The sequence below is a fragment of the Streptococcus infantis genome, from assembly GCF_047465185.1.
Taxonomy (GTDB): domain Bacteria; phylum Bacillota; class Bacilli; order Lactobacillales; family Streptococcaceae; genus Streptococcus; species Streptococcus infantis_O.
On sequence record NZ_JASHAJ010000001.1, the window covers coordinates 284465 to 399807 of the forward strand.

Here is a 115343-nt window from a genome sequence, read left to right on the forward strand (position 1 = left end):
ACGTGCCATTGGTAACCGTTTAGAAATTCTAGAAGCACTAGAAATTCTTCAGGGTAAAGGACGCGAGGATATTAGTCACTTTATCTGTGAGTTAGCCCAGATTATGCTTTCTCTGGCAAATGTTGAAAAAACAGTCGAGGAAGTAAGGCAGCATCTTGAAAATGGTCAGGCACTCAAGAAATTTGAAGAGATGGTTCTAGCTCAGGGTGGAAACCTAGAAGACCTCTATCGTCCAGTAAAAGTTGACCATGTAATTGATATTCCTGCTCAAGAGGATGGTATTATCGCAGAACTTCCAGCCATGGAGTTTGGTCTTTTTGCCATGAGATTAGGTGCTGGTCGTGCAGTCAAAACAGATACTCTTGATTATGAAACAGGAATTGTTTTTGAGAAGAAAGTTGGAGAATCAGTCAAAAAAGGTGAAATTGTCGCAAAAGTATATGCAAATGGCAAAATTTCTCCGGAACTAGTTACAGATTTCCAAAAATATGTTAAAATTAAAATGAGTGATGAAACGCTAAAAATGCGTGAAATCATCGAAATTATCTCCTAATTTAAGGAAAATCCGAAATGAAATTAAATAAATACATTGATCATACGCTTTTAAAGCAAGATGCGACCGAACAACAAATCGATCGTTTGCTATCTGAAGCAAGAGAGTACGATTTTGCCAGTGTTTGTGTGAATCCTTGCTGGGTTTCTCATGCAAAAGCTGGTCTAACAGATACTGATGTCAAGGTTTGTACAGTTGTAGGTTTTCCTCTTGGAGCTACAACTTCAGCTGTCAAAGCTTATGAAACCAAAGAAGCCATCCAAAATGGTGCTGACGAAATTGATATGGTTATCAACGTTGGTGCACTAAAATCAGGAAATCTTGAACTAGTTGAGAAAGACATTCGAGCAGTTGTTGAGGCTAGCGGTGACAAACTTGTTAAGGTTATTATTGAAGCTTGTTTGTTAACGGATGAAGAAAAAGTTCTGGCTTGCCAACTTGCTCAAAAAGCTGGTGCAGACTTTGTCAAGACTTCTACAGGTTTCTCAACAGGTGGAGCAACTTTACCAGATGTTCAATTAATGCGTCAAACAGTTGGACCTGATATGGGGGTCAAAGCAGCTGGTGGAGCTCGTTCTTATGCAGATGCAGTTGCCTTTGTTGAAGCAGGAGCTACTCGAATTGGAACATCTTCTGGTGTTGCAATCTTAAAAGGAGAATTAGCTGATGGCGACTACTGAGTTGATTGAATTAGCGATTGAAACTAGTAAAAAAGCTTACGTTCCCTACTCACATTTTCCGATTGGCGCTGTTTTGGTAGCCAAGGACGGAAGTATCTATACAGGGGTTAACATTGAAAATGCTAGCTACCCCTTGACCAACTGTGGCGAAAGAACAGCAATCTTTAAGGCGATTTCTGAAGGACAACGGGACTTTTCAGAATTGATTGTCTATGGTCAAACTGAAAAACCAATTTCGCCTTGCGGTGCTTGTCGCCAAGTTATGGTCGAATTTTTTAAACCAGATCTAAAGGTGACTCTAGTCGCCAAAGATAAAACGACGGTCGAGATGACGGTCGGGGAATTACTTCCATATTCTTTTACAGACTTGCAATAGTCTGTGCCACTCTCTGAGTGGCAAGGGTCCTTGTGACCAATCAATCCATACTTGCAACTTAGTTGCGCATCTTATTTAGGAGGTTCAGTAATGAACAAGAAACAATGGCTAGGCCTTGGTCTAGTTGCAGTAGCAGCATTTGGACTTGCTGCATGTGGTAATCGCTCTTCTCGTAACGCAGCTTCATCTTCTTCTGATGTGAAGACTAAAGCAGCTATCGTTACAGATACTGGTGGTGTTGATGATAAATCATTTAACCAATCAGCTTGGGAAGGTCTTCAAGCTTGGGGTAAAGAACACAACCTTTCAAAAGACAATGGTTACACTTACTTCCAATCAACAAGTGAAGCTGACTACGCTAACAACTTGAACCAAGCAGCTGGAAGCTACAACTTGATTTTCGGTGTTGGTTTTGCCCTTCACAACGCTGTTGAAGAAGCAGCAAAAGAACATTCAGATAAAAACTATGTTTTGATTGACGATGTGATTAAAGATCAAAAGAACGTTGCTAGCGTTACTTTCGCAGACAACGAAGCAGCTTACCTTGCAGGTGTTGCAGCTGCTAAAACTACAAAAACTAAACAAGTTGGTTTTGTAGGTGGTATGGAATCTGAAGTTATTTCTCGTTTCGCAGCTGGTTTTAAAGCTGGTGTTGAGTCAGTTGATCCATCTATCAAGGTTCAAGTAGACTATGCTGGATCATTTGGTGATGCGGCTAAAGGTAAAACAATCGCTGCAGCTCAATACGCTGCAGGTGCAGACGTTATCTACCAAGCAGCTGGTGGTACTGGAGCAGGTGTCTTCTCTGAAGCTAAATCATTGAACGAAAGTAAAAATGAAAACGAAAAAGTTTGGGTTATCGGTGTAGACCGTGACCAAGTTGATGAAGGTAAATACACTTCTAAAGACGGTAAAGAAGCTAACTTCGTGCTTGCTTCTACATTGAAACAAGTTGGAACAACAGTTCAAGATATCTCAAACAAGGCTGAAAAAGGTGAATTCCCTGGTGGTCAAGTTATCGTTTACTCATTGAAGGATAAAGGTGTTGACTTGGCAGTGACAAACCTTTCTGAAGAAGGTAAAAAAGCTGTTGAAGATGCAAAAGCTAAAATCCTTGATGGTAGCATCAAAGTTCCTGAAAAATAATTGAAGGAAGTCATTTCTTAGGAAGCGGCCAGTGGCCGCTTCTTTAAGAATTGAGACAATGGTTTTGTCTCAATAGAGCTTGCTAAGTTTCTTTAGCAGGTTTTATTGAAACAAAATAAAACTCTGAAAGGAAGAGCACATGGCACACGAAAATGTCATTGAAATGCGTGAAATTACCAAAGTTTTTGGTGAATTTGCCGCTAACGACAAGATTAACCTTGAACTTCGTAAGGGTGAAATTCATGCACTTTTAGGAGAAAATGGAGCTGGTAAGTCCACTCTTATGAACATGCTAGCGGGGCTTTTAGAACCAACTAGTGGTGAAATTGTGGTCAACGGTCAAGTTGTAAAACTAGATTCGCCATCAAAAGCAGCTAGCTTAGGGATTGGGATGGTCCACCAACACTTTATGTTGGTAGAAGCTTTCACTGTTGCTGAAAATATCATTTTGGGGAGTGAATTGACCAAAAATGGTGTGCTAGATATTGCTCGTGCAACTCGAGAAATCAATGAGTTGTCTGAACGTTATGGCCTTGCTGTGAATCCTTCTGCCAAAGTTGCAGACATCTCTGTTGGGGCTCAACAACGTGTTGAAATCCTAAAGACACTTTATCGTGGAGCAGATATTCTTATCTTTGACGAACCTACTGCTGTTTTGACGCCATCAGAAATTGATGAATTGATGGCTATTATGAAGAACTTGGTTAAAGAAGGTAAATCAATTATCTTGATTACCCATAAGTTGGATGAGATTCGTGCTGTATCTGACCGTGTTACAGTCATCCGTCGTGGTAAATCTATTGAAACAGTTGAGATTGCTGGTGCAACTAATGCTGACTTAGCTGAGATGATGGTGGGACGTTCTGTTTCCTTTAAAACTGAGAAACAGGAAGCTCAACCTAAAGAAGTTGTTCTGTCTATTAAAGACTTAGTAGTAAACGAAAACCGTGGTGTCCCTGCTGTTAAAAATCTCTCACTCGATGTTCGAGCTGGTGAGATTGTCGGAATTGCCGGTATTGATGGAAATGGTCAATCTGAATTAATCCAAGCTATCACAGGACTTCGTAAGATTGAGTCTGGTAGTGTGGAATTGAAAGGCCAGTCTATCGTAGGTCTACACCCTCGTCAAATTACAGAAATGAGTGTAGGACACGTTCCAGAAGACCGCCACCGTGATGGTTTAGTTTTAGAAATGATGATTTCTGAAAATATCGCTCTTCAAACCTACTATAAGGAACCTCATAGCAAGAAGGGAATCTTAAACTACACCAATATCATTGGGTACGCTAAACAGTTAATGCAAGAATTCGATGTGCGGGCTGCTAGTGAGATTGTTCCAGCCTCAGCTCTTTCTGGAGGAAATCAACAAAAAGCAATTATCGCTCGAGAAGTCGATCGAAATCCTGATCTCCTCATCGTCAGTCAACCTACTCGTGGTTTGGACGTCGGTGCCATTGAGTACATTCACAAACGCTTGATTCAAGAACGTGATAATGGGAAAGCTGTCCTTGTAGTCAGCTTTGAACTTGATGAGATTCTAAATGTCTCTGATAGAATTGCTGTTATCCACGATGGTAAGATTCAAGGGATTGTAACGCCAGAAACAACCAACAAGCAAGAGCTTGGTGTCTTGATGGCTGGTGGTGAATTGGAAAAGGAGAAGAGTGATGTCTAAAAAATTACAACAAATTTCGGTTCCTTTGATTTCTGTTATTTTAGGAATTCTACTCGGAGCCATCGTCATGTGGATTTTCGGTTACGATGCTATCTGGGGTTATGAAGAACTGTTCTATACAGCCTTTGGTAGTGTTCGTGGAATCGGTGAAATCTTCCGTGCCATGGGACCCTTAATTCTGATTGCCCTTGGATTTGCAGTTGCAAGTCGTGCTGGTTTCTTTAACGTTGGTCTTCCAGGACAAGCTCTCGCAGGTTGGGTTATGAGTGGCTGGTTCGCTCTTTCTTTCCCGGATTTACCACGTCCATTGATGATTCTTGCAACGATTGTAATCGCCTTAGTTGCGGGAGGAATCGTTGGAGCCATTCCTGGTATTTTAAGAGCCTACCTTGGGACATCTGAAGTTATTGTAACCATCATGATGAACTACATTGTTCTTTATGTGGGAAATGCCTTTATTCATCACTTCCCTAAAGAAATCATGCAAAGTACTGACTCATCCATTCGAGTAAGTGCAAATGCAACTTATCAGACACCATGGCTTGCTGAGTTAACTGGAAACTCTCGTATGAACATTGGGATTTTCTTTGCTATCATAGCAGTAGCGGTTATCTGGTTCTTGCTCAAGAAAACAACTCTTGGTTTTGAAATTCGTGCAGTTGGACTCAATCCAAATGCTTCTGAATATGCAGGTATTTCAGCGAAACGCACCATTATTCTATCAATGATTATTTCTGGTGCCCTTGCAGGACTTGGTGGCGCAGTAGAAGGACTTGGTACCTTCCAAAACGTTTATGTTCAAGGTTCATCATTAGCAATCGGATTTAACGGTATGGCAGTAAGCCTACTTGCTTCAAACTCACCAGTTGGAATTCTATTTGCAGCCTTCCTTTTCAGTGTTCTTCAAGTTGGAGCCCCTGGTATGAATGCTGCACAAGTACCATCTGAACTTGTAAGTATCGTTACAGCCTCAATTATCTTCTTTGTCAGCGTTCACTACATCATCGAACGCTTTGTCAAACCAAGAAAACAACTTAAAGGAGGTAAATAAGGATGTCGATTACAACAATGTTAACCCTTATGGTTTCTTCAATGTTGATTTATGCAGCACCACTTATTTTCACAAGTATCGGAGGAGTTTTCTCTGAGCGTGGTGGGGTTGTTAACGTTGGTCTTGAAGGAATCATGGTCATGGGTGCCTTTTCTGGAGTTGTTTTTAACCTTGAGTTTGCACAAGATTTAGGAGCGTTAACTCCTTGGTTGGCTCTTCTAGTTGGTGGATTAGTCGGAGCTATCTTCTCACTGATTCACGCAGTAGCTACAGTTCATTTTCGTGCTGACCATGTTGTCAGTGGTACCGTACTTAACTTGATGGCGCCAGCCTTGGCAGTTTTCTTGGTGAAGGTACTTTATAACAAGGGCCAAACGGACAATTTAACGCAAACTTTTGGACGTTTTGATTTCCCTGTTTTGGCTAATATCCCAGTTATCGGAGATATCTTCTTTAAGTCAACAAGTTTACTTGGTTATCTAGCAATTGCTTTCTCATTCCTAGCTTGGTTTATCCTCTTTAAGACTCGCTTTGGACTTCGCCTTCGTTCAGTAGGAGAACACCCACAAGCAGCAGATACTTTGGGTATCAATGTCTACAAGATGAGATATCTTGGAGTAGTGATTTCAGGCTTCCTTGGAGGAATCGGTGGAGCTATTTACGCTCAGTCAATCTCCGTCAACTTCTCAGTTACAACTATCGTAGGACCTGGATTTATCGCTCTTGCAGCCATGATCTTTGGTAAATGGAATCCTGTTGGTGCTATGCTTTCAAGTCTTTTCTTTGGGCTATCACAAAGTTTGGCAGTTATCGGTTCTCAGCTTCCTTTCTTGCAAGGAGTACCAGCCGTTTACTTGCAAATCGCACCATATCTCTTGACCATTGTCGTCCTAGCAGCCTTCTTTGGTAAAGCTGTTGCGCCGAAGGCAGATGGTATCAACTATATCAAGTCTAAATAACATAAAAAAACGTCAGTTGAAACTGACGTTTTATTTTTTTGGTTCTTGGTGCGTTAGGTTAAGTCCCCAAGGAATGAGATTTTCTGTTTTACTTTGGATACGTTTGATATTGTCCTTGTGGCGTACAATTACTAGACTTGCAAGACCAATAATAATCACAGAAAAAAGTAGGTCATAACTAGTTAAAATAAATCCAAAGAGAGGAAACAAAAGGACGCCGATAATCGCTGCAATCGCAGCTGATATACTAGAGAGAGAAATCATACTTCCCAGATAAAGGATTCCAAAGAAAATGACTGCAAGGTAAAGACAAAAGAGAGGAGCAAATCCAAAAATAACTCCAGCACTGGTTGCAACAGCCTTACCACCCTTGAATTTTGCAAAGATAGGGAAGGTGTGGCCAATGACTGCTAAAAGCCCAAAGACGATTGGTGAAACTCCCTGCACATGGAAGATTAGTGGAAGTAGAGTGGCCAAAGTACCTTTAAAGAAGTCAATTACAAAGGTTACCATTCCAGCTTTTTTGCCTAAGATTCGGAAGGTATTGGTCGTTCCAGTATTCCCAGATCCATGTTCTCTTAGATTGATGTTAAAGAATATTTGTCCAATCCACAAGCCTGAAGGAATTGAACCCAATAAATAAGCTAAAATTAATAATACTATTGTCATCATGCTCCTATTATACCATGAAATAGGAGAGAAACGAAACTGAATCTGTTTACTAGCTGTGACATCTGATACTTTATTAAAGTTGATAAGTTTATCATGAGTACCATTTTTATTCAAAAATAAAAGCTAAAGTTATAAAAATTCATGAAAATTTCTGAAAAACTTGATTTTGTGTTTATTTATGCTATAATAGGAACAATCATTTTTAGGAGGTGGAATATGTCTTACTTATTTGAGATATTACCTAGTTTATTGAGCGGTGCGACAATGACTTTACAAGTATTTTCACTGGTCTTACTCTTTTCAATTCCTTTAGGTATTTTGGTTGCCTTTTGCTTACAGGTCCATTGGAAACCCCTCCATTACATGATTGATGTTTATATCTGGGTGATGCGTGGGACACCATTGCTCTTGCAGTTAATCTTTATCTATTATGTTTTGCCAAGTATCGGGGTTCGACTTGATCGGGTACCAGCAGCGATTATTGCCTTTACGCTTAATTATGCAGCCTACTTTGCGGAAATATTCCGTGGAGGGATTGCAACCATTCCTCAAGGACAATATGAAGCAGCTAAGGTTTTGAAATTTAAACCTATCGATACCGTCCGCTATATTATCTTGCCACAAGTAACCAAGATTGTTTTACCAAGTGTATTTAACGAGGTTATGAGTTTGGTTAAGGATACTTCTTTGGTCTATGCACTCGGTATTTCAGATTTAATCCTAGCTAGTCGTACTGCAGCCAATCGTGATGCGAGCTTGATTCCAATGTTTCTAGCAGGAGCTATCTATCTGCTTATGATTGGTATCGTTACAATCCTAGCTAAGAAACTTGAGAAAAAGTTTAGCTACTATAGATAGGAGGTTATCCATGTTAGAGTTAAAAAATATCAGCAAAAAGTTTGGAAAAAAAGAAATTTTATCCAATTTCAATTTAACAATTCCTGAAAAGCAGATTTTGGCTATTGTTGGACCTTCTGGTGGTGGGAAGACAACCTTGCTTAGAATGTTGGCTGGACTTGAAACCATTGATTCAGGTGAGATTTTTTATAATGGAGAATCCCTACCTTTGGATGAACTTGAAAAGCTTCACTTGTTAGGTTTTGTGTTTCAAGATTTTCAGCTTTTTCCTCACTTATCCGTTATGGAGAACTTGATTTTATCACCCATCAAGACTATGGGGATATCTGAAGCGGATGCTAAGAAGAAGGCAGTCGACTTACTCACTCGTCTGGGTCTCGAAGCTCATGCAGATGCTTATCCATACTCATTATCTGGTGGTCAAAAGCAACGGGTTGCCTTAGCACGCGCTATGATGATAGATCCTGAAGTGATTGGGTATGATGAACCAACTTCAGCCCTTGACCCTGAGTTGCGTCTCGAGGTTGAAAAACTGATTCTACAAAATCGAGAATTAGGCATGACTCAAATTGTCGTGACTCACGATCTCCAGTTTGCAGAGAATATTGCTGACCAGATTCTCAAAGTAGAGCCTAAGTAGGAGGTATCTATGAATCGAAAGAAAATCAGCCTTGTTTTGGTATTCTTTCTTGCTTTTTTCCTGGTAGGATGCACACAAAAAGCTAGTGATCCCAAAGTCGATAATTGGGACAAATACCAAGAACAGGGAACCATTACCATCGGGTTTGACAATACCTTTGTTCCCATGGGCTTTGAAGAAAAGAATGGGCAATATGCTGGATTTGACATTGATTTAGCACAGGCTGTTTCTGAGAAACTTGGTTTCAAGGTACAATTTCAACCCATTGATTGGGACATGAAGGAAACCGAACTTCAAAACGGTACCATTGATGCTATCTGGAATGGATATTCCGCAACAGATGAACGCCGTGAGAAGGTTGCTTTTACTATTCCTTACATGGAAAATCAGCAGGTTCTAGTTTCTAAGAAATCTCAGAATATACAATCAGTGTCTGATATGACAGGCAAGGTTTTGGGTGCCCAGGCAGGATCTTCTGGTTATATAGATTTCGAAGCCCAACCAGAACTCTTAAAAAATATCGTAAAAGATCAAAAAGCCAACCAATATCAGAGTTTTAACGAAGCTTTGATTGACTTGCAAAATGATCGGATTGATGCCCTTTTAATCGACCGTGTTTACGCCAATTATTATCTTGAAACTGAAGGAATTTTAGACCAGTATGAGATTTTTCCTGCTGGTTTTGAGAGTGAGTCTTTTGCAGTTGGTGTGAGACCAGCTGATAAGACCTTGTTAGTAAATTTGAATAAAGCTTTTAAAGAACTCTATCAAGAAGGTAAATTCCAAGAAATAAGCAAGGAATGGTTTGGTGAAGATGTGGCTACAAATCAAATTAAAGGAAAAGAAAACTAAGATTTTGTCTTGGTTTCTTTTTTTGGTATAACTAGGTGATGTTTTTGCTAAAAAAGACTTGGGAATAGGCTTTTTAACTAGAAAAACTTTGCAAAATCCCTAGAAAACCTGTAAAATAGAAAAGATGAACAAATAGGAGGTTCCTTGTGTCAAAAAAGGAAATCAATATTAACAATTACAATGATGACGCCATTCAGGTGTTAGAAGGGTTGGATGCGGTCCGTAAACGTCCAGGGATGTATATCGGATCGACCGATGGTGCTGGTCTCCATCACCTGGTCTGGGAAATCGTCGATAATGCTGTCGATGAGGCCTTGTCTGGATTTGGTGACCGGATCGATGTGACCATTAATAAAGACGGAAGTTTGACGGTTCAAGACCATGGACGTGGAATGCCGACTGGAATGCACGCTATGGGAATTCCAACGGTTGAGGTTATCTTTACCATCCTTCACGCCGGAGGAAAATTCGGTCAGGGTGGTTATAAGACATCAGGAGGTCTACACGGAGTGGGTTCTTCGGTCGTAAATGCTCTCTCTAGTTGGCTCGAAGTAGAAATTACTCGTGATGGTGCAATTTACAAGCAACGCTTTGAAAATGGCGGCAAGCCAGTAACAACTCTTGAAAAGGTTGGAACGGCACCTAAGTCAAAAACAGGTACCAAAGTGACCTTCATGCCAGATGCCAGTATCTTTTCTACGACAGACTTCAAGTACAATACCATTTCAGAGCGTCTCAATGAGTCAGCATTTCTCTTGAAGAATGTAACCTTGTCATTAACGGACAAGCGAACAGATGAAGCAATCGAGTTCCATTATGAGAACGGGGTACAAGACTTTGTTTCCTACCTCAACGAAGACAAGGAAACCTTGACGCCAGTCCTTTACTTTGAAGGGGAAGACAATGGTTTCCAAGTAGAAGTAGCCCTCCAGTATAATGATGGATTTTCAGATAACATCTTGTCCTTTGTCAATAACGTCCGTACCAAGGATGGTGGAACGCATGAGACAGGACTCAAGTCAGCCATCACCAAGGTTATGAATGACTATGCACGTAAGACAGGTCTCCTAAAAGAAAAAGATAAAAATCTTGAAGGTTCAGATTACCGTGAAGGATTGGCGGCCGTTCTTTCTATCTTGGTTCCGGAAGAACATCTTCAGTTTGAAGGACAGACTAAGGACAAACTTGGAAGTCCACTAGCTCGTCCAATCGTTGATAGTATTGTTGCTGAAAAACTGACTTTCTTCCTTATGGAAAATGGGGAACTAGCTTCAAATCTGATTCGTAAAGCTATCAAGGCTCGTGATGCTCGTGAAGCGGCTCGTAAAGCGCGTGATGAGAGCCGAAATGGCAAAAAGAATAAGAAAGACAAGGGATTGCTTTCTGGTAAATTAACGCCAGCCCAGTCTAAAAATCCAGCTAAGAATGAACTCTACCTGGTCGAGGGGGACTCTGCCGGTGGATCTGCCAAACAAGGACGTGATCGTAAGTTCCAGGCTATTTTGCCTCTTCGTGGTAAGGTCATCAATACAGCCAAGGCCAAGATGGCAGATATCCTCAAAAACGAAGAAATCAATACCATGATTTATACCATCGGAGCTGGTGTGGGGGCAGACTTCTCTCTTGAAGATGCCAACTATGACAAGATTATTATCATGACCGATGCGGACACCGATGGTGCCCACATTCAAACCCTTCTCTTAACCTTCTTTTATCGCTACATGCGTCCTTTAGTTGAGGCAGGACATGTCTATATCGCCCTCCCTCCTCTTTACAAGATGTCCAAAGGTAAAGGCAAGAAAGAAGAGGTGGCTTATGCTTGGACAGACGGAGAACTGGAAGAACTCCGTAAGCAGTTTGGCAAAGGAGCCACCCTCCAACGCTACAAGGGGCTTGGTGAAATGAATGCGGACCAACTTTGGGAAACAACCATGAACCCAGAAACTCGTACCCTCATCCGTGTCACGATTGAAGACTTAGCACGCGCAGAACGTCGTGTCAATGTCCTAATGGGTGACAAGGTTGAACCACGTCGTAAGTGGATTGAAGATAATGTCAAGTTTACGCTGGAAGAAGCGACTGTGTTTTAAAAACTATAAAGAAATACAAATGGAGGACAAGATATGTCTGAAAATCTTAGTGAAGAGCAAGTGAAAGAAGCTCTTGAAAGTGGCTATGCGCAATCTGAGGCCTTATTAAACGATAAAGATGAATTAGATGATTTTTTGTATCGTTTGGAGCAAAAAATTAAAGAGATGCCATTGGTTGGTAAGAAATTTACAATGATCCCAGTCATGATTTCTTTAGTGAAAAATTATGTTCAAGGGAAATACACCACGGTTCCTTATGGGACTATTTTAGCTGTTTTAAGCGCACTTATTTATTTCCTTTCCCCAATTGACATTATTCCAGATTTTATTCCGTTAGCAGGCTTCTTGGATGATATGGCTGTTGTAGGACTTTGTATGAATATGGTCAAAACAGATATTGAAGCCTATGATAAATGGCGTCAGTCTCAAGGATTGATCTGAAAAATCGTCTATATTTCTTAATTTTTAGCTCTCCAAAAGAGGTGTAAATCATGATCAGTTTATTGTTTGATACTCCTTTTCTTGTGATAGTCCTGGTACTAGGCGCAGTTACGTATATGATTGCTAAACCAGGAAAACCTGAGAAAATTCGCTTTCTTGAATTCTTACTATTAACTATAGTAACCACAGGTGTCTTTTTATTTGATAATCCTTTTAGGTCTAATCCTTATGCAGGTTTGCTCTTCTATGTTTTTGACTTTTATATTTTCACACCAGTGAGCCTTGCTTTTGGATTCACAGCTATTTATAAGAGCAATAAACATCTCAAACATTATCCTAGTAGTTACTCAAAACTTCTTAGGCTAAATGCCTGGTTTTTAGAAATATTTTCAGTTATTAATTTCCTATTTTTAATGCTGACGGAAGAAATGGGAATTATGTTGCTGCTACCATTTTTTGGAATTAGTTCTATCATTCAATTTATAGTCGGAGAGCTTGAAAGAAAAAGAGTTCAGAAGCTTGTTCATCAAAGAAAAGAAGATGCTGTTATTCAGAACATAGAGACCACTGAGGAAGAACCACATGAGAACTGACCAGGAAATGCTTGAACTAATTTTAAGAACAGTTAAAAAGTTACAGGTTGATGCTGTGGCGCTATCTGGTTCACGAACGGATACAAAAGCTCCAAAAGATGAGTTTCAAGACTATGATCTTGTCTATGTCGTAGATAATCTTAGATAATCTAACGAGAGACATTTCTTGGTTGGACCAGTTTGGCAAACGTATCATCGAGCAAGAGGTTACTCTAGGACATCGCCGTCTTTATCTCATACTTTTTGAAGATGGGAATCGCATTGATCTAACCCTCTGTCCTAAAGATCACATCAATGAGTGGGTGGATAGTGAGGCAGGATTCACAGTTTTAGTAGATGAGAAGGATTTGTTTGAGTCTTATTCTCCCAGTCCTCAGCGTTTCTGGATAAGCCCAGCTAGTGAGACGGATTTTGAAAAATCTTGTAATGAATTTTGGTGGGTGTCAGCCTACGTGGTCAAAGGAATTTGTCGTAAGCAAGTCATCTATGCGACTGACTGAGCTCAAGGGCAAGGCTCCCAGCCAGAATAAGACCGTCCGCCTCAAGCTGTAGGAAATCTATGATTTCCTTGTGGACTTTACTGCCATCGGTGCTTATGCTTATCCCGAAAGAACTCACATGGTCAATCTTCGCGACCACCTCAACACCATCCGCAGCCACTATAAAAAACGCAAGCCACCTAAGAAGACGAGGGAGAGCAACTAGAATATAACTAAATTTGAGTTGAAAAATTGTTAGTGGTCGCATCGGATTTGAAAGGAGTAGAGAATGATAATCAGACCTGCAAGCACAAAAGATTGTCAAGCTATTTATGCCCTTTATCAAAATGAAAAATGGATTTCTTTTACAGAGGAAAAAGTGATATCATTATTTTCAACAAACCTGTCCCATTACTTGGTAGTTGAAGAGAACCAGAAAATCCTTGGTTTTGCCCGCTACTTGACAGATGAAGTGATGACAACCTTTTTAGCTGAAATTATTATTGATAAATCCCACCGTAGAAAAAGACTGGGACAGCAGCTGATTGAGGAAATCCACAAAAAATATCCTTTGACACGGATTGAATTAATATCAGAAGCAGATGGATTTTATCGGTCAATAAGTTTTAAGCCTGTTGGTACAGGATTTAGAAAATCTGAATGAAAGGAGACAGACAATGACGCTTGACAACAAACTGGGTCTGACAGATTCGCTTGAACTAGCCAAGATGGTTATGCGACGGAGGCTGCCCAAGCTTGTCTAGACTTTGCTTTTCAGCAAGCTGGCTTGTCAGAAGTTTACTCTTTTACATCCTTACTCAATCAACTTTCGCAAAAAGTCATGCAAAAACTGAGCATGGAATTTGCCAAAGAATTTGATAATGAAAAAGTTCCAGCAGATAGTCCGCTTTATAGACATGTCCTCTACAGAATCAAGAGTTTCCACTAAAAAGGTAGGTATTCCCATGAGAACTGAAACCGAGATGTTTGATGTGATTTTGCAAACCGCAAAAGTGCTACAGGTCGATGCAGTCGCCATGTCCGGCTCGCGGACAAACCCAAAGGCTCCCAAGGACGAGTTCCAAGACTATGATGTAGTTTATATCATGGAGGATTTGGATGGTCTGATAGCCGACCTTGCTTGGTTGAATCGGTTTGGCAAACGCTTGATTGAACAGTATAATGTACTGGAACACCGTCGCCTTTATCTCATGCTCTTTGAGGATGGCAATCGGATCGATTTGACCCTCTGCCCCAAAGAGCACATCAAAGAGTGGGTGGATAGTGAAGCAGATTTCACGGTGCTGAATGACCCGCAGGGGCTCTTTGTCCCTTATGCACCGACGCCTAAGCGCTATTGGACGGCACCAGCCAGTGCGACTGACTTTGACAAATCTTGCAATGAATTTTGGTGGGTGTCAACTTACGTGGTCAAAGGAATTTGTCGTAAGCAAATCATTTATGCTACTGACCATCTCTACGGTATTTGTCAGCAAGAACTCTTGAAAATCTTAGCTTGGAAGGTCGCAAGAGATAGAGGAGTAGTCGACATCGGTAAGAACTACAAGTACCTCTTTAACTACTTGCCTGCTGAGAAGGAGAAGGAATTCTCTGCTCTTCTTGATTTCTCAAGTTTAGACAAAATCACTCAGTCTTTATTAGCAACTATACAACTTTTCCACCAAGAAGCTCAAAGTCTTGCTCAAAAGATGGGATTTAAGTATGAAAAAGAAGTAGCTGATAAGATGATTGAGTATGCTGAGGAAAACCTTCTAAATCACTAAGAAAATAAAGAACACAATTCAAAACTTTAAACTACAGAAAGGATAGTTTGGTTCTATAAAGTAACTGAAATCCTTTTCTATAAAACCTACTCTACATTTTTTGAAAGGAGTTGAACACGCCCTAAATGCTGTGTGAAAACTCCTGACGCATCTTTTAAAACGTATTTTAAACTACAGAAAGGGTAGTTTGGTTACTAGAGGTAACTGAACACGGGACTAATTTCTTGGGAAAAAAGATAAATCGCCTTGGGGTCATCGAACCCTGCATCGATTTCCTATTTTTCTACAGAAATTTTCGGCAGGCCGAAACGTCCCTTTGTATCTTATATGAGTAATATCCAAAATATGTCCTTGGAGGACATCATGGGAGAGCGCTTTGGTCGCTACTCCAAATACATCATTCAAGACCGGGCTTTGCCAGACATTAGGGATGGATTGAAGCCGGTTCAACGCCGTATTCTTTATTCTATGAATAAGGATGGCAATACTTTTGACAAGAGCTACCGTAAGTCTGCCAAGTCTGTCGGGAACATCATGGGTAATTTTCACCCACACGGAGATTCTTCTATCTATGATGCCATGGTCCGTATGTCTCAGGACTGGAAAAACCGTGAGATTCTAGTTGAAATGCACGGGAATAACGGTTCCATGGACGGAGATCCGCCTGCAGCTATGCGTTATACGGAAGCTCGTTTATCAGAGATTGCAGGCTATCTTCTTCAAGATATCGATAAAAAGACAGTTCCCTTTGCTTGGAACTTTGACGATACTGAGAAAGAGCCAACTGTCTTGCCAGCAGCCTTTCCAAACCTTTTAGTCAATGGTTCGACAGGTATTTCAGCTGGTTATGCCACAGATATTCCACCGCATAATTTGGCTGAGGTCATTGACGCTACAGTCTACATGATTGATCACCCAACTGCTAAGGTTGATAAGTTGATGGAATTCTTGCCAGGACCAGACTTTCCTACAGGAGCGATTATCCAAGGTCGTGACGAGATCAAAAAGGCCTATGAAACTGGTAAAGGGCGCGTGGTTGTTCGTTCCAAGACTGAAATTGAGAAGTTAAAAGGTGGTAAGGAACAAATCGTTATCACTGAGATTCCTTATGAGATTAATAAGGCTAATTTAGTCAAGAAAATTGATGAAGTCCGTGTCAATAACAAAGTGGCAGGTATTGCTGAGGTTCGAGATGAGTCTGACCGTGACGGTCTTCGCATTGCTATTGAACTAAAGAAAGATGCGAACACTGAGCTTGTTCTCAACTACCTTTTCAAGTATACTGACTTGCAAATCAACTACAACTTTAATATGGTTGCGATTGACAATTTCACCCCTCGGCAGGTTGGAATTGTGCCTATCTTATCTAGCTATATTGCCCACCGTCGTGAAGTCATCTTGGCACGTTCTCGCTTTGACAAGGAAAAGGCTGAGAAACGTCTCCATATCGTGGAAGGTTTGATTCGTGTCATCTCTATTTTAGATGAAGTCATTGCTCTAATCCGTGCTTCTGAGAACAAGGCTGATGCCAAGGAAAACCTCAAGGTCAGTTATGATTTTACTGAAGAGCAGGCTGAAGCTATTGTTACCTTGCAACTATACCGTTTGACCAATACAGACGTAGTTGTCTTGCAGGAAGAAGAAGCAGAACTTCGCGAAAAAATTGCCATGCTGGCGGCTATCATTGGTGACGAACGGACTATGTACAATCTCATGAAAAAAGAACTTCGTGAGGTCAAGAGACAGTTTGCGACACCTCGTTTGAGTTCTTTAGAAGATACAGCAAAAGTAATCGAAATTGATACAGCTAGCCTTATCGCAGAGGAAGATACTTATGTCAGCGTGACGAAGGCGGGCTATATCAAGCGTACTAGCCCTCGTTCTTTCTCAGCTTCAACGTTAGAGGAAATTGGTAAACGGGATGATGACCGATTGCTATTTATCCAATCTGTTAAGACAACTCAACATATCTTAATCTTTACGACACTAGGAAATGTTATCTACCGTCCTGTCCATGAATTAGCAGATATTCGTTGGAAGGATATCGGGGAGCACTTGAGCCAAACGATTACAAACTTTGAAACCAATGAAGAAGTGCTATACGTAGAAGTTGTGGATCAGTTTGAAGATGCGACAACCTACTTTGCAGCGACCCGCCTTGGACAAATCAAACGTGTAGAACGCAAAGAATTCTCTCCTTGGAGAACCTATCGTTCTAAGTCTGTCAAGTATGCTAAGTTGAAAGACGATAGTGACCAGGTTGTAGCTGTTGCACCAATCAAACTTGATGATGTTCTTTTAATTAGCCGAAATGGATATGCTCTTCGCTTTAATATCGAAGAGGTTCCAGTTGTTGGAGCTAAGGCTGCAGGTGTTAAAGCTATGAATCTGAAAGCAGATGATGAGCTTCAAGCCGCCTTTATCTGCAATACTTCATCCTTCTATCTGTTAACGCAACGTGGAAGCTTGAAACGTGTATCAACAGAGGAAATTCCAGCGACTAGTCGTGCTAAGCGAGGTCTTCAAGTTTTGAGAGAATTGAAGAGTAAACCACATCGCGTCTTCTTGGCCGGTGCTGTCTCAGAACAAGGATTTATCGGAGATCTCTTCAGTACAGAAGTAGAAGATGGCGAACAAACTCTTGTTATCCAATCAAATAATGGAACGATTTACGAAGCAATTCTGCAAGATTTGAATCTATCAGAGCGCACAAGTAATGGAAGCTTTATCTCAGATACTATTTCAGACGAGGAAGTTTTCGATGCCTACCTCAAAGAAGTTTTTAAAGAAGAAAAAGATAATTCATAAGAAAATCAGTCCTAGTGACTGATTTTTTATAAGTAAAATTTTCAGAAAATTACAAATAATACTTGAATTTTTAGGAGAATAGTGTAGAATAGAACACATAGTTTTGATTAGAATAAAGGAGATTGTCATGACCGTTACGATTGATTGGGAAAATCTCGGTTTTTCCTATATGAAACTACCTTATCGTTATATCGCTTATTTTAAAAATGGACAATGGACTCAAGGAGAATTAACAGAAGATGCAACCTTGCATATTTCAGAATCATCTCCAAGTCTTCACTATGGACAACAAGCATTTGAAGGATTGAAAGCCTATCGTACAAAGGATGGTAGCGTACAACTCTTCCGTCCAGATGAAAATGCTAAACGACTACAACGTACCTGTGATCGTCTCTTGATGCCTCAAGTGCCAACAGAAATGTTTGTAGAAGCATGTAAAGCAGTTGTTCGTGCCAATGAAGAATACGTGCCACCTTACGGAACTGGTGGAACCCTTTATCTTCGTCCGCTCTTGATTGGTGTTGGAGACATCATCGGGGTAAAACCAGCTGAGGAGTATATTTTTACCATCTTTGCTATGCCAGTTGGAAATTACTTCAAGGGTGGATTGGTTCCAACAAACTTCTTGATTCAAAATGAGTATGACCGTGCTGCACCGAATGGAACAGGAGCTGCCAAGGTCGGTGGTAACTATGCCGCTAGTCTTTTGCCAGGAAAAATGGCTAAATCCCGTCATTTCTCAGATGTTATTTATCTAGATCCATCAACCCACACTAAGATTGAAGAAGTTGGTTCAGCAAACTTCTTTGGAATTACAGCTGATAATGAGTTTGTAACCCCATTGAGTCCGTCAATCTTGCCATCGATTACCAAGTACTCATTGCTTTACTTGGCAGAGCATCGTTTAGGCTTGAAACCTGTTGAGGGAGATGTACCAATTGATAGTCTGGATCGATTTGTAGAAGCAGGTGCCTGTGGAACAGCAGCAGTAATCTCACCTATTGGGGGAATCCAACATGGTGATGATTTCCATGTTTTCTACAGTGAAACAGAGGTTGGTCCAGTGACTCGTAAACTATACGATGAATTGACAGGTATCCAATTTGGTGACATTGAAGCACCAGAAGGTTGGATTGTAAAAGTAGATTAAAAATTATTAAAGGAGATCTTTATGAAAACGAAAAAGTGGATGTTAACAGCAGGAGTTGTCCTGAGTACAGCAGTTCTTCTTGTGGCTTGTGGTAAAGCTGATAAAGAAGCAGATGCACCTACAACCTTCTCTTATGTCTATGGAGTAGACCCATCATCTTTGGACTACAGTATCGCAACTCGTACTTCAACAACTGATATCATTGGTAACGTTGTTGATGGATTGTTGGAAAACGACGAATATGGAAATTTGGTTCCTTCACTAGCTGAGGATTGGACTGTCTCACAAGACGGTTTGACTTATACTTATAAACTTCGTAAAGGAGTTAAATGGTATACCTCAGAGGGTGAAGAATACGCTGAAGTAACAGCGCATGACTTTGTTACTGGACTAAAACACGTAGCAGATGGTAAATCAGACGGTGTCACTCTTATTCAAAACTCCATTAAGGGCTTGAATGAATATATGACTGGTGAGACTAATGACTTCTCTACAGTTGGGGTCAAGGCATTGGATGACTACACAGTCCAGTATACTCTTAATGCACCTGAAAGTTTCTGGAATTCGAAAGTAACTTCAGCAACTATGTTGCCGGTAAACGAGGAATTCCTCAAAGCTTCAGGTAAGAACTACGGAGCAGTAAGTCCATCTGGAATCCTTTATAACGGTCCGTATATCCTGAAGACATTGACTTCAAAATCGTTAATCGAATACGAAAAGAACCCAAATTATTGGGATAAAGAGAAGGTTAAAATTGAGAAAGTAAAATTGACCTACTATGATGGTTCAGACCAAGAATCATTAATCCGTAGTTTCTCTTCAGGTGTTTATACAACAGCTCGTATCTTCCCAAGTAGCTCAAACTTTGCTTCTACATTGGAACAATACGGAGATAAAATCACATACAGTCCACAGGATTCAACTAGTTATTACTTTACCTTTAACGTAAACCGTCAATCATACAATAAGACAGCAAAAACAAGTGAAGAACAAAAAACTTCTACAAAAGAAGCGATGTTGAACAAGGACTTCCGTCAAGCAATCAACTTTGCCTTCAACCGTCATTCATATGCTGCACAGCTCAATGGTGAAGATGGTGCGGACAAGATCATTCGTAACAGTTTAGTTCCTGATAACTTTGTACAATCTGGCGGTAAAAACTTTGGTGACATCGCTCAAGCAGAATTGGTCAACTATGGAGACCAATGGAAAGGCGTTGAGCTTGTAGACGGAAAAGATTCTATCTACAATCCTGACAAAGCTAAGGTTTCATTTGAGAAAGCTAAGAAAGAATTGGAAGCAAAAGGTGTAACCTTCCCAATTCACTTGGATGTTCCAGTTGAACAGACAGATACAATTGCCGTTCAACAAAGCAATTCCTTTAAACAATCAATCGAATCAACACTTGGTTCTGAAAATGTCGTGATTGATGTCCTTCAGATGACCGATAACGAAAAGGAAAGCATTACATCGCAGGCGCGTGTTCCAGCTCAAAAAGACTATGACTTGAACAGTACTGGATGGGCTCCAAGCTACCAAGACCCAGCAAGTTATCTCAATATCATGGATCCTAAGACTGGTTCTGCTATGAAACACCTTGGTATTACGAAAGGTAAAGACAAGGAAGTAGTAGCTCAACTTGGTCTGGACGAATATAAGAAACTCTTGGATGATGCAGTTTCTGAAACAAACGATTTGGACAAGAGATATGAAAAATATGCCAAAGCGCAAGCATGGCTCACTGATAGCTCTCTCTTGATGCCAACCGCTTCATCAGGTGGTTCACCAGTTGTCAGCAACGTTGTTCCTTTCTCTAAACCATACTCACAAGTAGGTATTAAGGGTGATCCATATATCTTCAAGGGAATGAAATTGCAAAAAGAAATTGTATCTGCTAAAGAATATCAAGCAGCTCTTGAAAAATGGCAAAAAGAAAAATTGGAATCAAACAGTAAATACCAAAAAGAACTAGAAAGTCATGTCAAATAAAACAGACTAGTATTTTTGGAATAAAGGAGCCTATATGGAATGGATTAAACTAATAGGGATAGTTATCATAGTGGTTGGTTTTATCTATAAATTAGATACCATCGCAACGGTAGTCTTAGCTAGTTTAGTTACAGCTCTAGTTTCCGGAGTTTCTCTTGTTGAGTTCTTGGAAATTTTAGGAAGAGAATTTAGCAATCAACGAGTTCTTACGATTTTTATGGTAACTTTGCCCTTGGTTGGTTTATCTGAAACTTTTGGCCTCAAGCAACGTTCGATTGACTTGATTCAAAAGATTAAAGGACTGACCGTAGGAAGTTTTTATACAATTTATTTCTTTTTTCGGGAACTCGATGGGTTCTTTGCCATTCGTCTAGGAGGGCAGCCGCAGTTTGTAAGGCCTCTGGTTCAACCCATGGGACAAGCTGCGGCAGAGTCACAATTAGGTAGAAAATTAACGGAGCAGGAGAGCGAAGCGCTAAAAGCGCGTGCAGCAGCAAATGATAATTTTGCAAATTTCTTTGCTCAGAACACTTTCGTTGGTGCAGGTGGTGTCCTCTTAGTTGGGGGCACTCTGGACCAATTAGGTTACGAAAGTAATTATGCAGGGATCGCTTCGGCTTCTCTTATTGTTGCAGGAGTTGCCTTACTTGTGGTAGGGCTTTACAATTACTTATTTGATAGAAAATTGCTAGCAAATAAGCTTAGTAAAGGAAAAGAAGAATGACCAATCTAGCAAGACAGTTATTAGAGTTAACCTATATTGTGATCGGTTGTCAATTTCTTCACACGGCCTATTGTAGCTATAAAGACAAAACAAACCCAGTTCGATATGGAACAGCTGGGTTTTGGGCTTTATTGGGTATCAGTTTTATCGGTGGTTCCTATTTACCATCAATCTTGATTGGTGTTGTTGTAGTGCTATTGGCCCTACTGACTCTTTTTAAACAGGTTCGTATAGGGACATTGCCGTCACTTGATGAAGTCAAGGCAAATATTGAAGCCAAACGACTAAAGAATAAAATTTTTATTCCAGTCATGTTGATGGCTTTGATTGCTTTAGTGTTAGCAAAAGTAATTCCTGAGTTTAGTAAGATTGCTATCAGCCTTGCGGCATTTTTCGCAACCATCTCTCTCTTATTAATTACTAAAAGTCATCCTAAAAGCTTGTTAGTAGAAAACAATCGCATGGTTCAGCAAGTCTCAACTAGTGGTATTGTTCCTCAACTTTTAGGAGCTTTAGGCGCTATTTTTACTGTAGCTGGAGTTGGAGACTTGATTTCTCACTTGATAAGCGGTATAGTTCCTTCGGGCAGTCGTTTTATGGGTGTATTAGCTTATGTCCTTGGGATGGTTCTATTTTCCATGATAATGGGGAATGTCTTTGCTGCTTTCACTGTTATTACTGTCGGGATTGGTGTTCCCTTTGTATTTTCCTTGGGAGCTGATCCAATCGTAGCCGCTGCCCTAGCAATGACAGCAGGTTGCTGTGGGACCTTACTGACTCCAATGGCTGCTAACTTTAATGCATTACCGGCAGCACTTTTGGAGATGAAAGATCCCAATGGCGTTATCAAAGCGCAAGTAGGAGTGGCTGTTATCATGATAATCCTACATGTATTTTTAATGTACTATTTAGCGTTTTAGCAAAGGAAATAAAATGAAAATATTAGTAACAGGTTTTGATCCTTTCGGTGGTGAAAAGGTCAACCCAGCTCTGGAAGCAGTTAAATCATTACCGTCTGTAATTCATGGAGCGGAGATACGCTGGGTAGAGATTCCAACAGTCTTTTATAAATCAGCAGAGGTTTTAGAAACAGAACTTGTCCGTTATCAACCAGATGTGGTACTCTGCATCGGACAAGCAGGTGGTAGAGCTAGTTTGACTCCTGAACGAGTTGCCATCAATCAAGATGATGCAAGGATTCCAGATAACCAAGGAAATCAACCGATTGACACACCTATTCGCCTAGATGGAGAAGCTGCTTATTTTAGTACGCTCCCTATCAAAGCAATGGTACAAGCCATAAAAGAGGACGGACTACCAGCTACAGTATCCAATACAGCTGGAACCTTTGTTTGCAACCATTTGATGTATCAGGCTCTCTATTTAGCGGATAAAAAGTTTCCAAATGTGAGAGCAGGCTTTATGCATATTCCCTATATGACAGAACAGGTGATAAATAAGCCTAATACTGCATCTATGAATTTAGTTGATATTGTTAAAGGAATCGAAGCTGCGATTGGTGCTATCGTGGACCATAAAGATAAAGATTTGAAATTAGTCGGAGGGACGACTCACTAATAATTCAAATTTCAAATTAAAAAATTCCTTATTTTATTCATTAAACTCTTTGTCAAGATAAGCGTGATAGAGAGTTTTTTCTTGCTAGATTAGGGAATTTCTTGTAAAATAGAAAAAGTGAAAAGAGGTATGGTATGAGTAAAAAAGACAAAAAAATTGAGATTCAATTATCAGATGCGAAAGTAGTAGTTGGAAAAGATAAGTACGATGGTTATACTTTAATGATTGGTAAAAAGTTAATCGGTGAAATTGCCGAACTAGATGACCAATTTGCAATCATAAAGAATGGAAATGTCGATAGTTTTTACAAAAATCTTGAAAAAGCTGTGGAAATATTGATTGAGAACTATAATTTAGCAAAATAATGCTTGTTTTTTGCAAATTTTCATGATATAATAGTTTTCGTTGATTGTCGGAGAGATAGCGAAGAGGCTAAACGCGGCGGACTGTAAATCCGCTCCTTCGGGTTCGGGGGTTCGAATCCCTCTCTCTCCATATCACCATTGGGGTATAGCCAAGCGGTAAGGCAAGGGACTTTGACTCCCTCATGCGTTGGTTCGAATCCAGCTACCCCAGTTCTTAGGTAATAAATTCAAGATAAAAAGAAAAATATCTTAGGGTATTTTATTTTTATAATTGAAGGACGTTCGAGATGTTCATGTCGTTGCGGGTGCTTAGGAAAAAAATTATAAGTATGTCAAGTTAAAAAACTTGATTGTTGGAGGATTTTTTAGATGAATGAATTTGAAGATTTGCTAAATAGCGTTAGCCAAGTTGAACCTGGTGATGTTGTTAGTGCTGAAGTATTGACAGTTGATGCTAATCAAGCTAACGTTGCAATCTCTGGAACTGGTGTTGAAGGTGTCTTGACTCTTCGCGAATTGACAAACGATCGCGATGCTGATATCAATGACTTTGTAAAAGTAGGTGAAGTGTTTGATGTTCTTGTACTTCGTCAAGTAGTTGGTAAAGATACTGATACAGTAACATACCTTGTATCTAAAAAACGCCTTGAAGCTCGCAAAGCATGGGACAAACTTGTAGGACGCGAAGAAGAAGTTGTTACAGTTAAAGGAACTCGCGCTGTTAAAGGTGGACTTTCAGTAGAATTTGAAGGTTTGCGTGGATTTATCCCAGCTTCAATGTTGGATACTCGTTTCGTACGTAACACTGAGCGTTTTGTAGGTCAAGAATTTGAAGCTAAAATCAAAGAAGTTGACCCTAAAGAAAACCGCTTCATCCTTTCACGTCGTGAAGTTGTCGAAGCAGCTACTGCAGCAGCTCGTGCAGAAGTTTTCGGTAAATTGGCTGCTGGTGATGTAGTAACTGGTAAAGTTGCTCGTATCACAAGCTTCGGTGCTTTCATCGACCTTGGTGGTGTTGATGGATTGGTTCACTTGACTGAATTGTCACACGAACGTAACGTTTCACCAAAATCAGTTGTAACTGTTGGTGAAGAAGTTGAAGTTAAAATCCTTGACCTTAACGAAGAAGAAGGACGTGTATCACTTTCACTTAAAGCAACAACACCTGGACCATGGGATGGCGTTGAGCAAAAATTGGCTAAAGGTGACGTTGTAGAAGGTACAGTTAAACGTTTGACTGACTTCGGTGCATTTGTTGAAGTATTGCCAGGTATCGATGGACTTGTTCACGTATCACAAATTTCACACAAACGTATTGAAAATCCAAAAGAAGCTCTTACAGTTGGTCAAGAAGTTACTGTTAAAGTTCTTGATGTTAATGCTGATGCAGAACGCGTTTCACTTTCTATCAAAGCTCTTGAAGAACGTCCAGCTCAAGAAGAAGGACAAAACGAAGAAAAACGTGCTCCACGTCCACGTCGTCCAAAACGTCAAGAAAAACGTGACTTTGAACTTCCTGAAACTCAAACAGGATTCTCAATGGCTGACTTGTTCGGAGACATCGAACTTTAATCAAACAGAACTAATTATAAATCCTTTGTTGTAAAACAAGGGATTTTTCTTTTTTCAACTAGTATTTTTTGATATAATGGATTTATGTTACATTCCGAAAAAGAATCAATTTACCAAATTGTAAATGAACAACTCTCTAGTCTTTTAGAAGGTGAGACCAATGTGTTGGCTAATCTATCAAATGCTAGTGCTCTCTTAAAAATGAACTTTCCTCGTACTGTCTTTGCAGGTTTCTATTTATATGACGGAAATGAGCTTATTTTAGGCCCTTTTCAGGGTGGAGTCTCATGTGTTAGAATCGCTCTCGGAAAAGGAGTTTGCGGTGAGTCAGCGGCTAGCCGTCAAACAGTTATCGTTGGTGATGTCAAGACTTATCAAAATTATATTTCTTGTGATAGTAGTGCTCGTAGCGAGATCGTACTTCCAATGGTAAAAAATGGACAGCTTCTGGGTGTATTAGATTTGGACTCATCTCATATTGATGATTATGATGAAATTGATCAACGCTATTTAGAAGAGTTTGTGTCCATTTTACTAGATAAGACAGAATGGAAATTTTCAATGTTTGAGGAGAAAGCATAATGTATCAGGCGCTTTATCGAAAATATAGAAGTCAAAATTTTTCACAGTTAGTAGGCCAGGAAGTTGTTGCTAGAACTCTTAAACAGGCTGTGGAACAGGATAAGATTAGTCACGCCTACCTATTTTCAGGGCCTCGTGGAACTGGTAAGACTAGTGTAGCTAAGATTTTTGCTAAGGCTATGAACTGCCCTAATCAAGTAGGGGGAGAACCTTGTAATAACTGTTATATCTGTCAAGCTGTTACGGATGGAAGTTTAGAAGACGTTATCGAAATGGATGCTGCTTCTAATAATGGGGTTGATGAAATTCGTGATATTCGTGATAAATCAACTTATGCTCCAAGTATAGCTCAGTATAAGGTTTATATCATTGATGAGGTTCATATGCTTTCGACAGGTGCCTTTAATGCCCTTTTGAAAACACTGGAAGAACCAACTCCTAATGTAGTCTTTATTTTGGCAACGACTGAGCTTCATAAAATTCCTGCAACTATTTTGTCTCGTGTTCAACGATTTGAGTTCAAGTCCATTAAGACTCAGGATATTCGAGATCATATCTTCCAGATTTTAGAAAAAGAAGGGATTGATTACGAAACAGAAGCTGTTGAAATTATTGCTCGACGAGCTGAAGGTGGGATGCGGGATGCCTTGTCAATTCTAGACCAGGCATTAAGCTTAACCCAAGAAGCTAGATTGACAACTGCAGTCTCAGAAGAAATCACTGGTACCATTAGTTTAAGTGCCTTGGATTATTACGTAGCTGCTTTAGCTCAAAAGGATGTACCACGAGCCCTTCAAAATCTTGATTTGATTTTTGAGAATGGAAAGAGCATGACACGTTTTGTAGTCGATTTGCTGCAATATCTACGTGATATCTTAATTGTCCAAGCAGGCGGAGAAAATACACATCATAGTGATGCATTTGAGAAAAACTTAGCTCTTCCGCAGGATGTCTTGTTTGAGATGATTAGTCTTGCTACTAAAAGTCTAGCTGATATTAAGGCTAGCCTACAACCTAAAATTTATGCCGAAATGATGACTATTCGTTTAGCAGAAATTGATTCTCAACCAGAACTTTCAAGTGAGGTGGCTGAGGAATTGTCTTCTCTTCGAGAAGAAGTTGTACGATTGAAACAAGCTCTTGCCAATGTTGGTTCTAATCCCAAACAAACTGTTTCTACACCAAGTCGTCCGACTAACAGTAAGTCAATCTATCGTGTAGACCGAAATAAGGTGCAGTCTATTCTTCAAGAAGCAGTAGAAAATCCAGACTTAGCCCGTCAAAACTTAATCCGTCTTCAGAATGCTTGGGGAGAAGTCATTGAAAGCTTATCTGGTCCAGATAAGGCACTCTTGGCTGGTTCTAAACCAGTTGCTGCTAATGAACATCATGCGATTTTGGCATTTGAATCTAACTTCAATGCTGGTCAAACCATGAAACGAGACAATCTTAACACCATGTTTGGTAATATTCTTAGTCGTGCTGCTGGATTTTCTCCAGAGATTCTTGCTATTTCTATGGAAGAATGGAAGGAAGTTCGAGCTGCATTTTCAAGCAGAGCTAAAGGTTCTCAAGAACAAGTCAATAAGGAAGAAACCGAAGAGTCCATACTTCCTCAAGGATTTGAATTTTTAGCAGATAAAGTGACCATAGCAGAAGACTAAAAGGAATTGGTGGTAAAAGACTATGAACAGACAACAATTTATTATCATGGCCTTATTTACTGCTGCTGAGACTTATTTCTTTAATGAATCCATCATGGAGCAACGGTATATCGTGGCCTTGCTTTGGGCTATTTTGATCCTGAGAAATTTTCGCGTGAGTTATATCATGGGTAAAATTGTGAGCGCTATAGATGATCATTTTCAAGGGAAGAAGTAGCTCCTAGCTTCTAGACAAAATCAAAGCCTTTTAGGCTTTTTTTTGTTATACTATTAAGGTATATTTATTGACATTTTACTGTGTTTTTCTAGGGATTTAAAAAGGTTAAATTTCAGGTAAATACAGTAAAAAGGATGAAAAGAAAGGAACAATCATGTCAGTATTAGAGATCAAAGATCTTCACGTTGAAATTGAAGGAAAAGAAATTTTAAAAGGGGTCAATCTGACTCTTAAAACAGGAGAAATTGCAGCTATCATGGGACCAAATGGTACCGGTAAGTCTACTCTTTCAGCTGCTATTATGGGGAACCCAAACTATGAAGTCACTAAAGGTGAAGTCTTGTTTGACGGTGTAAATATCCTTGAATTGGAAGTGGATGAGCGTGCGCGTATGGGACTTTTCCTTGCCATGCAATATCCATCAGAAATACCTGGGATTACCAATGCTGAGTTTCTTCGTGCAGCTATGAATGCTGGTAAAGAAGATGATGAGAAGATTTCAGTTCGTGAATTTATCACTAAGTTAGACGAAAAAATGGAATTGCTCAACATGAAAGAAGAAATGGCAGAGCGTTACCTCAACGAAGGTTTCTCAGGTGGTGAGAAAAAACGTAACGAAATTCTTCAACTCTTGATGTTGGAACCAACTTTTGCCCTCTTAGATGAGATTGACTCTGGTCTTGATATTGACGCTCTTAAAGTTGTATCAAAAGGTGTGAATGCTATGCGTGGTGAAGGTTTTGGTGCTATGATCATTACTCACTACCAACGTCTTTTGAACTATATCACACCAGATGTGGTACACGTTATGATGGAAGGTCGTGTTGTTCTTTCTGGAGGCCCAGAATTGGCTGCACGCTTGGAACGTGAAGGATACGCGAAACTAGCTGAAGAACTTGGCTATGACTACAAGGAAGAATTGTAATTCCTTCGTATCTTTTAGGAGAAGTAAATGACTAAAGAAACTATTAAACTTTTTTCAGAAATGCACGCTGAACCAAGCTGGTTGTCAGACCTCCGTCAAAAAGCTTTTGATAAGATTGAGAGTTTGGAATTGCCAGTCATTGAGCGTGTAAAATTTCACCGTTGGAATCTTGGTGATGGTACCATCACAGAAAGTGAACCATCAGTAAATGTTCCTGATTTCACGGCTTTAGATAATCACTTGAAATTGGTGCAGGTTGGAACTCAAACAGTTTTTGAGCAAATTCCAGTTGAGTTGGCTGAACAAGGGGTGGTCTTTACAGACTTCCATTCGGCTTTAGAAGAAATTCCAGAACTTGTAGAAGAATTTTTCATGTCATCAGTAAAATACGACGATGACAAATTGGCAGCCTACCACACAGCTTATTTTAATAGTGGCGCTGTTCTCTATATTCCAGACAATGTCGAAATCACAGAACCAATCGAAGGAATTTTCTACCAAGATAATGATAGTGATGTGCCATTTAACAAGCATATTCTGATCATTGCAGGTAAAAACTCTAAAATCAGCTACCTCGAACGTTTAGAATCACGCGGTGAGGGTAGTGCTAAGGCGACTGCTAATATCACTGTTGAAGTGATTGCACGTTCTGGTGCTCAAGTGAAATTTGCTGCGATTGACCGTCTAGGTGAAAACGTCACTGCTTACATTAGCCGTCGTGGTAAATTAGGCAACGATGCAAGTATTGACTGGGCTATCGGTGTCATGAACGAAGGAAACGTCGTTGCTGACTTTGATAGTGACCTATTTGGAAATGGTAGCCATGCAGATCTCAAGGTCGTAGCACTTTCAAGCGGTCGTCAGGTACAGGGGATTGATACTCGAGTAACTAACTATGGTTGCAACTCTATCGGTAATATCCTTCAACATGGGGTTATCCTTGAAAAAGCAACTTTGACTTTTAATGGTATTGGCCACATCATCAAGGGTGCTAAGGGAGCAGATGCCCAACAAGAAAGCCGTGTTCTGATGCTTTCAGACCAAGCACGTTCCGATGCCAACCCAATTCTTTTGATTGATGAAAATGATGTCACTGCAGGGCATGCAGCGTCTATCGGACAAGTGGATCCAGAAGATATGTACTACCTTATGAGCCGTGGACTGGACAAAGCCACTGCAGAACGTTTGGTTGTTCGTGGTTTCCTTGGATCCGTTATTGTTGAGATCCCTGTCAAGGAAGTTCGTGATGAAATGATTGCGACAATCGAAGAAAAATTGTCAAAACGCTAAGGGGAAGCCTATGTTAGATGTAGAAGTGATTCGCAAGGATTTTCCGATTTTAGACCAGATTGTCAACGACGAGCCTTTGGTCTATCTGGACAATGCTGCGACGACACAAAAACCATTAGCAGTTCTGGAAGCCATTAATCACTACTATGAGCAGGACAATGCCAATGTTCACCGTGGAGTTCACACTTTGGCAGAACGAGCGACAGCATCCTATGAAGCTGCTCGTGAAACTATTCGTAAGTTCATCAATGCAGGTTCGACAAAGGAAGTTCTCTTTACCAGAGGTACCACAACTAGTCTCAACTGGGTAGCGCGCTTCGCTGAGGAGGTCTTGACCGAGGGGGATCAGGTCTTGATTTCAATCATGGAACACCATTCCAATATTATCCCATGGCAGGAAGCCTGTCGTAAGACTGGAGCTGAGCTTGTCTATGTCTATCTCAAAGATGGCGCTCTGGATATGGATGATTTACGAGCTAAATTGACTGATAAGGTTAAGTTCGTTTCACTAGCACATGCTTCCAACGTTCTTGGAGTGGTCAATCCTATCAAAGAAATCACGCAAATGGCTCATAAAGTTGGAGCTATTATGGTTGTAGATGGTGCTCAGTCTACACCACATATGAAGATTGATGTTCAGGACTTGGATGTAGACTTCTTTGCCTTCTCAGGTCACAAGATGGCTGGTCCGACTGGTATTGGTGTTCTTTACGGTAAAGAAAAATATCTGGAACAAATGTCACCGGTGGAGTTTGGTGGCGAGATGATTGATTTCGTATATGAGCAATCTGCTAGTTGGAAAGAATTGCCTTGGAAATTTGAGGCTGGAACTCCCAATATGGCAGGTGCGATTGGACTTGCAGCTGCAGTAGATTATCTTGAAAATCTTGGGATGGATGCGATTGAAACTCATGAACAGGAATTGATCGCATATGTCTTTCCAAAATTGCGGGCCATTGAAGGATTGACCATTTACGGTTCGCAAGATTTGGCTCAACGTTCAGGTGTTATTGCCTTTAACCTAGGAGACCTTCACCCACACGACCTTGCGACAGCTCTGGATTATGAAGGAGTAGCGGTTCGTGCCGGTCACCATTGTGCTCAACCCTTGCTCCAGTATTTAGAAGTTCCAGCAACAGCTCGTGCAAGTTTTTATATCTACAATACCAAGGCAGATTGCGACAAGTTAGTCGATGCTTTACAAAAGACAAAGGAGTTTTTCAATGGCACTTTCTAAACTAGATAGCCTTTATATGGCAGTGGTAGCAGACCATTCGAAAAATCCCCATCACCAAGGGAAGCTAGAAGATGCTGAACAAATCAGTCTTAACAATCCAACCTGTGGTGATGTCATCAATCTCTCTGTCAAGTTTAACGCTGAAGATCGCTTGGAAGATATCGCTTTTCTAAATTCAGGTTGTACTATTTCAACTGCCTCTGCCAGTATGATGACGGATGCAGTTCTAGGTAAGACAAAGCAAGAGATTTTAGAATTAGCAACTATTTTTTCAGAAATGGTTCAAGGTCAAAAAAATGATAGACAAGACAGTCTTGGAGATGCAGCTTTTTTATCTGGTGTAGCTAAATTCCCTCAACGAATTAAATGCGCAACCCTAGCTTGGAATGCCCTTAAAAAAACAATTGAAGACCAAGAAAACAAATAAGACAAGCTTTCTTTGTCTTATAAATCACTAGAAATAAAGAATGAAAGAAAGGATATTATGGCTGAAGAAAGAGTAGAACCAAAACCAATTGATCTTGGTGAATATAAATTTGGTTTCCATGACGATGTAGAGCCTGTCCTATCGACAGGAAAAGGATTGAACGAAGCTGTCATTCGTGAGCTATCAGCTGCTAAGGGTGAACCTGAGTGGATGTTAGAATTCCGATTGAAATCTTACGAAACCTTTAAAAAAATGCCTATGCAAACTTGGGGAGCAGACTTGTCAGAGATTGATTTTGATGACTTGATTTACTACCAAAAACCATCTGATAAACCAGCTCGTTCATGGGATGATGTACCTGAAAAGATTAAGGAAACCTTTGAACGTATCGGGATTCCTGAAGCTGAGCGTGCTTATCTAGCTGGAGCTTCTGCCCAATATGAGTCAGAAGTGGTTTACCATAACATGAAGGAAGAATTTGAGAAGTTAGGAATTATCTTTACAGATACAGATTCTGCCCTCAAAGAGTACCCAGACTTGTTTAAACAATACTTTGCGAAGTTAGTACCTCCGACTGATAACAAGTTGGCTGCACTCAACTCAGCAGTATGGTCAGGTGGAACCTTTATTTATGTTCCTAAAGGTGTGAAAGTTGATATTCCCCTACAAACCTACTTCCGTATCAACAATGAAAATACAGGACAGTTTGAACGTACCTTAATCATCGTTGATGAGGGAGCAAGTGTCCACTATGTTGAAGGATGTACAGCACCTACTTATTCAAGCAATAGCTTACATGCTGCCATTGTAGAAATCTTTGCCTTGGACGGAGCTTACATGCGTTATACAACCATCCAAAACTGGTCTGATAATGTCTATAACTTGGTAACAAAACGTGCAAAAGCCTTGAAAGATGCGACTGTTGAGTGGATTGATGGAAACTTAGGTGCCAAAACAACCATGAAATACCCATCTGTTTACCTTGATGGAGAAGGTGCGCGTGGAACTATGCTTTCGATTGCCTTTGCCAATGCAGGGCAACACCAAGATACTGGTGCTAAGATGATTCACAGTGCACCACATACAAGCTCGTCAATCGTGTCTAAATCCATCGCTAAAGGTGGAGGAAAGGTTGACTATCGTGGACAAGTAACCTTTAACAAGAACTCTAAGAAATCTGTTTCTCACATTGAGTGTGATACCATTATCATGGATGACTTGTCAGCATCAGATACCATTCCATTTAATGAAATCCACAACTCACAAGTAGCTTTGGAACACGAAGCTAAGGTTTCTAAGATTTCAGAAGAACAACTCTATTATCTCATGAGTCGTGGCTTGTCAGAATCTGAGGCAACCGAGATGATTGTCATGGGATTTGTAGAGCCCTTCACCAAAGAACTACCAATGGAATATGCAGTTGAGCTTAACCGCTTGATTAGCTATGAAATGGAAGGATCTGTCGGATAAACATTATAAATAAAAACTGAACAAATACAAATTTGTTCAGTTTTTTATATACAATTTTATAAATATTCACAAATTCCATTTTTTATGGTAAAATAAAACAATTATTGTTAGTGGAGATGAATTATGAATATTTTTAGAACCAAAGACGTAAGTCTAGGTAAAACAGAGATGCATCGTCATCTGAAATTATGGGATTTAATTCTCTTGGGAATTGGGGCCATGGTGGGAACAGGTATTTTTACCATTACAGGAACAGCTGCAGCTACATTAGCAGGTCCAGCCCTTGTTGTATCTATCGTTATCTCAGCTATCTGTGTTTCCTTATCTGCTCTCTTTTTTGCAGAGTTTGCATCCCGTGTTCCAGCAACTGGTGGTGCTTATAGTTATTTATATGCAATTTTAGGAGAATTTCCTGCTTGGATAGCTGGCTGGTTAACCATTATGGAATTTATGACAGCTGTTTCTGGTGTGGCTTCAGGTTGGGCTGCTTACTTTAAAGGTTTGCTTAGTCATTATGGAATTTCTCTGCCTCAAGCTCTAAATGGGACATTTAACCAAGCACAAGGTAGCTATATTGATCTCCTGCCAATTTTAGTCATTCTTCTTGTTACTGGTCTTGTCTTATTAAATTCAAAAACAGCTTTGCGCTTTAATTCCATTCTAGTAGTCTTGAAATTTTCTGCTCTTGCTTTATTCATCTTAGTTGGAGTCTGGTACATTAAACCTGAAAATTGGTTAGACTTTGCTCCATTTGGTTTTGGGCAGATTTATGGTGGAAGCACTGGGATTATGGCAGGTGCTTCGCTCATGTTCTTTGGATTCTTAGGTTTTGAGTCCATTTCTATGGCAGTTGATGAAATTCAAAATCCTCAGAAAAATATTCCACGTGGAATTGTTTTATCCTTGATGATTGTAACCATTCTCTATGCTTTGGTTACCCTAGTATTGACTGGTGTTGTTCACTATAGCAAGCTCAATGTTGATGATGCTGTGGCTTTTGCTCTTAGAAGCATTGGTATTGGTTGGGCGGCTAATTATGTTTCTCTGGTTGCTATTTTTACTTTGATTACAGTATGTATTTCAATGACATACGCCTTGTCTCGAATGATTTATAGTTTGGCTCGTGATGGGTTGTTGCCTAAGACTTTTAAAGAAGTGACTAAGACAAGTCGTGTTCCAAAGAATGCGACCATTTTAACAGGTCTTGTTTCAGCAATTGCAGCTGGGATCTTCCCTCTATCAAGTATCGCAGCCTTTCTAAACATCTGTACTTTAGCTTATCTCATTCTCCTAGCTTATGGAATTATCAAATTAAGAAAAGACAAGGGAGAACCTAAAGAGGGAGAATTTAAAACTCCTCTGGTACCTTTTTTACCAATCTTGTCTATTCTGATTTGTCTGTCCTTCATGCTTCAATATACTCTTGAAACTTGGATAGCATTTGTATTAGCCTTAGCAGTAGGAGTTATTATTTACTTTACTTATGGCTATAAAAACTCTACACTATCAAAAAATCAATAAAGAAAAAATCGCGATTTCTCGCGATTTTTTTATAATTTTTCATTTACAAATCGAACGAAACGATTCCACCATACTTTTAAGAAAAAGGCTTTTTCAACATTTTTTTCAGCAACCATATCAAAGGTTGGATTATCAGTAGTAATATAACCTTGACCAACTAAGTCTTTGTCTTCATAAGTCAGATGACCAACCACTGTACCTGCCTCAAGTGGTGCAGTATGCTCAGTACTATCAGGTGTATAAGTAATAGATGACTGTGCGCGACTACCGAGACGTTGGACAATTTTTATATCTTCTTTAGCGACTGCTGTAACAGTATCTTGCTTTCCGTCATAAATTGGAGATTTACTATCTTGATAGCTTTCCCCTTGATTGACGATTGTTTGAAGAGCGAAATTGGATGAGATATAATCTAGAAGAGCTGAAGTTGCTGTGAAACGAGCGTAGGGATTGGTATCTTGGTTGTCGGCGTTTAAAACAACAGTGATGATACGCATACCTTTTTCTACAGTCGTACCTACGAAGGATGCTCCAGCTTTATCAGTCGTACCAGTTTTAAGGCCATCAACACCACCACGATAGGCAGGTAATCCCTCTAACATATAGTTTGTAGAATGAATAGTCATCCCTGCAAAAGTAGAAGAAGGTTTCTTGGTGATTTCTAAAACCTGTGGGTATTTGAGGATAAGATTACGAGCGACAATCGCAACATCATAGGCACTCAGTTTGTTTTCATCATCGTTCTTAGAGCCAGGATAGATATTATCTCCAAGAGTTTCATTATTTAGACCAGTTGAATTGACGAGGGTAGCATCTTGAATTCCCCATTCAAGAAGTTTGGCTTTCATCATATCTACAAAGTCTTTTTCCGATCCAGCAACCTTTTCTGCTAACGCAATAGCTGCACTATTGGCACTAGTTACCAATGTTGCTTCTAACAACTCTTCAACAGTATAGTTACGAGCTTCCATAGGAACGTTACTTGCCGCAGAATTGGTTGTCAACTGGTAGGGATAATCTGAAATTTCTACCGGAGTAGAAAGAGTGATTTTACCTTGTTCTAGAGCCTCATAGACCAAGTAAACAGTTAGCAACTTACTGATAGAGGCAATTTCTACAGGTTGAGTAGCATCTTTTTCATATAAAATCTTACCAGTATTAGCTTCAACAGCGATTGCGTGTTTTGCAGCAACATCAAAATCCTTAGCAAAAACAGTAGTAGCCGAACCAAATGAAATAAGTGTTAGGAATGTTAAAAATAATTTCTTCATAGTAATTGTATTCTATCATAAAGACAAAAAATATTCTTGTTTTTATAATGTAGGTTATCAATCTTTTTCGAAATATGGTAAAATAGGAAAAAGAGGAGGTGGCTTATGTTTCGGAGAAATAAATTATTCTTCTGGACCACTGAGATATTATTAATAACCTTAATCTTCTACTTATGGAGAGAAATGGGTGCTATTATTACACCATTTGTAAGTGTCGTAAATACAATCATGATTCCCTTTTTATTAGGAGGATTTCTCTACTACTTAACAAATCCAATCGTTATCTTTTTAGAGAAAGAGTGTAAAATCAACCGAATTATTGGGATTTTGTTAACACTTTGTGCTCTCTTCGGGTCCATAGTGATAGCTGTCGTATATCTCTTACCGATTTTAATCAATCAGTTGAGTAGTTTGATCAATTCCAGCCAAGGCATCTATGGTCGACTCCAAGATTTGGTGATAGAATTATCAAAATACCCTGCTTTCCAAGAACTTGATATTCAACAAACAATTCAACAATTAAATCTTTCTTACGTTGATATTTTACAAAATATCTTAAATAGTGTGACAAATAGTGTAGGAAGTGTTCTTTCAGCTCTAGTAAGCACTGTTTTAATTATTATTATGACACCAGTTTTCTTGATTTACTTCCTTCTAGATGGGCATAAATTTTTGCCGATGCTAGAAAGAACTATTTTAAAACGAGACAAACTTAATATATCTGGTTTAATAACAAACTTGAATGCGACGATTTCCCGTTACATAAGTGGAGTATCAATCGATGCATTCATTATCGGGTGTTTGGCTTTTATCGGTTATAGTGTGATTGGCTTAAAATATGCATTAGTTTTTGCTATTTTCTCAGGTTTAGCGAATCTGATTCCTTATGTTGGACCGAGTATTGGATTAATCCCGATGATTATTTCAAATCTGTTTACGGATCCTCAAAAGATGATAATAGCAGTTATCTATATGCTGATTATCCAACAAGTAGATGGGAATATCCTATACCCTCGTATTGTTGGTGGAGTCATGAAGGTTCATCCGATTACAATTCTCGTCCTATTATTGTTGTCAAGTAATATCTACGGTGTCGTTGGTATGATTGTTGCCGTTCCTACCTACTCGATTCTCAAAGAAATATCCAAATTCCTAGTTCGACTTTATGAAAAACATAAAGAAGTACAAGAAAAATAAAGATTTTCAAAAAGAAACAGATTCATCTGTTTCTTTTTTTATCTTTTATCAATAAATCGAGTACCGAGAAGAAGAATAAGAATAATTCACAAAATCTTTGTAAAACACTTGCAATTTAGCTAAAATTTGATAAAATAGTAAGGAAAGTTAGACTGTATTGCCTACTGTCTATCTATAAAATATATTTTATTGGAGGCTTTTACTCAAATGGCAAAAGAAAAATACGATCGTAGTAAACCACACGTTAACATTGGTACTATCGGACACGTTGACCACGGTAAAACTACCCTAACTGCAGCTATCACAACTGTTTTGGCACGTCGCTTGCCTTCAGCAGTTAACCAACCTAAAGACTATGCGTCTATCGATGCTGCTCCAGAAGAACGCGAACGCGGTATCACAATCAACACTGCGCACGTTGAGTACGAAACTGAAAAACGTCACTATGCTCACATCGACGCTCCAGGACACGCGGACTACGTTAAAAACATGATCACTGGTGCCGCTCAAATGGACGGAGCTATCCTTGTAGTAGCTTCAACTGACGGACCAATGCCACAAACTCGTGAGCACATCCTTCTTTCACGTCAGGTTGGTGTTAAACACCTTATCGTCTTCATGAACAAGATCGACTTGGTTGACGACGAAGAATTGCTTGAATTGGTTGAAATGGAAATCCGTGACCTTCTTTCAGAATACGACTTCCCAGGTGACGATCTTCCAGTTATCCAAGGTTCAGCTCTTAAAGCTCTTGAAGGTGACTCTAAATACGAAGATATCATCATGGAATTGATGAACACTGTTGATGAGTACATTCCAGAACCAGAACGTGACACTGACAAACCATTGCTTCTTCCAGTCGAGGACGTATTCTCAATCACTGGACGTGGTACAGTTGCTTCAGGACGTATCGACCGTGGTACTGTTCGTGTCAACGACGAAATCGAAATCGTTGGTATCAAAGAAGAAACTTCAAAAGCAGTTGTTACTGGTGTTGAAATGTTCCGTAAACAACTTGACGAAGGTCTTGCAGGAGATAACGTAGGTGTCCTTCTTCGTGGTGTTCAACGTGACGAAATCGAACGTGGACAAGTTATCGCTAAACCAGGTTCAATCAACCCACACAGAAAATTCAAAGGTGAAGTTTACATCCTTACTAAAGAAGAAGGTGGACGTCACACTCCATTCTTCAACAACTACCGCCCACAATTCTACTTCCGTACTACTGACGTTACAGGTTCAATCGAACTTCCAGCAGGTACTGAAATGGTAATGCCAGGTGATAACGTGACAATCGACGTTGAGTTGATCCACCCAATCGCCGTAGAACAAGGTACTACATTCTCTATCCGTGAGGGTGGACGTACTGTTGGTTCAGGTATGGTTACAGAAATCGAAGCTTAATTCGATTTAGTTCCCAGAAGAACAATTATTTAAGTCAGACATTAAAAGAATCTTGCTATGCAAGGTTCTTTTTTCTAGCTATACGAAGGCAAAATAAGACAGTATGGTAGTTGATTACGAATATAGAAACTTAATTAAATAATTATCTACTTTATTAACGAATGTATATCCTAGTTTTTCAGAATTAATTTTTATTAGGTTAAAAAGCTTTTCACAAATGCCTCTTTTTTTGATAAAATAGAAGGAAGAAAAAAAGAAATGAGTTTGTCATGTCAAAAGGATTTTTAGTCTCTCTAGAGGGGCCAGAGGGAGCTGGGAAAACGAGTGTGCTTGAAGCTATCCTTCCTGTGTTAGAAGAAAAAAATATTGAGGTTTTAACAACACGTGAACCAGGTGGAGTATTGATTGGTGAGAAGATTCGAGAAGTTATTTTAGATCCTAGTCATACTCAAATGGATGCCAAGACAGAGCTTCTACTCTATATTGCTAGTCGTAGACAACACCTAGTGGAAAAGGTCTTACCAGCACTTGCAGCAGGGAAACTGGTCATCATGGATCGTTTTATTGATAGTTCCGTTGCTTATCAAGGTTTTGGTCGTGGTTTAGATATTGAAGCTATTGATTGGCTCAATCAATTTGCGACAGATGGTCTTAAACCAGATTTGACACTTTATTTTGATATTGAAGTGGAGAAGGGGCTTGAACGAATCGCGGCAAACAGTAATCGTGAAGTCAACCGTTTGGACTTGGAAGGCTTAGACTTGCACAGAAAAGTTCGTCAAGGCTATCTTTCCCTTCTTGAAAAAGAAGGTGAACGCATTGCAAAAATCGATGCCAGTTTACCACTAGATCAAGTGATTGAAAATACTAAGCAAGTCTTGTTTGACAGAATGGGGCTGACAGAATGAATCAAGAGCAATTAAAAGCTTGTCAACCTCAGCAATTTGAGCGTTTTGTTCACATTTTAGAGCAAAGACAGCTGAATCATGCCTATCTCTTTTCAGGTTATTTCGGAAGCATGGAGATGGCCTTATTTCTGTCTAAGAGTTTGTTCTGTACAGAAAAAAAGGGTGTCTTGCCTTGCGAGTCTTGTCGAAACTGTAAGTTGATTAATCAAGAAGAATTTCCTGATGTCACAATTATTCGTCCCATTAATCAGATTATAAAAACAGAAAGAATTAGAGAACTAGTTGGACAATTTTCGCAATCAGGGATTGAAAATCAACGGCAGGTTTTTATCATTGAACAAGCTGAAAAAATGCATGTTAACGCTGCTAACTCGCTACTAAAGGTTATCGAAGAACCTCAAAGTGAAATCTATATTTTCTTCTTAACCAATGATCAAGAACAGATTTTGCCAACCATTCGAAGCCGGACACAGATTTTCCAATTTAAGAAACAAGTGACAAATCTAATGGTTGAGCTCGAGAAAGCAGGATTGGTCAAAAATAAAGCAAGACTCTTAGCCGAGTTCAGCCAATCACAAGCAGAAGCCGAAAAACTGATTAATCAACCTAGTTTTTGGACTCTAGTTGAAGAAAGTGAACGATTTTATTCTTGGTTAGATGCTGGGAAAAAGGAATCTTATTTGCAGGTGGCAAAATTAGCTAGTTTAGCAGACGACAAAGAAAAACAAGACCAAGTCTTTAGAATTTTAGAAGTATTAGCAGGTCAAGAGATTCAAAAAAATGTAGCACGTACAATCTTGCAAAACCTTCTCGAAGCTAGAAAAATGTGGAAGGCAAATGTGTCTTTCCAGAATTCTTTGGAATACCTAGTTTTACAATAAAATGAACATGAAAACAGAAAAAGAAAGGGCTGTTCATGAACAAGAAAGAATTATTTGATGCCTTAGATGATTTTTCTCAACAGTTGTTGGCAACCTTGGCAGATGTCGAAGCCATCAAAAAAAATCTCAAGAGTGTTGTAGAAGAGAATACAGCTCTTCGTTTAGAGAACGATAAACTGAGAGAGCGCTTGAATGAGGAAGAAGAAACAGCTCCAACTAAGACCAAGCATGTTCGAGAAAACGTGAGCCGAATCTATGACGACGGTTTTCATGTGTGTCGCGATTTTTACGGTCAACGTCGTGAACTAGATGCAGAATGTATGTTCTGTGATGAGTTGTTGTTTAGGGAGTAAGCATGCAGATTCAAAAAAGTTTTAAAGGTCAGTCACCTTATGGTAAACTATATCTTGTTGCAACGCCAATTGGAAATCTTGAGGATATGACCTTTCGTGCCATTCAGACTTTGAAAGAAGTGGACTGGATTGCTGCCGAGGATACTCGTAATACTGGTCTATTGCTTAAGCATTTCGATATTCCGACCAAACAAATTAGTTTTCATGAACATAATGCCAAGGAAAAGATTCCTGATTTGATTGATTTGTTGAAACAAGGACAAAATATCGCTCAGGTATCGGATGCAGGTCTACCTAGCATTTCTGACCCAGGTCATGATTTGGTAAAGGTGGCCATTGAAGAAGATATCGCAGTTGTCACAGTTCCGGGTGCTAGTGCAGGAATTTCAGCATTGATTGCTAGTGGATTAGCACCTCAACCTCATATTTTTTATGGCTTCTTACCACGAAAATCTGGTCAGCAAAAGCAATTTTTTGAGACTAAGAAAGATTATCCGGAGACTCAGATTTTCTATGAATCACCTCACCGTGTTGCAGATACGCTAGAAAACATGCTAGAAGTCTACGGTGATCGCTCAGTGGTCTTGGTTCGAGAATTGACTAAGATTTATGAAGAATACCAACGAGGAACAATTTCAGAGTTACTAGTAAGTATTTCTGAGACTCCTCTCAAGGGCGAATGCCTTCTGATTGTAGAGGGGGCTAGTCAAGAAGTAGACGATAAAGATGAAGAGGACTTGTTCTCAGAAATCCAAGAACGCATCCAACAAGGTGTTAAGAAAAATCAGGCCATTAAGGAAGTCGCAAAGATATATCAGTGGAATAAAAGTCAGCTCTACTCAGCTTATCATGATTGGGAAGAGAAACAATCCAATGACTAAACAGGGAAGTTTGCCTTCTTCCCTTTTTTTGTTATACTAGTAAAAGAAAATTTAGAAAGATTTGTGGGTGTCAAACAGTCTAATGATTATTGATATGGACTTAAGTTTCACTCAAAGAGGTATTAGTGACGTGTCTCAATCTTATATCAATGTTATCGGTGCCGGTTTGGCAGGTTCGGAAGCAGCCTACCAAATCGCAAAACGTGGTATTCCTGTTAAACTTTATGAAATGCGTGGTGTCAAGTCAACACCACAACACAAAACTGACAATTTTGCAGAGTTGGTTTGCTCTAACTCTTTACGTGGGGATGCTCTAACAAATGCTGTCGGTCTCCTCAAGGAAGAAATGCGTCGCCTAGGTTCTCTTATCTTGGAATCGGCAGAAGCAACACGTGTTCCTGCTGGTGGTGCTCTCGCAGTTGACCGTGATGGTTTCTCTCAAATGGTTACTGAAAAGATTGCCAATCATCCTTTGATTGAGATCGTTCGTGACGAGATTACAGAATTGCCAACAGATGCTATTACAGTTGTTGCAACTGGTCCTTTGACTAGTGATGCTCTTGCTGAGAAAATTCATGCACTCAATGGAGGAGATGGTTTTTATTTCTACGATGCTGCAGCGCCCATTGTGGATGTCAATACAATCGATATGAACAAGGTTTATCTCAAATCTCGATATGATAAGGGAGAAGCGGCCTACCTTAATGCTCCTATGACCAAGCAAGAATTTATGGATTTCCATGAAGCCTTGGTCAATGCGGAAGAAGCTCCGCTCAATTCTTTTGAAAAAGAAAAATATTTTGAAGGCTGTATGCCAATCGAGGTCATGGCCAAACGTGGCATCAAAACTATGCTCTATGGTCCTATGAAACCAGTTGGTCTAGAATATCCAGAAGATTACAAGGGACCTCGTGATGGAGACTTTAAAACTCCTTATGCAGTCGTTCAGCTTCGTCAGGATAATGCGGCTGGAAGTCTCTACAATATCGTGGGTTTCCAAACTCACCTCAAATGGGGAGAGCAGAAGCGTGTCTTCCAAATGATTCCGGGTCTTGAAAATGCAGAGTTCGTTCGCTATGGTGTTATGCACCGCAATTCCTACATGGACTCTCCAAATCTCCTTGAGCAGACTTATCGTTCTAAGAAACAGCCAAATCTTTTCTTCGCTGGGCAAATGACAGGTGTAGAAGGATATGTTGAATCAGCAGCTTCAGGATTAGTAGCAGGTATTAACGCAGCTCGTCTTTTCAAGGGAGAAAGCGAAGCTATTTTTCCAGAGACAACAGCTATCGGAAGTTTAGCTCATTATATCACCCATGCTGATAGCAAACACTTCCAACCTATGAATGTCAACTTTGGCATTATCAAGGAATTAGAAGGTGAACGAATCCGCGATAAAAAAGCTCGTTATGAGAAAATTGCAGAACGTGCCTTGTCTGATTTAGAGAAATTTTTATCTGTCTAATTTTTTTGAAAGAATTACTCATGATACTATAAAAATCCATGAAATTGTGATAAAATAGGTAGGATGAAAAAAGGAGAGAGAAAATGCTAGAACCTAAGTATAAACGTATCTTAATCAAGCTATCTGGTGAAGCCCTTGCTGGCGAACGTGGTGTCGGTATTGATATCAAAACCGTCCAAAGTATGGCCCAAGAAATCAAGGAAGTTCACGAGCTAGGAATTGAAATCGCCTTGGTTATTGGTGGTGGGAACCTTTGGCGTGGGGAACCTGCAGCAGAAGCTGGTATGGATCGTGTTCAAGCGGATTATACTGGAATGCTTGGGACAGTCATGAATGCTCTTGTGATGGCAGATTCATTGCAACAAGTAGGGGTTGATACTCGCGTACAAACAGCTATTGCCATGCAACAAGTAGCGGAGCCTTATATTCGTGGACGTGCCCTTCGCCACCTTGAAAAAGGACGTATCGTTATCTTTGGTGCAGGAATTGGTTCACCTTACTTCTCTACAGATACAACAGCAGCTCTTCGTGCAGCTGAGATTGAAGCAGATGCTATTTTGATGGCCAAAAATGGTGTTGACGGTGTCTACAATGCCGATCCTAAGAAAGATAAAACTGCTGTTAAATTTGAAGAATTGACTCACCGTGATGTCATTAATAAAGGACTCCGTATCATGGATTCAACAGCTTCAACTCTATCTATGGATAACGATATTGACTTGGTAGTCTTTAATATGAACCAACCGGGCAATATCAAACGTGTTGTATTTGGTGAAAATATCGGAACAACTGTTTCAAACAATATCGAAGAAAAGGAATAAGAAAAATTATGGCTAACGCAATTGTAGAAAAAGCTAAAGAGAGAATGACTCAATCTCACCACTCACTTGCTCGTGAATTTGGTGGTATCCGTGCAGGTCGTGCTAACGCCAGCTTGCTTGACCGTATTACTGTTGAATACTATGGTGTCGAAACACCTCTTAACCAAATCGCTTCTATCACAATTCCTGAAGCGCGTGTCTTGTTGGTAACACCATTTGATAAATCTTCATTGAAGGATATCGAGCGTGCTTTGAACGCTTCAGATCTTGGTATTACACCAGCTAATGATGGTTCTGTTATTCGCTTGGTAATCCCAGCTCTTACAGAAGAAACTCGTCGCGACCTCGCTAAAGAAGTGAAAAAAGTTGGTGAAAATGCTAAAGTAGCGATCCGTAATATCCGTCGTGATGCTATGGATGAAGCTAAAAAACAAGAAAAAGCTAAAGAAATCACTGAAGATGAATTGAAGACTCTTGAAAAAGATATTCAAAAAGCGACAGACGATGCTGTTAAACACATCGACGACATGACTGCCAATAAAGAAAAAGAAATCTTGGAAGTCTAAGAAATAAACAGAAAAACTCAGTTGGCATTGCTGGCTGAGTTTTATTCGAAAGAAGGAAACATGAATACAAATCTTGCAAGTTTTATCGTTGGACTTATCATCGATGAAAATGACCGTTTTTACTTTGTTCAAAAGGATGGTCAAACATACGCTCTTGCTAAGGAAGAAGGTCAGCATACAGTTGGTGATACGGTTAAAGGTTTCGCCTACACGGATATGAAGCAAAAATTACGCTTGACAACTATAGAGGTGACTGCAACTCAGGAACAATTTGGTTGGGGAACGGTAACAGAAGTGCGTAAGGATTTGGGTGTTTTTGTTGATACAGGGCTTCCTGGCAAGGAAATCGTAGTGTCACTGGATATCCTACCTGAACTGAAAGAGCTTTGGCCTAAGAAGGGCGATAAACTTTATATTCGTCTAGAAGTAGATAAGAAAGACCGTATCTGGGGAGTTTTGGCTTATCAGGAAGACTTCCAACGTTTGGCACGTCCAGCATACAACAACATGCAAAATCAGAACTGGCCTGCAATCGTTTATCGTCTTAAGTTATCAGGAACTTTTGTCTATCTACCAGAAAACAACATGCTTGGATTTATCCACCCAAGTGAGCGCTATGCAGAGCCACGTTTGGGGCAAGTCTTAGATGTGCGTGTCATTGGTTTCCGTGAAGTTGACCGAACTCTTAATCTATCACTAAAACCTCGCTCTTTTGAGATGTTAGAAAATGATGCACAAATGATTTTGACATACTTGGAAAGCAATGGTGGATTTATGACCTTAAATGACAAATCATCACCAGATGATATCAAGGCTACCTTTGGTATTTCTAAAGGTCAATTTAAAAAAGCACTTGGTGGTTTGATGAAGGCTGGTAAAATTAAACAAGACCAGTTTGGTACCGAATTAATTTAGGGAGGCTTATGAGAAAATCATTTTATACTTGGCTCATGACAGAGCGTAATCCTAAGAGTCATAGTCCCAAAGCAATTTTAGCGGATCTTGCCTTTGGGGAGTCAGCCTTCCCAAAACATACGGATGATTTTGATCAGGTGAGTCGATTTTTAGAAGAACATGCCAGTTTTTCCTTTAATATGGGAGAATTCGATCGTATCTGGCAGGAATATTTAGAACATTAAAAAGGGCTAAGGTGTTAAGGATAGCAATTTCTATATGCCTTTGCTATAATAAAAAGAAATTAAAGAGTTAGAGAGGTTCTTTATTTGAAGGAACATTCAATAGACATTCAGTTAAGTCATCCAGATGACCTGTTTCATCTTTTTGGTTCCAATGATCGCCATCTTCGCTTGATGGAGGATGAGTTAGATGTTATCATCCATGCTCGTACAGAGATTGTACAGGTCTTGGGAGAGGAGTCTTCTTGTGAAGAAGCACGGCAAGTAATTCAAGCCTTGATGGTCTTGGTTAATCGTGGCATGACTATCGGAACTCCGGATGTGGTGACAGCCATCAATATGGTTAGAAACAATGAAATCGATAAGTTTGTTGCCCTCTATGAAGAAGAGATTATCAAAGACAATACTGGTAAGCCGATACGTGTAAAGACACTGGGTCAAAAACTTTATGTTGATAGTGTTAAGAACCATGATGTTACCTTCGGGATTGGGCCAGCTGGTACGGGTAAAACATTCCTAGCAGTGACCTTGGCTGTTACAGCTCTTAAACGTGGTCAAGTCAAGCGTATTATCCTGACTCGTCCAGCAGTAGAAGCTGGAGAAAGCTTGGGATTTCTTCCAGGAGATCTCAAGGAAAAGGTAGACCCTTATCTTCGACCTGTCTATGATGCCTTGTACCAAATTCTTGGGAAGGACCAAACAACTCGTCTCATGGAGCGAGAAATTATTGAGATTGCCCCTTTGGCCTACATGCGTGGACGTACTCTGGATGATGCCTTTGTCATTTTGGATGAAGCGCAAAATACAACCATCATGCAGATGAAGATGTTTTTGACTCGTCTTGGATTTAATTCAAAAATGATTGTCAATGGTGATATTAGCCAGATTGACCTGCCGCGTAATGTTAAATCAGGTCTGATTGATGCCCAGGAAAAACTTAAGAACATTCACCAGATTGATTTCGTTCATTTTTCAGCCAAGGATGTGGTTCGCCATCCAGTCGTTGCTCAGATTATCAGAGCCTATGAACCTCGACCTGTCAAAGCTGAAGAAAATCAAGAAGAAACAGAATAAAAAAAGAGCAGTTGAAAAACTGCTCTTAATTTTTTGAATATCTTATTAGACAAGTTCACTGATAGGTATGAAGTCGCGTTCTAAACCTTCAGCAACTGGTTGACTAGTAAGTTGACCTTGGTAAGTTGTAACCCCTTCACGCAAACCAGCATCTTCAAGGATTGCTTTCTTAAATCCTTTACATGCCAAGGCTTCGATATAAGGAAGAGTCACATTTGTAAGGGCAATAGTAGAAGTACGGGCAACTGCTCCAGGAATATTGGCAACCGCATAGTGAAGGACACCGTGTTTTTCATATACAGGCTCATCATGGGTTGTCACACGGTCAGCTGTTGCAATAACACCACCTTGGTCTACAGCAACGTCTACGATGACAGAACCAGGACGCATTTGTTGAACCATGTCATCTGTCACCAATTTAGGAGCTTTAGCACCAGGAATCAATACGGCACCGATAACAACATCTGCTTCACGTACACTTGCTTCGATATTAAATGGGTTTGACATGAGTGTTTGGATTTGATGACCAAAGACATCTTCTAGTACGGAGAGACGTTTAGCACTGATATCAAGAATCGTTACTTGAGCTCCCAACCCAAGAGCGATACGGGCTGCGTGTGTACCAACGACACCACCACCGATGATGGTTACTTTTCCTTTTGGTACACCTGGGACACCACCCAAGAGAACACCAGAACCACCAGCTTGTTTCGTTAAGAAGTGAGCTCCGATTTGGACAGCCATACGACCTGCTACCTCACTCATTGGAACCAATAGAGGAAGTTGACCTTCGGTATCGCGTACAGTTTCATAAGCAACACCAGTTGTTTTAGCTGTAAGCATAGCATCTGCCAATTCAGGAGCAGCTGCCATATGCAAGTAGGTGAAGAGAAGTAAGTCTTCACGCAAGAATTGATATTCACTAGCAAGTGGCTCTTTTACTTTGACCACTAATTCTGCAGCCCAGGCTTCAGCAGCTGTAGCTACAATCTCAGCTCCTTGATTTTCATAGTCAGCATCAGCAAAACCAGATCCAAGACCCGCATTTGTTTCGATGAGGACACGGTGACCACGACCAACAAGACTCTGTACACCAGCAGGTGTCAAAGCCACACGATTTTCATTATTTTTAATTTCTTTTGGAATTCCAATTAACATAGAGGTTTGCTCCTTATTTTAACATCTAGGTTCTAATACTAAATCATCACAGGAAGAACCCAGCCTTTTCTTGTGATGTTTATATTTTATATGAAACCGCTATAAATTGCAAGAAAAACTTGTAAACCTATTTCTTTTATGTTATTCTTTTACCAACCTATTTTAGGAGGTACAATCATGGAATTATTATTTATCAAACTAGCGAAGCATCAAATTATCGAAACAGAACGCTTAGTACTTAGACCAGTAACACTTGATGATGCAGAAGCCATGTTTGAATATGCTTCAGACAAGGAAAATACACGCTACACTTTTCCAACCAATCAAAGTCTGGATGAAACCAAGAATAATATTGCCCAGTTTTATTTAGCCAATCCATTGGGCCGATGGGGAATTGAACTAAAAAGTACTGGAGAGTTTATCGGAACTATTGACCTGCACAAGTTGGATACTGTTCTTAAGAAGGCAACCATTGGTTATATTATCAATCAAAAATATTGGAATCAAGGTTTGACAACTGAAGCCAATCGAGCTGTAATTGAACTGGCTTTTGAAAAGATAGGAATGAATAAGGTAGATGCCTTTCATGATAAGGATAATCCCGCATCAGGAAAGGTCATGGAGAAATCAGGAATGCGTTTCTCTCACGAAGAACCATATGCTAGAATGGATAAAAATGAACCTGGAAGATTCGTAACAGATGTCCATTATGTCTTGACCAAGGAAGATTATTTTGCAAATAAGTAAGCAGTTGAAAAGATTTTTCAGCTGTTTTTTCTTTCTCTTACGAATAAGCTAAGAGAGGAGAAAATATGGAAGAACTTATTGAGAAAATCAAAGAATATAAAATCATTGTTATCTGTGCTATTTTGGGTTTAGTCTTGGGTGGATTTTTCCTCCTAAAGCCAGTTGTTCAAGCACCTGCTAAGGAAAGCAATTTGCAAACAGAAGTTACAACTGTTTCAAAGGATTCGACGGAGGAAAAGGAAGATAAAAATCAGAAGGAAGAAGTGGTGGAGCAAGATCTGATTACTGTTGATGTAAAAGGTGCGGTCAAATCACCTGGAATCTATGATTTGCCAGTTGGAAGTCGTATCAACGATGCTGTCCAAAAAGCTGGTGGCTTGACAGATAATGCTGATAGTAAGTCTATCAATCTTGCCCAGAGAATTAGTGACGAAGCACTTGTTTATGTTCCGACTAAGGAAGAAACTACCAGTCAAGAGGCGCATTCAAATGCTTCCAACACCAAAGAAAACAAGAAAGTCAATCTCAATAAAGCCAGTTTAGAGGAGCTGAAACAAGTCAAGGGGTTGGGAGCCAAACGTGCTCAGGATATCATCGACCATCGTGAGTCCAACGGTAAGTTTAAGTCAGTTGATGAGCTCAAAAAGGTTTCTGGTATTGGTGCAAAAACGATAGAAAAGTTAAAAGAGTATGTTACAGTGGATTAGTCGATTTCCCATCCCCAAAATTTATCTTAGTTTTCTTTTACTATGGCTCTACTATGCTATTTTTTCAGCAAGCTTTTTAGCACTCTTGGGCTTTGTCTTTTTACTGCTCTGCCTCTTTTTTCAATTTCCATGGAAGACTGTGGTCAAGGTTCTCTTTGTTTGTGGACTATTTGGTAGCTGGTTTATATTTCAAAAATGGCAACAAGAAGAAGCGAGTCAACATCTTGTTGACTCCGTTAATACGGTACGAATCTTGCCTGATACTATCAAGGTGAACGGTGATAGTCTAGCCTTTCGTGGGAAGGCTGATGGCAGACTCTTTCAGGTCTATTATAAATTCCAGTCAGAGGCTGAAAAGGAAAGGTTTAAAGAGTTATCTGAACTGCACGAGATAGTAATAAAAGGAAAGCTAGCTATTCCTCAAGGAGCAAATAATTTTGCTGGATTTGATTATCGAAACTATCTCAAAACACAGGGGATTTATCAGACCTTAACTATATCAGAAATTGTCGAATTAAAGAAAGCATCCAGCTGGGATATAGGAGAAAATCTATCCATCTTGCGGAGAAAAGCAGTTGTCTGGATAAAAAGGAAATTTCCTGACCCCATGCGTAATTATATGACAGGTCTTTTATTAGGGCACTTGGACACAGATTTTGAGGAAATGAATGAACTCTATTCCAGTCTAGGGATTATTCACCTTTTTGCTTTGTCAGGGATGCAGGTTGGTTTCTTCATGAATGCTTTTAAAAAGTCACTCTTACGATTAGGTTTGACGCAAGAGAAGTTCAAATGGCTTGCTTATCCCTTTTCTTTGGTCTATGCAGGTTTGACAGGGTTCTCAGCTTCTGTTATTAGAAGCCTGTTGCAAAAACTTTTGGCGCAGCATGGCTTCAAGGGACTGGATAATTTTGCTTTGACGATTCTTATTCTATTTCTTATCATGCCGAATTTCTTCCTAACTGCTGGTGGAGTGCTCTCCTGTGCCTATGCCTTTATCCTGACCATGACTGGTGAAGAAGTAACAGGGATAAAAGGTCTAGTTAGAGAAAGTTTCATTATTTCCTTAGGAATTCTGCCAATTTTATCATTCTATTTTTCTGAATTTCAACCTTGGTCCATACTCTTAACCTTTGTCTTTTCTTTTTTATTTGATATGGTCTTGCTACCACTTTTATCAATGCTCTTCTGTCTATCATGGATATATCCTATTACCCAGTTTAACTTTCTCTTTGAATGGCTGGAAAACATCATACGCTATGTATCTCAGCTATCTACTAGACCCTTTATTTTGGGTCAACCTAATCTCTGGGTTTTGGTATGTCTATTAGTCTCTTTGGCGCTGATTTATGATTATCGTAAAAATTTGAAGAAAGCACCTTTGCTTATCCTATTTATCGTTTTACTTTTCTTAGTAACCAAACATCCACTGGAAAATGAAATCACAGTCCTAGACATGGAGCAGGGACGGAGCATTTTTCTAAGAGACATGACAGGAAAGACAATATTACTGGATGTCGGTGAAAAGTTAGCAGTTGAGAAAAAAGAAACTTGGCAGGAGAAAGTCACCTCGAGCGTTGCTAAACGGAGTTTAATTCCCTATCTGAAAAGTAGAGGAGTGGCAAAGATTGATCAGCTTGTTTTAACGGATAGTGAGCCTAAGCAACTAGACCACTTACTAGAAATTAGTAAAGCCTTCAATCTTGGAGAGATTCTAGTAACTGAAGAAACTCTATCTAAAAGAGAATTTATGGATAAATTAAAGGAAAGTAACTTGAAAGTACGTCCTATTAAAACAGGAGAGCAGTTATTTATTTTTGGGAGTAGTTTAGAAGTAATCGAAAATCAAAACAGTGATAGTAAAGTCTCAATAGCAATGTATGGAAAGCTACTAAATCAAACTTTTCTAGTCACTGGAAATATAGAGGAGAAGTTCTTAACCAAGTCTTATCCAAAAATCCAAGCAGATGTAGTGCTAACTCATCAGCAAGCATTGAAGAAAAAGACTGATGTTGAAGTCTTCGAAATCTTCCAGCCTAAAATCACTGTCATTTCTGTTGACAAGAAGAAAAAATTCAAAGAAAAAAATGAGGAAAGTAACCAAGAACTCGAGAATTCAATTTACAAGACGGACCAAAAGGGTGCCATTCGTTTTAAAGGTTGGAGTGCTTGGCAAATAGAAACAGTTCGCTGAGCTTAGCTTTTCAAGAAAATTAAAATTGTCTAAACAATCAATCAAAACTTGATTTTAGAACATTTTTGCTATAAAATGGTAAAGATTAGTGTCAAACTTTTATATTGCAAATAGGAGAAAACATGACAAAAACTTTGAAACGTCCTGAGGTTCTATCACCTGCAGGAACACTTGAAAAACTAAAAGTAGCTGTTCAATATGGAGCAGATGCTGTCTTTATCGGTGGTCAAGCCTATGGTCTTCGTAGCCGTGCAGGGAACTTTACTTTCGAACAAATGGAAGAAGGAGTTCAGTTTGCGGCTAAGTATGGCGCTAAGGTTTATGTAGCGGCTAATATGGTTATGCACGAGGGAAATGAAAAAGGTGCAGGAGAATGGTTCCGTAAATTGCGTGATATCGGAATTGCAGCGGTCATCGTATCAGACCCAGCCTTGATTATGATTGCGGCAACTGAAGCACCAGGTCTTGAAATCCACCTTTCTACACAAGCTAGTGCGACTAACTATGAAACATTAGAATTCTGGAAAGAACTTGGTTTAACTCGTGTCGTTTTGGCGCGTGAGGTTTCTATGGAAGAGTTGGCAGAAATCCGCAAACGTACAGACGTTGAGATTGAAGCTTTCGTTCATGGAGCTATGTGTATCTCATATTCTGGCCGTTGTACGCTCTCTAACCACATGAGTATGCGCGATGCCAACCGTGGTGGATGTTCACAGTCTTGTCGCTGGAAATATGACCTTTATGATATGCCATTTGGTAAAGAACGTAAGAGCCTCAAGGGAGAAATTCCTGAAGAATTCTCTATGTCTGCGGTTGATATGTCTATGATTGACCATATCCCAGATATGATTGAAAATGGAGTGGACAGTTTGAAGATTGAAGGTCGTATGAAGTCTATCCACTATGTTTCAACAGTAACAAACTGCTACAAGGCTGCAGTCGATGCTTACCTTGAGAGCCCTGAAAAGTTTGAAGCAATCAAGCAAGACTTGATTGATGAAATGTGGAAGGTAGCCCAACGTGAATTGGCTACAGGATTCTACTATGGAACTCCATCTGAAAACGAACAACTGTTTGGTGCTCGTCGTAAGATTCCAGAATATAAGTTTGTAGCGGAAGTAGTAGATTATGATGATGCTACACAAACAGCAACTATTCGTCAACGGAATGTTATCAATGAAGGTGACCAAGTTGAATTCTATGGTCCAGGTTTCCGTCATTTTGAAACCTACATCGAAGACCTTCATGATGCTAAAGGAAATAAAATCGACCGTGCACCAAACCCAATGGAACTTTTGACCATCAAGGTTCCTCAACCAGTACAAGCTGGCGATATGGTACGTGCTTTGAAAGAAGGTCTGATTAATCTATACAAAGAAGATGGGACAAGCGTCACAGTTCGTGCCTAGAAAAGGATTAGATAATGATTCAAGCTCAGGGCTTACTAGTTGATGATGAAAGCAGATGTGCTCATTACCATAGTGACAAAGATATCGTAGCACTTCAGTGCTATGATTGTAAGAAATACTACGCCTGTTATCAGTGTCACAATGCTATAGAAGCACATACATTTTGTCCTTATCCTTTAAATCTGAAAGAGGATAGACCCATCTTATGTGGATCCTGCGGGAATACACTAACGTATGTCGAGTATACCGAGAAGGGAACTTGTCCATTTTGTAAAGCTGCATTTAATCCAGCTTGTCAAAATCATCACTCAATTTATTTCAGATAAAAAATGATACATCCGAGTTGTAAAACTCGGATTTTTGTTTTCAGAAAACATAGAAAGATAGTAAAAGGTTCGTGAAAGGTTCGTGAAAAGGGAATAAAATTTTCTATATAATTGTCTTGAAAATCGTAAAATTGGAAATAAATGATTCAAAACGCTTCCATTCCTAGTAAAAAGTTGACAAAAGCAAATTTTAGGACTAAACTAGGGAGGTAAATTTAATTTAAAAAAGGAGAATTCGTCATGAATTTAACATTTTTCGGACTTTGTCTTGCCTGTATGGGTGTATCTCTTGCAGAAGGATTTTTGATGAACGGTTTGTTCAAATCTGCAGCACGCCAACCAGATATCATCCCACAATTGCGTAGTTTGATGATCATGGGGATTGCCTTTATCGAAGGAACATTCTTTGTAACCTTGGCGATGTCATTTGTCATTAAATAGACAACTCTATTTAGAAATGGAGGTGTCAAACCATGGAAGAAAGTTTGAATCCAACCGTTAATATTGGACCAATATCCTTTGATTTGACCCTGCTTGCCATGTCTCTTGTAACTGTTTTGATGGTTTTTGCCTTTGTCTACTGGGCAAGTCGTGAAATGACCATCCGTCCAAAGGGCAAACAAAATGCTCTTGAGATGATTTATGACTTTGTGATTGGTTTTACCAAACCAAACATTGGAGAATCATACATTAAGGATTATTCCTTGTTTCTGTTTTCTCTATTTCTGTTTATCTTGGTTGCCAACAATATTGGCTTAATGGCAAAGGTACAAACAACAAACGGTTATAACTTGTGGACTTCCCCAACAGCTAACCTTGGATACGATTTATCCCTCTCATTATTGATCACTTTGATCGCCCATGTAGAAGGAGTTCGTCGTAGAGGCGTTAAAGAATATTTGAGAGCATTTGTTACACCTGGCTTTATGACTCCGATGAACATTTTAGAAGAGTTCACCAATTTTGCTTCCTTGGCGATTCGGATCTACGGAAATATTTTTGCCGGTGAGGTCTTAGCTGGATTGCTATTGACCTTGTCACAAAATGCTTTGTATTGGTATCCTTTTGCCTTTATTGCAAACATGTTATGGACAGCCTTTTCGATTTTCATTTCATGTATTCAAGCTTATGTATTTACCATGTTGTCATCTATGTACATTGGTAAAAAAATAAATGAAGGGGAAGAGTAAGTAGAGGAGGATTAGAAGATGGATTTAACTATTAGTACCATTATTGGTGACTTTATTCTGATCGCTGGTTCCTTCCTTTTATTGATCTTTTTAGTGAAGAAATATGCTTGGGGAAATATTACCAGTGTCTTAGATGAACGCGCTGAAAAGATTTCTTCAGATATTGATGGTGCCGAGGAAGCCCGTAAAAAGGCAGAGGAACTTGCTAGCAAACGCGAAGCTGAGTTAGCAGGAAGCCGTACCGAAGCTAAAACTATTATCGAGAATGCAAAGGAAACAGCTGAGAAAAGTAAAGCTGATATTTTGGCTGAAGCTAAACTTGAAGCAGGGCGCTTAAAAGAAAAAGCCAACCAAGAAATTGCTCAAAATAAAGCTGAAGCTTTACAAAGCGTTAAGGGAGATGTAGCTGATTTAACAATTAGTCTAGCTGGAAAAATCATCTCTCAAAACCTTGACAGTCAAGCCCATAAAGCACTCATTGATCAGTATATCGATCAGCTAGGAGAAGCTTAATGGACAAAAAGACTCTAAAGGTAATTGAAAAATACAGCATGCCTTTTGTCCAATTAGTGATTGAAAAAGGAGAAGAAGATTCTATTTTTTCAGACTTGTCTCAAATCAAGCAAGTATCTGAAGAAACAGGCTTACCTTCTTTTTTAGCTCAGGTGGCAGTAGATGAGTCGGATAAAGAAAAAACGGTTCGTTTTTTCCAAGACTCTGTGTCATCTTTAGTGCAAAACTTTATCGAGGTTCTACTTTACAATCACAGATCAAACCTATTTTATGATGTGATTGTAGATTGCTTGAATCGTCTTGAAAAAGAAACCAATCGTTTTGAAGTGACTATTTTGTCTGCACATCCTTTGACTGATGAACAGAAAGAACGACTAATTCCTCTAATCGAGAAAAAGATGTCTCTAAGAGTTCGTAGCATTAAGGAAAAAATTGACGATAGTTTAATCGGTGGTTTTGTTATTTTTGCCAATCACAAGACAATTGATGTGAGTATTAAACAACAACTTAAAGTTGTTAAGGAAAATTTGAAATAGAAAGTGGTGTTCTTTTGGCAATTAACGCACAAGAAATCAGCGCTTTAATTAAGCAACAAATTGAAAATTTCAAACCCAATTTTGATGTGACTGAAACAGGTGTTGTAACCTACATCGGTGACGGGATTGCGCGTGCACATGGACTCGAAAACGCCATGAGCGGTGAGCTGTTGATTTTTGAAAATGGCTCTTATGGTATGGCGCAAAACTTGGAATCAACAGACGTCGGTATTATCATCCTTGGGGACTTTACAGATATTCGTGAAGGCGATACAATTCGTCGTACAGGGAAAATCATGGAAGTTCCAGTTGGTGATAGCTTGATTGGACGTGTTGTCGATCCACTTGGTCGTCCTGTAGACGGACTTGGTCCAATCAACACAGATAAAACTCGTCCAGTTGAAGCACCAGCTCCTGGTGTTATGCAACGTAAGTCTGTATCAGAACCATTGCAAACTGGTTTGAAAGCTATTGACGCCCTTGTTCCAATCGGTCGTGGCCAACGTGAGTTGATCATCGGTGACCGTCAAACAGGGAAAACAACTATCGCTATTGACGCTATCTTGAACCAAAAAGGTCAAGATATGATCTGTATCTATGTAGCGATTGGACAAAAAGAATCAACAGTTCGTACACAAGTAGAAACACTTCGTCAGTACGGTGCCTTGGATTACACAATCGTTGTGACAGCCTCAGCTTCACAACCTTCACCATTGCTTTTCCTTGCACCTTATGCAGGGGTTGCTATGGCGGAAGAGTTCATGTACCAAGGGAAGCATGTGTTGATCGTTTATGATGACTTATCTAAACAAGCGGTAGCTTATCGTGAACTTTCTCTCTTGCTTCGTCGTCCTCCAGGTCGTGAAGCCTTCCCAGGGGATGTCTTCTACCTTCACAGCCGTCTACTTGAGCGTTCTGCTAAGGTTTCAGATGAGCTTGGTGGTGGATCTATCACTGCTCTTCCATTTATCGAGACCCAAGCTGGAGATATCTCAGCTTATATCGCCACAAACGTAATCTCTATTACGGATGGACAAATCTTCCTAAGTGATAGTCTCTTTAATGCGGGTATTCGTCCGGCTATTGATGCAGGTTCTTCTGTATCTCGTGTTGGTGGTTCTGCTCAGATTAAAGCCATGAAGAAGGTTGCTGGTACTCTTCGTATCGACCTTGCTTCATACCGAGAGTTGGAAGCCTTCACCAAATTTGGTTCAGACTTGGATGCAGCTACACAGGCTAAATTGAACCGTGGTCGTCGTACTGTAGAAGTATTGAAACAACCTGTTCATAAACCACTACCTGTTGAGAAACAAGTAACCATTCTTTATGCCTTGACTCATGGATTCTTGGATACTGTATCAGTAGATGATATTGTCCGTTTCGAGGAAGAGTTTCATGCCTTCTTTGATGCCCAACATCCTGAGATTTTGGAAACTATTCGTGAAACAAAAGACTTGCCAGAAGAAGCAGTCTTGGATGCTGCGATTACCGAGTTTCTCAATCAATCCAGCTTCCAATAAGAATAGAGGTGTCAGATGGCAGTATCTCTAAATGATATTAAAACAAAAATCGCCTCAACGAAAAATACTAGTCAAATTACTAACGCCATGCAGATGGTTTCTGCAGCTAAGTTAGGTCGTTCTGAAGAAGCTGCACGCAACTTCCAGATTTATGCTCAAAAAGTCCGTAAACTCCTTACAGATATCCTTCACGGTGATGGTGCTGGCGGATCAACGAATCCAATGTTGATTAGTCGCCCTGTCAAAAAAACAGGCTATATCGTCATTACATCTGACCGTGGTCTTGTTGGAGGATATAACTCTTCAATCTTGAAGGCTGTCATGGAACTGCAACAAGAATACCATCCTTCAGGTGATGATTTTGAAGTCATCTGTATCGGTGGTATGGGAGCAGACTTCTTTAAAGCTCGTGGTATTCAGCCAATTTATGAATTGCGTGGTCTAGCCAGTCAACCAAGCTTCGATGAAGTTCATAAGATTATTTCAAAAACCATTGAAATGTATCAAAATGAACTTTTCGATGAGCTCTATGTTTGCTACAACCACCACGTGAACACACTGACAAGTCAAATGCGTGTGGAGCAGATGCTTCCAATTGTCGACTTGGACCCAAATGAAGCAGATGAAAACTACAGCTTGACATTTGAGCTTGAAACAAGTCGTGAAGAAATCTTGGATCAACTATTGCCACAGTTTGCAGAAAGTATGATTTACGGTGCTATTATTGATGCCAAGACAGCTGAAAATGCTGCTGGGATGACAGCTATGCAGACAGCGACAGATAATGCTAAAAAAGTTATTAATGATTTGACAATTCAGTATAACCGTGCCAGACAGGCGGCGATTACACAAGAAATTACAGAAATCGTAGCAGGAGCTAGTGCTTTAGAATAAAGCATCTTGCTCAGAGAAATGAACTTAGGACCTAGTCATACTAGGAACCGATAGTATCTTATACAGAATAGGAGAAGTAGATGAGTTCAGGTAAAATTGCTCAGGTTATCGGTCCCGTTGTAGACGTCATGTTTGCAGCAGGTGAGGAACTACCAGAGATTAATAATGCACTTGTCGTCTACAAAAATGACGAAAGAAAAACAAAAATCGTCCTTGAAGTAGCCTTAGAGTTGGGAGATGGTATGATTCGTACCATCGCTATGGAATCAACTGATGGTTTGACCCGTGGTTTGGAAGTATTGGACACAGGTCGTCCAATCTCAGTACCAGTTGGGAAAGAAACTCTAGGACGTGTCTTCAACGTTTTGGGAGATACCATTGACTTGGAAGCTCCTTTTGGTGAAGATGCAGAGCGTCAGCCAATTCATAAAAAAGCACCAACTTTTGATGAATTGTCTACCTCTTCAGAAATTCTAGAAACAGGGATCAAGGTTATCGACCTTCTTGCCCCTTACCTTAAAGGTGGTAAGGTCGGGCTCTTCGGTGGTGCCGGAGTTGGTAAGACCGTATTGATCCAAGAATTGATTCACAATATTGCCCAAGAACACGGTGGGATCTCAGTATTTACTGGTGTTGGGGAACGTACTCGTGAAGGGAACGACCTCTACTGGGAAATGAAAGAATCAGGCGTTATCGAAAAAACAGCCATGGTATTTGGTCAGATGAATGAGCCACCAGGAGCACGTATGCGTGTTGCCCTTACTGGTTTGACAATCGCTGAATACTTCCGTGATGTAGAAGGTCAAGATGTTCTTCTCTTCATTGACAACATTTTCCGTTTCACACAAGCTGGTTCAGAAGTATCTGCCCTTTTGGGTCGTATGCCATCAGCCGTTGGTTATCAGCCAACCCTTGCAACAGAAATGGGTCAATTGCAAGAACGTATCACTTCAACTAAGAAGGGTTCTGTAACCTCTATCCAGGCCATCTATGTGCCAGCGGATGACTATACTGACCCAGCGCCAGCAACAGCTTTTGCTCACTTGGATTCAACAACCAACTTGGAGCGTAAATTGGTACAATTGGGTATCTACCCTGCCGTTGACCCTCTTGCTTCAAGTTCACGTGCTTTGGCACCTGAAATCGTTGGAGAAGAGCACTATGCAGTAGCTGCAGAAGTGAAACGTGTGCTTCAACGTTACCATGAGTTGCAAGATATCATCGCTATCCTTGGTATGGATGAACTTTCTGATGAAGAAAAGACTTTGGTTGCTCGTGCACGCCGTATTCAGTTCTTCTTGTCACAAAACTTCAACGTTGCGGAACAGTTTACTGGTCAACCAGGATCTTATGTTCCAGTAGCTGAAACAGTTCGTGGCTTCAAGGAAATTCTTGACGGTAAACACGATCACCTTCCAGAAGATGCCTTCCGTGGAGTAGGTTCAATCGAAGATGTTATTGCTAAGGCTGAAAAAATGGGATTTTAAGAGGTGATCTATGGCACATTTAACTGTCCAGATCGTGACACCAGATGGCCTCGTCTATGATCACCATGCCAGCTTTGTATCGGTACGAACTCTGGATGGTGAGATGGGGATCTTGCCACGACATGAAAATATGATTGCGGTTCTAGCAGTTGATGAAGTAAAGGTTAAACGCATCGATGATGATACTCATGTGAACTGGATTGCAGTAAACGGAGGAATCATTGAGATTGCTAATAATGTCATTACCATTATTGCTGACTCAGCTGAACGTGCGCGCGATATTGATGTTAGTCGTGCAGAACGTGCTAAACTTCGTGCAGAACGTGAAATCGAAGAAGCACAAGACAAACACTTAATCGACCAAGAGCGCCGTGCTAAAATTGCATTGCAACGTGCTATTAACCGTATTAATGTCGGAAATAAATTATAAAATAAAAAAGAACTTGATCTTTATTCAAGTTCTTTTTTTTGTTAGTTATGAAAACTAATGCAGACCGCTTCAGGTACATGAAAGTCATTCGAAAGTTCTGCAAGTCGACCAGTTTCAGGATTGCGTTTAAAGACTGTCGCATTATCAGAATCCTGGTGAACAGCGATGAGGAACTCCTGGTCAGGTGATAAATCAAAATCACGTGGATTTTTCCCATGTGTTGGAACAATCTCTAATAACTCCAAGCTACCATCTGCTAAAACGCTATAGACAGCAATAGAATCATGTCCTCGGTTAGAAGCGTAGAGGAATTTACCATCTTTTGAGAGACGAATAGCGGCAGTTCCATTGAAACCATCATAGTCATCTGGTAAGGTTGAAATGACCTGCATTTGTTCAAATTCTCCGACACCATCGTAAATCAATACTTCAATCGTACTATTGAGTTCACAAATGAGATAAGCAATCTTGTAGTGGTGGTGGAAAACAAGGTGGCGAGCTCCAGCACCAGGATTAGAATTGTAGCTTGCTAATTTCTTTAATTTTCCTTCTGGACTGACATCGTAGGTAGTAACTTGGTCAGTACCTAAGTCACAAGTTACTAAATATTGGTCTGGTGTTAAATCTGTGTAGTGTACGTGAGGAGAAGTTTGGTTTTCATGTGGACCATGGCCGGTATGTTGAGCAATATCAGCTAATTTAAGACTGCCATCTTCTTTTCGTTTATAGACTAGCACCTGTCCTTTATGGTAGTTAGCGCCATAGACTAGCCCTCGTTTCTCATCAACTGCAACATAGCAGTGAGGTGCCCCTTCTTCAACGACGTGATTAAGTAGAGTCCCATCAGTCTGATAAGCTGCAATTCCCCCTTTGCCATCATGGCTTCCAACTGTGTATAAATGCTGGTCTTGATCAAAGGCCAAATAGGTTGGACTTGGTTCTGCTGCAAAGAGCTCTAGATTTGAGAGTTTGCCTGTTTCTGTATCAAAATCAGCCTTGTAGATCCCTTGAGAAATACGGCGTGTATAAGTTCCAAAATAGACTGTTTCTTTCATATTCATACCTCTAGAAAAATATACTTCAATTATAACATAAAAAGGTCTACTAGATGAAAAATCTAAGTCAGTAAAATAGCTCTTCCCTTGTCAAGAAGACAAATTTATCCCTTGCTAAAAGACTATAAAAAACCCTTATTTTTCTTAAAACATGGTATAATGTTAGGACAAAGGAAAGGAAGAAAAAATGGAACAAAAAGAGAAACACTTTACCTTATCTTGGTTTTTTAAATGGTTTTTAGACAATAAAGCGATCACTGTTTTCTTGGTAACCTTGTTATTAGGTCTCAATATTTTTATTCTCAGTAAAATTAGCTTTTTATTTTTCCCAGTTATAGACTTTTTATCAGTAGTCATGTTGCCGGTTATCTTATCGGGTCTACTTTTTTACCTCTTAAATCCACTAGTAGATCTGATGGAGAAGTACAAGATTAACCGTGTCTTAGCCATTAGTATTATCTTTGTCATTATTGCCATTCTCTTGATTATTGGACTAGCCGTTGCAATTCCAAACCTTCAACGTCAAGTAGTAATTTTTGCGCAAAATGTCCCAAGTTATCTAGAGGATGCTGATAGAGTCATTAATGACCTTATAACCAAGCGTTTGCCAGATGACTTTAGACCCCAACTGGAGCAAGTTTTAGCTAATTTTTCAACACAAGCAACTGCTTGGGCAAGTAATATTTCTTCTAAGGCTGTTAACTGGGTAAGTGCTCTTATCAGTGGAACGTCACAGGTCATTGTCGCTCTGATCATCATGCCATTTATGCTCTTTTATCTCCTTCGAGATGGAAAAGGACTTAGAGACTATATTACTCAATTCTTACCAAATAAATTGAGAGAACCAGTTGGTAAGGTTCTTTCAGAAGTCAATCAACAACTTTCCAATTATGTTAGAGGACAAATTACGGTCGCTGTAATCGTAGCTATCATGTTTATTATCTTATTCAAGATTATAGGACTTCGTTATGCTGTTACTTTAGGTATTACAGCCGGTTTTCTCAATTTAGTTCCTTATCTAGGTAGTTTTCTTGCAATGATTCCAGCCCTTGTTTTGGGTTTGATTGCTGGTCCTGTTATGCTCTTAAAAGTTATTATCGTTTTCATTGTAGAGCAAACTATTGAAGGACGCTTTGTATCACCATTGATTTTAGGAAGCCAATTGAATATTCACCCAATCACAATTCTTTTTGTTCTATTAACTTCAGGATCCATGTTTGGTATTTGGGGTGTATTGCTAGGTATTCCAATCTACGCTTCCGCAAAAGTAGTCATCTCAGCAATATTTGATTGGTATAAAGGAGTTAGTGGACTTTATGAACCAGTAGAGGAGACTGAAGGTGAACAATAGTCAACAAATGCTCGAAGCCTTGGAGCAACAAGATTTATCAAAAGCAGAATCTTTTTTCCAAAAAGCCCTAGAGGAAGATTCAGATGAAGTTCTTCTTGAACTTGCTGCATATCTCGAAGGGATTGGTTTCTATCCACAGGCAGCACAAATCTATGAGAAACTAGCACCAAAATTTCCAGAAGTCTACATCAATCTAGCTGCTATAGCTGGTGAGGATGGACTTATCGAAGAAGCTTTTGATTATTTAGAGAAGATTGGTCCGGAAAGTGAATGGTACGTATCAGCTCTTGCCTTAAAAGCAGATTTATATCAGATGGAAGGATTGACAGATGTTGCGCGTGAGAAGCTCTTAGAAGCTCGTAACTACTCTGATGACCCTCTCCTGATATTTGGACTAGCTGAACTAGATAGTGAGCTAGGAAACGATTTAGAAGCCATTAAAGGCTATGCTCAATTAGATAATCGAGTTATCTACGATCAAACTGGAATTTCGACCTATCAGAGAATTGGTCTTGCTTATGCACGACTTGGTAAGTTTGAATCTGCAATAGAATTTTTAGAAAAAGCCTTAGAATTAGAATATGATGACCAAACAGCCTTTGAGCTTGCAAGTCTCTATTTTGATCAAGAGGACTACCAGAAAGCCGTACTATACTTTAAACAACTAGACACTATTTCCCCAGATTTTGAGGGTTATGAATATGGTTATAGTCAAGCCCTTCATAAAGAGCATCAGACAGAAGAGGCTCTTAAAATAGCTCAACAGGGCTTGTCAAAAAATCCTTTTGAAACTCGGCTCTTACTCCTTGCATCTCAGCTATCTTATGAGTTACATCAACCTGAGCAAGCAGAAACTTATCTGATTCAAGCACAAGAAAATGCTGATGACCAGGAAGAAATTTTGCTACGCTTAGCTACCATCTACCAAGAACAAGAAAGATACGAAGATATTCTAGCTTTAGCGGTCTATGAACCTGAAAACCTCTTGACTAAATGGATGATTGCTCGAAGTTATCAAGAGACTGAAGAATTAGATGCAGCATATGATCTCTATAAGGAACTTGCTACTGAACTCAAGGATAATCCAGAGTTTTTGGAACAGTTTATTTATTTGTTAAGAGAGTTAGGTAAGCTAGAAGAAGCAAAAGACATCATTCAATCCTATCTACAATTAGTACCCGATGATTTACAAATGCAAGATTTGTATGATTATTTATCTTAAATACAAAAGATAATCACCAAGCATAGGTGATTTTCTTTTTTTAATAAAAAGAAGTATAAATGCTTTAAATTTAGGTGGATTGAGTATGAACTTTTAGTATTTTTTTGATATAATTGTTATAGTTATAAGTTGAATAATCAACAATAGTAAAAATAGAAAGATTAGCAAAATGACAAAAGTAAAAATTGTAACGGATTCTTCGGTTACTATTGAACCGGAAGTGGTTAAAGAATTTGATATTACTGTTGTTCCACTATCTGTAATGATTGATAGTGTCCTTTATTCAGATGCAGATCTCGAAGAAGGAGAATTTCTTCGCTTGATGCAAGCTAGTAAAAATCTTCCCAAGACTAGTCAACCACCAGTGGGACTCTTTGCAGAAATTTTTGATGATTTGGGTAAGGATGGTAGTCAGATTCTAGCTATTCACATGTCCCATGCTTTATCAGGAACTGTTGAAGCGGCTCGTCAAGGAGCAAGTTTGTCAACAGCAGATGTCACTGTTTTGGATAGTTCATTCACAGATCAGGCATTGAAGTTCCAAGTTGTAGAGGCAGCGAAATTAGCACAAGAAGAAAAAGACTTTGAAACTATTCTAACCCATGTAGAGGACGTAAAAAATCACACTGAACTCTACATCGGTGTTTCAACTTTAGAAAATCTTGTAAAAGGTGGTCGCATTGGCCGTGTTACTGGTTTGCTGAGCTCTTTACTTAATATTCGAGTAGTTATGCAAATGAAAGACCATGAGCTTCAACCGATTGTCAAAGGACGTGGTTCAAAAACCTTTAAGAAATGGTTGGATGAGTTAGTAGCCACTCTTTCAAATCGTTCAGTAGCTGAGATTGGTATTTCTTATGCAGGTACAAATGAATTTGCAAACGAGATGAAAGCTGTTCTACAACCTTACGTTGAAAAACCGATTTCAGTCCTAGAAACAGGCTCAATTATCCAAACTCACACCGGAGAAAACGCCTGGGCGATCTTAATTCGCTATAATTCCTAAAAAAATGAAGAAAAATCAATAAAAACGTGTTTTTGACTTGACCTAAAAGGAATTTTAGGTTATGATTATAAGTGTTAATTAGAAATAATTTTGGAGGATTCATTAACATGGCAAACAAACAAGATTTGATCGCTAAAGTAGCAGAAGCTACAGAATTGACTAAGAAAGATTCAGCAGCAGCAGTTGACGCTGTATTCGCAGCTGTAACTGAATTCCTTTCAGCTGGTGAAAAAGTTCAATTGATTGGTTTTGGTAACTTCGAAGTTCGTAAACGTGCAGCTCGTAAAGGTCGCAACCCACAAACTGGTAAAGAAATCAAAATCAAAGCTTCTAAAGTTCCAGCATTCAAAGCTGGTAAAGCTCTTAAAGAAGCAGTTAAATAATGATTTTATAAAAAGTCTGTCATATTAAGTGACAGGCTTTTTTGTTTGTAGGGAGCATGAAAGTAGTAAGGGAAGTTAAAATAGTACTTCTAGTCGAACTACATTTGAAAAACTCATCGATGATGCTCATGAAAGCAACAAAAAAACAACTTCGATTCGAAGTTGTTTTTGTTCAACCTTATGCAAGTAATGCGGTTGATTATTTGAGACCGTATTTTTTGTTGAAACGATCCACGCGTCCATCTGCTTGAGTGAACTTTTGACGTCCAGTGTAGAATGGGTGTGAGTCTGATGAAATTTCCACACGGATCAATGGGTAAGTTTCGCCTTCGAACTCAACAGTTTCGCTAGAGCGTTTTGTTGAACCGCTAAGGAATTTGTAACCAGTAGTTGTGTCCATGAAGACAACTGGGCGATATTCTGGATGGATATCTTTTTTCATTTTGCAATATTTCCTTTCTGCCATGGTCTCTTTGCGAGCCATAGATTGTTACCATACTAGTCTATCAGATTCTGAAAAGTTTGGCAAGCTTTTTATCTATTTTTCAGCAAGTTTTTTAATTTTTGGTAGATGAGCTCGTTCTCTTCTAAACTATACGAATTTGCCCCACTAGCAAGAGGATGGCCACCGCCATCATGTTCTTTTGCGACACCATTGATAGGGACAAATTTACTGCGAAGACGTACGCGGTAGTGACCATCTGCTTGCTCCACAAAGATTCCCCAAAGGCTAATAGTATCGATACGGCCCGGAGCTCCAACGATGGCTGCTGTTTCCGCATCAGTAACGTCGTATTTCTTCAAGATTTCTTGGGTGAGAGTGATACGAGCAGCACCATTTTCATCAACTTCTAAGTGATCATAGACATAACCCTGGAGTTTGGCAATCTTAAAGCTTATAGTATCCATTTTACGAGTTAATTCAGCGTAGTCAAAGTTATGCTCTCTGAGTTGACTTGCCATACGAAGCGTGCGTGCAGAAGTAGAAGGGTAGAGAAAACGGCCGGTATCACCAATAATTCCAGCGCAGAGCATTTTAGCAGCGTAGTCGGATAATTCTAAGTTAGTTGCTTCAGCAAAAAGAGCAATCATCTCACTCGCACTACTAGAGTTCGTATCTACCCAAACAAGATCGCCGTAAACTTCGTCATTTGGATGGTGGTCAATTTTGATAATTGTCTCAGCATTAAGATATCGTTTATCATCAATACGTGCTGTGTTTGCTGTATCACAGATAATGGCAAGTGCACCTTGATAGTCTGTGTCCTCTACCTGATCCATTTTAGCAAGCCAAGTTAAGGTTGGTTCATTAAAACCAACTACTTTTATCGTTTTTTCTGGAAAATGATGCTCAAGCAAGGCTTTTAAACCTACCTGACTCCCCAAAGCGTCAGGATCTGGTTTCATATGACGATGGATGATAATAGTATTATATGCTTTGATTTTTTCTAAAATTTGGTGACAAATTTCCATAATGAACCTCAATTCTTTCTCATTTCATTGTAGCACAAGAGTTTTTATTTTTAAAATGAAAAAGATGTGATATAATGGAGAAAGATTAATTGAGGAGGACCTTATGGCATTAGCAAAAATTGTATTTGCCAGTATGACCGGTAATACTGAAGAAATCGCTGATATTGTAGCAGATAAATTAAGAGAATGTGGTTTAGAAGTGGATGTTGATGAGTGTACAACCGTTGACGCTTCTGACTTTTTAGAAGCAGACATCGCCATTGTCGCAACCTATACCTACGGAGATGGAGAATTACCAGATGAGATGATGGACTTCTACGAAGATCTAGCAGACCTCAACTTGAGCGGTAAAATCTATGGTGTAGTCGGATCAGGTGATACTTTCTACGATGAATTCTGTAAAGCTGTTGATGACTTCGACCGAGTATTTATCGCTACTGGAGCTGAAAAGGGTTCAGAGTGCGTTAAAGTTGACCTTTCTGCCGAGGAAGAAGATATTGAACGCTTGGAGCAATTCGCAGAAGAATTGGCTGCTAAAGTAGGATAAGCATGAAGTGCACTGATGAAAGTTGTCAGTGCAGTTTTTATTAAACAGGATTAGGACTTTACTAGCCTATTTAGTGCTTTTTGGTACAATAGTTCAATTAAAAAGGAGACTCTATGGATTTAGATAATATTCGACAAGAAATCGATAAAATCGATGACCAGATCGTTCAACTTTTAGAAGAGAGGATGCATTTAGTTGAAGGAGTAGTTGCCTATAAAAAAGCTTCAGGAAAACCTATTCTAGATACTAAAAGAGAAGAAGTTATCTTTGAGAAAGTCAAAAGTCGTGTAGGCAATAAAAAATACGAAGATACAATTGTTGAGACTTTTTCAGATATTCTCAAACGTTCACGTGATTATCAGGATAAAACGATCAAATGAAAAAAGAAAAATTTTACCCTCTAGGAATCTTTCTAGCTGGTATGCTGGGGGGAATTGTGCGTTTTCAGATTTCGAGATGGTTGCCATCTAGTCCAGACTTCCCTTGGGGAACACTAGTAGTCAACTATTTAGGAATTTTTTGCCTTGTCTACCTTGTAAAAGGTTATCTGGTTTATAAGGGAAGTAGTAAAGGCACTATTCTAGCGCTTGGAACAGGATTCTGTGGTGGCTTAACGACTTTTTCTAGTCTCCTATTAGATGCAGTGAAATTGCTGGACACAGGGCGCTACCTTAGTTTGGTGACGTATTTGATTTTGAGCGTCGGTGGCGGACTTTTATTAGCTTATTGTCTAGGGAGGAAGAAATGGTAGTATTTTATCTAGCACTTGCTTGTGGACTGGGTGCTCTTGTTCGTTATTTCTTTTCCCGTTATAATCAGGGTTCAGTACTGCCTCTAGGAACTCTCATAGCCAATATTCTTGGCTGTTTTCTGATTGGCTTATTTTATAATCATGTGGAATCAAAAGAAATCTATCTTATCCTTGCGACAGGTTTTTGTGGTGGCTTGACTACTTTCTCAACTTTGAATGATGAACTCCAAAGACTGATCAATGACAAGAAGGCATTTTATAGTTATTTATTATTAACCTACTTGCTTGGTTTTCTTGCAATTTTTTTGGGAATTTTGCTTTAAATTTCTTTACTTTTTCTAGGAATTTTGATAAACTGTATCTTGTGTGTAATGGACGCACAAAAATACAGTTTATCCGCTGAGGAAGTTTCCTCAAGATTGACAAAGATAGGAGAATAAAATGAATCCATTAATCCAAAGCTTGACTGAAGGTCAACTTCGTACAGATATCCCTTCATTCCGTCCTGGTGACACTGTTCGTGTACACGCGAAAGTTGTCGAAGGAAACCGTGAACGTGTTCAGATCTTTGAAGGTGTTGTTATTGCACGTAAAGGTGCTGGCATCTCAGAAAACTACACAGTCCGTAAAATCTCTAACGGTGTAGGTGTTGAACGTATCTTCCCAATCCACACTCCACGTGTTGAAAAGATCGAAGTTGTTCGTTACGGTAAAGTACGTCGTGCGAAATTGTACTACTTGCGTGCTCTTCAAGGTAAGGCAGCTCGTATCAAAGAAATCCGTCGTTAATTCGATGATAAAAACTCTGCTGCAAGGCAGGGTTTTTCTCTAGCTCCCTTAGTTCAATGGATATAACAACTCCCTCCTAAGGAGTAGTTGCAGGTTCGATTCCTGCAGGGAGCGAAACTAGCCACAAAAACACTGGATAACCAGTGTTTTTTCTTTGACCAAATTTTGAACATTTAATATGATATCTATGGTGTGTTATAATAGATGTAGATTTTGTTGTTTTTGGGAGAGAGAAATGAAAGAAAGATATTATGAATTTTTGAATATGGCAGTTGTGGATACTAGTCCTATAAAGAACTCTGACTTTTTAAAATCAACTGCAATGGAAGTGATTTTTGCTTTGCTGATATTTATAGTCTCTTTTTTTATAGAAGGTGAGATGCATGATATGAGTATGATTATCCTTTACATTACTATTCTTCATATACTGGTACTCGTGTTCATGTACTTGCTATTTCAAAAGTTTTCCAAATCAAGATTATTGCAATTGATTCCAGCTAGTTCTATTTTAATTTCTCATGTTGAGTTTCTTTTCTGGAGTTCTTTATTTTTGGGAGATGACTCCTGGTCTGTCTTCATGGTGTTGATTGTCTTAAGCATTATGTTTCAACTACTAACCTTTGTTTACCAGTTGTTAATTGTCCCTAAAGCTAAGAAATTACCACATGGTGAGTATAGGAAGAATCTTTTATTTTTTCCTTCAGTTGTTTGCCTATTGATTTCAGCAATTGTAGTGGTTATAGCACGTTTATTTACGTTGCCGGCGGTATATGTTGTTACTTCCCTTGTTGTAGCGAGCATAGTCTGTCTTCCCTTCTATTGGCTTGAATATGCACGAGTATTTACAGGTTGGAAAAAGAAAAGCACGAATAACTTTATTTACAGAGGAGAAATAAAATGAGTATTGTTTATGATTTAATTTATAAAAAACATGATGAGAAAATTAGGAAAGAGTTCCTTGAAGAATTGAAAGAAACAGCAAAGGAAGAAATTAGGAAAGAGTTCCTTGAAGAATTGAAAGAAGCAGAAAAAGAAGAAATTAAGGAAAGAAATAGAAAGGCTTTAGAAAAGCATTTATCTAATGTTAATGAACTCATTGAAAATAAAAAATGGATAGCTATTGAGAAGTATCTAAAGTTACTGTCTCTAGAGTATAATTTTAAAGTTGCTAAAGAGTGTCTTGAAGCTGATTATTACAGTGAATTGCCATATGCTTCTGCTATTTTTTCAAATTTAATGAATGAAGTCAAAGTGGAAGTTGAACGTTATTATTTTGAATACTCTGAACATAATCCTTATCGTAGTTATGAACATAGAATTGATGAAGATAAAATTGTTTATAAATTTACAGACCATCCTATTTTGTTAAGACCTTGGAACTCTTTAAGGATTTTGCAGAATATTATTGATATTAACCAAGATAATGTTCTAAGTACTGAAGATGAAAAATGGTTGCATAATCTTAAAAATTATTACTATTTTCCGCTGGGGTTGATTGTGTGCAATGGCGGTAACCATTCACAATTATCTTCTATTTTGGAAGGAGACGGGGAGTCTGCTATTGAGATGATTTTAGATATGAGAGCTCTATATGAAGAAGTAGTATTTGATGGGAATGATTTTATTTCAAAAAGAGATAACAGAGTGATTCCTGTTACAAATTCAGAAAAAGAAATTGTTTTGAATACTAAGAACTTACTGGGAGTTTATTTTGAAATTGGTAGACTCTTGCAAGGACATCTAGAATATTTCCCAACCTATATTACAAAGTATTTAAAAAAATGATTATTTTAAACAAGGGTTTATAAAAATGGCCCAACAACGATTGAAACTTGTTTGAGCACTTTTAGAAAGCCAGGAGAAGTCTTGTTTAAGGTTTATATTCCAACAAACATTCCAATTGAAGAAAATCAAGATGTGTTGATGGAACTGTTTATTCCAGTAGAAGAAGAGTATATCGAAAACGCTTTGCCGAAAGACTTTTTGTATCATAGTATGTTTCAAGTTTTAAATACTGTTTCAACTAGAATTTTGGAACCAGATGATGAGTCAGTAAGAGAAGGAATTGACTTTTTAGCAGGCTATATTCGTTTTCGAGATTATAAAGAGTTGACTCCTCCCTTCTTTTTTACCACAGCAATTAATGAAAAATTCTATACAGATATAAAAGTAGGAGTGTTGAAGGACTAGGTGTAGCCATTGGATGCTTTATGAATGACTTTAAAATAAAGGAATTAAATATTCAATCTGTAACAGATGCAGCTAAGGAAGCAATTGGCAATGGCTTAAAAGCAATAGGAGGGTAGGAAAAAAGGCAAATGCAAATGTTAAAGTCTCTTATTCACTAATTTGCAAAGACTTGAACGAAGCAATCGATGAAAAAAATAAAATCATCGCCAACTCACTTGACGATGAAACTGTTGAGATAAAAATTAAATTCTTACGTGATGTTTGAACTGTAAAATCATTCGGAGATGGTGCTATCGTAGATCGCGTAATAGAGCCATGGTCGATTGTCTGATAGCTGTTGCAGGAGAGTCGCTATTATTGCTCTCGTTTACTGTGTAGAGCATTGCAGATGCCACGGTAGCATCAAGTACAAACTTATCTGTATATTTGTTTTTCCTTCTATCAGAGTAGGTAATTGTCAGTGTGATTTGACCTTTATAACCTTCTTGTATTGATGATGTAAATTTTTGTCCTGGAGCAATCATATTTCCGATGAGTGAGCCAAAGCGGTGTATTGAGTTCAATGAATCCAATTCTCCATCTATTTGAATATTATCGATATATGCTGGAGTTTTGCCAAAGTTTTTAAAAACATAGGCACGTTGTTGATTTTTAACTGCATAGGCATCCACGTAGACATTAATATAAGGCTTTGCCATATCCTCGGTTGCTTTCTTCGTTTGCCAGAGTGAAATGGTATTTAATATAAAACCAATTATAGCAATAATCACTGTGATATAGAGTGTCCAGATTTGGACGTTTTCATTAGTAATTGGCGACATGAAATTCACCTCCTTTCTGCTTTTATTATAGCAAAAAGGAGAGAGAAATATAGAAGAGAGGAAAGATGCCAGAGCAAAAAGAAAAATACCACGATAGACGTGGTAGACCTGATGAAGTGAGGTTTGAAAAAGTTATCCACCTTTCAATTTTGAGAGGCGAAGGAACCGAGACGGATGACATTAGGGTTGTAGAACAGTATTATAACATGGACGGCTATCTAATATTCGAATTAGCTCCTTGTTCTCCACATTATCAGGAATTTTTAGGCTTGCGTTGATCTTGTTTATCTTTGTCCAAATCTAAAATATCTTGTAGTAATTGCTCGTTGTCATGACGTTCAATATACCATTTTTGCATAAGTAATTCTATAAATTTCAGCAACTTGTGTGCCTCATGCGGTTCAATATCCACAATAAGATTTATATCTTTTTCTGGATGAGCTCCAATATTCCCAAGCTTTCGTAGGGCATCAAGTACTTTTTTAGTACTTGGGTCAACAAGATCTTTTAAAGCGTCTATCTCATCTACTAATCTTGCTTTCGAAATCCCCCAAAAATCCCTAATCATTCCTTGTAAACAACGTCTAGAGAGGGTTGCAGAGGCTTTGGGGCTGAGATTTAAGATAGCGTGAGCTTCTTCATAATCACTTCTGATTGTTTGCGGAATGTAATCTGGATAGGCTTTAGCGAGAGAAATTGGATTGAAGTGCATAATGCGGTTTGGGAATTGACTTCCTACGCCCACGATGTCGATTGAAACTTTATGACAGTTTGGACAATTCATTGTTTGTATTGTTATTTTGTCACACAAATTTTCTTTGCTAGCAAAATATGGACGACGAATCAAAAAGTAGTGCTCATCTTCTCGAAAAGTATCGTAGTGATTTGGAACAGAATAGCCGCAAAATAAGCAGAATAGTTTATTGGAATCCATAAAATTTCTCCAATCATTTTTATTTTATTATACCAAATTTAGAAAGGAATGCTATTTACGAAATATTTAATTTTCACGGACAGGAAGTCCGTACGATGACAATCAACGATAAACCTTGGTTCGTTGGAAAAGATGTTGCAGATATCTTAAGATGTTTTACCAGTTATTAGAAGACAAGGTGGTTTTATCCGCGAGGTGCGTTTAAGAAGGGTAAAGAAACATAAAGAACACTGAAGTTTCAGTGTTTTTTTATTTTTTAACTCTTAAGAGACCATGAACATATAGGGAGAACGAAACCGCTCTCTTTTTTATGTTATAATAGGTATAGAATGTTTAGGAGAAAGAGATGAAAAATCATAAATACTTATTTTGGGTTGTTAGTGTAATGCTAATGTTTTTGACACTTTATGCACTAAATGGATGTAGTTTGGGTGGTGAAACAATCCCCAAAAATAGGACAAAAGAACAGTACGAATTCGAAAAAACGTTTGAACCCATATTTAAATTTTTAGAACAAGACAAGAAGGACTTTACGGGACTAAAGATATACATTAGTAGAGTCTATATAAAAACTGAAGATGGAGTCAGAAAATACGAAGTGGACTTAGATATTAATCAAGCTGACATTAAAGGTGATTACACAATAACACATGGGGAGAATAAAGAAACTGTTCCTGTTACATATTCTAATGGCAAGTTAAATTATGAGTCTGAGATAAATCCTTTATTTGATGAGGAAATTTTCAATTTAGTTGTTAAAAGAGATTATTTTACTTCATTGGGTGTAAAAGAAACTTTTAAGAGCGCAGAGACAGAACTTCGTGAGATTGTATACCAGCCAGAACAAAACTCTGACCTCTATAAACATCTGAAAAGTAAATATGATTTACCAGAAGAAACGACATGTATAGTAGTAATAAATCATTCCGGCTCAACTATATATAGATCTACTATACAACTAGAATCGAATCAGAAGATTGTACAAATAAGTAACGTTATTTTTGCAAAAGAATGAGGTTTTTATGAACGGAATCGAAAAGAGTAATCGATGGATTGAAAGGTAAAGCTATTGAAAATACAATATAAATGTTAACTAGGGAGAGAATATGAAAAATCATAAATACTTATTTTGGGTTGTCAGTGTAATGCTGATGTTTTTGACACTTTTTGCACTGAATGGATGTAGTTTGGGTGGTGAAACCATTCCCAAAAACAGAACAAAAGAACAGTACGAATTTGAAAAAACGTTTGAACCTATATTTAAATTTTTAGAGCAAGACAAGAAGGAGTTTAATGGATTAAAGCTTTACAAAAATAGTATTTATATAGAGAGTGGAAACGTAGTAAAGGATTATAAAGTATTATTAGATACTAGCCAATCTGACATTAAGGGTGACTATACAATAAAAATTGGGGATAATAAAGAAACAGTTCCAGTTACTTACTCTAATGGGAAGTTAAATTATGGGTCGGAGGTAACTCCTTTATATGATGAAGAAATTCTTAATTTGGTAGTACAAAGAGATTATTTCGCTTCCTTGAATATAAAAGAAACCTTTAAGAGTGCTGAAACTGAATTGAGCGATATTATCTATGAACCAGAAAATCATTCTGACCTCTATAAATATCTTAAAAATAAGTACGATATGCCAGAGGATACGACCTGTCGAATAATATTAGATTACTCTAGTGGAACAATCTATGGTATTACAATTCAGATGAATTCGAAAGATAAGACAGTTCAGTTGGATTTAACAATATTTAAACAAAAGGGATGATAGTTTATGAACGAAATCGAAAAGAGCAATCGTCGGGTTGAAAGGTAAGCAATACAAATGCTAGTTAGGGATAGAAACATGAAAAAAGGCTTATTAATTGGATGCTTATCCATGGTTATACTATTTGCAATATTCATAATCCTTAGTCCTATTTTTGCAATGCTGGATATGTGGGGTCTATTTGCCCAAGCAAGTCGGAATGAACTTGAGCAAGCTGTACATCGCTCTTATGAGAACTACGGTCTTAAAGGTCAGTTTGAGTTAGAAAAATACGAAAAAAACTATACAAGTGTAGGAGGATTTGTAATCCATGGTACTTACACTGAAAATATAGATGGTAAAACCTATCAAGCTAATTCTCGTTTTGAATACTATACTCGTCCTTCGGAAAATAAAAAGTATAAAAAAACGGATGCAGAAGTAGATTATGAACAAAACAAAAAAATTTATCAGGCTTTTCCAGAATTAGCCTATCTAGGAATTGAGATTAGTCCAGGTACCAGCGAATTTTTAAAAAATTTGGATACTTCAATAACAGATCCTAAAATGACTGCTTTGAAGTACGAAGGGATTGATTTTCAATTTAATAGTAAATCTGGTAATATCCACCTTTATGATGAAATCTTAGAGGAAAATCAAAGAAAAGGACAAGCATTACAAGGGATGCATCCTATGGATGCTCAATATCTTTTCCAAAAAGATATTTTTATACCAGAATTTCAATTTCGATACTACACTCCAGAAGACAAGAAGGATCAGTTATATGATGCTTATCTTGAAGACCTTGAATCGCAAATGAAAGAATTTTTTAACAATCAACCCCTTCCAAGCGGTATTTATGCTGTAAAGATTGATAAATATGAAGGGGATAAACTTGTCAATAATAGCGGTGGATATTATGTAAAGATTGAGAATCGTCAAGTTGTGGAGTTTATCAAAGTTTTATACTAAAAGTTGCGTTCAACTGTTCAAAATATAAGAGAAAGATGAATTTTTTTAAATGACCCAAGAAGAATATTTGTAACTAAAAAAAGAATATAAAATTCGCTTAGTCTTAGTAATAGTTCTATCCGTATTATTTTCTATCCTAAGTATCTTGCTCATCATAAATCTCAATAGATTTATCCCGCTAGGCGCGACAGCCATGGCTACAGTTGTGCCATTTAACCATTTTTTACTCGTTCCACTTTGGGAAGAGAAAAAAGCGATTGAAGCAGAGCTTCCTGAATGGAAGGACCTTAGTACAAGCGGAGTTAGGGTCCCTTCGACAGAAGCGAGTAAACGAAACATAGCAACTGTTGGGAGCATTATTGCCTTGTTCTTATCGTTTGCTTTACTCTATAGGCCTGCTAAGGTATACCAGAAGGTGCCTACTGTCGATGAACTAAAGAACCTTCCCAAGATTGAGAACAAGGGCATTCCTAAACTGGATAATAAAAAAATCCCAAAAATAAAAAAAAACTCTGAAGAGTAATCTGTAATAAAAACACCCCAGGAATTAGTTTTTTATATCTAACTTCTGGGGTGCTTTTATTATATTCTATTCAGTTTACAAGACCCAAGTACGGATAGCATGGGCTACACCAGATTCGTCATTTGTTTTGGTGATGTATTTGGCGATTTTTTTGAGTTCTGGGTTTCCGTTTTCCATAACAACGGGATTACCAACGACTGCTAGCATGGCACGGTCATTTTCTTCATCCCCAATCGCCATGGTTTCATCCTTACTTAGTCCAAGTTTCTCAGCTAGGTGAGTGATAGCAGATCCCTTGTCTACATCCTTTTTAAGGAGTTCTAGGTAAAATGGAGCAGATTTGTTGATAGAGTATCGCTCGTAAAATGTTGCTGGAATCTTTTCAATAGCAGCATCGAGAATCTCTGGTTCGTCGATAAACATACATTTGACGATTTCTTTATCAGCCATCTCTTCAGGTGTACGGTAAAAAATTGGCATACTGACGAGGGTTGATTCGTGTACGGTGTATTTTCCGATATTGCGATTGGCAGTGTAGATGCCGTCCTTGGTAATAGCATGCATATGGACTCCAAGTTTACGGCTGAGAAATTCCATATCCAGATAGTCCTCGTAAGTTAAGGATTCACTGATAATCTCATGACCATTAGCAGTTTCTTGGACAAGGGCACCGTTGAAGGTCACAACATAATCACCTTCATCTCTCAACTGCAAGTCGTCAAGGAGTTTGGCAACACCAGCGATGGGGCGTCCTGTTGCAATGACAACCTTGACTCCAGCTGCTTTGGCATCTTGGATAGCTGCAAAAACTTCTGGAGTAATTTCTTTTTTACTATTAACTAGGGTACCATCAATATCGACGGCGATTAGTTTTATACTCATAAATTTCCTCTGTTATTTCTTGTCTGGAGTAAAATGATCATTCTCAATCAGTTTTGAAAATTGTTGAATGATATTTGTGAAAATACTGTTTTGCTTAAGCATTTCTTTAGGGAAGTAGAAGCGGTTGTCACCATGACGGCTGCCAGAGAGAGACTGAACGATAGGCGATAGGCTAGAAAGTTCTGCCAGCTCGCCATTCTTTTGGACAATCTCAATTTGTGTTCTAGGATTTTCAGACTCTGGTCGATAAATATCGTAAGGAAGGTCAAAATTCTTATGAATAGCTGTGTAATAGTTGGGGTCAAAACCAATTTCTTCTACTAAATTACGCATGATTTCAAGCTGGTCTTGATCTTCCTCAGAAAAAGTAATAGATTTAAAGACCTTACGGTTGATAAAACGTTGGGAAAGGTCGGCTAGAATCTTGTCTGTACTAGTCATCCAGAGTTGGAAATAAGTATTCATAACCCCGTCGTCAAGTGCAAGATAGTCAGATAAGGTTACCTTCTTCTCAAAAAATGGCAGTAGATGTGGGGATGTAAGGGCAAAGAAGTCCTTATTTTCAGGATAGAGCTCCTTAGCACGTTTGAGAAGATTTTGCAGAAGGACTTCCATGGCGCGTGTGGCTGGGTGGAAATAAACCTGCATATACATCTGGTAACGACTGAGTACATAATCCTCGATCGCATGCATCCCATTACGCTGAAAGGCAATGCCATTTTCAACAGGACGAATGACACGAAGAATACGTGTCAGATCAAACTGGCCATAAAAAGCACCGGTGAAGTAGGAGTCGCGAAGGAGATAGTCCATACGGTCTGCATCAATCTGACTAGAAATGAGCTGAACCACTTGTTTGTTTGGATAAGTGTGATCGATAACGCTGGCTACTTTTTTTGGAAAGTCCGGTGCAACCTGCAAAAGGACCTGATGAATCTCTGTATCAGGGCTTTGGATAATTTCCTGGGTAATTGCCTCATGGTCGGTGTCAAAGAGATTTTCAAAAGTATGAGAGTAGGCACCGTGTCCGAGATCATGTAGAAGAGCCGCAGTCATGGTTAATAGTGACTCGTTAGAATCCCATTCCTCAGGATATTTCTCCTCAAAAATCTCAGTGATTTGACGGGCAATTTCGTAGACACCCAAACAGTGAGAAAAACGACTATGCTCTCCACCATGGAAAGTATAGCTAGATGTCCCAAGCTGTTTGATGCGACGGAGCCGCTGAAATTCTTTGGTATTTATCAGGTCATAAATGACTTGATTATTAACGTGGATATAGTTGTGAACTGGGTCACGAAATACTTTTTCATTCATAAGACCATTATAGCAAATTCCTTGCCTTTTTGGTAAAATAGTAGGGATAAGTGAAAAGAAAGAAGAATAGTTGTGAAGATTAGAATGAGAAATACCATCAAGTTCGATGAACAATTGGAAGTAATCGACCAACTTTATGATGTTGAATTACGGGAAAAGGGCGATTTTTCCTATCTCCTTTTTTACAATGAAGACCAAGAAAAAGTAGTTTTGAAATTTAATGGTGAGGAACTGGTCATGACACGTTTCTCAAATCCTAAGACCATCATGCGTTTTCTCAAGGATTCTGATAGTTTAGCCTATATTCCGACACCTATGGGACTGCAGGAGTTTATCATTCAAACAAGCCACTATGAAGTTGGTGAAGAGAAGATTGAACTAGCCTACCAACTACAAAACAAAGAAGGTGTTCCATTTGCCAACTACCGTTTAGAAATTACTTGGGGATAAGAAAAAGAGGCTGGGACAAAAGTCCTAGCCTCTCAATTGTCTTTGGAGTGTCGAGCAAGACGCAGTGGTTGAGTAGGCTCTACTACGCTGATTTTATCAGCTTTTACAGCCCTACTCAACTGTGCGGAGGTGGGACGACGAAATCGAATTCTAACGAATTACCGATTTCTGTCCCACTCTCATTTGATATACAGTTCCTGATTTTTCAAGACGATTTCACGTACACTTGCAAATTTCTTCAGTTTTTTAAGCTCTTCTGGATGGGTGACAAGAGTGATGACATAGCCTTCTTTACCCATGCGTCCTGTACGACCCGCACGGTGAGTGTAAGTTTCCGTGTCTCTAGGGACGTCAAAGTTAATCACGCATTCCAAGCTATCAATGTCGATACCACGAGCGAGAAGGTCTGTCGCAAGAAGTAGTGTCAGTTGATTATCTTTGAATTTTTCTAGAATAACTTTTCTAAATTTAACGTTGACATCGCTAGCTAGCGAAACTGCTAAAACATCACGATATTGTAATTTTTCCTCGGCGCTTCCAAGGTCAGACAAGCTGTTAAAGAAGACAAGACCACGGAAATCTTCAACCTGTGCCAGTTTACGAAGCATATCTACTCTGTGACGTTGGTCTACTTGCATGTAGAAGTGTTGAATATTGTCTAACTTTTGGTCTGATAGATCAATGATGCGCGTGTTAGGTGCAATCTTATCTTGGTCAAATTTGGTAGTGGCACTCATGTAAATAAGTTGATGGTCACGAGGTGCGTGGTGGGTAATCTTTTCTACAAAGTGGATTTGAGAATCATCTAGCAACTGGTCGAATTCATCAAGAATGATTGTTTCCACGTTCATCATCTTGATTTTTTTCAATTTAATGAGTTCGAAGATACGACCGGGAGTTCCGATCAAAATTTCTGGTCCTTTTTTAAGTCGTTCAATTTGGCGTTTCTGGCTCGAACCGGATAGAAATAGCTGAGCTGTTAATCCGATGGCCTCACCCCAGGTTTTAGTGACTTCAAAAATCTGACCAGCCAGTTCAGTATTTGGTGCTAAAATCAATAATTGTTGGGCTTTTTTCTTTTGCAGTTTGAGAAGACTAGGTAGGAGATAGGCTAAAGTCTTCCCTGTACCAGTTGGACTGACTCCAAGTAGGTTTTTACCTTCTGTTATAGGTTCAAAAAGTTGAATTTGAATGGGAGTAAATTCTTGGAATCCCAGTTGATCAATCAATTCTTGCCATTCGGTAGGTAGTTTGGTTTTCATTTTTCTGCCTCAAATCTAATGCCAGCATTCTGGCGCATGGTGTAAAGTAGGTTGTGGACGTGTGTCGCATCATCAATCCAAGATTGGTAGAGAGTTTGCTCTGGTTGTTTAATCATGTTTGCAAAAGCAGCAACTTCCTCAGTCATGGTGTGAGGAGCCTGCTGGATAGCTAGATGTGTTTCATTACATTGATGATCTTTAAAAATAGCTGATTGGACATGCTCGATTGTATTAAGTGTCAAGGTTCCATCAGCAGTATAAATCTCACAAGGAAGATTAGAAGTGATATTCTTTCCTGCTTTGATATGCACTTGATAGTCAGGATAGTAGAGCATGCCATCCCCATTTAAATCAATGCTATTATCTAGTTTCTGAGCTTGATAGGTTGCATGAGTCGGTTTTCCAAATAAGCGAACAGCTGCATAAATAGGATAAATACCAAGATCCATAAGAGCACCACCAGCAAAACGGTCTGAAAAAACGTTAGGAGTATCGCCAGCAAGTAGGTTAGGCATCTTAGAAGAATATTTAGCGAAGTTAAAGTCTGCACCAAGAATTTGTTTGTTCGCAAGAAAGTCTTTGATTGTGGCAAAAGCATCTTCATGATAGTTACGTGCTGCTTCAAAGATAAAACATTTATTATCTTTAGCCGTTTGAACTAATTCCTGCCATTCTTGTGGTTGAGTGACAGCTGGTTTTTCAAGGATAACATGTTTGCCAGCAGATAAAGCCATCTTTGCTTGACTAAAATGCAGAGAATTCGGACTAGCAATGTATACCACATCGAATGAATCATAAAAGAAATCATTTAGCTGATCAAATAGCTTAACGCCTTGATACTGTTCAACAAACTTTTCTGCGGTTTCTATTTTTCTAGAATAGACTGCACCCAGTTGAAATTCCCCGCTAGTATGGGCAGCCTCTAGAAAATGATGGCTGATTGAACTAGTTCCTATGATACCAAGTTTTAGCATAGTTACTCCTTTTCCACAAGTAATGATTGATTTCATTATATCATAGAAAGAGCCAACTCGTTACCTTGAGATAATTCTTTTGCTTTGATACTTCGAAATTTCTAGAAAAAATGGTACAATAGTTACAGTAAATTTAGGAGTTTAGTATGAGATTATTACCTATGAGAAAAATTTCTCGTCATTCAAAAAGATTGGCGCTTTTTTTGACTTTTTGCGCAGGTTATGTCGATGCCTATACGTTTATTGTAAGAGGAAATACCTTAGTTGCTGGGCAAACGGGGAATGTGGTATTTCTATCAGTCGGAATCGTTCAGAGAAATTTGGCTGATGCTGAAATAAAGATATTGACACTTTTATCTTTCATGTTAGGCGTTTTTATGTTGACGATTTACAAGGAAAAACTTCGCATTGTTAAAAAACCCATTCTATCACTTGTTCCATTAGCTATTTTATCATTGATAATCGGCTTTATTCCATTGAGTGTTGATAACATGTTTATTGTTCCGCCTTTGGCTTTTTGTATGGGTCTCGTTACAACAGCTTTTGGAGAGGTTTCTGGAATTGCCTATAACAATGCCTTTATGACGGGAAATATCAAACGCACCATGTTAGCTTTTGGTGAATACGTCCGGACCAAGCATACAGCCTTTTTAATGGAGGGATTGATTTTTGTGAGCCTACTTGTTAGTTTCGTTCTAGGAGTAGTATTTTCAGCTTACTTAACGATTATCTTCAGCGAAAAAACGATTTTAGGTGTCCCCGTCATGATGAGTATTTTTTATCTAAGTATGGTTTTATCTTCTTTGCAAAAAAAGTCTGATAAAAGGCTGAATTTTGAGTGAAAATACTTGTCAAAAATTTGGAATCATGCTATACTTGTAGAGTTGACTATGCACAGTCCTGTGCAACCGCACGATCATCGTTGCTTGATTCATCAAGTTTAAGTGGTTCGTCCCACGATGCTAGGCGAGTCTTCACAAAAATTCGGGGAAACCCAAAAAATCATAGGAGGTGCATAATGAGCACATACGCAATTATCAAAACTGGCGGAAAACAAGTTAAAGTTGAAGTTGGTCAAGCAGTTTACGTTGAAAAATTGAACGTTGAAGCTGGTCAAGAAGTTACTTTTAACGAAGTTGTTCTTGTTGGTGGTGAAAACACTGTTGTCGGAACTCCACTTGTTGCTGGAGCTACTGTTGTTGGAACTGTTGAAAAACAAGGAAAACAAAAGAAAGTTGTTACTTACAAGTACAAACCTAAAAAAGGTAGCCACCGTAAACAAGGTCACCGTCAACCATATACTAAAGTTGTCATCAACGCAATCAACGCTTAATTTTAAGGAGAACACATGATACAAGCAGTCTTTGAGAGAGCCGAAGATGGCGAGCTGAGGAGTGCGGAGATTACTGGACACGCCGAGAGTGGCGAATACGGCCTAGATGTCGTGTGTGCATCGGTTTCTACGCTTGCCATTAACTTTATCAATTCCATTGAAAAATTTGCAGGCTATGAACCAATCTTAGAATTAAACGAAGATGAAGGTGGCTATCTGATGGTTGAAATTCCAAAAGATCTTCCTTCTCACCAGAGAGAAATGACACAATTATTCTTTGAATCATTTTTCTTAGGTATGGCAAACTTGTCGGAGAACTCTTCTGAGTTCGTCCAAACCAGAGTTATCACAGAAAACTAACACGGAGGAAAACATTATGTTAAAAATGACTCTTAACAACTTGCAACTTTTCGCCCACAAAAAAGGTGGAGGTTCTACATCAAACGGACGCGATTCACAAGCTAAACGTCTTGGAGCTAAAGCAGCTGACGGACAAACTGTAACTGGTGGATCAATCCTTTACCGTCAACGTGGTACACACATCTATCCAGGTGTAAACGTTGGACGTGGTGGAGACGATACTTTGTTCGCTAAAGTTGAAGGCGTAGTACGTTTCGAACGTAAAGGTCGCGATAAGAAGCAAGTTTCTGTTTACCCAATCGCTAAATAAGCATTAAAAAAGGCTTTCCAAAAATCTTGGAAAGCCTTTTTTTCTTGAACAATATTAGTATCAGTTATTTTTAAAGTTTACTTGAGAAACTGTTTTAAATCAATAAAATCTTAAGGAGCTTATTTGATTTATTATGATAGATAATAAGAAGGAAATATGGTATAATATAGGGTGAGACCTTATGAATAAATAGTGAAAGAGTATATAAAAAATAATGAAAAAAATAGTCATTAACGGTGGACGTCCATTAAAGGGTGAGATAACCATTAGCGGAGCAAAGAATAGTGTAGTTGCTCTGATTCCTGCTATTATTTTATCAGATGATGTAGTTATTTTGGATTGTGTTCCAGATATCTCCGATGTCGCTAGTTTGGTTGATATTATGGAAATTATGGGTGCGAGTGTTAAGCGCTATGATGACGTTCTAGAAATTGATCCTCGTGGTGTTCAAAATAAACCAATGCCATACGGTAAGATTAACAGCCTTCGCGCATCCTATTATTTCTACGGTAGTCTTCTTGGACGTTTTGGTGAAGCAACAGTAGGTTTGCCTGGTGGATGTGACTTGGGTCCTCGTCCTATTGACTTGCACTTGAAAGCTTTTGAAGCTATGGGTGCTAAGACAACCTATGAGGGAGACAATATGAATCTCTCAACTAATGGTTCTAAGTTACAGGGTGCTAGTATTTATATGGATACTGTAAGTGTAGGAGCAACTATTAATACGATGCTTGCAGCAGTAAAAGCTCAAGGACGTACAGTCATTGAAAATGCTGCTCGAGAGCCTGAAATTATTGATGTAGCTACTTTGTTAAATAATATGGGAGCTCATATTCGTGGTGCAGGTACGGATATGATTACTATCGATGGTGTTGAATCTCTACACGGCACACGTCATCAAGTTATTCCAGATCGTATCGAAGCTGGTACTTATATTTCTTTAGCTGCTGCTGTTGGACAAGGAATTCTTATTAACAATGTACTTTATGAACATTTAGAAGGTTTCATTGCGAAACTTGAAGAAATGGGTGTTCATATGACTGTTTCTGAAGATAGTATCTTTGTTGAAGAGCAGAAAAATCTAAAAGCTGTTAATATTAAGACTGCTCCATATCCAGGATTTGCTACAGACCTTCAACAACCGATTACACCACTTTTGTTGAAAGCAGAAGGACGAGGGACACTGATTGATACCATTTATGAAAAACGTGTGAACCATGTCTTTGAATTAGCTAAAATGAACGCAGATATTACAACGACTAATGATCACATTATATATAAGGGTGGTAATTCTTTACACGGTGCAAGTGTAAGAGCGACTGACTTACGTGCAGGTGCAGCCTTGGTTATTGCTGGATTAATGGCTGAAGGTAGAACAGAAATTACTAGTGTCGAGTTCATCCTACGAGGCTACTCAAATATTATTGAGAAATTACGTAAGCTTGGAGCAGATATTGAGCTAATCGAAGATTAGCCATTTTGAGGAACACAATGAATATCTGGACGAAATTAGCAATGTATTCTTTCTATGAGACGGAACGTTTGTATTTCCGTCCATTCTTTTTTACGGATGTAGATGACTTTCATGCCCTAGCATCAGACCCTGAAAATCTCCAATTTATTTTTCCTACGCAAGCCAGCATTGAGGAAAGTCAATATGCTCTTGCTAACTACTTTATGAAATCACCCTTGGGAATTTGGGCGATTTGTGATAAGAAAGCACAGAAGATGATTGGAGCCATCAAGTTTGAAAAGCTGGATGAAATCCGTAAAGAAGCAGAAATTGGCTATTTTTTAAGGAAAGACTATTGGTCTCAGGGATATATGACTGAAGCAGTTACCAAATTACGCGATTTGTCTATGGAACAGTTTGAATTAAAACAACTTTCTATTGTGACGCATTTAGAGAATAGTGCTAGTCAAAAGGTTGCACAAAAATCAGGCTTCGTTCTATATCGCCGTTTCAAGGGTAGTGATCGATATACTCGTAAGATGCGGGATTATCTAGAATTTCGCTATACAAAAGGAGAGCTAAATGAGTAAACACCAAGAAATTTTAGCTTATTTAGAAGAATTACCAGTCGGAAAACGGGTCAGTGTTCGAAGTATTTCAAATAGGCTGGGAGTGAGTGATGGTACAGCTTATCGTGCTATCAAAGAAGCTGAAAATAGAGGATTGGTTGAAACACGTCCTCGAAGTGGAACTGTCCGTGTCAAGTCCAAAAAAGTTGCCATTGAGAGATTAACCTTTGCAGAAATAGCAGAAGTCACTGGTTCAGAAGTTTTAGCTGGCCAAGCAGGTTTGGAGAGAGAATTCAGTAAATTCTCCATTGGAGCCATGACAGAAAAGAATATTCTTTCTTATCTTCATGATGGCGGTCTACTTATTGTCGGTGACAGAACACGAATCCAATTATTGGCACTTGAAAATGAAAATGCTGTCTTGGTAACAGGTGGATTTGAAGTTCATAAAGATGTTTTGGATGCCGCTAATAAGAAAAATATCCCAGTGTTACGCAGTAAACATGACACATTTACCATTGCAACCATGATTAACCGAGCTTTGTCAAATGTTCAAATAAAGACGGATATTTTAACTGTTGAAAAAATCTATCGTACTTGTCATGAATATGGTTTTTTACAAGAAACGGATACTGTAAAAGATTATTTAGATTTAGTTCGTAAGAATAGAAGTAGTCGATTCCCTGTTATCAATCAGCACAAGGTTGTTGTGGGTGTCGTGACCATGCGTGATGCTGGAGATAAATCACCAGGGACTACCATTGATAAGGTTATGACAAGAACGGTCTATATGACAGGCTTAGCAACGAATATTGCTAACGTGAGCCAGAGAATGATTGCTGAAGATTTTGAAATGGTACCTGTTGTACGGAGCAATCAAACCTTGCTTGGTGTCATTACTAGACGTGATGTTATGGAAAAAATGAGTCGTTCTCAGGTCTCAACTTTACCAACCTTTTCAGAACAGATTGGACAGAAGCTATCTTATCATCATGATGAAGTTGTTATTACAGTCGAACCCTTTATGTTAGAAAAAAATGGTGTTCTGGCTAATGGTGTTCTTTCAGAAATCTTGACTCATATGACGCAAGACTTGGTCGTTAATAGCGGGCGTAACCTCATCATTGAACAAATGTTGATTTACTTCTTACAGGCTGTTCAGATTGATGATGTTCTACGGATTCAAGCTAGAATTATTCATCATACGAGACGATCGGCTATTATTGATTATGACATTTATCTTAATCATCAAATTGTATCAAAAGCAAATGTAACTGTAAAAATTAATTAGAATCTAGGAGTAAACATGATTACATTAAAATCAGCTAGAGAAATTGAAGCTATGGATAAGGCCGGTGATTTTCTTGCAAGCATTCACATTGGCTTGCGTGATATCATCAAGCCAGGTGTTGATATGTGGGAAGTAGAAGAGTATGTTCGCCGTCGTTGTAAAGAAGAGAATTTTCTTCCACTACAGATTGGTGTTGATGGAGCAATGATGGACTATCCATATGCAACCTGCTGTTCGCTCAATGACGAAGTAGCACACGCCTTCCCTCGTCATTATATCCTCAAAGAGGGTGACCTTCTCAAGGTTGACATGGTTCTTGGTGGGCCAATCGCGAAGTCTGACCTCAATGTTTCTAAACTCAATTTTAACAACGTTGAGCAGATGAAAAAATATACTCAAAACTTTACGGGTGGCTTAGCTGATTCTTGTTGGGCATACGCAGTTGGCAAACCATCAGAAGAAGTTAAAAACTTGATGGACGTTACCAAGGAAGCTATGTACATCGGCATTGAAAAAGCTGTTGTTGGTAACCGAATTGGTGATATTGGTGCAGCGATTCAAGAATATGCTGAAAGTCGTGGATACGGCGTTGTTCGAGATCTTGTAGGACACGGTGTTGGACCAACCATGCATGAAGAGCCAATGGTTCCTAACTATGGTGTAGCTGGTCGTGGTCTCCGACTTCGTGAAGGTATGGTTTTGACAATCGAACCTATGATTAATACAGGTGATTGGGAAATCGATACAGATATGAAGACAGGTTGGGCTCACAAAACTATAGACGGTGGTCTATCATGTCAGTATGAGCACCAGTTTGTTATTACCAAGGATGGACCTGTAATCTTGACAAGTCAAGGTGAAGAGGGAACTTATTAATAAAAAAGGGAGCTGAGCTCCTTTTTTTATTCGTTAAAGTTGAAATCAAATTTGCGTAGCAGATATCTTACAAACGTTTTCTTTTATAGTAAAATAAAAGATGACTATATGAAAGAAGGTTCTTAATTGGAAAGTATTATATTTTTTATCTCTGTATTTTTAGCTGGTATCTTGTCATTCTTTTCTCCCTGTATATTTCCTTTGTTACCAGTCTATGCAGGTGTTTTGTTAGATGATCAAGAGCAGTCAAAAACATTTCGGTTTTTAGGTAAAGATGTTGGCTGGTCAGGATTAATTCGGACATTCTGTTTTATCGCAGGTATCTCTCTAATTTTCTTTATTCTAGGGTTTGGAGCAGGATTTCTCGGCAACTTACTCTATGCTGATTGGTTTCGTTATGTTATGGGTGGTATTATTATCATACTAGGCTTACATCAGATGGAAATCCTTCATTTACGAAAATTAGAGTTCCAAAAAACAGTAACATTTAATCAAAAACAGTCTAGTAAATATCTATCAGCCTTTCTATTAGGTATTAGCTTCAGCTTTGGTTGGACTCCATGTATTGGTCCAGTTTTAAGTTCAGTTTTAGCATTAGCAGCCTCAGGAGGAAATGGAGCTCTTCAAGGGGCCTTATTAACCCTAATTTATACTCTTGGAATGGCGCTTCCATTTTTAGTATTGGCCTTGGCATCAGGTCTCATCATGCCTTATTTTAGTAGAATTAAATCTCACCTACTCTTACTGAAAAGAATTGGTGGTTTACTAATTATTCTCATGGGAATTTTATTAATGTTGGGACAGTTAAATGTCTTATCTGGAATATTAGGATAAAAGGAGTTATCTATGAAAAAAATAATCTATTTTGGACTTAGTTTCTTATCTATCTTTCTTTTGATTGCTTGTGGCAAGGAAGAGAAGGAATCAAGTCAGGAAAATCAAACGACTCAAACACAGCAGCAAGCAAGTGTAAAACAAGTGGCTGTAGGAGTCGAAGCACCAGATTTTACCCTCCAATCGATGGATGGAAAAGAAGTCAAACTATCTGATTTTAAAGGTAAAAAAGTTTATCTAAAATTCTGGGCTTCTTGGTGCGGACCATGTAAAAAAAGTATGCCAGAACTAATGGAACTTGCTGCAAAAGAAGATCGCGATTTCGAAATATTATCTGTTATTGCACCAGGCCTTCAAGGTGAAAAAACCATAGACCAATTTCCAAAATGGTTTGAGGAACAAGGATATAAGGATATACCTGTCTTGTATGATACCCAGGGAACAACCTTCCAAGCTTATCAGATTCGAAGTATCCCAACAGAATATCTAATTGATTCAAACGGTAAAATTGCTAAGATTCAGTTAGGTGCGATTAGCAATGCAGATGCAGAAGCAGCGTTTGCACAAATGGATTAACGTTATAAAAAAATGTCTAGATTGTTTTGTCTAGACATTTCTTTTTTTAAAAATTTAATTGAATTAGTTTTTAGAAGCAGCTTGGAATTCTGGGTTTTTCCATGCTTCGTCAATAATTTCTTGTAATTCACGAGCAGAAAGTTGCATTTTTTGAGTTTCAGCGTCGTTCAATGGGATGTTAACTGGGCGAACGATACCATGCGCACCAACGATAGCTGGTTGACCGATAAAGACGTTTTCAACTCCGTATTGTCCTTCTTGGAAGACTGAAAGTGGAAGAACCGCATTTTCATCATCAAGGATAGCTTTTGTGATACGAGCAAGAGCAACTGCGATACCGTAGTATGTAGCACCTTTTTTGTTGATGATTGAGTAAGCAGCGTCACGAACTGAGATGAAGAGCTCAACAAGATCTGCTTCATTCAAGTCACGGTTAGCTTGTAACCATTGTTCCAATTTAACACCGGCAACGTTAGCGTGTGACCAAACTGCAAATTCAGAGTCACCGTGCTCACCCATGATGTAAGCGTGAACTGAACGAGCATCAACACCAATAGTTTCAGCAAGTGCTTGACGGAAACGAGCTGAGTCAAGTGAAGTACCTGAACCGATAACACGTTCTTTAGGGAATCCTGAGAATTTCCAAGTTGAGTAAGTTAAAATGTCAACTGGGTTAGCAGCAACAAGGAAGATACCGTCAAAACCAGACGCAACAACTTGTTCAACGATTGATTTGTTGATAGCAAGGTTTTTGCCAACAAGATCAAGACGAGTTTCACCTGGTTTTTGTGGAGCACCAGCAGTGATTACTACAAGGTCCGCATCCGCACAGTCTTCATACTTAGCAGCATAAATTTTCTTAGGCGAAGTAAAAGCAAGCGCGTGGCTAAGGTCTTCAGCATCACCAACTGCTTTTTCAAACAATTGAGGAATTTCAATGATACCAAGTTCTTGGGCAATACCTTGGTTAACAAGAGCGAAAGCGTAAGAAGAACCTACGGCACCGTCACCAACGAGGATAACTTTTTTGTGTTGTTTAGTAACTGTCATTTGTCTAAACATCTCCTTTGTTTTATTCAGGGGGATTCCCCATTTGATTTCATTCTATCACTTTTGCTAAGCTTTGTCACGGATATACCTTCGGGATAAATATGTAAACGTTTTACACGTGTTGTTAGACTGTAAAATAGTCCAAACTATGGTATAATATATCTAGTTACTAATAGTGAAATGAGGCATTTTTTAATGCAAGATAAAAATCTAGTGAATGTCAATCTGACAAAGGAGATGAAGACTAGCTTTATCGACTACGCCATGAGTGTAATCGTATCGCGTGCTCTTCCTGATGTTCGTGATGGGTTGAAACCTGTTCATCGTCGTATTTTGTACGGAATGAATGAATTAGGAGTTACGCCTGATAAACCTCATAAGAAATCTGCCCGTATTACAGGGGACGTAATGGGTAAATACCACCCACACGGGGATTCATCTATCTATGAAGCTATGGTTCGTATGGCTCAATGGTGGAGCTACCGCTACATGCTTGTAGATGGGCACGGTAACTTTGGTTCTATGGACGGTGATGGCGCTGCCGCGCAACGTTATACCGAAGCACGTATGAGTAAGATTGCTCTTGAAATGCTTCGCGATATCAATAAAAATACCGTTGATTTTGTTGATAACTATGATGCCAACGAGCGTGAACCGGTTGTTTTACCAGCTCGTTTCCCAAATCTATTGGTCAATGGTGCCACAGGTATTGCCGTTGGTATGGCGACCAATATTCCACCTCATAATTTGGGTGAAACCATTGATGCTGTTAAACTCGTCATGGATAATCCTGAAGTTACAACCAAAGATTTGATGGAAGTTTTGCCTGGTCCAGACTTCCCAACTGGTGCCCTAGTTATGGGTAAATCAGGTATTCATAAGGCGTATGAGACTGGTAAGGGATCTATTGTTCTTCGTTCTCGTACGGAAATTGAAGAAACTAAAACGGGTCGCGAACGTATCGTTGTTACTGAATTTCCATATATGGTCAACAAAACCAAAGTACATGAACATATTGTGCGCTTAGTTCAGGAAAAACGTATCGAGGGAATTACTGCTGTTCGTGATGAATCTAACCGTGAAGGTGTTCGCTTTGTTATTGAAGTTAGACGCGACGCATCAGCTAATGTTATTTTGAACAACTTATTCAAGATGACTCAGATGCAGACTAGCTTTGGTTTTAACATGCTTGCTATCCAAAATGGTGTTCCAAAGATTTTATCGCTTCGCCAAATCTTGGATGCATACATTGAGCACCAAAAAGAAGTTGTGACTCGTCGTACTCAATTTGATAAAGAGAAAGCCGAAGCACGTGCACATATCTTGGAAGGTTTGCTGATTGCACTAGACCACATCGACGAAGTTATTCGTATTATCCGTGCCAGTGAAACTGATGAAGAGGCTCAAGCAGAATTGATGAGCAAGTTCAAGCTTTCTGAACGTCAAAGTCAAGCAATCCTAGACATGCGTCTCCGTCGTTTGACAGGTTTGGAACGTGATAAGATTCAGTCAGAGTATGACGAATTGATTGCTTTGATTTCTGATTTAACTGATATTCTTGCAAAACCAGAACGCGTAGCACAAATCATCAAAGAAGAATTGGATGAAGTCAAACGGAAGTTTGGAGATAAACGCCGTACTGAGTTGATGGTTGGTGAAGTCTTGACACTTGAAGATGAAGACTTGATTGAAGAGTCTGATGTTCTCATCACTTTATCAAATAAAGGTTACATTAAACGTTTGGACCAAGACGAGTTCACCGCTCAAAAACGTGGTGGACGTGGTGTTCAAGGTACTGGTGTTAAGGATGATGACTTTGTCAGGGAGTTGGTTTCTACCAGCACCCATGATCACTTGCTCTTCTTTACCAACAAAGGTCGTGCCTATCGTTTGAAAGGTTATGAAATCCCAGAATATGGTCGTACAGCCAAAGGTTTGCCTGTTGTTAACCTTTTGAAACTAGATGAAGGTGAAAGTATCCAAACCATTATTAACGTCGAATCAGAACGTAGTGATGATGCGTATCTCTTCTTTACTACAAGAGCTGGTATTGTTAAGAGAACTAGCGTCAAAGAATTTGCCAACATTCGTCAAAATGGTCTAAAAGCCTTGAATTTGAAAGATGGGGACGAATTGATTAATGTCCTTCTTACTCAAGAAGATACAGATATCATCATCGGAACTAAATTAGGTTATGCAGTTCGTTTCAATCAGTCTTCAGTTCGTAGTATGAGTCGTAGTGCTACTGGTGTTAAAGGGGTAAATCTTCGTGAAGGAGATGCTGTAGTTGGAGCTAGAGTGATTACAGACCAAGATGAAGTCCTTATTATCACCGAAAAAGGATACGGTAAACGTACAGTTGCCACAGAATATCCAACTAAAGGTCGTGCTGGTAAAGGTATGAAAACCGCTAAGATTACTGATAAAAATGGTCACCTTGCAGGCCTTCTCACAGTAAAAGGCGATGAAGACTTGATGGTTATCACAGATACCGGTGTCATGATTCGTACAAATGTTGCCAATATTTCTCAAACTGGACGTTCAACCATGGGAGTTAAGGTTATGCGTCTAGATGAGAACGCTAAGATTGTAACCTTTACAACAGTTGCGGCAGCTGAGAAAGAAGAAGTTGGGACAGAAAACGAAACAGAAAGTGAAGAATAATGTCTCAAAAAAGAATAAAAAGTAAAAAAAATAAGCGTAAGAATCTGCTGATTAATATTTTGGCTGGATTTCTAATCCTTTTGTCTCTAGCTTTGATTTTTAATTCGAAGATACGAGATGTAATTATGATTTGGAATACCAATAAATATCAAGTAAGTCAGGTTTCAAAAGAGGAAATTGAGGAAAATAAAACTGCTAGTGGAAATTTTGATTTTGACTCTGTAAAATCCTTATCTTCAGAGGCAGTACTTTCAGCTCAGTGGAATTCCCAACAACTTCCAGTGATTGGGGGTATTTCTATTCCAGAACTTGAAATGAATTTGCCTATTTTTAAGGGGCTGGATAATGTGAACCTGTTCTATGGTGCTGGAACCATGAAAGCTAATCAGGTTATGGGGCAGGGAAATTATTCATTGGCAAGTCACCGGATTTTTACTGGTAAAGATGCAGATCAGAAGCTATTTTCACCCTTAGCACGTGCTACTAATGGAATGTTCATTTATCTAACAGATAAAGAAAAAGTTTATAAATATGAAATAGTAGAAGTTAATAAGGTAACTCCAGATCGCATCGATGTTATTGAAGACAGAGAAGGGATTGACGAGCTGACTTTGGTAACCTGTGAAGATGCTAACGCTACAGAACGGATAATTGTTAAAGCAAATTTGAAGGAAGTTAAAGACTATTTAGAAGCTTCTCCAGAAATATTGCAATCATTTACTAAACCATATAAACAATTTTATGAATAGTAGAAAAGTTCGCTAGCGATAGCGAGCTTTTTCTTGTCAATTTCAGAAAATAGATAAGGTAAAGACTTTTCAATTTTTCTAAAAAGTAGTATAATGTTTCTATTATAGAAATTTTTAGAAAATTCCAAAAGAGGTTTGTTATGGGATATACAGTTGCTGTTGTTGGTGCTACAGGTGCCGTTGGTGCTCAAATGATCAAAATGTTGGAAGAATCAACTCTTCCAATTGATAAGATTCGCTACTTGGCGTCTGCACGTTCTGCGGGAAAAGTTTTGCAATTCAAAGGGCAAGATGTGACGATTGAAGAAACGACAGAAGATGCTTTTGAAGGCGTTGATATCGCACTTTTCTCAGCTGGTGGATCTACCTCTGCTAAATATGCACCATACGCTGTTAAAGCAGGAGCAGTAGTAGTAGATAACACTTCTTATTTCCGTCAAAACCAAGATGTACCTTTGGTTGTACCCGAGGTCAATGCACATGCGCTTGATACCCATAATGGAATCATCGCCTGCCCTAACTGTTCAACCATCCAAATGATGGTGGCTCTTGAACCCGTTCGTCAAAAATGGGGCTTGGACCGTATCATCGTTTCAACTTACCAGGCTGTTTCAGGAGCTGGTATGGGTGCTATTCTTGAAACCCAACGTGAACTTCGTGAAGTCTTGAATGACGGCGTAAATCCACGTGATTTGCATGCGGAAATCTTACCATCAGGTGGCGATAAGAAACACTATCCAATTGCTTTTAATGCTCTTCCTCAAATTGATGTCTTCACTGATAATGACTACACTTACGAAGAGATGAAGATGACTAAGGAAACTAAGAAAATCATGGAAGATGATAGCATTGCAGTTTCAGCAACATGTGTTCGTATTCCTGTTTTGTCAGCCCACTCTGAGTCAGTTTATATCGAAACAAAAGAAGTAGCACCAATCGAAGAAGTAAAAGCAGCCATTGCGGCCTTCCCAGGAGCTGTTCTAGAAGACGATGTTGCCCACCAAATTTACCCACAAGCTGTTAATGCTGTCGGTTCACGTGATACATTTGTTGGACGTATCCGTAAAGACTTGGATGCAGAAAAAGGGATCCATATGTGGGTAGTCTCTGATAACCTTCTTAAAGGTGCAGCATGGAACTCAGTACAAATTGCTGAGACTTTACATGAACGTGGCTTGGTTCGTCCAACTGCAGAATTAAAATTTGAATTGAAATAGGGAGCAAAACAGAAATCAGTAACTCGAAGAGTTTGATTTCGTAGTTTTGCCCCCGCACAGTTGATTAGGAAGTAGGAATGTTGTAAACATGAGTAGTTCCAATCAACCACTGCGTTACGATTCAGAAATCAGTAACTCGAAGAGTTTGATTTCACCTTAGCTATCTAACGAATCTACTTATTTTACTTACAGAACAGGAGGCAAAGGCAAGTATGCCCCAGCCTCTTTCTTATAGAGAAAGGTTTTCCAATGTCTTATCAAGATTTAAAAGATTGTAAAATTATTACGGCCTTTATTACTCCTTTTCATGAAGATGGCTCTATTAATTTTGATGCCATTCCAAAATTGATTGAACATTTATTGGCACATCATACAGACGGAATACTCTTGGCGGGTACGACAGCTGAAAGTCCGACTCTTACTCACGATGAGGAGTTACAGTTGTTTGCAGCTGTTCAGAAGGTTGTTAATGGACGTGTTCCCTTAATCGCTGGTGTTGGTACTAATGATACACGCGACTCTATTGAGTTCGTCAAAGAAGTGGCAGAATTTGGCGGTTTTGCAGCTGGTCTTGCTATTGTTCCTTACTATAATAAACCATCCCAAGAAGGTATGTACCAGCACTTTAAAGCTATTGCAGACGCTTCTGATTTACCAATTATTATCTATAATATTCCGGGTCGTGTAGTAGTTGAATTGACGCCTGAGACCTTGCTTCGCCTAGCAGAACATCCAAACATCATTGGTGTCAAAGAATGTACCAGTCTTGCGAATATGGCCTATTTGATTGAGCATAAACCAGAAGAATTCTTGGTATACACAGGTGAAGATGGAGATGCTTTCCATGCAATGAATTTGGGAGCAGATGGTGTTATCTCAGTTGCTTCTCATACTAATGGTGATGAAATGCATGAAATGTTCACTGCGATTGAAGAGAGTGATATGAAAAAAGCAGCAGCTATTCAGCGTAAATTTATTCCTAAAGTTAATGCTCTATTCTCTTACCCGAGTCCGGCACCTGTTAAGGCAGTACTCAACTATATGGGATTCGAAGCTGGGCCTACTCGTCTACCTTTGGTTCCTGCGCCTGAAGAAGATGCCAGACGCATTATCAAGGTTGTTATTGATGGGGACTACGAAGCCACTAAGGCGACAGTCACTGGAGTTCTTCGTCCTGATTACTAACATCATAAACATAGATAGAAACTTCCTAACAAGTAAAATTGTTGGGAGTTTTTTTATTTTTCTACGAATAAATAAAGAGAGAGAATGACAAGGAGTTAATCATGAAAATTAAGATTGATAATTTTGAGATTTATAAGTTAAAGCAAGCAGGCTTAAGCAATCAGCAGGTCCTAAAGGTACTCCAATATGGAGAAATTTACGATCAAGAATTAACCTTAGAAACCATAGCGGAAGCATCAGAGTGTCGTAATCCAGTCGTTTTTATGGAGCGGTATCATAAACTGACTTTTGAAAGCATGGAACGCCTGCAGAAAGATTTTGAAAAGTTCCCATCATTTTCGATTTTGGACGATGTTTATCCCATTTCACTCAGTGAAATTTATGATGCACCTGTATTGCTTTTTTACAAAGGAGATCTCAATCTTTTAAAACTACCCAAGATTGCCGTTGTTGGTAGTCGCTCTTGTAGCCAAACAGGAACAAAGTCAGTCCGTAAAGTCATTGAGGAACTGGAAAATGAATTAGTTGTGGTGAGTGGACTTGCTAGAGGAATTGATACAGCAGCCCATATGTCTATTCTACAAACTGGGGGCAAAACGATTGGAATTATTGGAACTGGTTTAGATGTCTATTATCCACGCTCCAATAAACGACTTCAAGAATATATTGGAGAACATCATTTGCTTCTAAGCGAGTACGGTCCAGGAGAAGAACCTTTGAAATACCACTTTCCTGCACGAAATCGTATTATTGCGGGCTTATGTAGAGGAGTCATCGTTGCAGAAGCTAAAATGAGATCAGGAAGCTTAATCACTTGTGAGCGAGCAATGGAAGAAGGAAGAGATGTTTTTGCAATTCCAGGTTCCATTTTAGATGGTCGTTCAGATGGTTGTCACCATTTGATCCAAGAAGGAGCGAAGTTAGCAACTTGTGGGCAAGATATTCTTGCTGAGTTTGAGTTTTAATGAATAATATGATTTCATTTATCAAACTTTTCTTCTATTATATGGGTGTTATGTCTTGACAGGTTTTTAAAAATGGTTTACACTTTATAAAGTTTATTACTTTGAAAAGGTGTGATACTGTGGTAACGGCAACCAAAAAGAAAAAATCAACAAGTAAAAAAAATCTTGTAATCGTGGAATCGCCTGCTAAGGCGAAGACGATTGAAAAATATCTGGGACGCAATTATAAGGTTTTGGCCAGCGTGGGACATATCCGTGATTTGAAAAAGTCAAGTATGTCAGTCGACGTGGAAAATAATTACGAACCGCAATATATCAATATTCGCGGGAAAGGTCCTCTCATCAATGATCTGAAAAAAGAAGCTAAGAAAGCCGATAAAGTCTTTCTTGCAAGTGACCCGGACCGAGAAGGGGAGGCTATTTCATGGCATTTAGCGCATATTTTAGATCTAGACGAGAATGATACCAACCGTGTTGTTTTCAATGAGATTACCAAAGATGCAGTTAAGAATGCCTTTAAAGAACCTCGTAAAATCAATATGGATTTGGTCGATGCCCAGCAAGCACGTCGTGTTTTGGACCGCTTGGTAGGTTATTCTATTTCACCAATTCTTTGGAAGAAGGTCAAGAAGGGATTATCAGCTGGGCGTGTTCAGTCTGTTGCTCTTAAGCTAATCATTGATCGCGAAAATGAAATCAATGCCTTCCAACCAGAAGAATATTGGACGATTGATGGTGTCTTTAAAAAAGGTGCTAAGCAATTCCAAGCTTCTTTTTATGGAATGAATGGCAAGAAGATGAAGTTGACTACCAATGATGAAGTCAAAAAAGTTTTATCTCATTTGAACAGCAAGGATTTTACAGTTGATCAAGTAGATAAAAAGGAAAGAAAGCGCAATGCTCCTCTTCCATATACAACGTCTTCTATGCAGATGGATGCTGCTAACAAGATTAACTTCCGTACTCGAAAGACGATGATGGTTGCTCAGCAACTCTATGAAGGAATCAATATTGGTACAGGTGTCCAAGGTTTGATCACCTATATGCGTACGGATTCTACTCGTATCAGTCCAGTTGCTCAGAATGAAGCCGCTAGCTATATCAATGAACGTTTTGGTAGTAAGTATTCTAAACATGGTAGCAAGGTGAAAAATGCCTCTGGCGCTCAAGACGCCCACGAAGCTATTCGTCCTTCAAGTGTCTTTAATACACCTGAGAAAATTGCTAAGTATTTGGATAAAGACCAGCTAAAACTTTATACACTTATTTGGAACCGCTTTGTAGCGAGTCAAATGACTGGTGCAATTTTTGATACCATGGCTGTGAAACTGTCACAAAATGGTGTTCAATTCGCGGCGAATGGTAGTCAGGTTAAGTTTGATGGTTATTTAGCCATTTACAACGATTCTGATAAAAATAAGATGCTGCCTGATATGAAAGTAGGAGATGTGGTCAAACAGGTCAACAGCAAACCTGAACAGCATTTCACACAACCGCCTGCACGATATTCAGAAGCAACACTGATTAAAACTTTAGAAGAAAACGGAGTTGGACGTCCATCTACTTATGCTCCAACCATTGAAACAATCCAAAAACGTTACTATGTAAGACTTGCTTCTAAACGCTTTGAACCAACTGATCTAGGTCAAGTTGTTAACAAGCTGATTGTCGAATACTTCCCTGACATTGTAAATGTGAAATTTACCGCTGAAATGGAAGGTAAACTGGACGATGTTGAGGTCGGAAAAGAAGAGTGGCAACGGGTTATTGATGAATTTTACAAACCATTCTCTAAAGAGGTTGCAAAAGCTGAAGCAGAGATGGAAAAAATTCAAATCAAGGATGAGCCAGCTGGATTTGACTGTGAAGTTTGTGGCAGTCCTATGGTGATTAAGATTGGACGCTTCGGTAAGTTTTACGCATGTAGTAATTTTCCAGATTGTCGACATACGCAAGCTATTGTCAAAGAAGTCGGTGTTACATGTCCAAATTGTCATCAAGGGCAAATCATCGAACGCAAAACCAAACGTAATCGTATTTTCTATGGATGCAATCGTTATCCAGAATGTGAGTTTACCTCTTGGGATAAACCTGTTGGACGTGATTGTCCTAAATGTGGGCACTTCCTCATGGAGAAAAAAATCCGTGGTGGTGGGAAACAGATCGTATGTAGCAACGGTGACTACGAAGAAGAAAAGATTAAATAAAAATAATTAGGGCTGAAATGATAATTTCAGCTCTTTTTAATTTAAACTTGACAGATTTCATCTTTTTATGCTTAACTAGAAGAAGATTATTCTTACTTAGGAGTAGATATGCGCATCATTTATCTTAGCATTGGATTCATTTCATTAGCTTTGGCTATCGTTGGAGTTGCTTTGCCACTATTACCGACAACACCCTTTCTCTTGTTGTCTATTGCTTGTTTTTCAAAATCTTCTAAGCGGTTTGAAGATTGGCTCTATCATACCAAGCTCTATCAAACTTATGTTGCCGATTATAGAGAAACCAAGTCCATTGCGCGTGAACGGAAGAAGAAGATTATCGTATCGATTTATATTTTGATGGGAATTTCCATTTATTTCGCACCTCTTTTACCAGTAAAAATTGCTTTAGGATGTTTAACAATATTTATAACCTATTATCTCTTTAAGGTCATACCAGATAAAGAATAATTTTAAAAAGGTTTGATTTCCCTTGATAAAAAACAGAGGTTACTAAGAATAATATGATATAATAATATTAAAGAAACCTTCAAGGAGTATCAAATGATTTACGAATTTTGTGCTGAAAATGTGACCTTGCTTGAAAAAGCTATGCAGGCAGGAGCTCGCCGTATTGAACTCTGTGATAATTTAGCAGTTGGTGGAACTACACCAAGCTACGGAGTAACCAAGGCAGCCGTTGAACTTGCATCAAACTACGATACGACTATCATGACGATGATTCGTCCACGTGGTGGTGACTTTGTTTATAATGAACTAGAGATTTCTATTATGCTTGAGGATATTCGTCTAACTGCTCAAGCAGGTAGCCAAGGGGTTGTCTTTGGTGTCTTAACAGCAGATAAGAAATTGGATAAGGCTAACCTTGAAAAGTTGATTGCTGCATCTAAAGGTATGGAGATTGTCTTCCATATGGCTTTTGACGACTTAAGTGACCAAGATCAACTAGAAGCTATTGATTGGCTCAGCCAGGCTGGCGTAACACGTATCCTGACTCGAGCTGGTGTATCTGGCGACTCTTTAGAGAAACGCTTTGCTCACTATCATAGAATTCTAGAACACGCTGCAGGAAAAATTGAAATTTTACCTGGTGGGGGGATTGACATGGACAACCGTCAAACCTTTATCGACCAACTGGGAGTGACACAATTACATGGAACTAAGGTTGTCTTTTAAAAAATAGAAAGGAACTGCTAGCTTTTGGTAGCAGTTTTCGCTTATGTTTGAAATTTTTAAGGCCTATCAGTTTAATAGTAAAAAGGCTAAAGAGTATGGATTTATAGAAAATCAAGGTGTATGGACCTTTAGCTCGACCATTTTACAGGGTGACTTTCTTATGATAGTTACAGTTGAAGATGGAGTCTTAGCTCTTCAAGTTTATGACCAAGAAACTGATGACCTCTATCCTCAAGTTCATATGGAAAGTATGAGAGGTACTTTTGTCGGAAGCGTTCGAGAGGCTTGTTTAGCAGTTCTTTATGGCATTCGAAAGGCTTGTTTTGAGGTACAGGAATTTCTCTGTCCGCAGACCAAGAGAATCATGGCGCTTGTTCAAGAAAAGTATGGCAATCAGCTGGAATATCTATGGGAGAAATCACCTGATACGGCGGTTTTGCGCCATGAAGATAATCAGAAATGGTATGCTATTTTAATGAGAATTCCTTGGGATAGGCTAGATAAGGGGAGAGAAGGGCTAGTCGAAGCAGTCAATCTCAAACATGACCAAGTTGCCGACTTGCTTTCACAAAAGGGAATTTACCCAGCTTTTCATATGAATAAGCGCTATTGGATAAGTCTTCCACTTGATGATACTCTAACTGACGAAAAGGTGCTTGAATTATTTGATAGAAGTTACTTTTTGACTTCTAAGAAATGAAGGTAGCTAATTGATTTTTCAAATACGTTCAATTCGCAAAATATTCTTTATTGAAGAAATTTTCAGAAAATATTGAATTTTTTCTTGACAAGTAATTTTTCCTATGCTAGAATACTAAACAAGACATCAAACAAAGGAGAAAGCCAAACATGAAAACAGCTAAGTTTAATCAATTTGCTTTGTTGTTGAGGTACTCGGACTAGTGCAATAGCATTAGTCCTGTTTGGCTTACCAAGCGGGAGTAAATCAACATCTCGCTTGGAACTCCGAGCGAGATGTTTTTTCTATATCGAAAATGTGAAGGGAGAATTCTCATGCGTGTAGTTGAGTTTTTAGATACCAGTCTCCGAGATGGTGAGCAGACACCAGGTGTCAATTTTTCAATAAAGGAAAAGGTTGCTATAGCTAGACAACTGGAAAAATGGGGAATTTCGGCAATTGAAGCTGGTTTTCCAGCAGCTAGTCCAGACTCATTCACAGCTGTTCAAGAGATTGCCAAAGCCATGAAAACAACAGCAGTTACAGGGTTAGCTCGTTCTGTTAAATCTGATATTGATGCTTGTTATGAAGCACTGAAGGAAGCAAAGTATCCACAAATCCATGTTTTTATCGCTACTAGTCCTATTCATCGTCAATTTAAGTTGAATAAAAGCAAAGAGGAAATATTGGAAGCTATTAAAGAGCATGTTTCCTATGCACGTAGTAAATTTGAAGTGGTAGAATTCTCTCCTGAAGATGCGACTAGAACTGAGCTGGATTTCCTCTTACAAGTCGTTCAAACAGCGGTAGACGCAGGTGCGACTTATATCAATATTCCTGACACGGTTGGTTTTACCACACCAGAGGAATATGGAAGTATCTTTAAATATCTGATTGACAATGTTAAAACTGATCGTCAGATAATCTATTCCCCTCACTGTCACGATGACCTTGGAATGGCAGTGGCTAATAGCCTTGCAGCTGTTAAGAATGGGGCAGGACGTGTTGAAGGCACCATTAACGGAATCGGAGAAAGAGCTGGGAATGCTGCTTTAGAAGAAATAGCAGTGGCTCTCAACATTCGCCAAGATTATTATCAATCAGAGACAAGTATTGTTCTAAACGAAACGATTAATACGTCCGAAATGGTCTCTCGCTTCTCAGGAATTCCAGTTCCAAAAAATAAGGCAGTTGTCGGTGGAAATGCCTTCTCTCACGAATCAGGTATTCACCAAGATGGTGTTCTTAAAAATCCTCTCACTTATGAAATCATCACACCTGAACTGGTGGGTGTCAAGAGCAACAGTCTTCCGCTTGGGAAATTGTCTGGTCGCCATGCTTTTGTAGAAAAACTGAGGGATTTGGCCCTAGATTTTACAGACGAGGACATCAAACCACTTTTTGCTAAGTTCAAGGCCTTAGCAGATAAGAAGCAAGAAATCACAGATGCTGATATTCGAGCTCTGGTAGCTGGCACCATGGTTGAAAATCCAGAGGGTTTCCACTTTGATGATCTACAACTCCAAACTCATGTGGAAAATGACATTGAAGCGACTATTAGCTTGGCTAATTTGGATGGTGAAAAGGTTGAATTTAATGCAACAGGACAAGGTTCGGTTGAGGCCGTATTTAACGCTATCGACAAATTCTTTAATCAATCTGTTCGCTTGGTATCCTACACGATTGATGCAGTAACAGACGGGATTGATGCTCAGGCACGTGTTTTAGTTACTGTTGAAAACAGAGATACTGAAACTATCTTTAACGCAGCCGGACTTGATTTTGATGTGTTGAAGGCTTCAGCTATTGCTTATATAAATGCCAATACTTTTGTTCAAAAAGAGAATACTGGCGAGATCGGCCCAAATCTTTCCTACCGTGACATGCCTAGTGTTTAAAGGAGAATTCTATGACAAAGAAAATAGTTGCCCTAGCAGGCGACGGAATTGGACCAGAAATTATGGAAGCTGGTTTAGAAGTTCTTGCATCGATAGCAGAAAAAACGGGATTTGACTTTGAGATAGACAGACGACCGTTTGGAGGTGCAGGTATTGATGCTACAGGACATCCCTTACCAGATGAAACACTCAAGGCATGTAGAGAAGCAGACGCTATTCTCCTAGCAGCTATCGGTAGTCCCCAGTATGATAATGCCGCAGTTCGACCTGAACAAGGCTTGCTGGCTCTTCGTAAGGAACTCAATCTCTATGCCAATATTCGTCCGGTAAAGATATTTGAGAGTCTCAATCACTTATCACCTCTTAAGCCAGAACGAATTGCTGGTGTTGACTTTGTAGTAGTGCGTGAGTTGACAGGTGGGATTTACTTTGGAGATCATATCCTGGAAGAGCGCAAAGCGCGTGATATCAACGACTATAGCTATGAGGAAGTAGAACGGATTATACGTAAGGCTTTTGAAATTGCAAAAGGTCGAAATAAAATTGTTACTAGTATCGATAAGCAAAATGTGTTAGCAACTTCAAAACTCTGGAGGAAAGTGGCTGAAGAAGTCGCAAAAGATTTTCCGGATGTAACCTTGGAGCATCAGCTGGTTGACTCAGCTGCCATGCTCATGATTACTAATCCAGCCAAGTTTGATGTTATCGTGACAGAGAATCTTTTCGGAGATATCTTATCTGATGAATCAAGCGTTCTATCTGGTACACTTGGAGTTATGCCATCAGCCAGCCACTCTGAAGATGGTCCGAGTCTTTATGAACCGATTCATGGTTCAGCACCTGATATAGCAGGTCAAGGCATTGCCAATCCCATTTCCATGATTTTATCAGTCGCTATGATGTTGCGTGATAGTTTTGGACGTTATGACGATGCAGAGCGTATTGAGCGTGCTGTTGAGTCAAGTCTAGCTGCAGGTATTTTAACAAGAGATATAGGAGGACAGGCTTCGACTAGAGAAATGACAGAAGCCATCATTGCAAGACTATGAAACTAAACGAAGGAATTACTTTTGCTCTTTTAATTTGGAACTTTTTGATTTTTGTCATCTACGGCATTGACAAATCCAAAGCTAAAAGAGGTGCTTGGCGAATCCCAGAAAAATATTTATTATCATTTGCATTCTTTTGTGGCGGTTTTGGAGCCTGGTTGGCAGGAATTACTTTTCACCACAAGACCAGAAAATGGTACTTTAAAACAGTTTGGTTCCTAGGAATAGTAACTACACTAGCGGCTTTGTATTTTGTATGGAGGTAATGAATGGCAGGAAAATCGATTTTTGATAAATTATGGGACCTCCACGTGATTACAGGAGAAGAAGGACAGCCTCAACTCATGTATGTAGATCAGCACTACATTCACGAGGTGACTAGTCCTCAAGCTTTTCAAGGATTACGAGATGCAGGGCGTAGATTGAGAAGACCGGATTTAACATTTGGCACTTTTGACCACAATGTACCGACAGTAAATATCTACGATATTCGAGATGTAATCTCTAAAGCACAGATTGATAAGTTAGCTGAAAATGTTGAAGAGTTTGGAATCGAACATGCTGCCCACGGTTCAGAAAAACAAGGTATCGTTCATATGGTTGGTCCAGAAACAGGACGAACACAACCAGGAAAATTTATCGTCTGCGGAGATAGCCATACAGCGACCCATGGAGCTTTTGGAGCCATCGCCTTCGGAATTGGGACTAGTGAAGTCGAACATGTCTTTGCTACTCAAACCATTTGGCAGGTTAAACCCAAGAAAATGTTGGTGGAATTCACTGGAATTCCTCAAAAAGGAGTTTATGCCAAAGATTTCATCCTAGCCTTGATTGCAAAGTACGGTGTTGCTTGTGGTGTTGGCTACGTGGTGGAGTATCGAGGTCAGGCCATTGATGCACTGAGCATGGAAGAGCGAATGACCATCTGCAATATGTCCATTGAATTTGGCTCTAAGATGGGAATTATGAATCCAGACCAGACCACCTATGACTATCTTAAGGGGCGCGAGTGTGTCCCAAAGGATTTTGACGCAGCAGTTGCTGATTGGAAAAGGCTTGTTAGCGACGACGATGCTGTTTATGACAAGGTGATTCGTATGGATGTTTCTGAATTAGCACCTATGGTGACTTGGGGAACCAATCCTGCCATGGGAGTTGACTTTGAAACTAGCTTCCCAGAAATAAAAGATATGAATGATGAACGTGCTTATCATTACATGGATTTACAACCAGGTCAGAAACCAGCAGATATCGAACTTGGCTATGTTTTTATAGGTTCTTGTACCAATGCAAGACTAAGTGATTTACAACTAGCAGCTCGATTTGTAGAAGGGAAGAAGATCGCTCGAAATTTGACGGCTATCGTGGTACCTGGTTCGCGACCGGTCAAGCGAGCTGCTGAAAAGTTGGGCTTGGATAAGATTTTCCAAGATGCTGGCTTTGAGTGGAGAGACCCAGGTTGCTCTATGTGTCTAGGGATGAATCCTGACAAGGTACCAGATGGTGTTCACTGCGCCTCAACTAGTAATCGTAACTTTGAAGATAGACAGGGATTTGGTGCCAAGACTCATCTTTGCAGTCCAGCTATGGCAGCTGCGGCAGCAATTGCAGGACGTTTCGTAGATGTACGGAAAATGCCAGAAGCTCAGTAAGGAGAGGATATGGAGAATTTTACAGTTTATACGGGAACGACCGTTCCTCTGATGAATAACAATATCGATACCGACCAAATTCTTCCCAAACAGTTTCTGAAGTTGATTGACAAGAAAGGTTTTGGCAAATACCTCATGTATGCTTGGCGTTATTTGGACGATAAGTACACTGAGGATCCAGATTTTGTCTTTAACCGACCTGAATATAGCAAAGCTACTATCCTCATCACGGGAGATAACTTTGGAGCTGGTTCTTCGAGGGAGCACGCAGCTTGGGCGTTAGCAGACTATGGTTTTAAGGTCGTAATTGCAGGATCTTTTGGAGATATTCATTACAATAATGAACTCAATAATGGCATGTTGCCAATTGTTCAACCAAGGGAAGTTAGAGAAAAGCTCGCCCAATTGAAACCAAGCGACCAGGTAACTGTCGACTTGGAGCAACAAACAATCATCACACCAGTTGGGGAATTCACTTTCGAAATCGATAGCGAATGGAAACACAAGCTCTTAAATGGTTTGGATGATATCGGTATTACCATGCAGTATGAAGACTTGATTGCTGCTTATGAAAAACAACGTCCAGCCTATTGGCAGGATTAGAATAAATATAGAAAAGGAAAAAGAACTATGACAAAACACATTCAATGGAACGGAACACTTTCACAAGAAGGTTATGACATTTTAAAAGGTGAGGGCGGATGTATCGTTTGTCCTACTAAAGTCGGTTACATTATCATGACTAGTGACAAGGCTGGACTTGAGCGTAAGTTTGAGGCCAAAGAACGTAATCGTAACAAACCAGGCGTAGTCCTCTGTGGTAGTATGGATGAGCTTCGTGCTTTAGCACAGCTAAATCCTGAAATTGAAGCCTTCTATCAAAAACATTGGGACCAAGATATTCTCCTCGGTTGTATCCTTCCATGGAAACCAGAAGCCTTTGAGAAACTAAAAGCATACGGTGATGGACGTGAAGAACTCATGACTGACGTTCGTGGAACTAGCTGTTTTGTTATCAAGTTTGGTAAAGCTGGTGAACAATTATCTGCCAAACTTTGGGAAGAAGGAAAAATGGTCTACGCTTCATCAGCAAACCCTTCTGGAAAAGGAAATCGTGGTAAGGTTGAAGGTATCGGTCAACGTATCGAAGGAGCAGTGGACCTTGTCATCGAAGCAGACGACTACGTTGCCTCAATCCAACCAGACAAAACAGTTGAAACTCGCTACGAGCAAGGTGTGATGGTCTCTATGGTTGATAAAGACGGCAAGCTTATTCCAGAACAAGGAGGAGAACGTTCAATCTCACCAGCACCAGTTGTGATCCGTAAAGGGCTTGACATTGATAAAATCATGATGCATTTGTCAGATACCTTTAACTCATGGGACTACCGCCAAGGGGAGTATTATTAGGATAAAAAAGAAGTCTAGTGTTAAGAGGGAATACCCCACTCTACACTAGGCTTTTTCTTTAGGAATTCTTTTCATTTTCCATAGGATATGATATTATATATGTGAAATATATGTAAATAGCTAATAGCAATATTCAAACATCGATAGTAAAAGGAGTAAGATTGATGATGAATAGAAAAGCTGGTTTCGAAGACTTCTGCGAATGGTACCTTTCAATTAGAGAATATTTATTAGGTAACGCAAGGATTGAAGACGCTTATACTGAAAAATCTAAAGAAGAATTTCTTAAGGAGTGGCCACTTGATAAGATCTTAACTATGTCTATTGATGATTATGTCATTGGGAAAGGGGGACAAAACAACTCTTTTTGCTATGAACTAGAGCACGGAAAATACAAAACACTATTTTTGGGGATTGGTGGAGGTGGATCTTCAAAATTCGGTATTTATTGGAATGAAAAAACAAAGAGTTATAAAGATCAAGCTAATAAAGTCATTCCTCTTTCAGAATTGGATCATCGATTTGCAAAATTAAAATCAGATTTGTATGAAATTATTAAAGAAGGTATTCATTTCAAATTTGATAAACCTATCTTTGATATAAAAAAATCAACAAATGAATTTATTGGTCGTTCTGCGATGGTAACAAAATTACTTTGTATCTATTCTGAGGAAAGTTCTTTCTTTGGTGTGAATACTAATAGTAATAAAGAATTTTGGAACAACTTTGTTTCTCAGAAAAATCAAGGAGGACCCTACCTTCAGAATCATGAAATTTGTCAACTGGTTTCTAAAACCTTTCCTGAACTAACATCTTCAATGTTAGGAAGAATACTACATGAGTATTCAAAAGATTTTATGGACAGTAATGATAATAAACGGGAGGAACGAATGGTTACACAAATTAATCTACAAAATCCATTGAGTCAAACTCTACTACAATCCAAAAACCTCATTCTTCGTGGTGCACCTGGTACAGGAAAAACTTATCTTGCTAAAGAAATTGCCAAAGAATTAACAGATGGCAACGAAGAACAAATCGGATTTGTACAGTTTCACCCATCCTATGATTATACGGATTTTGTGGAAGGTTTAAGACCGGTATCAAATGGGGATGGAGCTATTGAGTTTAGGCTACAGGATGGTATTTTTAAAGATTTTTGTCAGAAAGCAAAAGAAGCCCAATTGATTGGAGGACAAGATAATTTTGATGAGGCTTGGGATTCTTACTTAGAATATATAAATGTTGCTGAAGAAAAAGAATATATAACAAAAACATCTTACTTATCTGTTAATAGTAGACAAAATTTGTCAGTAAATTATGATAGTGGTGTTCCAGGATGGTCACTACCTCGCAAATATGTTTACGAGTTGTATAAAGATAAAAATTATAATAAGCAAGAATACTACAAAAGTGGTGGAAGAACTGTCCTAGAAACATTGAGAAAGAGATTTGGTCTGAAAGACTACCTTTCCCCAACAGAAATTGATACTGATAAGAAATTCGTCTTCATCATCGATGAAATCAACCGTGGTGAGATTTCTAAGATTTTTGGGGAGCTCTTTTTCTCTATCGACCCTGGCTATCGTGGTAGAGATGGGGAAGTTTCTACCCAATATGCCAATCTACACGAAAGTGATGACAAGTTTTATATTCCTGAGAATGTCTATATTATAGGAACCATGAATGATATTGACCGATCAGTGGATACATTTGATTTTGCTATGCGTCGTCGTTTCCGTTTTGTTGAAGTTACTGCTGAAAGCCAACTATACATCCTTGATGAAAAACTAGGTGAGCATGCTGAAGAAGCTAAAACTCGACTAAGGAACTTGAATGTTGCTATCGAAAATGTTCAGGAGCTAAACAGTCATTATCATATCGGACCAAGTTATTTCCGTAATTTAAAAGAATTGGATTATGATTATGAATTACTCTGGTCTGATTATCTCAAACCACTTTTGGAAGATTACTTGCGTGGTTCTTATGAAGAAGATGAAATACTGAATACTTTGAAAAAAGCATATGATCTGACAAATCAGCAAGATATTGGTGATGACGATGCAGTTAACTGACAATCAACAGGCCTTAAACAAAGAAGAGTTTATCACAGAATATCCTAAAATTAGTCAAGTTCTTTTAGATAGAACTCTAGATAATCTTTCTCAAGAAGATAGTATCTTTATATTTCCAAACGACTTGAAAAATTCTCCTGATTTGGATAAGGACCAAAAGATTTTGGAAACAGTCAATCAGAAAATTAAAACAGGGAATGTGATTGGATTTCTGGGGTGTGGTCAGGAGAGATTAACCATTTCTTCTCGCTTTTCGAGTAAAAGTGATGACTATTTTTTGCATTATCTATTGCAGAAAGTTCTAAATATCAATCTCACTAGTTTGGATGTTGGTTTATCGCGCGAGGAAAGACTCTATCAGCTTTTAATCTACCTCTTTCCAAAGTATTTGGAAGCTGCTATGCGAAAGGGACTTTATAAGGAATACCAGAGGTTTTCTCATAATGATAGTCATATCAAGGGAGTGATTGATGTAGTAAATCATCTCAAGAAAAATCTTCCTTTCACAGGTAATATTGCTTATACTACAAGAGAATTTACTTATGACAATCCGATGATGCAGTTGATTCGTCATACTATCGAGTACATTAAAAATCAAAAATCTCTAGGAAGAGGCATCATTTATACTAATCGTGAAAATATTACAGAAATAATTCGTGTAACACCTTCGTATGAACAAGCTGATCGTGCTAAGGTTATTCGACGAAATCAAGATAAACCCCTTCGTCATGCCTACTTTCGCGAGTACAGAAAATTGCAAGAGCTGTGTCTGATGATATTAAACAGAGAAAAGCACGGTTTTGGATATCAAGAGCAAAAAATTCATGGCATTCTCTTTGATGTTGCTTGGCTTTGGGAAGAGTATGTTCATACCTTGTTGCCAAGAGAATTCATCCATCCTAGAAATAAGGATAGGACGGACGGTATTTCAGTATTTTCTAATCGTGAAAGAAAAGTATATCCAGATTTTTATGATAGAGAACGAAAGATTGTTCTAGATGCTAAATATAAAAAACTAGAATTGACTGAAAAGGGAATCAATCGTGAAGACTTGTTCCAGCTGATTTCTTATTCTTATATTTTAAAAGCTGAGCAGGCTGGACTTGTTTTTCCGAGCAAGGAAAAGGTAGTTGATAATGAGATAGGTAAGCTAGCAGGTTATGGAACATTCTTGAAGAAATGGTCTATCCAAATTCCTCAAAAGACGTCATCCTACAGCGAATTCTATGAAATGCTAGGGAAGTCAGAAAAAATTTTTCAAAATAATATAAAACAAAATTAGAGAGCCTATAAACTCTCTATTTTTATATGAAATTAGCAGTAAAATCCGAACGTTATAAATTTTAGGTTTCAAAATAATTGACAAAAACTTTACCTTAGTTTATAATCTTTAAAGGAAACGTCGGAAAAGGCGTAGTGATGCGCAAGCATAGGTAGGTCATTATAAAAGAAACGAGACATCGAAATGTTAAACGAATTTCCGATTTTTGACTATGAAGATATTCAACTAATTCCTAATAAGTGTGTTCTTCAAAGTCGAGCAGAAGCTGACACACAAGTAACACTAGGGAAGCACACCTTTAAATTACCAGTTGTTCCTTCTAATATGCAAACTATCTTGGATGAAGATGTTGCAGAACAACTTGCAAAAGGTGGTTATTTCTATATCATGCATCGCTTCGATGAAGCTGGACGCATTCCTTTTGTAAAACGCATGCATGAAAAAGGGTTGATTGCTTCTATCTCTGTTGGTGTTAAGGATTATGAGTATGACTTTGTTAGTCAATTAAAGGAAGATGCGCCAGAGTATATCACTATTGATATCGCTCATGGACATGCCGACAGTGTGATTTCAATGATTCAGCACATCAAAAAAGAATTGCCAGATACCTTTGTCATCGCTGGTAACGTTGGTACTCCCGAGGCAGTTCGTGAACTTGAAAATGCTGGAGCAGACGCTACTAAGGTCGGAATCGGTCCAGGTAAAGTATGTATTACTAAGGTTAAAACAGGCTTTGGTACAGGTGGTTGGCAACTAGCAGCTCTTCGCTGGTGTGCTAAAGCTGCGCGTAAACCGATTATTGCCGATGGTGGTATCCGTACACACGGAGATATTGCTAAGTCAATTCGCTTTGGTGCTAGTATGGTTATGATTGGCTCACTATTTGCAGGCCATATCGAAAGCCCTGGTAAAACTGTCGAAGTCGATGGTAAACAATTTAAAGAATACTATGGTTCTGCTTCAGAATACCAAAAAGGTGCCTATAAGAATGTCGAAGGTAAGAAAATTCTTCTTCCTGCCAAAGGACATTTACAAGATACCCTAACTGAGATGGAACAAGATTTGCAAAGTTCGATTTCTTATGCTGGAGGTCGAAAGGTAGCTGATCTTAGACATGTAGATTATGTGATTGTGAAGAACTCTATCTGGAATGGAGATGCTCACTAAAAATATCATTACTTATTTATGCCGCGAATTGGCGTGGCGTTTCTACAAGGTACCGTAAATACCTAACAATGAGTAAGTCAAGAGAGATAAAAGAAGCAGAGATATCTGTTTCAATCTTTCTAAGGGGCTTACTTTGTAAGTCCCTTTTTATTTCGGAGGTTAATGTGAAATTACTAGAGGAACGTATTTTAAAAGATGGGAATATTCTAGGTGAGAATATTCTTAAGGTGGATTCCTTCTTGACCCACCAAGTTGACTATTCCTTGCTGCGTGAGATTGGTCGTACTTTTGCAGAGCATTTTAAAAATGCTGGCATTACAAAAGTTGTAACCATTGAAGCATCTGGAATTGCTCCAGCTCTATATGTTGCAGAACAATTAGATGTACCTATGATTTTTGCTAAGAAGGCAAAAAATATTACCATGAATGAAGGAATTTTAACTGCAGAAGTATTTTCTTTCACGAAACAAGTTACTAGCACTGTATCTATTGCAGGGAAGTTCTTATCTCCAGGAGATAAAGTATTAATTATTGATGATTTCTTGGCTAATGGTCAAGCAGCTAAAGGTTTGATTCAGATTATCGAGCAAGCTGGTGCTACAGTTGAGGCCGTCGGAATTGTGATTGAAAAATCCTTCCAAGATGGTCGTGAGCTGTTAGAAAAATCAGGTCATCAGGTAGTATCACTTGCTCGTTTAGAGCGTTTTGAAAATGGAAGAGTTATCTTCAAGGAGGCAGACATCTAATGAAACAACAGGAAAAACACTCACAGGCAGCCGTTCTTGGTTTGCAACACTTACTTGCTATGTACTCAGGTTCAATCCTAGTACCCATCATGATTGCAAGTGCTTTGGGGTATTCAGCTCAACAGTTGACATACCTTATCTCTACAGATATCTTTATGTGTGGGGTTGCAACTCTCCTACAATTGCAACTCAATAAACACTTCGGTGTTGGTTTGCCTATTGTTCTTGGGGTAGCCTTCCAGTCTGTTGCTCCACTTATTATGATTGGACAAAGTCATGGTAGTGGTGCCATGTTTGGTGCCTTGATTGCTTCAGGGATTTATGTTATCCTGATTTCAGGTATCTTCTCTAAGGTTGCCAATCTTTTCCCTGCAATCGTAACTGGTTCTGTTATCACAACTATCGGATTGACCTTGATTCCAGTTGCTATCGGAAATATGGGAAATAACGTTGAAAAACCAACTGGACAAAGTCTAGCCTTGGCAATGATTACTGTTCTCATTATTCTTTTGGTCAATATCTTTACAAAAGGATTTATCAAATCTATTTCGATTTTGATTGGTTTGATTGTCGGTACGATTATTGCAGCGACTATGGGCTTGGTTGATTTTTCTCCAGTAGCAGAAGCTCCACTGGTTCATATCCCAACTCCATTCTACTTTGGCGCTCCACAATTTGAGATTTCATCTATTGTCATGATGTGTATCATCGCTACTGTATCCATGGTAGAATCAACTGGGGTTTATCTTGCCCTTTCTGATATTACTAAAGATCCAATTGATAGCACTCGTCTCCGTAATGGTTATCGTGCTGAAGGTCTCGCTGTTTTACTTGGTGGACTTTTCAATACCTTCCCTTATACAGGATTTTCACAAAACGTAGGTTTGGTGAAACTTTCAGGTATTCGTACTCGTTTGCCAATCTACTACGCAGCTGGTTTCCTTATCTTACTCGGTCTTTTGCCTAAGTTTGGTGCCTTGGCTCAGATTATTCCTAGCCCTGTTCTTGGTGGAGCAATGCTCGTCATGTTCGGTTTTGTGTCTCTCCAAGGGATGCAAATCTTGGCTCGTGTAGACTTTGAGCACAATGAACACAACTTCCTCATTGCAGCAGTGTCTATTTCTGCTGGGGTTGGATTGAACGGAAGCAATCTCTTCAATACTTTACCGACTGAACTGCAAATGTTCTTCTCAAATGGTATCGTCATTGCGAGTGCTGTAGCCATTATCTTGAATGCTATTTTGAATCGTAAAAAATAAAAATAAATGAGAAGTGATAGAAATATCCTTCTCATTTTCTTTTTTAGAGCTTGAATATTGTTTCTATAGTCCTTTTTATGGTAAAATGGTTTTATGAATGAAAGAATGAAAGAGCTCGTTGAGTTGCTCAATCGCTATGCGACAGAGTATTATACAAGTGATAACCCATCTGTATCTGATAGTGAGTATGATCGTCTTTATCGTGAACTGGTAGAGTTAGAAAATGCTCACCCTGATCAAGTTTTACCAGAAAGTCCGACCCATCGCGTCGGAGGTAAGATTCTAGATGGATTTGAAAAATATAGTCATCAGTATCCTCTCTATAGTTTGCAGGATGCTTTTTCACGTGAAGAACTCGATGCCTTTGATGCGCGTGTTCGTAAAGAATTGGATGATGTTACTTATATCTGTGAGTTGAAGATTGATGGTTTATCGATTTCCTTGACTTATGAGCAGGGAATTTTTGTTGCTGGAGCAACTCGTGGTGATGGTTCAATTGGTGAAAACATCACGGAAAATCTCAAACGTGTCAAGGACATTCCTTTATCCTTACCAGAGAAATTAGATATCACTGTTCGTGGTGAATGTTATATGCCAAGAGCTTCTTTCAATCAAGTCAATCTTGCTCGTCAAGAAAACGGCGAGCCTGAATTCGCCAATCCACGAAATGCTGCTGCAGGAACACTTCGCCAATTAGATACAGCAGTAGTAGCCAAACGTAATCTTGCAACCTTCCTCTATCAAGAAGCAAGCCCTTCAACTCGGGATAGCCAAGAGAAGGTTTTGGAACATTTAGAACAATTGGGTTTTGTTGTTAATCCAAGACGCCTATTAGCACACAGCATGGATGAAGTTTGGAAGTTTATCCAAGAAGTAGGTCAAGAAAGAGACCAATTGCCTTATGATATCGACGGTGTCGTAATTAAGGTCAACGACCTAGCTGGTCAAGAGCAACTTGGATTTACAGTTAAAGCGCCTAAGTGGGCAGTCGCTTATAAGTTCCCTGCAGAAGAAAAAGAAGCAAAACTGCTTTCTGTTGACTGGACAGTAGGACGAACTGGTGTCGTAACTCCGACTGCCAATCTTACTCCGGTGCAATTGGCAGGTACAACAGTTAGTCGTGCAACGCTTCATAATGTTGACTATATCGCTGAAAAGGATATCCGCAAGGATGATACAGTCATTGTTTACAAAGCGGGTGATATCATACCAGCCGTTCTACGAGTGGTGGAGTCTAAACGTGTGTCGGAGGAAAAACTAGATATCCCAACAAACTGTCCAAGTTGTGAGAGCAAGCTGTTACACTTTGAAGATGAGGTGGCTCTTCGTTGTATAAACCCACGTTGTCCAGCTCAAATCAAGGAAGGTCTAATTCACTTCGCATCTCGTGACGCCATGAATATCTCTGGCCTTGGCCCATCAATCGTGGAGAAATTATTTGCTGCTAATTTGGTTAAGGATGTTGCAGATATTTATAGCTTGACTGTGGAAGATTTTCTCTTATTAGATGGTATCAAGGAGAAATCAGCTCAAAAACTTTATCAGGCTATTCAAACTTCTAAAGAAAATTCTGCTGAAAGACTTTTGTTTGGTTTGGGGATTCGTCATGTAGGAAGTAAGGCAAGTCAGTTGCTTTTACAAAACTTCCACTCAATCGAATCGCTAGCACAAGCCAGTCCTGAAGAAGTTGCAGGCATTGAAAGTTTGGGAAGTGTCATTGCTCAAAGTCTCCAATCTTATTTTGAGACTGAGGGCGCTAAAATCCTTTTAAGAGAATTGAAAGAATTAAATGTTAATCTAGATTATAAAGGACAGGTCGTTGTAGCAGATGCTGCCTTATCAGGTCTAACAGTCGTATTGACAGGAAAACTTGAACGTCTTACTCGCTCGGAAGCTAAAAGTAAACTCGAAAATCTTGGAGCCAAGGTAACGGGTAGTGTATCGAAGAAGACGGACCTTGTGGTAGCAGGAGCAGATGCAGGTAGCAAACTCCAAAAAGCACAAGAACTTGGAATTGAGATTCGAGATGAAGCATGGTTGGAGAGTTTGTAAACAATACACACTACTAGCTAGATGAACAGTGTAGATTTCTGTGTTCAACGAGCAAAAAAGATACTATTTTTTAGAAAAATTTAACAATTAGAAATTAGGGAGAACTATGTACAATTATCCTGTACTTATTCATTATCATCGTAAGGATGAAGCATATCAGAGTTGCAACTTTAGTAAAAGGCCAGCTGATTCAGTAGAATTTGTTAAAGAGCAAGAATACTTTGGAGAGAAGTTTTCATTTACCCAATCAAGTGAAACACCTCTTGAACAAATGGTGTTTACAGTTGATAAAGATGGAGTAAGCAAAGAATATCCTATCCGATTCAATCATTATCCACTCTTAACAGAAGTTTGGATTTTAGATGGAGATGCCACCGTTTATTATTCTGAAAACCCAGCCATTGCAAGTCCACACTATAAAGATCAAAATCCATTTGCTTTTGATAAAGCGATTAACAGTGCTAGTTTTGATCACCACTGGGGTTACCAAGGAGAGTTGGGATGCCAGGTTTCTGAAGAAGAAACAAGCTTTAAACTTTGGTCGCCAACAGCAACAACTGTACAAGTTGTAGTTTATGAATCAGCAAGTAATGATGCGGCTATCCTAAAGACTTATGAAATGCAACGTGGTAACAGTTATTCATATAGTCACAAGGATAATACAATTGGCGTTTGGAATTTGACAGTTCCTGAAAGTCTTGCTGGTCGTGCCTATCAATATCAGATTAATTTTCCACATCATCAATCATTGACACGAGATCCATATACCATTGCGACAAGTCCAGATGGCAAACGTTCAGCGATTCTTTCAGAAAAAGAACGTCAAGTTGAAGGTTTTGAAGTTAAGAATGGAACGGAAGCTACTTGGCGATTGGAAAATTCTTGTCAAGCGGTTGTTTACGAAATGCATATTCGTGACTTGACCAAGTCTGAAACTTCTGGTGTTGCTCCAGAATTAAGAGGAACATTCTTGGGTGCTGCCCAGACTGGAACAGTCAATCACTTCGGTCAGTCTACTGCATTTGACTACATCAAGGAACTTGGTGTTAACTATGTTCAACTGCAACCAATTGCTGATCGTCACAAAGAGTATGATGCAGATGGAAATGTGACCTACAACTGGGGTTACGATCCACAAAACTACAA

General features: G+C 39.0%; 119 protein-coding genes, 3 tRNA genes, 4 pseudogenes, 1 riboswitch and 1 other annotated feature (2 of these 128 running past the window's edge). Of the genes and pseudogenes, 113 read left to right on the forward strand and 13 right to left on the reverse strand.

The features are described 5' to 3' along the window. The 7 genes from QM382_RS01385 to QM382_RS01415 form a co-directional block, all read left to right on the forward strand. On the forward strand, positions 1-553 hold the end of the coding sequence (locus QM382_RS01385) for a pyrimidine-nucleoside phosphorylase (protein ID WP_414272191.1). Its footprint begins 731 nt before the window's first position; the window shows 553 of its 1284 coding nt (coding positions 732-1284); the start codon falls outside the window, past its left edge; the stop codon is at positions 551-553. A gap of 17 nt (positions 554-570) precedes the next feature. Continuing rightward, positions 571-1233, forward strand: coding sequence for a deoxyribose-phosphate aldolase (gene deoC / locus QM382_RS01390; RefSeq protein ID WP_414272192.1), 663 nt, complete (start codon positions 571-573; stop codon positions 1231-1233). After that, positions 1220-1609, forward strand: a complete 390-nt coding sequence (locus QM382_RS01395; protein ID WP_414266187.1) for a cytidine deaminase — start codon at positions 1220-1222, stop codon at positions 1607-1609. Before deoC ends, QM382_RS01395 begins: the two co-directional genes overlap by 14 nt. A gap of 90 nt (positions 1610-1699) precedes the next feature. After that, positions 1700-2755 (forward strand): BMP family lipoprotein, encoded by a 1056-nt coding sequence (locus QM382_RS01400; protein WP_049495883.1) that lies wholly within the window; start codon positions 1700-1702, stop codon positions 2753-2755. Between the two features lie 139 nt (positions 2756-2894). Further along, positions 2895-4430: an ABC transporter ATP-binding protein gene (locus QM382_RS01405; protein ID WP_414272193.1), complete on the forward strand. Its 1536-nt coding sequence runs from the start codon at positions 2895-2897 to the stop codon at positions 4428-4430. Further along, entirely contained in the window at positions 4423-5481 is a 1059-nt protein-coding gene (locus tag QM382_RS01410) for an ABC transporter permease (RefSeq protein ID WP_225750201.1), read from the forward strand. The genes QM382_RS01405 and QM382_RS01410 overlap by 8 nt, the downstream gene beginning before the upstream one ends. A gap of 2 nt (positions 5482-5483) precedes the next feature. Beyond that, on the forward strand, positions 5484-6440 hold the full coding sequence (locus tag QM382_RS01415) for an ABC transporter permease (protein WP_045615115.1): 957 nt from the start codon (positions 5484-5486) through the stop codon (positions 6438-6440). A gap of 30 nt (positions 6441-6470) precedes the next feature. Here QM382_RS01415 and plsY read toward each other — a convergent pair whose 3' ends face one another. Next, positions 6471-7112 carry a glycerol-3-phosphate 1-O-acyltransferase PlsY gene (gene plsY / locus QM382_RS01420; RefSeq protein WP_414272194.1) on the reverse strand — a complete coding sequence of 214 codons (642 nt, stop codon included), beginning with the start codon at positions 7110-7112 and terminating at the stop codon, positions 6471-6473. A gap of 216 nt (positions 7113-7328) precedes the next feature. On the opposite strand from plsY, the gene QM382_RS01425 reads away from it, so the two are divergent. The 30 genes and pseudogenes from QM382_RS01425 (at position 7329) to QM382_RS01570 (ending at position 34368) form a co-directional block, all read left to right on the forward strand. Beyond that, positions 7329-7970 (forward strand): amino acid ABC transporter permease, encoded by a 642-nt coding sequence (locus QM382_RS01425; protein ID WP_414272195.1) that lies wholly within the window; start codon positions 7329-7331, stop codon positions 7968-7970. A 10-nt stretch (positions 7971-7980) separates the two neighbouring features. Beyond that, positions 7981-8610 carry an amino acid ABC transporter ATP-binding protein gene (locus QM382_RS01430; protein ID WP_414272196.1) on the forward strand — a complete coding sequence of 210 codons (630 nt, stop codon included), beginning with the start codon at positions 7981-7983 and terminating at the stop codon, positions 8608-8610. Positions 8611-8619: 9 nt separating this feature from the next. Continuing rightward, complete coding sequence (locus QM382_RS01435) at positions 8620-9462, forward strand: amino acid ABC transporter substrate-binding protein (protein WP_414272197.1); 843 nt, start codon at positions 8620-8622, stop codon at positions 9460-9462. A gap of 146 nt (positions 9463-9608) precedes the next feature. Next, complete coding sequence (gene parE / locus QM382_RS01440) at positions 9609-11552, forward strand: DNA topoisomerase IV subunit B (protein WP_303405880.1); 1944 nt, start codon at positions 9609-9611, stop codon at positions 11550-11552. Positions 11553-11825: 273 nt separating this feature from the next. Continuing rightward, positions 11826-11924, forward strand: a pseudogene (locus tag QM382_RS01445) (YkvA family protein); the annotation flags it as partial. 119 nt (positions 11925-12043) lie between these two features. Then, a complete protein-coding gene (locus QM382_RS01450) occupies positions 12044-12586 on the forward strand; it encodes a hypothetical protein (RefSeq protein WP_414272198.1) in 543 nt (180 codons plus the stop codon). Beyond that, positions 12576-13083: pseudogene (locus QM382_RS01455) on the forward strand (aminoglycoside 6-adenylyltransferase); the annotation flags it as partial. The gene QM382_RS01450 and the pseudogene QM382_RS01455, both read left to right, overlap by 11 nt. After that, positions 13076-13291, forward strand: a pseudogene (locus QM382_RS01460) (hypothetical protein); the annotation flags it as partial. The pseudogenes QM382_RS01455 and QM382_RS01460, both read left to right, overlap by 8 nt. Before the next feature lie 63 nt (positions 13292-13354). Next, the gene (locus tag QM382_RS01465; protein ID WP_414256801.1) at positions 13355-13729 is read left to right on the forward strand and encodes a GNAT family N-acetyltransferase; all 375 of its coding nucleotides are present in this window, start codon (positions 13355-13357) and stop codon (positions 13727-13729) included. A gap of 66 nt (positions 13730-13795) precedes the next feature. Further along, a pseudogene (locus QM382_RS01470) lies at positions 13796-14014 on the forward strand (GNAT family N-acetyltransferase); the annotation flags it as partial. 16 nt (positions 14015-14030) lie between these two features. Continuing rightward, positions 14031-14849 carry an aminoglycoside 6-adenylyltransferase gene (locus QM382_RS01475; RefSeq protein ID WP_414272199.1) on the forward strand — a complete coding sequence of 273 codons (819 nt, stop codon included), beginning with the start codon at positions 14031-14033 and terminating at the stop codon, positions 14847-14849. Positions 14850-15176: 327 nt separating this feature from the next. After that, positions 15177-17657 (forward strand): DNA topoisomerase IV subunit A, encoded by a 2481-nt coding sequence (parC, locus tag QM382_RS01480; RefSeq protein WP_414272200.1) that lies wholly within the window; start codon positions 15177-15179, stop codon positions 17655-17657. Between the two features lie 127 nt (positions 17658-17784). Beyond that, on the forward strand, positions 17785-18807 hold the full coding sequence (locus QM382_RS01485; protein ID WP_414272201.1) for a branched-chain amino acid aminotransferase: 1023 nt from the start codon (positions 17785-17787) through the stop codon (positions 18805-18807). A gap of 21 nt (positions 18808-18828) precedes the next feature. After that, a complete protein-coding gene (locus tag QM382_RS01490) occupies positions 18829-20796 on the forward strand; it encodes a peptide ABC transporter substrate-binding protein (protein WP_414272202.1) in 1968 nt (655 codons plus the stop codon). Positions 20797-20830: 34 nt separating this feature from the next. Next, positions 20831-21520: a DUF969 domain-containing protein gene (locus tag QM382_RS01495; RefSeq protein WP_371499633.1), complete on the forward strand. Its 690-nt coding sequence runs from the start codon at positions 20831-20833 to the stop codon at positions 21518-21520. Then, entirely contained in the window at positions 21517-22440 is a 924-nt protein-coding gene (locus QM382_RS01500; RefSeq protein WP_414272203.1) for a DUF979 domain-containing protein, read from the forward strand. The genes QM382_RS01495 and QM382_RS01500 overlap by 4 nt, the downstream gene beginning before the upstream one ends. Before the next feature lie 13 nt (positions 22441-22453). Then, complete coding sequence (pcp, locus tag QM382_RS01505) at positions 22454-23098, forward strand: pyroglutamyl-peptidase I (RefSeq protein ID WP_414272204.1); 645 nt, start codon at positions 22454-22456, stop codon at positions 23096-23098. A gap of 134 nt (positions 23099-23232) precedes the next feature. Beyond that, positions 23233-23463 carry a DUF2969 domain-containing protein gene (locus QM382_RS01510; RefSeq protein WP_006148690.1) on the forward strand — a complete coding sequence of 77 codons (231 nt, stop codon included), beginning with the start codon at positions 23233-23235 and terminating at the stop codon, positions 23461-23463. A 49-nt stretch (positions 23464-23512) separates the two neighbouring features. Further along, positions 23513-23593: transfer RNA gene (locus QM382_RS01515), tRNA-Tyr, on the forward strand. Between the two features lie 9 nt (positions 23594-23602). Beyond that, a tRNA-Gln gene (locus tag QM382_RS01520) sits at positions 23603-23674 on the forward strand. A gap of 158 nt (positions 23675-23832) precedes the next feature. Continuing rightward, positions 23833-25035: a 30S ribosomal protein S1 gene (gene rpsA, locus QM382_RS01525; RefSeq protein ID WP_004253232.1), complete on the forward strand. Its 1203-nt coding sequence runs from the start codon at positions 23833-23835 to the stop codon at positions 25033-25035. An 84-nt stretch (positions 25036-25119) separates the two neighbouring features. After that, entirely contained in the window at positions 25120-25617 is a 498-nt protein-coding gene (locus QM382_RS01530; protein ID WP_414272205.1) for a GAF domain-containing protein, read from the forward strand. Further along, positions 25617-27281: a DNA polymerase III subunit gamma/tau gene (dnaX, locus tag QM382_RS01535; RefSeq protein WP_414272206.1), complete on the forward strand. Its 1665-nt coding sequence runs from the start codon at positions 25617-25619 to the stop codon at positions 27279-27281. Before QM382_RS01530 ends, dnaX begins: the two co-directional genes overlap by 1 nt. Positions 27282-27303: 22 nt before the next feature. After that, positions 27304-27498, forward strand: coding sequence for a DUF3272 family protein (locus QM382_RS01540; RefSeq protein WP_004253242.1), 195 nt, complete (start codon positions 27304-27306; stop codon positions 27496-27498). A gap of 154 nt (positions 27499-27652) precedes the next feature. Beyond that, the gene (sufC, locus tag QM382_RS01545; RefSeq protein ID WP_000114489.1) at positions 27653-28423 is read left to right on the forward strand and encodes a Fe-S cluster assembly ATPase SufC; all 771 of its coding nucleotides are present in this window, start codon (positions 27653-27655) and stop codon (positions 28421-28423) included. 27 nt (positions 28424-28450) lie between these two features. Continuing rightward, the gene (gene sufD, locus QM382_RS01550) at positions 28451-29713 is read left to right on the forward strand and encodes a Fe-S cluster assembly protein SufD (RefSeq protein WP_414272207.1); all 1263 of its coding nucleotides are present in this window, start codon (positions 28451-28453) and stop codon (positions 29711-29713) included. A gap of 10 nt (positions 29714-29723) precedes the next feature. Then, on the forward strand, positions 29724-30950 hold the full coding sequence (locus tag QM382_RS01555) for a cysteine desulfurase (protein WP_414272208.1): 1227 nt from the start codon (positions 29724-29726) through the stop codon (positions 30948-30950). Next, positions 30937-31377, forward strand: a complete 441-nt coding sequence (gene sufU, locus QM382_RS01560; RefSeq protein WP_414272209.1) for a Fe-S cluster assembly sulfur transfer protein SufU — start codon at positions 30937-30939, stop codon at positions 31375-31377. Before QM382_RS01555 ends, sufU begins: the two co-directional genes overlap by 14 nt. Before the next feature lie 57 nt (positions 31378-31434). After that, positions 31435-32847, forward strand: a complete 1413-nt coding sequence (sufB, locus tag QM382_RS01565; RefSeq protein ID WP_254729832.1) for a Fe-S cluster assembly protein SufB — start codon at positions 31435-31437, stop codon at positions 32845-32847. Positions 32848-32970: 123 nt separating this feature from the next. Further along, positions 32971-34368: an APC family permease gene (locus QM382_RS01570; RefSeq protein WP_414253755.1), complete on the forward strand. Its 1398-nt coding sequence runs from the start codon at positions 32971-32973 to the stop codon at positions 34366-34368. A gap of 29 nt (positions 34369-34397) precedes the next feature. On the opposite strand, the gene pbp3 is transcribed toward QM382_RS01570, so the two are convergent. Then, positions 34398-35639, reverse strand: coding sequence for a D-alanyl-D-alanine carboxypeptidase PBP3 (pbp3, locus tag QM382_RS01575; RefSeq protein WP_414272210.1), 1242 nt, complete (start codon positions 35637-35639; stop codon positions 34398-34400). A 105-nt stretch (positions 35640-35744) separates the two neighbouring features. Between pbp3 and QM382_RS01580 the strand changes: the two genes are divergently transcribed. From QM382_RS01580 to QM382_RS01635, 12 genes are all read left to right on the forward strand, one after another. Beyond that, a complete protein-coding gene (locus tag QM382_RS01580) occupies positions 35745-36836 on the forward strand; it encodes an AI-2E family transporter (RefSeq protein ID WP_195183323.1) in 1092 nt (363 codons plus the stop codon). 207 nt (positions 36837-37043) lie between these two features. Next, positions 37044-38240 carry an elongation factor Tu gene (tuf, locus tag QM382_RS01585; protein WP_006154249.1) on the forward strand — a complete coding sequence of 399 codons (1197 nt, stop codon included), beginning with the start codon at positions 37044-37046 and terminating at the stop codon, positions 38238-38240. Positions 38241-38509: 269 nt separating this feature from the next. Beyond that, complete coding sequence (tmk, locus tag QM382_RS01590) at positions 38510-39148, forward strand: dTMP kinase (protein ID WP_195183324.1); 639 nt, start codon at positions 38510-38512, stop codon at positions 39146-39148. After that, complete coding sequence (locus QM382_RS01595) at positions 39145-40029, forward strand: DNA polymerase III subunit delta' (RefSeq protein ID WP_414272211.1); 885 nt, start codon at positions 39145-39147, stop codon at positions 40027-40029. The genes tmk and QM382_RS01595 overlap by 4 nt, the downstream gene beginning before the upstream one ends. Positions 40030-40064: 35 nt before the next feature. Continuing rightward, on the forward strand, positions 40065-40382 hold the full coding sequence (yabA, locus tag QM382_RS01600; RefSeq protein WP_414272212.1) for a DNA replication initiation control protein YabA: 318 nt from the start codon (positions 40065-40067) through the stop codon (positions 40380-40382). 2 nt (positions 40383-40384) lie between these two features. After that, positions 40385-41263, forward strand: a complete 879-nt coding sequence (rsmI, locus tag QM382_RS01605) for a 16S rRNA (cytidine(1402)-2'-O)-methyltransferase (RefSeq protein WP_414272213.1) — start codon at positions 40385-40387, stop codon at positions 41261-41263. A 130-nt stretch (positions 41264-41393) separates the two neighbouring features. Continuing rightward, entirely contained in the window at positions 41394-42728 is a 1335-nt protein-coding gene (gene trmFO / locus QM382_RS01610) for a methylenetetrahydrofolate--tRNA-(uracil(54)-C(5))-methyltransferase (FADH(2)-oxidizing) TrmFO (protein ID WP_414272457.1), read from the forward strand. A gap of 83 nt (positions 42729-42811) precedes the next feature. Next, the gene (pyrH, locus tag QM382_RS01615; RefSeq protein ID WP_414272214.1) at positions 42812-43549 is read left to right on the forward strand and encodes a UMP kinase; all 738 of its coding nucleotides are present in this window, start codon (positions 42812-42814) and stop codon (positions 43547-43549) included. 8 nt (positions 43550-43557) lie between these two features. Then, entirely contained in the window at positions 43558-44115 is a 558-nt protein-coding gene (frr, locus tag QM382_RS01620) for a ribosome recycling factor (RefSeq protein ID WP_006152642.1), read from the forward strand. A 60-nt stretch (positions 44116-44175) separates the two neighbouring features. Further along, positions 44176-45030 carry an RNA-binding virulence regulatory protein CvfB gene (gene cvfB, locus QM382_RS01625; protein ID WP_414272215.1) on the forward strand — a complete coding sequence of 285 codons (855 nt, stop codon included), beginning with the start codon at positions 44176-44178 and terminating at the stop codon, positions 45028-45030. A gap of 8 nt (positions 45031-45038) precedes the next feature. Then, on the forward strand, positions 45039-45254 hold the full coding sequence (locus tag QM382_RS01630; protein ID WP_414272216.1) for a YozE family protein: 216 nt from the start codon (positions 45039-45041) through the stop codon (positions 45252-45254). A gap of 84 nt (positions 45255-45338) precedes the next feature. Beyond that, positions 45339-46325: a PhoH family protein gene (locus QM382_RS01635; RefSeq protein ID WP_414272217.1), complete on the forward strand. Its 987-nt coding sequence runs from the start codon at positions 45339-45341 to the stop codon at positions 46323-46325. 45 nt (positions 46326-46370) lie between these two features. Here QM382_RS01635 and ald read toward each other — a convergent pair whose 3' ends face one another. Next, positions 46371-47483 carry an alanine dehydrogenase gene (ald, locus tag QM382_RS01640; RefSeq protein ID WP_414272218.1) on the reverse strand — a complete coding sequence of 371 codons (1113 nt, stop codon included), beginning with the start codon at positions 47481-47483 and terminating at the stop codon, positions 46371-46373. 177 nt (positions 47484-47660) lie between these two features. Between ald and QM382_RS01645 the strand changes: the two genes are divergently transcribed. From QM382_RS01645 to QM382_RS01705, 13 genes are all read left to right on the forward strand, one after another. Beyond that, positions 47661-48230, forward strand: a complete 570-nt coding sequence (locus QM382_RS01645; RefSeq protein ID WP_414272219.1) for a GNAT family N-acetyltransferase — start codon at positions 47661-47663, stop codon at positions 48228-48230. Positions 48231-48295: 65 nt separating this feature from the next. Then, on the forward strand, positions 48296-48937 hold the full coding sequence (locus QM382_RS01650) for a helix-hairpin-helix domain-containing protein (protein WP_414272220.1): 642 nt from the start codon (positions 48296-48298) through the stop codon (positions 48935-48937). Next, the gene (locus tag QM382_RS01655; RefSeq protein WP_414272221.1) at positions 48921-51131 is read left to right on the forward strand and encodes a ComEC/Rec2 family competence protein; all 2211 of its coding nucleotides are present in this window, start codon (positions 48921-48923) and stop codon (positions 51129-51131) included. The genes QM382_RS01650 and QM382_RS01655 overlap by 17 nt, the downstream gene beginning before the upstream one ends. Before the next feature lie 122 nt (positions 51132-51253). Next, entirely contained in the window at positions 51254-52540 is a 1287-nt protein-coding gene (locus tag QM382_RS01660; protein ID WP_414272222.1) for a peptidase U32 family protein, read from the forward strand. A 14-nt stretch (positions 52541-52554) separates the two neighbouring features. Then, positions 52555-52866, forward strand: coding sequence for a CHY zinc finger protein (locus tag QM382_RS01665; protein WP_414272223.1), 312 nt, complete (start codon positions 52555-52557; stop codon positions 52864-52866). 240 nt (positions 52867-53106) lie between these two features. After that, positions 53107-53307 (forward strand): F0F1 ATP synthase subunit C, encoded by a 201-nt coding sequence (locus tag QM382_RS01670; protein ID WP_001054551.1) that lies wholly within the window; start codon positions 53107-53109, stop codon positions 53305-53307. A 32-nt stretch (positions 53308-53339) separates the two neighbouring features. Further along, the gene (gene atpB / locus QM382_RS01675) at positions 53340-54056 is read left to right on the forward strand and encodes a F0F1 ATP synthase subunit A (RefSeq protein ID WP_178894902.1); all 717 of its coding nucleotides are present in this window, start codon (positions 53340-53342) and stop codon (positions 54054-54056) included. A gap of 18 nt (positions 54057-54074) precedes the next feature. Continuing rightward, complete coding sequence (gene atpF / locus QM382_RS01680) at positions 54075-54569, forward strand: F0F1 ATP synthase subunit B (RefSeq protein ID WP_414272224.1); 495 nt, start codon at positions 54075-54077, stop codon at positions 54567-54569. Further along, positions 54569-55105, forward strand: a complete 537-nt coding sequence (locus tag QM382_RS01685) for a F0F1 ATP synthase subunit delta (protein WP_414272225.1) — start codon at positions 54569-54571, stop codon at positions 55103-55105. Before atpF ends, QM382_RS01685 begins: the two co-directional genes overlap by 1 nt. Positions 55106-55119: 14 nt before the next feature. After that, positions 55120-56625 (forward strand): F0F1 ATP synthase subunit alpha, encoded by a 1506-nt coding sequence (gene atpA, locus QM382_RS01690; RefSeq protein ID WP_414272227.1) that lies wholly within the window; start codon positions 55120-55122, stop codon positions 56623-56625. Positions 56626-56640: 15 nt separating this feature from the next. Further along, a complete protein-coding gene (locus QM382_RS01695; protein WP_195183333.1) occupies positions 56641-57519 on the forward strand; it encodes a F0F1 ATP synthase subunit gamma in 879 nt (292 codons plus the stop codon). A gap of 80 nt (positions 57520-57599) precedes the next feature. Continuing rightward, positions 57600-59006 (forward strand): F0F1 ATP synthase subunit beta, encoded by a 1407-nt coding sequence (atpD, locus tag QM382_RS01700; RefSeq protein ID WP_414272228.1) that lies wholly within the window; start codon positions 57600-57602, stop codon positions 59004-59006. 10 nt (positions 59007-59016) lie between these two features. Beyond that, positions 59017-59436, forward strand: a complete 420-nt coding sequence (locus QM382_RS01705; protein ID WP_006148659.1) for a F0F1 ATP synthase subunit epsilon — start codon at positions 59017-59019, stop codon at positions 59434-59436. Between the two features lie 41 nt (positions 59437-59477). Here QM382_RS01705 and QM382_RS01710 read toward each other — a convergent pair whose 3' ends face one another. After that, positions 59478-60491: a lactonase family protein gene (locus QM382_RS01710; RefSeq protein WP_414272229.1), complete on the reverse strand. Its 1014-nt coding sequence runs from the start codon at positions 60489-60491 to the stop codon at positions 59478-59480. 187 nt (positions 60492-60678) lie between these two features. On the opposite strand from QM382_RS01710, the gene QM382_RS01715 reads away from it, so the two are divergent. The 4 genes from QM382_RS01715 (at position 60679) to QM382_RS01730 (ending at position 64453) form a co-directional block, all read left to right on the forward strand. Further along, complete coding sequence (locus QM382_RS01715) at positions 60679-61842, forward strand: AI-2E family transporter (protein ID WP_414272230.1); 1164 nt, start codon at positions 60679-60681, stop codon at positions 61840-61842. Continuing rightward, positions 61832-63064, forward strand: coding sequence for a tetratricopeptide repeat protein (locus tag QM382_RS01720; protein ID WP_414272231.1), 1233 nt, complete (start codon positions 61832-61834; stop codon positions 63062-63064). Before QM382_RS01715 ends, QM382_RS01720 begins: the two co-directional genes overlap by 11 nt. A 169-nt stretch (positions 63065-63233) precedes the next feature. Then, on the forward strand, positions 63234-64070 hold the full coding sequence (locus QM382_RS01725) for a DegV family protein (protein ID WP_414272232.1): 837 nt from the start codon (positions 63234-63236) through the stop codon (positions 64068-64070). 107 nt (positions 64071-64177) lie between these two features. After that, positions 64178-64453 carry an HU family DNA-binding protein gene (locus QM382_RS01730; RefSeq protein WP_004253345.1) on the forward strand — a complete coding sequence of 92 codons (276 nt, stop codon included), beginning with the start codon at positions 64178-64180 and terminating at the stop codon, positions 64451-64453. 199 nt (positions 64454-64652) lie between these two features. On the opposite strand, the gene QM382_RS01735 is transcribed toward QM382_RS01730, so the two are convergent. Both QM382_RS01735 and QM382_RS01740 read right to left on the reverse strand, forming a co-directional pair. Beyond that, positions 64653-64895, reverse strand: a complete 243-nt coding sequence (locus QM382_RS01735; RefSeq protein ID WP_004253349.1) for a type B 50S ribosomal protein L31 — start codon at positions 64893-64895, stop codon at positions 64653-64655. A gap of 92 nt (positions 64896-64987) precedes the next feature. Continuing rightward, positions 64988-65926, reverse strand: a complete 939-nt coding sequence (locus QM382_RS01740; RefSeq protein ID WP_254724103.1) for a DHH family phosphoesterase — start codon at positions 65924-65926, stop codon at positions 64988-64990. A 103-nt stretch (positions 65927-66029) separates the two neighbouring features. Here QM382_RS01740 and QM382_RS01745 point away from each other — a divergent pair, with 103 nt between their 5' ends. From QM382_RS01745 to QM382_RS01785, 9 genes are all read left to right on the forward strand, one after another. Further along, positions 66030-66473 (forward strand): flavodoxin, encoded by a 444-nt coding sequence (locus tag QM382_RS01745; protein ID WP_004253355.1) that lies wholly within the window; start codon positions 66030-66032, stop codon positions 66471-66473. 113 nt (positions 66474-66586) lie between these two features. Further along, positions 66587-66853: a chorismate mutase gene (locus QM382_RS01750; RefSeq protein WP_006148651.1), complete on the forward strand. Its 267-nt coding sequence runs from the start codon at positions 66587-66589 to the stop codon at positions 66851-66853. After that, positions 66850-67224 carry a fluoride efflux transporter CrcB gene (crcB, locus tag QM382_RS01755; protein ID WP_247921435.1) on the forward strand — a complete coding sequence of 125 codons (375 nt, stop codon included), beginning with the start codon at positions 66850-66852 and terminating at the stop codon, positions 67222-67224. Before QM382_RS01750 ends, crcB (QM382_RS01755) begins: the two co-directional genes overlap by 4 nt. Further along, a complete protein-coding gene (crcB, locus tag QM382_RS01760; protein WP_247921436.1) occupies positions 67218-67547 on the forward strand; it encodes a fluoride efflux transporter CrcB in 330 nt (109 codons plus the stop codon). The genes crcB (QM382_RS01755) and crcB (QM382_RS01760) overlap by 7 nt, the downstream gene beginning before the upstream one ends. Before the next feature lie 118 nt (positions 67548-67665). Further along, positions 67666-68013 (forward strand): 50S ribosomal protein L19, encoded by a 348-nt coding sequence (gene rplS / locus QM382_RS01765; protein ID WP_001068670.1) that lies wholly within the window; start codon positions 67666-67668, stop codon positions 68011-68013. Between the two features lie 42 nt (positions 68014-68055). Beyond that, positions 68056-68127: transfer RNA gene (locus tag QM382_RS01770), tRNA-Arg, on the forward strand. Positions 68128-68248: 121 nt separating this feature from the next. Next, positions 68249-68914: a lantibiotic ABC transporter permease gene (locus QM382_RS01775; protein WP_414272233.1), complete on the forward strand. Its 666-nt coding sequence runs from the start codon at positions 68249-68251 to the stop codon at positions 68912-68914. Then, the gene (locus QM382_RS01780; protein ID WP_414272234.1) at positions 68911-69798 is read left to right on the forward strand and encodes a DUF6710 family protein; all 888 of its coding nucleotides are present in this window, start codon (positions 68911-68913) and stop codon (positions 69796-69798) included. The genes QM382_RS01775 and QM382_RS01780 overlap by 4 nt, the downstream gene beginning before the upstream one ends. 81 nt (positions 69799-69879) lie before the next feature. Next, on the forward strand, positions 69880-70203 hold the full coding sequence (locus QM382_RS01785) for a hypothetical protein (RefSeq protein WP_414272235.1): 324 nt from the start codon (positions 69880-69882) through the stop codon (positions 70201-70203). Between the two features lie 290 nt (positions 70204-70493). On the opposite strand, the gene QM382_RS01790 is transcribed toward QM382_RS01785, so the two are convergent. Then, complete coding sequence (locus tag QM382_RS01790; RefSeq protein WP_414272236.1) at positions 70494-71024, reverse strand: hypothetical protein; 531 nt, start codon at positions 71022-71024, stop codon at positions 70494-70496. 65 nt (positions 71025-71089) lie between these two features. Here QM382_RS01790 and QM382_RS01795 point away from each other — a divergent pair, with 65 nt between their 5' ends. Beyond that, positions 71090-71302: a hypothetical protein gene (locus tag QM382_RS01795; RefSeq protein WP_414272237.1), complete on the forward strand. Its 213-nt coding sequence runs from the start codon at positions 71090-71092 to the stop codon at positions 71300-71302. On the opposite strand, the gene QM382_RS01800 is transcribed toward QM382_RS01795, so the two are convergent. Continuing rightward, positions 71278-71958 (reverse strand): DUF4145 domain-containing protein, encoded by a 681-nt coding sequence (locus tag QM382_RS01800; protein ID WP_414272238.1) that lies wholly within the window; start codon positions 71956-71958, stop codon positions 71278-71280. The genes QM382_RS01795 and QM382_RS01800 overlap by 25 nt on opposite strands. A 346-nt stretch (positions 71959-72304) precedes the next feature. Between QM382_RS01800 and QM382_RS01805 the strand changes: the two genes are divergently transcribed. The 4 genes from QM382_RS01805 to QM382_RS01820 all read left to right on the forward strand — a co-directional run bounded on the left by QM382_RS01805 (position 72305) and on the right by QM382_RS01820 (position 75210). Then, positions 72305-72973, forward strand: a complete 669-nt coding sequence (locus tag QM382_RS01805) for a hypothetical protein (protein ID WP_414272239.1) — start codon at positions 72305-72307, stop codon at positions 72971-72973. 91 nt (positions 72974-73064) lie between these two features. Beyond that, the gene (locus QM382_RS01810; protein ID WP_414272240.1) at positions 73065-73736 is read left to right on the forward strand and encodes a hypothetical protein; all 672 of its coding nucleotides are present in this window, start codon (positions 73065-73067) and stop codon (positions 73734-73736) included. Positions 73737-73814: 78 nt separating this feature from the next. Then, positions 73815-74687, forward strand: coding sequence for a hypothetical protein (locus QM382_RS01815; RefSeq protein WP_414272241.1), 873 nt, complete (start codon positions 73815-73817; stop codon positions 74685-74687). A 193-nt stretch (positions 74688-74880) separates the two neighbouring features. Further along, complete coding sequence (locus tag QM382_RS01820; protein ID WP_414272242.1) at positions 74881-75210, forward strand: hypothetical protein; 330 nt, start codon at positions 74881-74883, stop codon at positions 75208-75210. 75 nt (positions 75211-75285) lie between these two features. On the opposite strand, the gene yidA is transcribed toward QM382_RS01820, so the two are convergent. Both yidA and QM382_RS01830 read right to left on the reverse strand, forming a co-directional pair. Next, on the reverse strand, positions 75286-76092 hold the full coding sequence (yidA, locus tag QM382_RS01825) for a sugar-phosphatase (protein ID WP_225750242.1): 807 nt from the start codon (positions 76090-76092) through the stop codon (positions 75286-75288). Between the two features lie 12 nt (positions 76093-76104). Continuing rightward, positions 76105-77409: an HD domain-containing protein gene (locus QM382_RS01830; protein ID WP_414272243.1), complete on the reverse strand. Its 1305-nt coding sequence runs from the start codon at positions 77407-77409 to the stop codon at positions 76105-76107. Positions 77410-77481: 72 nt separating this feature from the next. On the opposite strand from QM382_RS01830, the gene QM382_RS01835 reads away from it, so the two are divergent. Next, positions 77482-77859, forward strand: coding sequence for a DUF1934 domain-containing protein (locus QM382_RS01835; RefSeq protein WP_414272244.1), 378 nt, complete (start codon positions 77482-77484; stop codon positions 77857-77859). Between the two features lie 179 nt (positions 77860-78038). On the opposite strand, the gene QM382_RS01840 is transcribed toward QM382_RS01835, so the two are convergent. Continuing rightward, positions 78039-79121, reverse strand: a complete 1083-nt coding sequence (locus QM382_RS01840; protein ID WP_414272245.1) for a DEAD/DEAH box helicase — start codon at positions 79119-79121, stop codon at positions 78039-78041. Continuing rightward, positions 79118-80095 (reverse strand): Gfo/Idh/MocA family protein, encoded by a 978-nt coding sequence (locus QM382_RS01845; RefSeq protein WP_303405940.1) that lies wholly within the window; start codon positions 80093-80095, stop codon positions 79118-79120. Before QM382_RS01845 ends, QM382_RS01840 begins: the two co-directional genes overlap by 4 nt. Positions 80096-80241: 146 nt before the next feature. Between QM382_RS01845 and QM382_RS01850 the strand changes: the two genes are divergently transcribed. From QM382_RS01850 to sdbB, 10 genes are all read left to right on the forward strand, one after another. Then, positions 80242-80937 (forward strand): YoaK family protein, encoded by a 696-nt coding sequence (locus tag QM382_RS01850; RefSeq protein ID WP_225750247.1) that lies wholly within the window; start codon positions 80242-80244, stop codon positions 80935-80937. A 54-nt stretch (positions 80938-80991) separates the two neighbouring features. Then, positions 80992-81079 (forward strand) — a sequence feature (ribosomal protein L21 leader region). Between the two features lie 34 nt (positions 81080-81113). Next, positions 81114-81428, forward strand: a complete 315-nt coding sequence (rplU, locus tag QM382_RS01855) for a 50S ribosomal protein L21 (protein WP_000109141.1) — start codon at positions 81114-81116, stop codon at positions 81426-81428. A 15-nt stretch (positions 81429-81443) separates the two neighbouring features. Next, positions 81444-81788, forward strand: coding sequence for a ribosomal-processing cysteine protease Prp (locus QM382_RS01860; RefSeq protein WP_000613699.1), 345 nt, complete (start codon positions 81444-81446; stop codon positions 81786-81788). 16 nt (positions 81789-81804) lie between these two features. Then, complete coding sequence (gene rpmA, locus QM382_RS01865; protein ID WP_000916509.1) at positions 81805-82098, forward strand: 50S ribosomal protein L27; 294 nt, start codon at positions 81805-81807, stop codon at positions 82096-82098. A 214-nt stretch (positions 82099-82312) separates the two neighbouring features. Then, a complete protein-coding gene (locus QM382_RS01870; RefSeq protein ID WP_049496536.1) occupies positions 82313-83572 on the forward strand; it encodes a UDP-N-acetylglucosamine 1-carboxyvinyltransferase in 1260 nt (419 codons plus the stop codon). A gap of 17 nt (positions 83573-83589) precedes the next feature. Next, on the forward strand, positions 83590-84141 hold the full coding sequence (locus tag QM382_RS01875; RefSeq protein ID WP_414272246.1) for a GNAT family N-acetyltransferase: 552 nt from the start codon (positions 83590-83592) through the stop codon (positions 84139-84141). Continuing rightward, a complete protein-coding gene (spxR, locus tag QM382_RS01880) occupies positions 84134-85411 on the forward strand; it encodes a CBS-HotDog domain-containing transcription factor SpxR (protein WP_036757618.1) in 1278 nt (425 codons plus the stop codon). The genes QM382_RS01875 and spxR overlap by 8 nt, the downstream gene beginning before the upstream one ends. A gap of 15 nt (positions 85412-85426) precedes the next feature. Beyond that, entirely contained in the window at positions 85427-86287 is an 861-nt protein-coding gene (locus tag QM382_RS01885) for a methionyl aminopeptidase (RefSeq protein ID WP_247912417.1), read from the forward strand. Between the two features lie 126 nt (positions 86288-86413). Beyond that, positions 86414-87121 carry a thiol-disulfide oxidoreductase-associated membrane protein CcdA2 gene (gene ccdA2 / locus QM382_RS01890; RefSeq protein ID WP_414272247.1) on the forward strand — a complete coding sequence of 236 codons (708 nt, stop codon included), beginning with the start codon at positions 86414-86416 and terminating at the stop codon, positions 87119-87121. Positions 87122-87133: 12 nt separating this feature from the next. Beyond that, positions 87134-87697, forward strand: coding sequence for a thiol-disulfide oxidoreductase-associated lipoprotein SdbB (gene sdbB / locus QM382_RS01895; RefSeq protein WP_049496519.1), 564 nt, complete (start codon positions 87134-87136; stop codon positions 87695-87697). Positions 87698-87760: 63 nt separating this feature from the next. On the opposite strand, the gene QM382_RS01900 is transcribed toward sdbB, so the two are convergent. Beyond that, positions 87761-88747: an L-lactate dehydrogenase gene (locus tag QM382_RS01900; RefSeq protein ID WP_049496516.1), complete on the reverse strand. Its 987-nt coding sequence runs from the start codon at positions 88745-88747 to the stop codon at positions 87761-87763. 195 nt (positions 88748-88942) lie between these two features. Between QM382_RS01900 and gyrA the strand changes: the two genes are divergently transcribed. From gyrA to pulA, 22 genes are all read left to right on the forward strand, one after another. After that, on the forward strand, positions 88943-91411 hold the full coding sequence (gyrA, locus tag QM382_RS01905; RefSeq protein WP_414272248.1) for a DNA gyrase subunit A: 2469 nt from the start codon (positions 88943-88945) through the stop codon (positions 91409-91411). Next, complete coding sequence (locus tag QM382_RS01910; protein ID WP_049496509.1) at positions 91411-92160, forward strand: class A sortase; 750 nt, start codon at positions 91411-91413, stop codon at positions 92158-92160. Before gyrA ends, QM382_RS01910 begins: the two co-directional genes overlap by 1 nt. Before the next feature lie 140 nt (positions 92161-92300). Then, complete coding sequence (locus tag QM382_RS01915; protein WP_414272249.1) at positions 92301-93377, forward strand: aspartate-semialdehyde dehydrogenase; 1077 nt, start codon at positions 92301-92303, stop codon at positions 93375-93377. A 249-nt stretch (positions 93378-93626) separates the two neighbouring features. Then, on the forward strand, positions 93627-94562 hold the full coding sequence (gene dapA, locus QM382_RS01920) for a 4-hydroxy-tetrahydrodipicolinate synthase (RefSeq protein ID WP_414272250.1): 936 nt from the start codon (positions 93627-93629) through the stop codon (positions 94560-94562). A gap of 107 nt (positions 94563-94669) precedes the next feature. Then, entirely contained in the window at positions 94670-95527 is an 858-nt protein-coding gene (gene dprA, locus QM382_RS01925; RefSeq protein WP_414272458.1) for a DNA-processing protein DprA, read from the forward strand. A gap of 119 nt (positions 95528-95646) precedes the next feature. Then, positions 95647-97734, forward strand: coding sequence for a type I DNA topoisomerase (gene topA / locus QM382_RS01930; protein WP_414272251.1), 2088 nt, complete (start codon positions 95647-95649; stop codon positions 97732-97734). Positions 97735-97842: 108 nt separating this feature from the next. Then, positions 97843-98202: a YbaN family protein gene (locus QM382_RS01935; protein WP_414272252.1), complete on the forward strand. Its 360-nt coding sequence runs from the start codon at positions 97843-97845 to the stop codon at positions 98200-98202. A 93-nt stretch (positions 98203-98295) separates the two neighbouring features. Next, entirely contained in the window at positions 98296-98928 is a 633-nt protein-coding gene (locus QM382_RS01940; RefSeq protein ID WP_414272253.1) for a copper homeostasis protein CutC, read from the forward strand. A 43-nt stretch (positions 98929-98971) separates the two neighbouring features. Further along, the gene (locus tag QM382_RS01945; protein ID WP_414272254.1) at positions 98972-99628 is read left to right on the forward strand and encodes an MmcQ/YjbR family DNA-binding protein; all 657 of its coding nucleotides are present in this window, start codon (positions 98972-98974) and stop codon (positions 99626-99628) included. A 314-nt stretch (positions 99629-99942) separates the two neighbouring features. Beyond that, positions 99943-101505 (forward strand): 2-isopropylmalate synthase, encoded by a 1563-nt coding sequence (locus QM382_RS01950; protein ID WP_414272255.1) that lies wholly within the window; start codon positions 99943-99945, stop codon positions 101503-101505. A gap of 11 nt (positions 101506-101516) precedes the next feature. Continuing rightward, the gene (leuB, locus tag QM382_RS01955; RefSeq protein ID WP_414272256.1) at positions 101517-102554 is read left to right on the forward strand and encodes a 3-isopropylmalate dehydrogenase; all 1038 of its coding nucleotides are present in this window, start codon (positions 101517-101519) and stop codon (positions 102552-102554) included. After that, positions 102551-102820 carry a DUF1294 domain-containing protein gene (locus tag QM382_RS01960; RefSeq protein WP_414272257.1) on the forward strand — a complete coding sequence of 90 codons (270 nt, stop codon included), beginning with the start codon at positions 102551-102553 and terminating at the stop codon, positions 102818-102820. The genes leuB and QM382_RS01960 overlap by 4 nt, the downstream gene beginning before the upstream one ends. A gap of 3 nt (positions 102821-102823) precedes the next feature. Then, positions 102824-104206, forward strand: a complete 1383-nt coding sequence (leuC, locus tag QM382_RS01965; protein ID WP_414272258.1) for a 3-isopropylmalate dehydratase large subunit — start codon at positions 102824-102826, stop codon at positions 104204-104206. 9 nt (positions 104207-104215) lie between these two features. Beyond that, the gene (leuD, locus tag QM382_RS01970; RefSeq protein ID WP_414272259.1) at positions 104216-104809 is read left to right on the forward strand and encodes a 3-isopropylmalate dehydratase small subunit; all 594 of its coding nucleotides are present in this window, start codon (positions 104216-104218) and stop codon (positions 104807-104809) included. A 27-nt stretch (positions 104810-104836) separates the two neighbouring features. After that, positions 104837-105616 (forward strand): L-threonylcarbamoyladenylate synthase, encoded by a 780-nt coding sequence (locus tag QM382_RS01975; RefSeq protein WP_414272260.1) that lies wholly within the window; start codon positions 104837-104839, stop codon positions 105614-105616. Between the two features lie 164 nt (positions 105617-105780). Further along, positions 105781-107691, forward strand: coding sequence for an McrB family protein (locus tag QM382_RS01980; RefSeq protein ID WP_414272261.1), 1911 nt, complete (start codon positions 105781-105783; stop codon positions 107689-107691). After that, positions 107678-108973, forward strand: coding sequence for an McrC family protein (locus tag QM382_RS01985; protein ID WP_414272459.1), 1296 nt, complete (start codon positions 107678-107680; stop codon positions 108971-108973). The genes QM382_RS01980 and QM382_RS01985 overlap by 14 nt, the downstream gene beginning before the upstream one ends. 183 nt (positions 108974-109156) lie before the next feature. Next, positions 109157-110140 (forward strand): GMP reductase, encoded by a 984-nt coding sequence (gene guaC / locus QM382_RS01990; RefSeq protein WP_254724131.1) that lies wholly within the window; start codon positions 109157-109159, stop codon positions 110138-110140. Next, a riboswitch (purine riboswitch) is annotated at positions 110133-110229 on the forward strand. It overlaps the preceding gene by 8 nt. Before the next feature lie 75 nt (positions 110230-110304). Continuing rightward, positions 110305-110886, forward strand: coding sequence for a xanthine phosphoribosyltransferase (locus tag QM382_RS01995; protein WP_178894947.1), 582 nt, complete (start codon positions 110305-110307; stop codon positions 110884-110886). Then, entirely contained in the window at positions 110886-112145 is a 1260-nt protein-coding gene (locus QM382_RS02000) for a nucleobase:cation symporter-2 family protein (protein ID WP_178894948.1), read from the forward strand. Before QM382_RS01995 ends, QM382_RS02000 begins: the two co-directional genes overlap by 1 nt. Before the next feature lie 93 nt (positions 112146-112238). Continuing rightward, complete coding sequence (gene ligA, locus QM382_RS02005) at positions 112239-114197, forward strand: NAD-dependent DNA ligase LigA (RefSeq protein WP_178894949.1); 1959 nt, start codon at positions 112239-112241, stop codon at positions 114195-114197. A gap of 106 nt (positions 114198-114303) precedes the next feature. Beyond that, a protein-coding gene (gene pulA / locus QM382_RS02010) for a type I pullulanase (protein ID WP_414272262.1) crosses the window boundary here: on the forward strand, positions 114304-115343 show its beginning. Its footprint extends 1243 nt past the window's final position; 1040 of the gene's 2283 nt are visible here — the first part of the coding sequence; the start codon lies at positions 114304-114306; its stop codon lies beyond the right edge, outside the window.

Excerpts from the sequence above, each read along its gene's own strand:
- deoC (WP_414272192.1), top strand. The coding sequence starts at position 571 with ATGAAATTAAATAAATACATTGATCATACGCTTTTAAAGCAAGATGCG.
- QM382_RS01395 (WP_414266187.1), top strand. The coding sequence starts at position 1,220 with ATGGCGACTACTGAGTTGATTGAATTAGCGATTGAAACTAGTAAAAAA.
- QM382_RS01400 (WP_049495883.1), top strand. The coding sequence starts at position 1,700 with ATGAACAAGAAACAATGGCTAGGCCTTGGTCTAGTTGCAGTAGCAGCA.
- QM382_RS01405 (WP_414272193.1), top strand. The coding sequence starts at position 2,895 with ATGGCACACGAAAATGTCATTGAAATGCGTGAAATTACCAAAGTTTTT.
- QM382_RS01410 (WP_225750201.1), top strand. The coding sequence starts at position 4,423 with ATGTCTAAAAAATTACAACAAATTTCGGTTCCTTTGATTTCTGTTATT.
- QM382_RS01415 (WP_045615115.1), top strand. The coding sequence starts at position 5,484 with ATGTCGATTACAACAATGTTAACCCTTATGGTTTCTTCAATGTTGATT.
- plsY (WP_414272194.1), bottom strand. The coding sequence starts at position 7,112 with ATGATGACAATAGTATTATTAATTTTAGCTTATTTATTGGGTTCAATT.
- QM382_RS01425 (WP_414272195.1), top strand. The coding sequence starts at position 7,329 with ATGTCTTACTTATTTGAGATATTACCTAGTTTATTGAGCGGTGCGACA.
- QM382_RS01430 (WP_414272196.1), top strand. The coding sequence starts at position 7,981 with ATGTTAGAGTTAAAAAATATCAGCAAAAAGTTTGGAAAAAAAGAAATT.
- QM382_RS01435 (WP_414272197.1), top strand. The coding sequence starts at position 8,620 with ATGAATCGAAAGAAAATCAGCCTTGTTTTGGTATTCTTTCTTGCTTTT.
- QM382_RS01450 (WP_414272198.1), top strand. The coding sequence starts at position 12,044 with ATGATCAGTTTATTGTTTGATACTCCTTTTCTTGTGATAGTCCTGGTA.
- QM382_RS01465 (WP_414256801.1), top strand. The coding sequence starts at position 13,355 with ATGATAATCAGACCTGCAAGCACAAAAGATTGTCAAGCTATTTATGCC.
- QM382_RS01475 (WP_414272199.1), top strand. The coding sequence starts at position 14,031 with ATGAGAACTGAAACCGAGATGTTTGATGTGATTTTGCAAACCGCAAAA.
- parC (WP_414272200.1), top strand. The coding sequence starts at position 15,177 with ATGAGTAATATCCAAAATATGTCCTTGGAGGACATCATGGGAGAGCGC.
- QM382_RS01485 (WP_414272201.1), top strand. The coding sequence starts at position 17,785 with ATGACCGTTACGATTGATTGGGAAAATCTCGGTTTTTCCTATATGAAA.
- QM382_RS01490 (WP_414272202.1), top strand. The coding sequence starts at position 18,829 with ATGAAAACGAAAAAGTGGATGTTAACAGCAGGAGTTGTCCTGAGTACA.
- QM382_RS01495 (WP_371499633.1), top strand. The coding sequence starts at position 20,831 with ATGGAATGGATTAAACTAATAGGGATAGTTATCATAGTGGTTGGTTTT.
- QM382_RS01500 (WP_414272203.1), top strand. The coding sequence starts at position 21,517 with ATGACCAATCTAGCAAGACAGTTATTAGAGTTAACCTATATTGTGATC.
- pcp (WP_414272204.1), top strand. The coding sequence starts at position 22,454 with ATGAAAATATTAGTAACAGGTTTTGATCCTTTCGGTGGTGAAAAGGTC.
- QM382_RS01510 (WP_006148690.1), top strand. The coding sequence starts at position 23,233 with ATGAGTAAAAAAGACAAAAAAATTGAGATTCAATTATCAGATGCGAAA.
- rpsA (WP_004253232.1), top strand. The coding sequence starts at position 23,833 with ATGAATGAATTTGAAGATTTGCTAAATAGCGTTAGCCAAGTTGAACCT.
- QM382_RS01530 (WP_414272205.1), top strand. The coding sequence starts at position 25,120 with ATGTTACATTCCGAAAAAGAATCAATTTACCAAATTGTAAATGAACAA.
- dnaX (WP_414272206.1), top strand. The coding sequence starts at position 25,617 with ATGTATCAGGCGCTTTATCGAAAATATAGAAGTCAAAATTTTTCACAG.
- QM382_RS01540 (WP_004253242.1), top strand. The coding sequence starts at position 27,304 with ATGAACAGACAACAATTTATTATCATGGCCTTATTTACTGCTGCTGAG.
- sufC (WP_000114489.1), top strand. The coding sequence starts at position 27,653 with ATGTCAGTATTAGAGATCAAAGATCTTCACGTTGAAATTGAAGGAAAA.
- sufD (WP_414272207.1), top strand. The coding sequence starts at position 28,451 with ATGACTAAAGAAACTATTAAACTTTTTTCAGAAATGCACGCTGAACCA.
- QM382_RS01555 (WP_414272208.1), top strand. The coding sequence starts at position 29,724 with ATGTTAGATGTAGAAGTGATTCGCAAGGATTTTCCGATTTTAGACCAG.
- sufU (WP_414272209.1), top strand. The coding sequence starts at position 30,937 with ATGGCACTTTCTAAACTAGATAGCCTTTATATGGCAGTGGTAGCAGAC.
- sufB (WP_254729832.1), top strand. The coding sequence starts at position 31,435 with ATGGCTGAAGAAAGAGTAGAACCAAAACCAATTGATCTTGGTGAATAT.
- QM382_RS01570 (WP_414253755.1), top strand. The coding sequence starts at position 32,971 with ATGAATATTTTTAGAACCAAAGACGTAAGTCTAGGTAAAACAGAGATG.
- pbp3 (WP_414272210.1), bottom strand. The coding sequence starts at position 35,639 with ATGAAGAAATTATTTTTAACATTCCTAACACTTATTTCATTTGGTTCG.
- QM382_RS01580 (WP_195183323.1), top strand. The coding sequence starts at position 35,745 with ATGTTTCGGAGAAATAAATTATTCTTCTGGACCACTGAGATATTATTA.
- tuf (WP_006154249.1), top strand. The coding sequence starts at position 37,044 with ATGGCAAAAGAAAAATACGATCGTAGTAAACCACACGTTAACATTGGT.
- tmk (WP_195183324.1), top strand. The coding sequence starts at position 38,510 with ATGTCAAAAGGATTTTTAGTCTCTCTAGAGGGGCCAGAGGGAGCTGGG.
- QM382_RS01595 (WP_414272211.1), top strand. The coding sequence starts at position 39,145 with ATGAATCAAGAGCAATTAAAAGCTTGTCAACCTCAGCAATTTGAGCGT.
- yabA (WP_414272212.1), top strand. The coding sequence starts at position 40,065 with ATGAACAAGAAAGAATTATTTGATGCCTTAGATGATTTTTCTCAACAG.
- rsmI (WP_414272213.1), top strand. The coding sequence starts at position 40,385 with ATGCAGATTCAAAAAAGTTTTAAAGGTCAGTCACCTTATGGTAAACTA.
- pyrH (WP_414272214.1), top strand. The coding sequence starts at position 42,812 with ATGCTAGAACCTAAGTATAAACGTATCTTAATCAAGCTATCTGGTGAA.
- frr (WP_006152642.1), top strand. The coding sequence starts at position 43,558 with ATGGCTAACGCAATTGTAGAAAAAGCTAAAGAGAGAATGACTCAATCT.
- cvfB (WP_414272215.1), top strand. The coding sequence starts at position 44,176 with ATGAATACAAATCTTGCAAGTTTTATCGTTGGACTTATCATCGATGAA.
- QM382_RS01630 (WP_414272216.1), top strand. The coding sequence starts at position 45,039 with ATGAGAAAATCATTTTATACTTGGCTCATGACAGAGCGTAATCCTAAG.
- ald (WP_414272218.1), bottom strand. The coding sequence starts at position 47,483 with ATGTTAATTGGAATTCCAAAAGAAATTAAAAATAATGAAAATCGTGTG.
- QM382_RS01645 (WP_414272219.1), top strand. The coding sequence starts at position 47,661 with ATGGAATTATTATTTATCAAACTAGCGAAGCATCAAATTATCGAAACA.
- QM382_RS01650 (WP_414272220.1), top strand. The coding sequence starts at position 48,296 with ATGGAAGAACTTATTGAGAAAATCAAAGAATATAAAATCATTGTTATC.
- QM382_RS01655 (WP_414272221.1), top strand. The coding sequence starts at position 48,921 with ATGTTACAGTGGATTAGTCGATTTCCCATCCCCAAAATTTATCTTAGT.
- QM382_RS01660 (WP_414272222.1), top strand. The coding sequence starts at position 51,254 with ATGACAAAAACTTTGAAACGTCCTGAGGTTCTATCACCTGCAGGAACA.
- QM382_RS01665 (WP_414272223.1), top strand. The coding sequence starts at position 52,555 with ATGATTCAAGCTCAGGGCTTACTAGTTGATGATGAAAGCAGATGTGCT.
- QM382_RS01670 (WP_001054551.1), top strand. The coding sequence starts at position 53,107 with ATGAATTTAACATTTTTCGGACTTTGTCTTGCCTGTATGGGTGTATCT.
- atpB (WP_178894902.1), top strand. The coding sequence starts at position 53,340 with ATGGAAGAAAGTTTGAATCCAACCGTTAATATTGGACCAATATCCTTT.
- atpF (WP_414272224.1), top strand. The coding sequence starts at position 54,075 with ATGGATTTAACTATTAGTACCATTATTGGTGACTTTATTCTGATCGCT.
- QM382_RS01685 (WP_414272225.1), top strand. The coding sequence starts at position 54,569 with ATGGACAAAAAGACTCTAAAGGTAATTGAAAAATACAGCATGCCTTTT.
- QM382_RS01695 (WP_195183333.1), top strand. The coding sequence starts at position 56,641 with ATGGCAGTATCTCTAAATGATATTAAAACAAAAATCGCCTCAACGAAA.
- atpD (WP_414272228.1), top strand. The coding sequence starts at position 57,600 with ATGAGTTCAGGTAAAATTGCTCAGGTTATCGGTCCCGTTGTAGACGTC.
- QM382_RS01705 (WP_006148659.1), top strand. The coding sequence starts at position 59,017 with ATGGCACATTTAACTGTCCAGATCGTGACACCAGATGGCCTCGTCTAT.
- QM382_RS01710 (WP_414272229.1), bottom strand. The coding sequence starts at position 60,491 with ATGAAAGAAACAGTCTATTTTGGAACTTATACACGCCGTATTTCTCAA.
- QM382_RS01715 (WP_414272230.1), top strand. The coding sequence starts at position 60,679 with ATGGAACAAAAAGAGAAACACTTTACCTTATCTTGGTTTTTTAAATGG.
- QM382_RS01725 (WP_414272232.1), top strand. The coding sequence starts at position 63,234 with ATGACAAAAGTAAAAATTGTAACGGATTCTTCGGTTACTATTGAACCG.
- QM382_RS01730 (WP_004253345.1), top strand. The coding sequence starts at position 64,178 with ATGGCAAACAAACAAGATTTGATCGCTAAAGTAGCAGAAGCTACAGAA.
- QM382_RS01735 (WP_004253349.1), bottom strand. The coding sequence starts at position 64,895 with ATGAAAAAAGATATCCATCCAGAATATCGCCCAGTTGTCTTCATGGAC.
- QM382_RS01740 (WP_254724103.1), bottom strand. The coding sequence starts at position 65,926 with ATGGAAATTTGTCACCAAATTTTAGAAAAAATCAAAGCATATAATACT.
- QM382_RS01745 (WP_004253355.1), top strand. The coding sequence starts at position 66,030 with ATGGCATTAGCAAAAATTGTATTTGCCAGTATGACCGGTAATACTGAA.
- QM382_RS01750 (WP_006148651.1), top strand. The coding sequence starts at position 66,587 with ATGGATTTAGATAATATTCGACAAGAAATCGATAAAATCGATGACCAG.
- crcB (WP_247921435.1), top strand. The coding sequence starts at position 66,850 with ATGAAAAAAGAAAAATTTTACCCTCTAGGAATCTTTCTAGCTGGTATG.
- crcB (WP_247921436.1), top strand. The coding sequence starts at position 67,218 with ATGGTAGTATTTTATCTAGCACTTGCTTGTGGACTGGGTGCTCTTGTT.
- rplS (WP_001068670.1), top strand. The coding sequence starts at position 67,666 with ATGAATCCATTAATCCAAAGCTTGACTGAAGGTCAACTTCGTACAGAT.
- QM382_RS01775 (WP_414272233.1), top strand. The coding sequence starts at position 68,249 with ATGAAAGAAAGATATTATGAATTTTTGAATATGGCAGTTGTGGATACT.
- QM382_RS01780 (WP_414272234.1), top strand. The coding sequence starts at position 68,911 with ATGAGTATTGTTTATGATTTAATTTATAAAAAACATGATGAGAAAATT.
- QM382_RS01790 (WP_414272236.1), bottom strand. The coding sequence starts at position 71,024 with ATGTCGCCAATTACTAATGAAAACGTCCAAATCTGGACACTCTATATC.
- QM382_RS01795 (WP_414272237.1), top strand. The coding sequence starts at position 71,090 with ATGCCAGAGCAAAAAGAAAAATACCACGATAGACGTGGTAGACCTGAT.
- QM382_RS01800 (WP_414272238.1), bottom strand. The coding sequence starts at position 71,958 with ATGGATTCCAATAAACTATTCTGCTTATTTTGCGGCTATTCTGTTCCA.
- QM382_RS01805 (WP_414272239.1), top strand. The coding sequence starts at position 72,305 with ATGAAAAATCATAAATACTTATTTTGGGTTGTTAGTGTAATGCTAATG.
- QM382_RS01810 (WP_414272240.1), top strand. The coding sequence starts at position 73,065 with ATGAAAAATCATAAATACTTATTTTGGGTTGTCAGTGTAATGCTGATG.
- QM382_RS01815 (WP_414272241.1), top strand. The coding sequence starts at position 73,815 with ATGAAAAAAGGCTTATTAATTGGATGCTTATCCATGGTTATACTATTT.
- QM382_RS01820 (WP_414272242.1), top strand. The coding sequence starts at position 74,881 with ATGGCTACAGTTGTGCCATTTAACCATTTTTTACTCGTTCCACTTTGG.
- yidA (WP_225750242.1), bottom strand. The coding sequence starts at position 76,092 with ATGAGTATAAAACTAATCGCCGTCGATATTGATGGTACCCTAGTTAAT.
- QM382_RS01830 (WP_414272243.1), bottom strand. The coding sequence starts at position 77,409 with ATGAATGAAAAAGTATTTCGTGACCCAGTTCACAACTATATCCACGTT.
- QM382_RS01840 (WP_414272245.1), bottom strand. The coding sequence starts at position 79,121 with ATGAAAACCAAACTACCTACCGAATGGCAAGAATTGATTGATCAACTG.
- QM382_RS01845 (WP_303405940.1), bottom strand. The coding sequence starts at position 80,095 with ATGCTAAAACTTGGTATCATAGGAACTAGTTCAATCAGCCATCATTTT.
- QM382_RS01850 (WP_225750247.1), top strand. The coding sequence starts at position 80,242 with ATGAGATTATTACCTATGAGAAAAATTTCTCGTCATTCAAAAAGATTG.
- rplU (WP_000109141.1), top strand. The coding sequence starts at position 81,114 with ATGAGCACATACGCAATTATCAAAACTGGCGGAAAACAAGTTAAAGTT.
- QM382_RS01860 (WP_000613699.1), top strand. The coding sequence starts at position 81,444 with ATGATACAAGCAGTCTTTGAGAGAGCCGAAGATGGCGAGCTGAGGAGT.
- rpmA (WP_000916509.1), top strand. The coding sequence starts at position 81,805 with ATGTTAAAAATGACTCTTAACAACTTGCAACTTTTCGCCCACAAAAAA.
- QM382_RS01870 (WP_049496536.1), top strand. The coding sequence starts at position 82,313 with ATGAAAAAAATAGTCATTAACGGTGGACGTCCATTAAAGGGTGAGATA.
- QM382_RS01875 (WP_414272246.1), top strand. The coding sequence starts at position 83,590 with ATGAATATCTGGACGAAATTAGCAATGTATTCTTTCTATGAGACGGAA.
- spxR (WP_036757618.1), top strand. The coding sequence starts at position 84,134 with ATGAGTAAACACCAAGAAATTTTAGCTTATTTAGAAGAATTACCAGTC.
- QM382_RS01885 (WP_247912417.1), top strand. The coding sequence starts at position 85,427 with ATGATTACATTAAAATCAGCTAGAGAAATTGAAGCTATGGATAAGGCC.
- sdbB (WP_049496519.1), top strand. The coding sequence starts at position 87,134 with ATGAAAAAAATAATCTATTTTGGACTTAGTTTCTTATCTATCTTTCTT.
- QM382_RS01900 (WP_049496516.1), bottom strand. The coding sequence starts at position 88,747 with ATGACAGTTACTAAACAACACAAAAAAGTTATCCTCGTTGGTGACGGT.
- gyrA (WP_414272248.1), top strand. The coding sequence starts at position 88,943 with ATGCAAGATAAAAATCTAGTGAATGTCAATCTGACAAAGGAGATGAAG.
- QM382_RS01910 (WP_049496509.1), top strand. The coding sequence starts at position 91,411 with ATGTCTCAAAAAAGAATAAAAAGTAAAAAAAATAAGCGTAAGAATCTG.
- QM382_RS01915 (WP_414272249.1), top strand. The coding sequence starts at position 92,301 with ATGGGATATACAGTTGCTGTTGTTGGTGCTACAGGTGCCGTTGGTGCT.
- dapA (WP_414272250.1), top strand. The coding sequence starts at position 93,627 with ATGTCTTATCAAGATTTAAAAGATTGTAAAATTATTACGGCCTTTATT.
- QM382_RS01935 (WP_414272252.1), top strand. The coding sequence starts at position 97,843 with ATGCGCATCATTTATCTTAGCATTGGATTCATTTCATTAGCTTTGGCT.
- QM382_RS01940 (WP_414272253.1), top strand. The coding sequence starts at position 98,296 with ATGATTTACGAATTTTGTGCTGAAAATGTGACCTTGCTTGAAAAAGCT.
- QM382_RS01945 (WP_414272254.1), top strand. The coding sequence starts at position 98,972 with ATGTTTGAAATTTTTAAGGCCTATCAGTTTAATAGTAAAAAGGCTAAA.
- QM382_RS01950 (WP_414272255.1), top strand. The coding sequence starts at position 99,943 with ATGCGTGTAGTTGAGTTTTTAGATACCAGTCTCCGAGATGGTGAGCAG.
- leuB (WP_414272256.1), top strand. The coding sequence starts at position 101,517 with ATGACAAAGAAAATAGTTGCCCTAGCAGGCGACGGAATTGGACCAGAA.
- QM382_RS01960 (WP_414272257.1), top strand. The coding sequence starts at position 102,551 with ATGAAACTAAACGAAGGAATTACTTTTGCTCTTTTAATTTGGAACTTT.
- leuC (WP_414272258.1), top strand. The coding sequence starts at position 102,824 with ATGGCAGGAAAATCGATTTTTGATAAATTATGGGACCTCCACGTGATT.
- leuD (WP_414272259.1), top strand. The coding sequence starts at position 104,216 with ATGGAGAATTTTACAGTTTATACGGGAACGACCGTTCCTCTGATGAAT.
- QM382_RS01975 (WP_414272260.1), top strand. The coding sequence starts at position 104,837 with ATGACAAAACACATTCAATGGAACGGAACACTTTCACAAGAAGGTTAT.
- QM382_RS01980 (WP_414272261.1), top strand. The coding sequence starts at position 105,781 with ATGATGAATAGAAAAGCTGGTTTCGAAGACTTCTGCGAATGGTACCTT.
- QM382_RS01985 (WP_414272459.1), top strand. The coding sequence starts at position 107,678 with ATGCAGTTAACTGACAATCAACAGGCCTTAAACAAAGAAGAGTTTATC.
- guaC (WP_254724131.1), top strand. The coding sequence starts at position 109,157 with ATGTTAAACGAATTTCCGATTTTTGACTATGAAGATATTCAACTAATT.
- QM382_RS02000 (WP_178894948.1), top strand. The coding sequence starts at position 110,886 with ATGAAACAACAGGAAAAACACTCACAGGCAGCCGTTCTTGGTTTGCAA.
- ligA (WP_178894949.1), top strand. The coding sequence starts at position 112,239 with ATGAATGAAAGAATGAAAGAGCTCGTTGAGTTGCTCAATCGCTATGCG.